The 108,883-nt window shown below is 55.8% G+C and carries 119 protein-coding genes, 1 tRNA gene, 1 pseudogene and 1 CRISPR repeat array (2 of these 122 only partly in view); of the genes and pseudogenes, 76 read left to right on the top strand and 45 right to left on the bottom strand.

Going from position 1 to position 108,883, the window contains the following annotated elements:
- A protein-coding gene (gene trmY, locus E3E27_RS04240) for a tRNA (pseudouridine(54)-N(1))-methyltransferase TrmY (protein WP_167773525.1) crosses the window boundary here: on the top strand, positions 1–220 show its 3' end. It extends 389 nt beyond the left edge of the window; only the last 220 of its 609 coding nucleotides appear in the window; its start codon lies beyond the left edge, outside the window; the stop codon is at positions 218–220.
- On the opposite strand, the gene E3E27_RS04235 is transcribed toward trmY, so the two are convergent.
- Positions 217–711, bottom strand: a complete 495-nt coding sequence (locus E3E27_RS04235; protein WP_167773524.1) for a DUF402 domain-containing protein — start codon at positions 709–711, stop codon at positions 217–219. The two genes, trmY and E3E27_RS04235, sit on opposite strands and share 4 nt — an antisense overlap.
- A 57-nt stretch (positions 712–768) precedes the next feature.
- On the opposite strand from E3E27_RS04235, the gene E3E27_RS04230 reads away from it, so the two are divergent.
- On the top strand, positions 769–1,071 hold the full coding sequence (locus tag E3E27_RS04230) for a nucleotidyltransferase family protein (protein ID WP_240910647.1): 303 nt from the start codon (positions 769–771) through the stop codon (positions 1,069–1,071).
- Positions 1,064–1,406, top strand: a pseudogene (locus E3E27_RS10810) (DUF86 domain-containing protein). Before E3E27_RS04230 ends, E3E27_RS10810 begins: the two are co-directional and overlap by 8 nt.
- Here E3E27_RS10810 and glyS read toward each other — a convergent pair.
- Together glyS and E3E27_RS04215 are read right to left on the bottom strand one after the other, a co-directional pair.
- Positions 1,403–3,121, bottom strand: coding sequence for a glycine--tRNA ligase (gene glyS, locus E3E27_RS04220; RefSeq protein ID WP_167773523.1), 1,719 nt, complete (start codon positions 3,119–3,121; stop codon positions 1,403–1,405). The pseudogene E3E27_RS10810 and the gene glyS sit on opposite strands and share 4 nt — an antisense overlap.
- An 86-nt stretch (positions 3,122–3,207) precedes the next feature.
- A complete protein-coding gene (locus E3E27_RS04215; protein WP_167773763.1) occupies positions 3,208–5,475 on the bottom strand; it encodes an alpha-amylase family glycosyl hydrolase in 2,268 nt (755 codons plus the stop codon).
- Positions 5,476–5,654: 179 nt separating this feature from the next.
- Between E3E27_RS04215 and E3E27_RS04210 the strand changes: the two genes are divergently transcribed.
- From E3E27_RS04210 to E3E27_RS04190, 5 genes are all read left to right on the top strand, one after another.
- Positions 5,655–5,885 carry an LSm family protein gene (locus tag E3E27_RS04210; protein ID WP_014787948.1) on the top strand — a complete coding sequence of 77 codons (231 nt, stop codon included), beginning with the start codon at positions 5,655–5,657 and terminating at the stop codon, positions 5,883–5,885.
- Positions 5,886–5,904: 19 nt separating this feature from the next.
- Complete coding sequence (locus tag E3E27_RS04205; protein WP_014787949.1) at positions 5,905–6,093, top strand: 50S ribosomal protein L37e; 189 nt, start codon at positions 5,905–5,907, stop codon at positions 6,091–6,093.
- A 99-nt stretch (positions 6,094–6,192) separates the two neighbouring features.
- Positions 6,193–7,563, top strand: a complete 1,371-nt coding sequence (locus E3E27_RS04200) for an MATE family efflux transporter (protein WP_014787950.1) — start codon at positions 6,193–6,195, stop codon at positions 7,561–7,563.
- Positions 7,564–7,618: 55 nt separating this feature from the next.
- Entirely contained in the window at positions 7,619–7,840 is a 222-nt protein-coding gene (locus tag E3E27_RS04195; protein ID WP_014787951.1) for a hypothetical protein, read from the top strand.
- Positions 7,841–7,933: 93 nt separating this feature from the next.
- The gene (locus tag E3E27_RS04190) at positions 7,934–8,245 is read left to right on the top strand and encodes a type II toxin-antitoxin system VapC family toxin (protein WP_167773522.1); all 312 of its coding nucleotides are present in this window, start codon (positions 7,934–7,936) and stop codon (positions 8,243–8,245) included.
- Here the strand turns inward: E3E27_RS04190 and E3E27_RS04185 are convergent.
- From E3E27_RS04185 to E3E27_RS04170, 4 genes are read right to left on the bottom strand one after another with little or no spacing between them, the layout of a single operon-like run.
- On the bottom strand, positions 8,226–9,320 hold the full coding sequence (locus E3E27_RS04185) for a VIT1/CCC1 transporter family protein (protein ID WP_167773521.1): 1,095 nt from the start codon (positions 9,318–9,320) through the stop codon (positions 8,226–8,228). The two genes, E3E27_RS04190 and E3E27_RS04185, sit on opposite strands and share 20 nt — an antisense overlap.
- 48 nt (positions 9,321–9,368) lie before the next feature.
- Positions 9,369–10,505 carry a tRNA (guanine(10)-N(2))-dimethyltransferase gene (locus tag E3E27_RS04180; RefSeq protein ID WP_167773520.1) on the bottom strand — a complete coding sequence of 379 codons (1,137 nt, stop codon included), beginning with the start codon at positions 10,503–10,505 and terminating at the stop codon, positions 9,369–9,371.
- Between the two features lie 46 nt (positions 10,506–10,551).
- Positions 10,552–10,818, bottom strand: coding sequence for a 50S ribosomal protein L35ae (locus E3E27_RS04175; RefSeq protein WP_014787955.1), 267 nt, complete (start codon positions 10,816–10,818; stop codon positions 10,552–10,554).
- A 41-nt stretch (positions 10,819–10,859) separates the two neighbouring features.
- A complete protein-coding gene (locus E3E27_RS04170) occupies positions 10,860–11,528 on the bottom strand; it encodes a haloacid dehalogenase (protein ID WP_167773519.1) in 669 nt (222 codons plus the stop codon).
- A gap of 91 nt (positions 11,529–11,619) precedes the next feature.
- Here E3E27_RS04170 and pepQ point away from each other — a divergent pair, with 91 nt between their 5' ends.
- Both pepQ and E3E27_RS04160 read left to right on the top strand, forming a co-directional pair.
- Entirely contained in the window at positions 11,620–12,666 is a 1,047-nt protein-coding gene (pepQ, locus tag E3E27_RS04165; RefSeq protein WP_167773518.1) for a Xaa-Pro dipeptidase PepQ, read from the top strand.
- A 56-nt stretch (positions 12,667–12,722) separates the two neighbouring features.
- Positions 12,723–13,796, top strand: a complete 1,074-nt coding sequence (locus E3E27_RS04160; RefSeq protein ID WP_167773517.1) for an mRNA surveillance protein pelota — start codon at positions 12,723–12,725, stop codon at positions 13,794–13,796.
- On the opposite strand, the gene E3E27_RS04155 is transcribed toward E3E27_RS04160, so the two are convergent.
- The 3 genes from E3E27_RS04155 to E3E27_RS04145 are packed head-to-tail and all read right to left on the bottom strand — an operon-like array spanning position 13,797 to position 15,980.
- Positions 13,797–14,789, bottom strand: a complete 993-nt coding sequence (locus tag E3E27_RS04155; RefSeq protein WP_167773516.1) for an AIR synthase family protein — start codon at positions 14,787–14,789, stop codon at positions 13,797–13,799. It abuts the gene before it with no gap.
- Positions 14,758–15,579, bottom strand: coding sequence for a 7-cyano-7-deazaguanine synthase (locus E3E27_RS04150; protein WP_167773515.1), 822 nt, complete (start codon positions 15,577–15,579; stop codon positions 14,758–14,760). Before E3E27_RS04150 ends, E3E27_RS04155 begins: the two co-directional genes overlap by 32 nt.
- Positions 15,580–15,617: 38 nt before the next feature.
- Entirely contained in the window at positions 15,618–15,980 is a 363-nt protein-coding gene (locus tag E3E27_RS04145; RefSeq protein ID WP_014787961.1) for a DUF4870 domain-containing protein, read from the bottom strand.
- Between the two features lie 211 nt (positions 15,981–16,191).
- On the opposite strand from E3E27_RS04145, the gene E3E27_RS04140 reads away from it, so the two are divergent.
- From E3E27_RS04140 to metG, 5 genes are all read left to right on the top strand, one after another.
- Positions 16,192–16,419: a FeoA domain-containing protein gene (locus E3E27_RS04140; RefSeq protein WP_014787962.1), complete on the top strand. Its 228-nt coding sequence runs from the start codon at positions 16,192–16,194 to the stop codon at positions 16,417–16,419.
- Between the two features lie 10 nt (positions 16,420–16,429).
- Complete coding sequence (gene feoB / locus E3E27_RS04135) at positions 16,430–18,406, top strand: ferrous iron transport protein B (RefSeq protein WP_167773514.1); 1,977 nt, start codon at positions 16,430–16,432, stop codon at positions 18,404–18,406.
- Positions 18,407–18,415: 9 nt separating this feature from the next.
- Entirely contained in the window at positions 18,416–18,685 is a 270-nt protein-coding gene (locus E3E27_RS04130) for a DNA-binding protein (RefSeq protein WP_167773513.1), read from the top strand.
- Between the two features lie 182 nt (positions 18,686–18,867).
- Positions 18,868–20,109, top strand: coding sequence for a sugar phosphate nucleotidyltransferase (locus tag E3E27_RS04125; RefSeq protein WP_167773512.1), 1,242 nt, complete (start codon positions 18,868–18,870; stop codon positions 20,107–20,109).
- Positions 20,110–20,287: 178 nt separating this feature from the next.
- Positions 20,288–21,716: a CRISPR direct-repeat array (repeat unit 30 nt; unit sequence GTTTCAATTCTCCCAGAGTCTTATTGCAAC).
- Between the two features lie 600 nt (positions 21,717–22,316).
- Positions 22,317–24,524, top strand: coding sequence for a methionine--tRNA ligase (gene metG / locus E3E27_RS04120; RefSeq protein ID WP_167773762.1), 2,208 nt, complete (start codon positions 22,317–22,319; stop codon positions 24,522–24,524).
- A 4-nt stretch (positions 24,525–24,528) separates the two neighbouring features.
- Here the strand turns inward: metG and E3E27_RS04115 are convergent, their stop codons facing one another.
- From E3E27_RS04115 to E3E27_RS04100, 4 genes are read right to left on the bottom strand one after another with little or no spacing between them, the layout of a single operon-like run.
- Positions 24,529–25,365, bottom strand: coding sequence for a helix-turn-helix domain-containing protein (locus tag E3E27_RS04115; protein ID WP_167773511.1), 837 nt, complete (start codon positions 25,363–25,365; stop codon positions 24,529–24,531).
- A gap of 28 nt (positions 25,366–25,393) precedes the next feature.
- The gene (locus tag E3E27_RS04110) at positions 25,394–26,605 is read right to left on the bottom strand and encodes a hypothetical protein (RefSeq protein WP_371731550.1); all 1,212 of its coding nucleotides are present in this window, start codon (positions 26,603–26,605) and stop codon (positions 25,394–25,396) included.
- A 55-nt stretch (positions 26,606–26,660) separates the two neighbouring features.
- On the bottom strand, positions 26,661–26,942 hold the full coding sequence (locus E3E27_RS04105; RefSeq protein ID WP_167773760.1) for a hypothetical protein: 282 nt from the start codon (positions 26,940–26,942) through the stop codon (positions 26,661–26,663).
- Positions 26,943–26,986: 44 nt separating this feature from the next.
- The gene (locus tag E3E27_RS04100) at positions 26,987–27,721 is read right to left on the bottom strand and encodes a sulfite exporter TauE/SafE family protein (protein WP_167773510.1); all 735 of its coding nucleotides are present in this window, start codon (positions 27,719–27,721) and stop codon (positions 26,987–26,989) included.
- Between the two features lie 100 nt (positions 27,722–27,821).
- On the opposite strand from E3E27_RS04100, the gene E3E27_RS04095 reads away from it, so the two are divergent.
- Complete coding sequence (locus E3E27_RS04095) at positions 27,822–28,352, top strand: hypothetical protein (protein WP_240910645.1); 531 nt, start codon at positions 27,822–27,824, stop codon at positions 28,350–28,352.
- Here E3E27_RS04095 and E3E27_RS04090 read toward each other — a convergent pair.
- Genes E3E27_RS04090 through E3E27_RS04080 form a run of 3 tightly spaced genes read right to left on the bottom strand, consistent with a single transcriptional unit; the run spans position 28,324 to position 31,112 of the window.
- Complete coding sequence (locus E3E27_RS04090) at positions 28,324–29,088, bottom strand: sulfite exporter TauE/SafE family protein (protein ID WP_167773509.1); 765 nt, start codon at positions 29,086–29,088, stop codon at positions 28,324–28,326. The genes E3E27_RS04095 and E3E27_RS04090 overlap by 29 nt on opposite strands.
- Positions 29,089–29,105: 17 nt before the next feature.
- Positions 29,106–30,101, bottom strand: a complete 996-nt coding sequence (locus E3E27_RS04085; protein ID WP_167773508.1) for a M42 family metallopeptidase — start codon at positions 30,099–30,101, stop codon at positions 29,106–29,108.
- A 9-nt stretch (positions 30,102–30,110) separates the two neighbouring features.
- The gene (locus E3E27_RS04080) at positions 30,111–31,112 is read right to left on the bottom strand and encodes a 2-hydroxyacid dehydrogenase (RefSeq protein ID WP_167773507.1); all 1,002 of its coding nucleotides are present in this window, start codon (positions 31,110–31,112) and stop codon (positions 30,111–30,113) included.
- A gap of 118 nt (positions 31,113–31,230) precedes the next feature.
- On the opposite strand from E3E27_RS04080, the gene proS reads away from it, so the two are divergent.
- Positions 31,231–32,682, top strand: coding sequence for a proline--tRNA ligase (gene proS / locus E3E27_RS04075; RefSeq protein ID WP_167773758.1), 1,452 nt, complete (start codon positions 31,231–31,233; stop codon positions 32,680–32,682).
- Between the two features lie 52 nt (positions 32,683–32,734).
- On the opposite strand, the gene E3E27_RS04070 is transcribed toward proS, so the two are convergent.
- Positions 32,735–33,130, bottom strand: coding sequence for a pyrolysin (locus E3E27_RS04070; RefSeq protein ID WP_371731549.1), 396 nt, complete (start codon positions 33,128–33,130; stop codon positions 32,735–32,737).
- Between the two features lie 91 nt (positions 33,131–33,221).
- Here E3E27_RS04070 and E3E27_RS04065 point away from each other — a divergent pair, with 91 nt between their 5' ends.
- Both E3E27_RS04065 and E3E27_RS04060 read left to right on the top strand, forming a co-directional pair.
- Positions 33,222–34,826 (top strand): carbamoyltransferase, encoded by a 1,605-nt coding sequence (locus E3E27_RS04065; protein WP_167773505.1) that lies wholly within the window; start codon positions 33,222–33,224, stop codon positions 34,824–34,826.
- Between the two features lie 79 nt (positions 34,827–34,905).
- The gene (locus E3E27_RS04060; protein ID WP_167773757.1) at positions 34,906–36,075 is read left to right on the top strand and encodes a pyridoxal phosphate-dependent aminotransferase; all 1,170 of its coding nucleotides are present in this window, start codon (positions 34,906–34,908) and stop codon (positions 36,073–36,075) included.
- Here E3E27_RS04060 and E3E27_RS04055 read toward each other — a convergent pair.
- Together E3E27_RS04055 and E3E27_RS04050 are read right to left on the bottom strand one after the other, a co-directional pair.
- Positions 36,072–36,728, bottom strand: a complete 657-nt coding sequence (locus E3E27_RS04055; protein ID WP_167773504.1) for a metallophosphoesterase — start codon at positions 36,726–36,728, stop codon at positions 36,072–36,074. The genes E3E27_RS04060 and E3E27_RS04055 overlap by 4 nt on opposite strands.
- Before the next feature lie 12 nt (positions 36,729–36,740).
- Positions 36,741–37,280 (bottom strand): adenylate kinase family protein, encoded by a 540-nt coding sequence (locus E3E27_RS04050; protein WP_167773756.1) that lies wholly within the window; start codon positions 37,278–37,280, stop codon positions 36,741–36,743.
- Between the two features lie 125 nt (positions 37,281–37,405).
- Here E3E27_RS04050 and E3E27_RS04045 point away from each other — a divergent pair, with 125 nt between their 5' ends.
- The gene (locus tag E3E27_RS04045) at positions 37,406–37,627 is read left to right on the top strand and encodes a hypothetical protein (protein WP_187287169.1); all 222 of its coding nucleotides are present in this window, start codon (positions 37,406–37,408) and stop codon (positions 37,625–37,627) included.
- Positions 37,628–37,664: 37 nt separating this feature from the next.
- Here the strand turns inward: E3E27_RS04045 and E3E27_RS04040 are convergent, their stop codons facing one another.
- Complete coding sequence (locus tag E3E27_RS04040; protein WP_014787982.1) at positions 37,665–38,882, bottom strand: methionine adenosyltransferase; 1,218 nt, start codon at positions 38,880–38,882, stop codon at positions 37,665–37,667.
- Between the two features lie 326 nt (positions 38,883–39,208).
- Between E3E27_RS04040 and E3E27_RS04035 the strand changes: the two genes are divergently transcribed.
- From E3E27_RS04035 to E3E27_RS04015, 5 genes are read left to right on the top strand one after another with little or no spacing between them, the layout of a single operon-like run.
- Positions 39,209–39,835 carry a haloacid dehalogenase gene (locus tag E3E27_RS04035; protein WP_167773503.1) on the top strand — a complete coding sequence of 209 codons (627 nt, stop codon included), beginning with the start codon at positions 39,209–39,211 and terminating at the stop codon, positions 39,833–39,835.
- Between the two features lie 47 nt (positions 39,836–39,882).
- On the top strand, positions 39,883–40,425 hold the full coding sequence (locus E3E27_RS04030; protein ID WP_167773755.1) for an endonuclease V: 543 nt from the start codon (positions 39,883–39,885) through the stop codon (positions 40,423–40,425).
- Positions 40,422–41,060, top strand: a complete 639-nt coding sequence (locus E3E27_RS04025; protein WP_014787985.1) for a DUF120 domain-containing protein — start codon at positions 40,422–40,424, stop codon at positions 41,058–41,060. Before E3E27_RS04030 ends, E3E27_RS04025 begins: the two co-directional genes overlap by 4 nt.
- Positions 41,057–41,587: a hypothetical protein gene (locus E3E27_RS04020; RefSeq protein WP_148267255.1), complete on the top strand. Its 531-nt coding sequence runs from the start codon at positions 41,057–41,059 to the stop codon at positions 41,585–41,587. Before E3E27_RS04025 ends, E3E27_RS04020 begins: the two co-directional genes overlap by 4 nt.
- A gap of 46 nt (positions 41,588–41,633) precedes the next feature.
- The gene (locus E3E27_RS04015) at positions 41,634–41,843 is read left to right on the top strand and encodes a PRC-barrel domain-containing protein (protein WP_014787987.1); all 210 of its coding nucleotides are present in this window, start codon (positions 41,634–41,636) and stop codon (positions 41,841–41,843) included.
- 2 nt (positions 41,844–41,845) lie between these two features.
- Here E3E27_RS04015 and E3E27_RS04010 read toward each other — a convergent pair whose 3' ends face one another.
- Positions 41,846–43,309, bottom strand: coding sequence for a DHH family phosphoesterase (locus E3E27_RS04010; RefSeq protein WP_167773502.1), 1,464 nt, complete (start codon positions 43,307–43,309; stop codon positions 41,846–41,848).
- 115 nt (positions 43,310–43,424) lie between these two features.
- On the opposite strand from E3E27_RS04010, the gene E3E27_RS04005 reads away from it, so the two are divergent.
- From E3E27_RS04005 to E3E27_RS03940, 14 genes are all read left to right on the top strand, one after another.
- Entirely contained in the window at positions 43,425–45,122 is a 1,698-nt protein-coding gene (locus E3E27_RS04005) for a DUF2226 domain-containing protein (RefSeq protein WP_167773754.1), read from the top strand.
- Positions 45,123–45,328: 206 nt separating this feature from the next.
- Positions 45,329–46,198: a DMT family transporter gene (locus E3E27_RS04000; RefSeq protein WP_167773501.1), complete on the top strand. Its 870-nt coding sequence runs from the start codon at positions 45,329–45,331 to the stop codon at positions 46,196–46,198.
- 280 nt (positions 46,199–46,478) lie between these two features.
- A complete protein-coding gene (locus tag E3E27_RS03995) occupies positions 46,479–47,051 on the top strand; it encodes a CBS domain-containing protein (protein WP_014787991.1) in 573 nt (190 codons plus the stop codon).
- Between the two features lie 23 nt (positions 47,052–47,074).
- A complete protein-coding gene (locus E3E27_RS03990) occupies positions 47,075–48,286 on the top strand; it encodes a hypothetical protein (protein WP_167773500.1) in 1,212 nt (403 codons plus the stop codon).
- 90 nt (positions 48,287–48,376) lie between these two features.
- Complete coding sequence (locus E3E27_RS03985) at positions 48,377–50,251, top strand: ABC transporter substrate-binding protein (protein ID WP_167773499.1); 1,875 nt, start codon at positions 48,377–48,379, stop codon at positions 50,249–50,251.
- A gap of 94 nt (positions 50,252–50,345) precedes the next feature.
- Positions 50,346–51,368, top strand: coding sequence for a hypothetical protein (locus tag E3E27_RS03980; RefSeq protein WP_167773498.1), 1,023 nt, complete (start codon positions 50,346–50,348; stop codon positions 51,366–51,368).
- Between the two features lie 49 nt (positions 51,369–51,417).
- A complete protein-coding gene (locus E3E27_RS03975) occupies positions 51,418–51,594 on the top strand; it encodes a hypothetical protein (protein WP_167773497.1) in 177 nt (58 codons plus the stop codon).
- A 434-nt stretch (positions 51,595–52,028) separates the two neighbouring features.
- Entirely contained in the window at positions 52,029–53,132 is a 1,104-nt protein-coding gene (hydB, locus tag E3E27_RS03970) for an NADPH-dependent hydrogenase/sulfhydrogenase 1 subunit beta (protein ID WP_014787997.1), read from the top strand.
- Positions 53,129–54,013 (top strand): NADPH-dependent hydrogenase/sulfhydrogenase 1 subunit gamma, encoded by an 885-nt coding sequence (hydG, locus tag E3E27_RS03965; protein WP_014787998.1) that lies wholly within the window; start codon positions 53,129–53,131, stop codon positions 54,011–54,013. The genes hydB and hydG overlap by 4 nt, the downstream gene beginning before the upstream one ends.
- Before the next feature lie 10 nt (positions 54,014–54,023).
- Positions 54,024–54,818, top strand: coding sequence for an NADPH-dependent hydrogenase/sulfhydrogenase 1 subunit delta (hydD, locus tag E3E27_RS03960; RefSeq protein ID WP_014787999.1), 795 nt, complete (start codon positions 54,024–54,026; stop codon positions 54,816–54,818).
- Positions 54,815–56,104, top strand: coding sequence for an NADPH-dependent hydrogenase/sulfhydrogenase 1 subunit alpha (gene hydA / locus E3E27_RS03955; RefSeq protein ID WP_167773496.1), 1,290 nt, complete (start codon positions 54,815–54,817; stop codon positions 56,102–56,104). Before hydD ends, hydA begins: the two co-directional genes overlap by 4 nt.
- Positions 56,105–56,155: 51 nt before the next feature.
- On the top strand, positions 56,156–56,371 hold the full coding sequence (locus E3E27_RS03950) for a hypothetical protein (protein ID WP_167773495.1): 216 nt from the start codon (positions 56,156–56,158) through the stop codon (positions 56,369–56,371).
- Positions 56,334–56,765: a type II toxin-antitoxin system VapC family toxin gene (locus tag E3E27_RS03945; protein WP_167773494.1), complete on the top strand. Its 432-nt coding sequence runs from the start codon at positions 56,334–56,336 to the stop codon at positions 56,763–56,765. The genes E3E27_RS03950 and E3E27_RS03945 overlap by 38 nt, the downstream gene beginning before the upstream one ends.
- Before the next feature lie 4 nt (positions 56,766–56,769).
- Complete coding sequence (locus E3E27_RS03940; RefSeq protein ID WP_167773493.1) at positions 56,770–57,231, top strand: hydrogenase maturation protease; 462 nt, start codon at positions 56,770–56,772, stop codon at positions 57,229–57,231.
- 30 nt (positions 57,232–57,261) lie between these two features.
- Here the strand turns inward: E3E27_RS03940 and E3E27_RS03935 are convergent, their stop codons facing one another.
- From E3E27_RS03935 to lonB, 4 genes are all read right to left on the bottom strand, one after another.
- The gene (locus E3E27_RS03935; protein ID WP_167773492.1) at positions 57,262–57,555 is read right to left on the bottom strand and encodes a hypothetical protein; all 294 of its coding nucleotides are present in this window, start codon (positions 57,553–57,555) and stop codon (positions 57,262–57,264) included.
- A gap of 111 nt (positions 57,556–57,666) precedes the next feature.
- Positions 57,667–59,004, bottom strand: coding sequence for a SufD family Fe-S cluster assembly protein (locus tag E3E27_RS03930; protein ID WP_014788005.1), 1,338 nt, complete (start codon positions 59,002–59,004; stop codon positions 57,667–57,669).
- The gene (gene sufC, locus E3E27_RS03925) at positions 59,001–59,741 is read right to left on the bottom strand and encodes a Fe-S cluster assembly ATPase SufC (protein WP_014788006.1); all 741 of its coding nucleotides are present in this window, start codon (positions 59,739–59,741) and stop codon (positions 59,001–59,003) included. Before sufC ends, E3E27_RS03930 begins: the two co-directional genes overlap by 4 nt.
- Positions 59,742–59,843: 102 nt before the next feature.
- Positions 59,844–61,748: an ATP-dependent protease LonB gene (gene lonB / locus E3E27_RS03920; RefSeq protein ID WP_014788007.1), complete on the bottom strand. Its 1,905-nt coding sequence runs from the start codon at positions 61,746–61,748 to the stop codon at positions 59,844–59,846.
- 117 nt (positions 61,749–61,865) lie between these two features.
- On the opposite strand from lonB, the gene E3E27_RS03915 reads away from it, so the two are divergent.
- The 7 genes from E3E27_RS03915 (at position 61,866) to E3E27_RS03885 (ending at position 65,699) form a co-directional block, all read left to right on the top strand.
- A complete protein-coding gene (locus E3E27_RS03915; RefSeq protein ID WP_167773753.1) occupies positions 61,866–62,669 on the top strand; it encodes a DUF2666 family protein in 804 nt (267 codons plus the stop codon).
- Positions 62,670–62,763: 94 nt separating this feature from the next.
- Positions 62,764–63,147 (top strand): RidA family protein, encoded by a 384-nt coding sequence (locus E3E27_RS03910; RefSeq protein ID WP_167773491.1) that lies wholly within the window; start codon positions 62,764–62,766, stop codon positions 63,145–63,147.
- A 25-nt stretch (positions 63,148–63,172) separates the two neighbouring features.
- The gene (locus tag E3E27_RS03905) at positions 63,173–63,544 is read left to right on the top strand and encodes a Mov34/MPN/PAD-1 family protein (protein WP_167773490.1); all 372 of its coding nucleotides are present in this window, start codon (positions 63,173–63,175) and stop codon (positions 63,542–63,544) included.
- A 62-nt stretch (positions 63,545–63,606) separates the two neighbouring features.
- Positions 63,607–63,984, top strand: coding sequence for a helix-turn-helix transcriptional regulator (locus E3E27_RS03900; protein WP_167773752.1), 378 nt, complete (start codon positions 63,607–63,609; stop codon positions 63,982–63,984).
- A 3-nt stretch (positions 63,985–63,987) separates the two neighbouring features.
- Positions 63,988–64,302: a MazG nucleotide pyrophosphohydrolase domain-containing protein gene (locus E3E27_RS03895; protein WP_014788012.1), complete on the top strand. Its 315-nt coding sequence runs from the start codon at positions 63,988–63,990 to the stop codon at positions 64,300–64,302.
- Between the two features lie 155 nt (positions 64,303–64,457).
- Complete coding sequence (locus tag E3E27_RS03890; protein ID WP_014788013.1) at positions 64,458–64,907, top strand: Lrp/AsnC family transcriptional regulator; 450 nt, start codon at positions 64,458–64,460, stop codon at positions 64,905–64,907.
- Between the two features lie 78 nt (positions 64,908–64,985).
- Entirely contained in the window at positions 64,986–65,699 is a 714-nt protein-coding gene (locus tag E3E27_RS03885; protein WP_167773489.1) for a DUF92 domain-containing protein, read from the top strand.
- A gap of 106 nt (positions 65,700–65,805) precedes the next feature.
- On the opposite strand, the gene E3E27_RS03880 is transcribed toward E3E27_RS03885, so the two are convergent.
- From E3E27_RS03880 to E3E27_RS03855, 6 genes are all read right to left on the bottom strand, one after another.
- Positions 65,806–66,867, bottom strand: coding sequence for an SPOUT family RNA methylase (locus E3E27_RS03880; RefSeq protein ID WP_167773488.1), 1,062 nt, complete (start codon positions 66,865–66,867; stop codon positions 65,806–65,808).
- Positions 66,868–66,951: 84 nt separating this feature from the next.
- Positions 66,952–67,554 carry a 30S ribosomal protein S3ae gene (locus tag E3E27_RS03875; RefSeq protein WP_014788016.1) on the bottom strand — a complete coding sequence of 201 codons (603 nt, stop codon included), beginning with the start codon at positions 67,552–67,554 and terminating at the stop codon, positions 66,952–66,954.
- Between the two features lie 15 nt (positions 67,555–67,569).
- Positions 67,570–67,830, bottom strand: coding sequence for a KEOPS complex subunit Pcc1 (locus tag E3E27_RS03870; RefSeq protein ID WP_167773487.1), 261 nt, complete (start codon positions 67,828–67,830; stop codon positions 67,570–67,572).
- Positions 67,820–69,250, bottom strand: coding sequence for a DHH family phosphoesterase (locus tag E3E27_RS03865; protein WP_167773486.1), 1,431 nt, complete (start codon positions 69,248–69,250; stop codon positions 67,820–67,822). The genes E3E27_RS03870 and E3E27_RS03865 overlap by 11 nt, the downstream gene beginning before the upstream one ends.
- A gap of 32 nt (positions 69,251–69,282) precedes the next feature.
- Complete coding sequence (locus E3E27_RS03860) at positions 69,283–69,738, bottom strand: 30S ribosomal protein S15 (RefSeq protein ID WP_014788019.1); 456 nt, start codon at positions 69,736–69,738, stop codon at positions 69,283–69,285.
- A gap of 83 nt (positions 69,739–69,821) precedes the next feature.
- Positions 69,822–70,181, bottom strand: a complete 360-nt coding sequence (locus tag E3E27_RS03855; protein WP_167773751.1) for a lamin tail domain-containing protein — start codon at positions 70,179–70,181, stop codon at positions 69,822–69,824.
- A gap of 670 nt (positions 70,182–70,851) precedes the next feature.
- On the opposite strand from E3E27_RS03855, the gene E3E27_RS03850 reads away from it, so the two are divergent.
- A complete protein-coding gene (locus tag E3E27_RS03850) occupies positions 70,852–71,676 on the top strand; it encodes an LAGLIDADG family homing endonuclease (protein WP_371731556.1) in 825 nt (274 codons plus the stop codon).
- On the opposite strand, the gene E3E27_RS03845 is transcribed toward E3E27_RS03850, so the two are convergent.
- A tRNA-Met gene (locus tag E3E27_RS03845) sits at positions 71,636–71,710 on the bottom strand. The genes E3E27_RS03850 and E3E27_RS03845 overlap by 41 nt on opposite strands.
- Before the next feature lie 93 nt (positions 71,711–71,803).
- Between E3E27_RS03845 and E3E27_RS03840 the strand changes: the two genes are divergently transcribed.
- From E3E27_RS03840 to E3E27_RS03830, 3 genes are read left to right on the top strand one after another with little or no spacing between them, the layout of a single operon-like run.
- A complete protein-coding gene (locus tag E3E27_RS03840) occupies positions 71,804–72,964 on the top strand; it encodes an aconitase X catalytic domain-containing protein (protein WP_167773485.1) in 1,161 nt (386 codons plus the stop codon).
- A 9-nt stretch (positions 72,965–72,973) separates the two neighbouring features.
- Positions 72,974–73,375: a DUF126 domain-containing protein gene (locus E3E27_RS03835; RefSeq protein WP_167773484.1), complete on the top strand. Its 402-nt coding sequence runs from the start codon at positions 72,974–72,976 to the stop codon at positions 73,373–73,375.
- A 39-nt stretch (positions 73,376–73,414) separates the two neighbouring features.
- On the top strand, positions 73,415–74,686 hold the full coding sequence (locus E3E27_RS03830) for a site-2 protease family protein (protein WP_167773483.1): 1,272 nt from the start codon (positions 73,415–73,417) through the stop codon (positions 74,684–74,686).
- A 1-nt stretch (position 74,687) separates the two neighbouring features.
- Here the strand turns inward: E3E27_RS03830 and E3E27_RS03825 are convergent, their stop codons facing one another.
- Positions 74,688–75,119 (bottom strand): hypothetical protein, encoded by a 432-nt coding sequence (locus tag E3E27_RS03825; protein ID WP_167773482.1) that lies wholly within the window; start codon positions 75,117–75,119, stop codon positions 74,688–74,690.
- A gap of 258 nt (positions 75,120–75,377) precedes the next feature.
- On the opposite strand from E3E27_RS03825, the gene E3E27_RS03820 reads away from it, so the two are divergent.
- Positions 75,378–75,551: a class III signal peptide-containing protein gene (locus E3E27_RS03820; protein WP_167773481.1), complete on the top strand. Its 174-nt coding sequence runs from the start codon at positions 75,378–75,380 to the stop codon at positions 75,549–75,551.
- Between the two features lie 40 nt (positions 75,552–75,591).
- Positions 75,592–75,777 carry a class III signal peptide-containing protein gene (locus E3E27_RS03815; RefSeq protein WP_167773480.1) on the top strand — a complete coding sequence of 62 codons (186 nt, stop codon included), beginning with the start codon at positions 75,592–75,594 and terminating at the stop codon, positions 75,775–75,777.
- On the opposite strand, the gene E3E27_RS03810 is transcribed toward E3E27_RS03815, so the two are convergent.
- The 3 genes from E3E27_RS03810 to E3E27_RS03800 are packed head-to-tail and all read right to left on the bottom strand — an operon-like array spanning position 75,774 to position 81,059.
- The gene (locus E3E27_RS03810) at positions 75,774–78,005 is read right to left on the bottom strand and encodes a glycosyltransferase family 39 protein (protein ID WP_167773479.1); all 2,232 of its coding nucleotides are present in this window, start codon (positions 78,003–78,005) and stop codon (positions 75,774–75,776) included. The genes E3E27_RS03815 and E3E27_RS03810 overlap by 4 nt on opposite strands.
- The gene (locus E3E27_RS03805) at positions 78,002–79,474 is read right to left on the bottom strand and encodes a DUF2079 domain-containing protein (protein ID WP_167773478.1); all 1,473 of its coding nucleotides are present in this window, start codon (positions 79,472–79,474) and stop codon (positions 78,002–78,004) included. Before E3E27_RS03805 ends, E3E27_RS03810 begins: the two co-directional genes overlap by 4 nt.
- Positions 79,475–79,511: 37 nt before the next feature.
- Positions 79,512–81,059, bottom strand: coding sequence for a DUF2079 domain-containing protein (locus E3E27_RS03800; protein ID WP_240910667.1), 1,548 nt, complete (start codon positions 81,057–81,059; stop codon positions 79,512–79,514).
- A gap of 180 nt (positions 81,060–81,239) precedes the next feature.
- Between E3E27_RS03800 and E3E27_RS03795 the strand changes: the two genes are divergently transcribed.
- The 5 genes from E3E27_RS03795 (at position 81,240) to prf1 (ending at position 84,980) form a co-directional block, all read left to right on the top strand.
- Entirely contained in the window at positions 81,240–82,010 is a 771-nt protein-coding gene (locus E3E27_RS03795) for a class I SAM-dependent methyltransferase (RefSeq protein WP_167773476.1), read from the top strand.
- On the top strand, positions 81,991–82,713 hold the full coding sequence (locus E3E27_RS03790; RefSeq protein ID WP_167773475.1) for a glycosyltransferase: 723 nt from the start codon (positions 81,991–81,993) through the stop codon (positions 82,711–82,713). Before E3E27_RS03795 ends, E3E27_RS03790 begins: the two co-directional genes overlap by 20 nt.
- Before the next feature lie 36 nt (positions 82,714–82,749).
- Complete coding sequence (locus E3E27_RS03785; protein WP_014788030.1) at positions 82,750–83,313, top strand: hypothetical protein; 564 nt, start codon at positions 82,750–82,752, stop codon at positions 83,311–83,313.
- Between the two features lie 92 nt (positions 83,314–83,405).
- Positions 83,406–83,642 carry a pro-sigmaK processing inhibitor BofA family protein gene (locus E3E27_RS03780; protein WP_014788031.1) on the top strand — a complete coding sequence of 79 codons (237 nt, stop codon included), beginning with the start codon at positions 83,406–83,408 and terminating at the stop codon, positions 83,640–83,642.
- A 90-nt stretch (positions 83,643–83,732) separates the two neighbouring features.
- Complete coding sequence (prf1, locus tag E3E27_RS03775; protein WP_048152322.1) at positions 83,733–84,980, top strand: peptide chain release factor aRF-1; 1,248 nt, start codon at positions 83,733–83,735, stop codon at positions 84,978–84,980.
- Positions 84,981–85,050: 70 nt separating this feature from the next.
- Here the strand turns inward: prf1 and E3E27_RS03770 are convergent, their stop codons facing one another.
- Positions 85,051–86,979, bottom strand: coding sequence for an arginine--tRNA ligase (locus E3E27_RS03770; protein WP_167773474.1), 1,929 nt, complete (start codon positions 86,977–86,979; stop codon positions 85,051–85,053).
- A 72-nt stretch (positions 86,980–87,051) separates the two neighbouring features.
- Between E3E27_RS03770 and E3E27_RS03765 the strand changes: the two genes are divergently transcribed.
- Both E3E27_RS03765 and E3E27_RS03760 read left to right on the top strand, forming a co-directional pair.
- A complete protein-coding gene (locus E3E27_RS03765) occupies positions 87,052–87,330 on the top strand; it encodes a lipoate protein ligase C-terminal domain-containing protein (protein ID WP_048151670.1) in 279 nt (92 codons plus the stop codon).
- Between the two features lie 5 nt (positions 87,331–87,335).
- A complete protein-coding gene (locus tag E3E27_RS03760) occupies positions 87,336–87,899 on the top strand; it encodes a stage II sporulation protein M (protein WP_167773473.1) in 564 nt (187 codons plus the stop codon).
- Here the strand turns inward: E3E27_RS03760 and E3E27_RS03755 are convergent.
- Positions 87,837–88,964: a DUF354 domain-containing protein gene (locus tag E3E27_RS03755; RefSeq protein ID WP_167773750.1), complete on the bottom strand. Its 1,128-nt coding sequence runs from the start codon at positions 88,962–88,964 to the stop codon at positions 87,837–87,839. The two genes, E3E27_RS03760 and E3E27_RS03755, sit on opposite strands and share 63 nt — an antisense overlap.
- 283 nt (positions 88,965–89,247) lie before the next feature.
- Here E3E27_RS03755 and E3E27_RS03750 point away from each other — a divergent pair, with 283 nt between their 5' ends.
- Both E3E27_RS03750 and wecB read left to right on the top strand, forming a co-directional pair.
- Positions 89,248–90,534 (top strand): UDP-N-acetyl-D-mannosamine dehydrogenase, encoded by a 1,287-nt coding sequence (locus E3E27_RS03750; RefSeq protein ID WP_167773749.1) that lies wholly within the window; start codon positions 89,248–89,250, stop codon positions 90,532–90,534.
- Entirely contained in the window at positions 90,531–91,664 is a 1,134-nt protein-coding gene (wecB, locus tag E3E27_RS03745; protein ID WP_167773472.1) for a non-hydrolyzing UDP-N-acetylglucosamine 2-epimerase, read from the top strand. The genes E3E27_RS03750 and wecB overlap by 4 nt, the downstream gene beginning before the upstream one ends.
- On the opposite strand, the gene E3E27_RS03740 is transcribed toward wecB, so the two are convergent.
- The 4 genes from E3E27_RS03740 to E3E27_RS03725 form a co-directional block, all read right to left on the bottom strand.
- Entirely contained in the window at positions 91,661–92,350 is a 690-nt protein-coding gene (locus tag E3E27_RS03740; RefSeq protein WP_048151674.1) for a hypothetical protein, read from the bottom strand. The two genes, wecB and E3E27_RS03740, sit on opposite strands and share 4 nt — an antisense overlap.
- Positions 92,347–92,922: a hypothetical protein gene (locus tag E3E27_RS03735; protein ID WP_167773471.1), complete on the bottom strand. Its 576-nt coding sequence runs from the start codon at positions 92,920–92,922 to the stop codon at positions 92,347–92,349. Before E3E27_RS03735 ends, E3E27_RS03740 begins: the two co-directional genes overlap by 4 nt.
- Complete coding sequence (locus tag E3E27_RS03730; RefSeq protein WP_167773470.1) at positions 92,923–93,591, bottom strand: hypothetical protein; 669 nt, start codon at positions 93,589–93,591, stop codon at positions 92,923–92,925.
- A 62-nt stretch (positions 93,592–93,653) separates the two neighbouring features.
- On the bottom strand, positions 93,654–94,913 hold the full coding sequence (locus E3E27_RS03725) for a radical SAM protein (protein ID WP_167773469.1): 1,260 nt from the start codon (positions 94,911–94,913) through the stop codon (positions 93,654–93,656).
- 188 nt (positions 94,914–95,101) lie between these two features.
- On the opposite strand from E3E27_RS03725, the gene E3E27_RS03720 reads away from it, so the two are divergent.
- From E3E27_RS03720 to E3E27_RS03650, 15 genes are all read left to right on the top strand, one after another.
- Positions 95,102–95,602: a hypothetical protein gene (locus E3E27_RS03720; protein ID WP_014788042.1), complete on the top strand. Its 501-nt coding sequence runs from the start codon at positions 95,102–95,104 to the stop codon at positions 95,600–95,602.
- Between the two features lie 295 nt (positions 95,603–95,897).
- Entirely contained in the window at positions 95,898–96,428 is a 531-nt protein-coding gene (locus tag E3E27_RS03715; RefSeq protein WP_014788043.1) for a Na+/H+ antiporter subunit E, read from the top strand.
- Entirely contained in the window at positions 96,425–96,679 is a 255-nt protein-coding gene (locus tag E3E27_RS03710; RefSeq protein WP_014788044.1) for a monovalent cation/H+ antiporter complex subunit F, read from the top strand. The genes E3E27_RS03715 and E3E27_RS03710 overlap by 4 nt, the downstream gene beginning before the upstream one ends.
- Positions 96,676–97,083, top strand: coding sequence for a monovalent cation/H(+) antiporter subunit G (gene mnhG, locus E3E27_RS03705; protein WP_014788045.1), 408 nt, complete (start codon positions 96,676–96,678; stop codon positions 97,081–97,083). The genes E3E27_RS03710 and mnhG overlap by 4 nt, the downstream gene beginning before the upstream one ends.
- On the top strand, positions 97,080–97,364 hold the full coding sequence (locus tag E3E27_RS03700) for a DUF4040 domain-containing protein (RefSeq protein WP_014788046.1): 285 nt from the start codon (positions 97,080–97,082) through the stop codon (positions 97,362–97,364). The genes mnhG and E3E27_RS03700 overlap by 4 nt, the downstream gene beginning before the upstream one ends.
- Positions 97,365–97,366: 2 nt before the next feature.
- Positions 97,367–98,074: a Na(+)/H(+) antiporter subunit B gene (locus E3E27_RS03695; protein ID WP_014788047.1), complete on the top strand. Its 708-nt coding sequence runs from the start codon at positions 97,367–97,369 to the stop codon at positions 98,072–98,074.
- Entirely contained in the window at positions 98,071–98,415 is a 345-nt protein-coding gene (locus E3E27_RS03690) for an NADH-quinone oxidoreductase subunit K (RefSeq protein ID WP_014788048.1), read from the top strand. Before E3E27_RS03695 ends, E3E27_RS03690 begins: the two co-directional genes overlap by 4 nt.
- Complete coding sequence (locus tag E3E27_RS03685; protein ID WP_167773468.1) at positions 98,412–99,899, top strand: proton-conducting transporter membrane subunit; 1,488 nt, start codon at positions 98,412–98,414, stop codon at positions 99,897–99,899. Before E3E27_RS03690 ends, E3E27_RS03685 begins: the two co-directional genes overlap by 4 nt.
- Positions 99,896–101,740: a proton-conducting transporter membrane subunit gene (locus tag E3E27_RS03680; protein WP_167773467.1), complete on the top strand. Its 1,845-nt coding sequence runs from the start codon at positions 99,896–99,898 to the stop codon at positions 101,738–101,740. Before E3E27_RS03685 ends, E3E27_RS03680 begins: the two co-directional genes overlap by 4 nt.
- Positions 101,741–102,634 carry a respiratory chain complex I subunit 1 family protein gene (locus E3E27_RS03675; protein WP_014788051.1) on the top strand — a complete coding sequence of 298 codons (894 nt, stop codon included), beginning with the start codon at positions 101,741–101,743 and terminating at the stop codon, positions 102,632–102,634.
- A 10-nt stretch (positions 102,635–102,644) separates the two neighbouring features.
- Positions 102,645–103,232: an NADH-quinone oxidoreductase subunit B family protein gene (locus tag E3E27_RS03670; RefSeq protein ID WP_167773466.1), complete on the top strand. Its 588-nt coding sequence runs from the start codon at positions 102,645–102,647 to the stop codon at positions 103,230–103,232.
- Positions 103,223–103,801 carry an NADH-quinone oxidoreductase subunit C gene (locus tag E3E27_RS03665; RefSeq protein WP_206204769.1) on the top strand — a complete coding sequence of 193 codons (579 nt, stop codon included), beginning with the start codon at positions 103,223–103,225 and terminating at the stop codon, positions 103,799–103,801. The genes E3E27_RS03670 and E3E27_RS03665 overlap by 10 nt, the downstream gene beginning before the upstream one ends.
- Positions 103,802–103,811: 10 nt before the next feature.
- Positions 103,812–104,996, top strand: coding sequence for an NADH-quinone oxidoreductase subunit D (locus E3E27_RS03660; RefSeq protein WP_167773465.1), 1,185 nt, complete (start codon positions 103,812–103,814; stop codon positions 104,994–104,996).
- 5 nt (positions 104,997–105,001) lie between these two features.
- The gene (gene nuoI, locus E3E27_RS03655) at positions 105,002–105,688 is read left to right on the top strand and encodes an NADH-quinone oxidoreductase subunit NuoI (protein WP_167773747.1); all 687 of its coding nucleotides are present in this window, start codon (positions 105,002–105,004) and stop codon (positions 105,686–105,688) included.
- A 98-nt stretch (positions 105,689–105,786) separates the two neighbouring features.
- Positions 105,787–106,380 carry a DUF996 domain-containing protein gene (locus E3E27_RS03650; protein ID WP_167773464.1) on the top strand — a complete coding sequence of 198 codons (594 nt, stop codon included), beginning with the start codon at positions 105,787–105,789 and terminating at the stop codon, positions 106,378–106,380.
- A gap of 91 nt (positions 106,381–106,471) precedes the next feature.
- On the opposite strand, the gene E3E27_RS03645 is transcribed toward E3E27_RS03650, so the two are convergent.
- Together E3E27_RS03645 and E3E27_RS03640 are read right to left on the bottom strand one after the other, a co-directional pair.
- Positions 106,472–107,776, bottom strand: a complete 1,305-nt coding sequence (locus tag E3E27_RS03645) for a uracil-xanthine permease family protein (RefSeq protein ID WP_167773463.1) — start codon at positions 107,774–107,776, stop codon at positions 106,472–106,474.
- Between the two features lie 76 nt (positions 107,777–107,852).
- Positions 107,853–108,883, bottom strand: partial view of a leucine/methionine racemase gene (locus tag E3E27_RS03640; protein ID WP_167773462.1) — the 3' portion only. 313 nt of this gene lie beyond the right edge of the window; 1,031 of the gene's 1,344 nt are visible here — the last part of the coding sequence; its start codon lies beyond the right edge, outside the window — the gene reads right to left on this strand; the stop codon is at positions 107,853–107,855.

Below are 108,883 nucleotides of genomic sequence, written 5' to 3'. Positions count from 1 at the left end.
CCTCTACTACCTCCACGAGGAGGGAAGGCCAGTGAGCGAGGTGTCGTTCCCTCCCAACGTCGCCTTCGTCCTGGGCGACCACAGAGGGCTGAGCGGGGAGGACGAGGCCTTCCTCAACGGAATAGCGGAGCGGGTGAGCGTCGGGAGGAAGAGCTACCTGGCCTCCCACGTGGTCGCTTACGTGAACATCTTCCTCGATTCCCTGGAGAACCCGCCCTAGTACTTCCACACCACCTCCGGCGGAAACTCGCCGCGTTTAAGCCTTTCGAGTATCTCCCTCGCGACGGAATAGGCAAAGTCGAAGGTATCCCTGTCAATTACGCCGTAGTTGAGGGCCATCTCAAGCTCGTCCTCGTCGAGGAGAAACGCTCTTCCGTCCGGAAAGACAAAGATGTCAAGGAAAAGGTCGAGCATCTCTATCGTGTTTCCTTCGCGCTTCGTGTAGGCCAGGACATCGACGTAGAGGCCTTTGAACTCACCGTTTTCGTCGTAGACCTTCAGAACGTCGTAGTTCTCCCCGATGAAAGCGAAGTAGAGCATAGTGTAGCCGTTCCGTATTACCTCAACGCCGTTCACCTTAAGAGGGGCCAGCATTCCCTCAAAGCGGGATTTCGCGATTACCACCTCTCCCAAATCCGCGACGACCTCATCGTCCCTCTCGAGAATCCTGTTGGGAATTCGCCGGTAGATGAGGTGGATTTTCTCGCTCATGTTCCCCCGGAAAACTTTGGATTAACCTTTTTATATTTTCATTCCCAATGGCCTAAGATGGGAATGCGAACCCTGCGGGAGATTGAGGCAATACTTAGGGAGCACAAAGAAGAGCTCCGCAGGAGGTTTGGAGTTAGTTCGATTGCCATATTCGGCTCCTACGCGCGGGGTGAGCAGACCGAACTCAGCGACGTTGATATACTCGTGGAGTTTGAGAGGCCAATCGGTTGGGAGATAGTGGACCTGAAAGACTACTTGGAGTCCCTTCTCGGGGTTGAGGTCGATCTTGTCACGAAGAATGCCGTCACAGGCAGAAAGAGGCTCTGGGAGCACATAAAGGGGTACCTCGTTTATGTCTAAGCGGGACCCTTGCCTGTTTTTGAACGACATACTTGAGGCGATTTTCAGAATTGAGGAGTACACCGAAGGTTATGAGTTCGAGGACTTCATAAGGGACAGGAAAACCGTTGATGCTGTTTTGAGGAATTGAAATAATAGGGGAAGCCGCCAGGTATGTGCCGGAGAGAATAAGGGAAAACTATCCAAACGTACCATGGAGGCGTGTCGTTGGGCTTAGAAACGTTGTGATTTACCATTATTTTGGCGTGGATCTGAATATTGTCTGGACAATAATCCGCTTCCAGTTACCAGAACTGAAAGAAAGCGTGGAGAAAATAGCGGGAGAGCTTTGTTAAACATACTCCCCAAAAATCAGCTCCCTGAGCTTCTCCGGCAGCTTTTCAATCTTCACCCTCACCTGCTCCCTCGTGTCGCGGTCCCTTATCGTCACCGTGTTGTCCTTGGGCGTCTGGTTGTCTATCGTCACGCAGTAGGGCGTTCCAATCTCGTCGTAGCGCATGTAGCGCCTGCCGACGGTGTCTTTCTCGTCGTAGACCACTATGAAGCCCGCCTTCTGGAGCTTCCTAAAGACGTCGTAGGCGATGCTCCTAAGGGGTTCTTTGGCCACGAGCGGCAAAACCGCGACCTCAATCGGCGCCATGTCCTTCTTCAGCCTGAGGTAAGTCCTGTCCTCCTCGATGACGAGGCTGTTCTCGAGGAGCAGGTAGAATGGCCTGTCTATTCCGAAACTCGGCTCGAGGACGTGCGGGACTATCTTCTCGCCGGTTATCTTCTCCTCGACCTCTTTGATTACGAAGTCGTCCCTTTCAAGCTCGTAGCCGTCGATTGTAATTTTGCCCTCCTTCTCGAGCTTCTCAACCAGCTCGCGCTTCTTCTCCTCGTCCCAGTCCATTATTAGCTCGTTTATCCTCTTGGCGTCCTTCTTGAGCTTCGGCCCGACGCGCTTCATGTTGAGGCTCACTTTGAGGCGCTTGACTATCTTGGGCTCGTCGTAGTGGATCAGCACGGTCAGATCTGCCCCGCTCATCTTCATGTGCTTGCTCAGGTCGTAGTCGCCCCTGTTGGCTATACCAACACACTCAACCCAGCCGAAGCGCTCGCTGTGTATCTCGGCGTCCCAGGTGTCGCGCGAGTAGTGCGCCCTCTCCTCGGGCAGCTGCTGGCGGAACCTTATCTTGTCCTCGGGAATGCCTATGTCTAGGAGGACGCGCTTGACCATGACCATGTAGTAGGCGAAGAATGTGTTCATAATGTAGCCCCGCTTTACCGCCTCCTCGGCGGTAAGCTCAATAATGCCGAGGTTCTTGAGCTGGTGCTCTATCGGGTAGAGCCTGAGCTTTTCGTCCTTGACCTCGTCAAAGTGTGGGTGCTCGCTTTCCTTCGGGTTGAAGAATATCTCAGCCTCCGCCTGCGTGAACTCCCTGAGGCGTAGCATGCCCTGCCTCGGTGAGATCTCGTTTCTGTAAGCCTTTCCTATCTGGAAGACGCCGAAGGGTAACTTGTTCCTCGCGAAGGCGTTCAGCCTCTTGAAGTTCACGAAGATGCCCTGTGCAGTTTCAGGTCTCAGATAGCCCTTCTGGTCTCCGTAGGGGCCTATCTTGGTCTCGAACATGAGGTTGAAGTACCACACATCGCTCAGCTCGCCGCCGCACTCGGGACAGCGGACGTCGTGCTCCCTAATGAGCCGGGTGAGGTGCTCCGCGCTCATTCCCTCGGTGTCTATGCCGAGGGCCTCCTCGACGAGGTGGTCAGCCCTAAACCTGGCCCCGCACTTCCTGCACTCGACCAGCGGATCGACGAACTTCTCGACGTGGCCGCTGGCGATGAAAACCTTCTCGGGCGTTATATCCGGCGTCTCCAGCTCGAAGAAGCCCTCCCTCTGGAAGGCTTCCCTGATTTTCTGCTCTATCTTCCTCTTTATCGTCGCACCGAGCGGGCCGTAGTCGTAGAATCCTCGTGAACCGCCGTAGATTTCAAAGCTACCCCATGCAAAGCCCCGCCTCCTCATCAAATCCTGAAGAACCTCATACTTATCGGGCTTCTCTCCCATGCTCTACCACCTGAAACTGGAGTAAGGCCAGCTCATAAAAAGCTTTTGGGGCGGGAATCGTCAGAGTGGCGAAAGAAAAGAAAGCCTCAGGGGCCGATCATTTCCAGCACGAGAACCCCCACTGGGGGAACCTCCACGGCTCCTGAGAGAACCGCTCCCGACCGGTTCTCGGGCCATACCACCCTCCACTCCCCCGCGGGTAGCTCCAGCTCGGCGGGCTTCCTCCAGCTGTTCGCCACGACCAGAACCTCGTCGTCGTGTCCCCTGAAGAAGGCCATGACTCCGCCGCTGGCGCGGTAGAACCTTATCTTGCTGCTCCTGAGCGCCGGGACGTCGTTCCGGAGCCGGGCCAGGGAGCGGTAGTGCTCGAGCACCTCCCCGTTGGCCTCGTCCCACTGTATCGGGTAGCGCTGCTCGTCGTAGTGGTTCTTGTCACCGAGAAGGCCCCTCTCGTCACCCTGGAAGGTCACGGGCGTTCCCGGCAGGGTGTAGAGGAGCGTCGAGAGAAGCTTGAGTCTCTGGACGGACTCGTTAGACGGCACGTCGCCGAGAGAACCACCACCGAGGTCAGTCAGAACCCTCGAGGTATCGTGGGAATCGACGAGGTTGAAGCCCATGGCCGCGACGTTCTCTCCATAGGACGCGTAGTACCTTCCCATCATCTTCATCGCGGCCTCGCCGCTGAGGTAGCCCCTGGCGTAGTTCAGGAGTATCTCCCTGCCGAGGGCGTAGTTCATCAGCGAGTCAAAGCGATCCCCCTGAACCCACTCCGGCGAGAGCGTCCATATCTCTCCGACGAGGTAGGCATCTGGGTGCCTCCCCTTAACCCGCTCCCTGAGCTCCCGGAAGAACTCCTTCGAGTCAAGGACTTCGTTGGGGACGTCCACCCTAATGCCGTCGAAGCCGAAGTCGAGCCAGTACAGGGCCGCCCCGATGAGGTACTCCCTCACCTCTGGATTCGTCGTGTTGAGCTTCGGCAAACTGCCTATCCCCCACCAGCCGAGGTAGGCGTTCCCGTCGCCCAGCCTGAAGGGCCACTCCTTCACGAAGTACCAGTCCCAGTACGGGCTCTCTCTGCCCCTCGAAGCAACGTCCAGGAAGGCCCAGTGGCCTATCCCGTTGTGGTTGGGAACGAAGTCGAAAATTACCCGGATCCCCCTTCTGTGAGCCTCGTCCAGGAACTCCCTGAGCTCCTCCTCGGTTCCGAACTGCGGGTCGAGGCGGTAGTAGTCGTAGACGTCGTAGCCATGGGCGCTGCCGGCCAGGAAAATCGGGTTCAGGTAGATTATCGTCACGCCTAGGCTCTGGAGGTAGTCGAGCTTCTCGGTTATGCCCCTTATATCCCCTCCGAAGTACTGGTGGCAGCAGTGGAGGGGCGTTATGGGGTCGCTCCAGTCGGAGAGGATCGGCCTCTCGTCGGTGAGCTCGTTGAACCAGAACTCGTCCGTCTGAAGCGCGAGGGGATCGTTGCTCTCGTCCCCGTTGTTAAACCTGTCGGGGAATATCTGGTATGCTATGCCATTGCTCACCCATTCAAGCTGGGGGAACCTGTCCACGCCGTCGAAGCGGAAGAACGGGCTCTCGCTAGTGTTGAGGGCGGCGAGTAACTCGCCGTCGGCCGACGTGACCGCTATGTAGTAGGAGAAGGGCTTAACGAACGGAACTTCGGCGCGCCAGATCTCACCGGAGTCCCACCAGAGCTGGAGTTCCATCGTGTAGTTCCCCCCGTCCGTGACGAGAACCGCGGACCTGACCGTGCCCGGCTTCACACCGATCCTCACGACCGTCCTGTTGTCCGCGACGCTCAGGTAAGCAGGGTTTCCGGGGTCAAACTCAATCTCAACCCCCTGGCTTCCATTGACTATCCTCACCGCGTTCTTTCCGCCGTAGCCATCGTCGGCGTAGCCGTCCGCATCGGGATCAACGGGATTCCCTCCGTTTCCGGTGGCCATGTCCTTGACCCACTGGCCGTCTATGAAGTACTTGTACTCGTACCTGCCGGGGGCGAGGCAGATTTCTATTCTCCAGGTGCCGTTGTTCAGCTCCATCGGCCACTCGGCCCAGCCGTTAAAGCTCCCACGCAAGCTGACCGAGCCAACCGACTCATTGCCCGGAACGTAGCGGAAGACGACCGGAACCCTGCCAGGAGGGCAGGCCTCGCCGGGACCGAGGTAGAGGGGAGTGTAGTTCCCCCGCGGCAGCTCCAGCCGTATCCCCCCGGAAGGGTACTGCGCTGAGGTGCCGGTTAGAGAAGACATTTCAGTCCCGGTTCCCGTCGATGAACCCGGAGAAACGCAACCACTGGCCAAGGCGGCGAGGAGGAGAACTATTACCGCAAGACCCTTCACCTTCATTGACTCCACCGTAATCACCGTGGGTGATACAGGATTATATGTCTTTCTGGGAATGCACCGTGGGAGGAACTTCAGTCCGGCCGGGAAGAAACAGCCTCACCGAGCGGAAGAACGGAAAGAGTTATAAACCGTTCCCCTCGTTTAGGCTATGAGCTTTGATTATTTGGAGGTGCGTGAAAATGGCGGAAAGACCACTCGATGTTATCCACAGGTCCCTTGACAAGGACGTGCTCGTGCTCCTCAAGAGGGGTTCCGAGTTCAGGGGGAGGCTCATCGGTTACGACATACACCTGAACGTCGTCCTCGCCGACGCCGCTCTCATTCAGGACGGCGAGGAGGTTAAGAGGTACGGTAAAATCGTCATCAGGGGAGACAACGTTCTGGCCATCTCCCCGGTCGAGATTGAGTGAGACCCCGGAGGTGTGAGCGATGGGAAGCGGAACAGAGCCGAAGGGCAGGAGGAACCACACTCCGACTCACATCAGGTGCAGGCGCTGCGGAAGGCGCGCCTACAACGTCAAGAAGGGCTACTGCGCCGCTTGTGGCTTCGGCAGGAGCAGGCGCATGAGGAAGTACCGCTGGTCCCACAAGTGGAAGAAGAAGAGGAACCTCCTCTGAACCCTTTTCTTTTAACCCTACCGTCGTGTTTGCCCCCTCCTGTCCACCGCAACGCTTTTTAACTTAAACGTTCTTCTTTTCGTTTAGAGGGACGTCTTAATGATACACCTCAACGAGGAGCAGAGAAGGCTGTGGAAGTTAGCGTGGCCGGCTATAATGGGCAACATCTCCCAGACGCTTCTCAATCTAGTGGATATGATGATGGTCGGCCAGCTCGGGTCCCTAGCCCTGGCCGCGGTTGGCCTCGGTGGCCAGGTTAGCTGGTTCATGATGCCCATAATGGCGGCCGTCGCTACCGGAACCCTCGCGCTGGTGGCCAGGTTCGTGGGGGCAGGGGAGGGAGACAAGGCCACCCTCACCCTCGAGCAGAGCCTCTACCTGGCTTTCCTCCTCGGGATCCCGGTCATGCTCTTCGGGTGGGTCTTCGGAGACGACATTCTGAGGATAATGGGGGCGAAGCCGGACGTAATCGCTTTGGGCTACGAGTACATCAAGGTACTCTTCGCCTTCTATCCGATCCGCTTCGCAGGCTTCACCGCCTTCTCGGCTCTCAGGGGTGCTGGTGACACGAAGACCCCGATGAAGCTCGGTATCCTAATGAACATCATAAACGCGACCTTCGACTACCTCCTCATCTTTGGAAAGCTGGGCTTCCCAGAGCTCGGTCCCGTTGGAGCCGCCTGGGCCTCAGGGCTGGGTATAACGACGTCGTTCCTCCTCGGCCTCTACCTCCTCTGGAGCGGAAGGCTGGTGCTCCAGTTCAAGCCCAGCTGGAGCTTCCACCCCGAGATGGCGAGCAGAATCCTCCGCATTGGCGTGCCCACGATGATAGAGCGCGGCATCTTCAGCTTCTACAACTTCCTCTACATGAGCATAGTCACGCGCTTTGGAACGGTCGCGTTGGCCGCCCACCAAGTCGGCCTCAGGGTGGAGAGCATAGCCTATATGCCGGCCTTTGGCTTCAACGTGGCCACTTCCGCCCTCGTTGGCCAGAGTCTCGGGGAAGGAAACCCCGAGAAGGCCGAGCGCACCGTTTATGAGGCCCTCAAGATGGTCGGGGTTTTCATGGGGATCATGGCGGTCGTGATGATAGCCTTCCCGCGCTATCTCGTGATGCCTTTCCTGAACCCAAGTGATCCGAACTACAATGAAGTCCTCCGCCTGGCGAGCATCTACCTGATAATAGTCGGAATAAGCGAGATTCCGCTCGGCTGGCTCTTCGTCCTCGGAGGTGCGCTGAGGGGAGCTGGCGACACGAAGACCCCGATGTACATAACGGCGATAAGCAAGCTCCTCTTCCGCATAGTGCCGGCTTACCTTCTCGGGTTTGGCTTCACCATAGGCCCGATACACTTCGAGGGCCTCGGAGTAATAGCGGCGTGGATAGCGATGAGCCTCGAAACCTTCACCACCGCGGCCCTCTTCTGGTGGGCGTTCAAGAGGGGCAGGTGGAAGTACGTGAAGGTGTGACGGTAACGTTGATATCTCCGTAATGTGTTAATGCGTTCTTGTAAACGGTGGTTGTGTGACCGTGATAATCATTCGCGTCCCGGACGAGCTGAAGGAGAAGATGAAGAAGTACGACATCAACTGGAGCGAGGAGATACGGCGGTTCATAGAGCAAAAGATCAGAGATGAAGAAAAGGCAAAATTGCTCGACGAAATTGACTCCTTCCTCAAAAGCGTCCCCACGCTTGAAAGAGGAAAGGCCACAAAGCTCGTGAGGGATTCCCGTGATAGTAATTGACACGTCCGCCCTCATGAAGTATCTCCTGAAAGAGGGGGGTGGGAGACGGTTTCGGAATTCCTTAGAAAGAGCGGGGATCTGGCCTAGCTGCAAATGGCGCTGATTGAGGGTGCTAATGCCGTGTGGAAAAGGTACAACCTGTACAAGGACATATCCATTGAAACCGCTCGGAAAATACTGGACTATCTCCACGCCACCGAGGGTATAACACCGTACGAAAATCCGCTTCAGTATCTCCCAGAGGGGAAGAAAATAGCCTTGGAGCACAAAATCACGGTTTACGACGCCCTCTACATAGCTCAGGCCCTCAAGTACGGCAGGCTCGCCACCAGCGATGAAAAGCAGGAAAAAACAGCGAAAAAGCTCGGCGTCGAGGTGTTCTATCTTAAAGCGCCGAGACGTTGAAGAGGGCCTCCATCAGCCTTCCGAAGAGATAGCTCAGGAACGCCGCACCCAGGCCGGTCGTTACCATCTCGACGACCTTCTTCTTTATGGATATTCCAGATAGGAGTGAAATCAGGGTCGCCACCACCGCCAGAGCCGAGCCGGCAAGGAGTATAGAGAACGGAAGCGCGGTTAGCGAGCTGGAGGCGAGGAAGTACGGAGTGACCGGGAAGGCGACACCCAGGAGGTACGAGAGCCCCGTGTAGAGGGCCGCCCTTATCTCGTTCTCCTCCGCCTCAGGAAGGAGGAGCTGCATTATCGCCTCGCTGTTGTCCGCCAGTTCACCTGCCACCTCCCTCGCTACCTCTTCGGGCATTCCACCCTCGACGAGCTTCTCCACCAGCTCTTCAGCGGCCCTCTCGGGGGAGACCCTGAAGAGAACCTCCATCCTGTCGCGTATTGATTCCTTGATCTGCCTCTGGGAGCGGACTGAAACAAACGTCCCTATGGCCATCGAGAGCGCGCCGGCAACACCGACGATCAGACCGCTTATTCCAACGAGCTGGGGGTTGTTCGGGTAAACCGCGGAGAGACCGGTGACGGCACCGAGTATCTCAACGAGACCGTCGTTCATGCCCAGAACCAGGTCGCGGGTGTTCTCGACGTGGAAGCGCTCCTTGCTCTCGTAGAAGAACTTCTCGTGCTCCAGCTCGTCGAGGATAACCTCTTTGATCTCCTCCATCTCTTCCTCGCTGAACCTGTTGGCGTAGGTGGTGAGATACTTGAAGTACTTCTGAATTGCACTGTTCTCGCCCATCTCAAGGAGGGAAGCTACCGAGCCTGGGCCGAGGAGCTTCCTCAGGAGCTTGACCGAGAAGACGGTCAGCCTCTTCACGGAAGGTCTTGGAACCTCACCGCCGTGCCGCTTTATGAAGTCGTGCCAGAACTTGGCGTGCTTCGATTCTATGTTCGAGAGCCTCAGGAATTCCTTCCTTATCTCCTCGTCCTTCTCTATCTTCGCCAGCTGGGCGTAGAGAACCGAGTCAGCGTACTCGTCCCTGTAAAAGTCCCTCGCGAGTCTTATCATCTCGTCCATTCCCTCACCCCTCAATAGAGAACGGTGAAGTGGTTAAATGGATATCGGCTACTTCGAGGGCTTCATGGCCTCAAGCACAGCATCGAAGGGTGCGTCCGTTTTTATTGCGGTGGGGGAGAAGTGCGTCCTCGTCGCACGGTAGCCGGTTTCACGTAGGGCCTTGATTACATCGGCGAGCTTCCCGACCTGAAGGCCGTTCCTCCTCGCGAGGGCGTGCGTGTCGTAGTGGAAGGGGAGGTCGAGTTCTTCGGAGAGGACTTCGAGAAACGGGAGGGTCTTCTTGTGGGCAAGGGCTTTTTCCTCCGCCAGATCTAGCATGTCCTCAACGAATTCCTGCTCCTTGAGGGGACCGAGCCAGAGAGGACCGTGTGAGGGTGCCTTCTCCGGGAGGAAACCCGTCTCGTACTCGAAGCGCCCGCTGGCTTCCTGCCTGAGGTAGCCAAGATTTGAAAGGCTCTCGTCGGCCTTCCTCGCACCGCTCCTGAGCCTCAAAAACGCTCTGAAGTAGTGGTCGCGGTAGTAGGCGAGGAGAACCTCGATGCCGAGGTCGTACTTTGCCGCGTACCTGACGACCGTCCCTATGAGAATCCTCAGCCCGGCCTCGTGGCAGAGCTCGCCCCTTATCGGCTCGGCGAGGTACTTCCTCCTGCAGGCCTGCCTGTAGGCCCCACATAGGACGCCTGTGTCTGTAGCTGTTACCGCCAGAACCCCCCGCCTTTTCACGCTCCTCAAGGCCGTGTCGAGGAACTCGACCGGCGAACCGAAGGGGTCCAAGTCCAGAAAGTCGAAGTAGCGGAACTTCTCGGCCATCAGCCTGTTGGCATCGTCGTGGTTGGCCACCACCGTTTTCTCGCCGCGAAAGACGAACCTTCTCTCACCGAGCATCTCGCCCTCAACATTGAGGTTTCTCCTAACGTTTTCCAGAATCAGGTTGAAGGCTTCTTCGCTTATGTCGTTCAGCCAGACCTCCCCCGCTGGGGTCTCAAGGGCGTAGCGAATGCCCCTTATCCCGGTCGCGGAGAGGGCATCAAGGACTCTTCCAGGCTTGAGCACGCTAACAGCCAGGACGCTCACGTCCCTGTTGAGTGCCATCACGGGGTTGTAAAAGACCGGGGCATCGTATATCCTCTCAGCCTTTGGGACAAGGATTCCTGCAAGACCCTCGCGCACCTCAACGAATTCCATTCTCTCACCGGAGAAAGAAAAGGTTGAAGTGTTTAAAGGGTTGCGCTCAGAGAATCTCAACGTAGTCCCCAAGGGCCTGGCCCGGCAGGCCGGGCTTGAAGTAGGCCTTGACCTCGCCCCTGTTGCCGTGGGGCTTGAGGATCTTGCCGTACATCTTCCTGCCGGTAGGGGTTCTCCAGACGACCTTCCTGCCTATGAGCCTTGAGGCCGCGTTCCTGTCGTCGATGCCGAGGGGCTTTAGAATCATATGGTGGTTGTCCTGGTGCTCCTTGGTTCCGGCGTAGGCAAGGACGAGAGCCTTTCCCCTGGCCATCGCCCTCACCCCCACCGAAGGGGGTTCGCGGGGTGGAATTTTTAAGTTTTATCCCCTCCGGCGAACGCCGAGAGTCCCTCGTCTATCTCCAGGATCTCTCTGAGAGACTTGATTTTGAGGAAATTCTGTCTCTCGAACAGGAGCGCAACATCGCTCTTGTAGGGGGAAGCCTTCTGGACGAGGAGGGTGTTCTCGTCGAGAATGTACGTGAACCTGCTCGGACTGTCGTCCACCCAGACGAAGGGCTCCTCGGGGTACAGCTCGCGCAGGTTCTCGAACTTCTTGAGCATATCTTTGGTGCCCCTGAATGTTATCACTTCGTCGAACTCGTCGTACCAGTCCGTCTTCTTCATGAAGATTACCTTCCCGCCGGGGTAGGTGTGCTCGCCGGAGAAGCTGATGACGTAGCGGCCCCTTTTCCTGAGCGTCCTGATGACGTTCCTCGAGTGGGGGAAGTCCTTGATGTACCTCGGCATGAGCTTGTAGTACTCGTGTATAGTCCCCTGTGCCACCAGCTCGTGTATAACCCCGAGGTACTGGTATGTGAGCTTTCCCTTGATGAAAAGGAACAGGGCCTTATAGTAATCGTCATAGAGGTCGCTCTCTATCACGGCTGGAATTGTCTTCTCAATAGCTATGCGGAGGGCCTTCTCGACAGCCCCGGTGCTGTCCACGAGCGTCCCGTCGAAGTCAAAGAGGTAGACCACCATGGATTAAAGTATCACTCGGGGAGTTATAACCTTTCCTGAACCCGAAAGGGTTTTATTGGACGCGAGATTACAGGGAACGGGTGGTTGCCACATGAGGATTGAAAAACTCAGGGAGTTCATAACCGAAAAAGAACTTGACGGCGTTCTAATAACCGGGAGGGAAAACCTCTTCTACTTCACCGGCTCATCACCCGTCCTCGGTGGATACCTCGTCGTCACACCTGACGATGCCATCTTCATCGTCCCCGAACTTGAATATGAGGAAGCCAGGGAAAGCTCCAAAGTTCCGGTCGAAAAGTTCAAGACGGGGAAGGAGCTCTACGAGAGGCTCTCGTCCTTCAAGCTCAGGAGGCTCGGAATAGAAGGGAGGACCAGCTTCTCCACGGTGCAAACCCTCAGGGAGAAGGCGGGTGCCGAGGACTTCGTGAGCATTGACGACGTGATACGGGACCTCCGCATAGTAAAGACGCGGGAGGAGATAGAGGTCATCGAGGCCGCCTGCAGGATAGCGGACCAGGCGATGATGGCCGCGCTGGAGGAGATCAGCGAGGGCAGGCGCGAGAGGGAGATAGCGGCGAAGATGGAGTACGTCATGAAGATGAACGGCGCGGAAAAGCCGGCCTTCGACACGATAATAGCCAGCGGCTGGCGCTCTGCCCTGCCACACGGTATAGCCAGCGACAAGAGGATAGAGAAGGGCGACCTGGTTGTCATCGACGAGGGAGCGCTCTACAGGCACTACCACTCGGACACCACGAGGACGATAGTCGTCGGCACTCCTAACGAGAAGCAGAGGGACATCTACTACGCCGTCCTTGAGGCCCAGAGGAAGGGGGTTGAAGCGGCCAGGCCGGGAATGACGGCAAAGGAACTGGACACCATCGTCAGGGACGTCATCAAGGAGTACGGTTACGGCGACAACTTCATTCACTCCACCGGGCACGGCGTCGGCCTGGAGATCCATGAGTGGCCGCGCGTGAGCCAGTTTGACGAGACGGTGCTCAAGCCGGGAATGGTGATAACCATCGAGCCTGGAATATACCTCCCCAAGTTCGGCGGGGTGAGGATAGAGGACACCGTGGTCATAACCGAGAACGGCGCGAGAAGGCTCACGAGAACGGAGAGGGAGCTGATTTAGGCCCCTCCTAACAACTTTTTAAAGGCCATCGCCTACTCTTCTCTGGGGGTGAGCGGGTGCAGATAATCCACCAGGACGTCAAGGAGGGCAAGATAAAGGTCAAGGCCGAAACCCTCGACGACCTCTGGCACCTCTACCACATCATAGACCCGGGCGATGTCGTTTACGCCAAAACGCTCCGCAAGCAGAGCCAGCGCTCGGACTCGCTCAGGGCCGAGAAGGTCGAGGTTATTCCCGTCTTCCTTGGGGTTAGGGCCGAGAAGATAAACTTCCACAAGTTCGCCAACCAGGTCCGCGTCACCGGGCCGATAGTCTACGCCAGCAGGGACGACGTCCCCCTCGGCAAGTACCACACGATAGCGATTGAAGAAGGCACGGTCGTAACGATTCAGAAGCCCCGCTGGAAGGAGCACCACATCGAGAGGCTCAAGGAGGCGGTTGAGGCATCTAAGAGGGCAAGGGTGATGATAGTCGTCATAGACGACGGCGAGGCCGACATGGCGATAATCCGCGAGTACGGCGTCGAGATACTCAAGGGGATACGCTACAACCTCGGCGGGAAGCGCTACGCCACCAACCGCGAGAGCGAGGAGAAGAAGTTCTTCCACGACGTGGCGAAGAGCATGGAGGAGATAATCAGCCGGGAAGGCATAGAGCGGGCCATAGTTGCCGGCCCCGGCTTCGTCAAGGAGGACTTCTACAAGTTCCTGCGCGAGAACTACCCCGAGCTGGCCAAGAAGGTGGTCATCGAAGATACGAGCGTTACCGGAAGGACCGGCATCTACGAGGTCATAAAGCGAGGGACCGTCGATAAGGTCTACCACGAGAACAGGGTTGCGAAGGAGGTTCAGCTCGTCGAGAAGGTGCTGGAGAACATAGCGAGAAACAACGGTTTAGCTGCCTACGGTCTCAAGGAAGTCGAGGAGGCCGTCAATTACGGTGCGGTTGAGACGCTTCTCGTTCTCGACGAGCTGCTCAAGGGCGAGAACAGGGAGAAGATCGAGGAGCTGATGGAGGCCGTCCGCTACTCCCGCGGCGAGGTGGTCGTGGTGAGCTCGGAGCACGAGGGTGGGGAGAAGCTGAAGGCCCTCGGCGGCCTGGCGGCGCTGCTGAGGTTCAGGGTGAAGTGATCAGCCGTACAGCTCCACGTAGGGGTCGCCCTCAAAGACCGGAAACTCCTTCTCCTCTCCGTTTTCGATTAGGAGGCGTTCCTTATCCTCGGTGAACTCTCCAATCTCGAACGCCCCAATTCCATTTTTGTTTAATTCTGTAATTAAAGCATCAACCTTCCCGGGCGGTGTTATCGCTATCAGCGTTCCGGTGGAGGAGACGCTCCACGGCTCAAGGCCGTAGAAGTCGAGGACCTTCTTTACGAGGGGGTCGAGCTGGAGCTTCTCGGCGTAAACCCTGAAGCCCAGTCCGGAGTTGTCCGCCACCTCGTGGAGCGCCGTTAGGCCCCCTTCGGTGGCGTCGTGCATGCCCCTGACGAAGGGTCTGGCCGTTAAGGCGTCGGGGACGACGGTTTCAGACCTGAAGTGCTCCCTGAGCCTTGCTATTTCCCTGAAGCTCAGGAACTTTCTCAGTTCCTTTTCACGGAAATACGCGGCGGAAACAGCAAACTCAAGGCCGACCTTGGCCGTGACGAGTATCCTGTCGCCGGGCCTCGCGAGTGGAAGTTTCAACTCGTCCTTCCGCACCAGCCCCATAACGGTTGTTGTGCCAGTTGGCTCCCTGATTGAGGGATAAACCCCTGTGTGGCCTCCTATTATGGAACTCCCGTAGCGCCTGCACTCCGCGTTCAGCTCACGCATCACCTTTTCCAGAAAACCCCTCCCGCTCCCGGGAGGAAGAAGCAGATCGACCACCAGCCACCTCGGCCTCGCCCCGAAGACGGCAACGTCGCTCGATGCGAAGTGGTAGGTAAAGAAGCCGAAGGTCTCCTCCGGAACGCCGAGCGTTGGATCCGTCGCGACGACGAGGTAGTGGCTTTCATCGTATTCGAGCACAGCCGAGTCGAACCCCTCCCTCGGGCCGTGGATTATCTTCGGATCCTCGATGCCGAGGTTCGGGAAGACTACCTCCCTCAGCACGTCATTCCTCAGCTTTCCGGGCGGAAGCTTCACCTTCCTTCCCCCCGAACCTTGAGACGACCCGCCTTACCTCCCCGAGGGTTTCCCCGTCGCAGTCCCAGCACATCACCTCGAAGCTCGGAACCCTCACGCTCACGCGGACCTTCCTCGCTCTGGCGATTTTACTCACCTCGTAGTTCACCCTGAAGGCCAAGTCCATGAGCTCCTCCGTGACGACCTCCTCGCGGTCTATGTACTGGAGCGGACAGCCCTCGCGCCACTGCCTCCTCCTCGCGTGCTCGTACATGCGGTAGGGCCTTATTCCCGCCTCCTCGGCGAGCTTTTCCACCTCCTCGGCGGTGTACCTTATCAGCGGCCTGAAGAAGGGAATCCCAATCTTCGGTATGTCGCAGAGCCTTATATCGCCTTTGCACTGGTCAAGGAGTGCGCCTATGATCTTGTCGTTGGCGTTGTCCCCCTTGGCTAAGACCTCAAAGCCGTTGTTGAGGGCGAACCACTTGGCGTTCCAAAGCATCACCTTCTTGCAGTTTATGCAGATCGGCCCCTTCCTTCCGGTTGCCTCGCGGAGGAGGCCGTCCGTAACATCAACGAGGTAGTGCTCGATGCCAAGTTTTTTTGTAAAACCCATCGCCCAGTTCAGGGTTTCCCTCCAGCTCCAGCGGTGGAAGAAGGTCAGCGCGGAGACGTCCAGGCCGGCTTCTTTTAGGAGGTAAAGAGCCAGGCTCGAATCCTTTCCGCCTGAAAAGAGGACAAGGATTCGTTTTTCGTAGAGGCCGTTCTTCCTCGAGAACTCTCTGACGTCTCTAATTACCCTTTCAATCATGGGGAAAAAGTAACCGGGGAGGCTTAAAAACCTAAGCCTCAGACGTTCACCTTTCCGACCCACTCCTCGGCCAGGTCTCCGACGACGGGGAACTTGTAGCGTTCGCCCTGGTATGCTTTAACCATTCCCAGTATCCAGAGGGCGAGACCGAGGATCCAGAGGAGCCAGGAAATTATGCCGCCGATGTACGGAATGAATCCGAAGATCACTTGAAGCACCGTGATGCCTATGAAGGTTATCAACGATTGCATCGCATGGAAGCGGACGAAATCGCTCTCCTTCTCAAGCACCAGGAATACTATCCCCGTAACCCACCAGACAAGGTAGGCAAGCATTCCCTCGACGTTCTCGTCCAGGCCGAGGGAGGTCTTCTTTGGTTCCCCGCGTGGGGCTTCACTCATAAAGCACACCTCCCAAACTCAACTTTCTATATTCGTCCAACTCCTTAAATACCTTTCCTGCATCTGGTTTTCTCAGTTGCAAAATTGGCGAAGCCTTTAGAACCTGAAAATTTTTGATTTCAAACTTTTAAGTTGTGTTAGGCTCACCAAAGCTTTTTAAGGCTCTCGAGGGAGTTGGATATTGAATTAGGACAGCCTAACGGTGATGCTCATGATTGTACCCCTAAATGCACTCCGCCCCGGGGAAAGGGGTATCGTCGTGAACGTGCTCGGCGGACCCGCTGTCAGGCAGAGGCTGGTGGCAATGGGCCTGACCCCCGGAGCGCCGGTTCAAATAATCGAGGCCCACAGCTACGGGCCGATAATCATCTCCGTGGGAGGCGTCAGGTTCGCAATAGGCAGGGGAATGGCAGGCAAAGTGATGATCAGGAAGCTGTGAGGTGCTCCCGATGATGAAGGTGGTCGCCCTCGCAGGAAACCCGAACGTTGGCAAGACGACCATATTCAACGCGCTGACCGGACTGAGACAGCACGTCGGCAACTGGCCCGGCGTGACCGTGGAGAAGAAGGAGGGAGTGCTGGAGTACCGGGGGCAGAGGTTTCTTGTCGTGGATCTGCCCGGTACCTACTCCCTCACGGCCCACTCGGTGGACGAGCTCGTGACGAGGGATTTCCTCCTCAAGGGGAGCGCCGACGTGGTCGTGAACGTGGTAGATGCGACCGCGCTTATGAGGAACCTCTTTCTCACGATGGAGATACTTGAGATGGGCCTGGATAACGTCATAATAGCCCTCAACAAGCTCGACCTCGCAGAGAAGCACGGGATAGAGATAAACGTGAAGCGAATGGAGGAAACCCTGGGCGTTCCTGTTGTTCCGCTCAGCGCCAAGGAGGGAGTGGGCTTAGAGGAGCTGAAGGAAAAGATATACCAGATGGCCAACGGACTTCTTAAAGAACGCCCCGTGATTCCCCGCTATGACCCGGAGGTCGAGAGGGAGATAGAGCACATAACTGAGGTTCTCAGGGGTACACCGCTAGCGGAAAAGTACAACCTCCGCTGGCTGGCGGTGAAGCTTCTCCAGAGAGACGACGGAGTGATAAAGCTCGTTCTCAGGCATCTTGGAAAGGAGAAGCTCGACGAAATCATGGGACACATAGCCGAGGTGGAGGAGCGCTACAAGAGGGCGATGGATCTGATAATAGCCAGCCAGAAGTACGAGTTCATAGACGGCCTCATGCACCGCTTTGTGAGGTATTCCCACGAGCAGGGAGAGACCTTCAGCGACCAGCTGGACAGGTTTCTCACGCACCCCGTTTACGGCCTACTTGCCCTCTTTGGGGTCTTCTACCTGATGTTCAAGTTCGTCTTTGCCGTCGGCCTGCCGCTCCAGGAGCTCCTTGATGGAACGTTTTCGGCCTTTGGCGAGTGGCTAGCGCCTCACATAGCAAACGAGACGCTGAGGGGCCTTCTAGTGGACGGTGTAATAGCCGGCGTCGGCTCGGTTCTGAGCTTCTTCCCGCTCGTGTTCCTCCTCTTCCTGGCACTCTCGGTGCTCGAGGACGTTGGGTACATGGCCAGGGCCGCCGTCGTCATGGAGAGGATAATGCGCAAGTTTGGCCTTCCAGGGAAGAGCTTCATTCCCCTGGTTCTCGCCTTCGGCTGCAACGTCCCCGCCGTGATGGCCACCAGAACCCTCGACGAGGAGAGGGACAGACTGCTGACCATGCTCGTGAACCCCCTTATACCCTGCTCTGCCAGGCTCAGCGTTATAAGCTTCCTCGCAGGGGCGTTCTTCACAGGGCATCAGGCGCTGGTCGCGGTGAGTATCTACGCCACCGCCGTGCTCCTGGCCCTGCTCATGGCCTGGCTGATAGGAAAACTGGTCGTCAAGGGGGAGGAAAGTCCGTTCATCATTGAGTTACCGGAGTACCTCATCCCCTCGTGGAGAACCGTGATGCTCCACTCCTGGGAGAGGAGCAAGGAGTTCGTCAAGAAGGCCGGAACGATAATCCTCCTCGGCTCGGTAGCGATATGGTATCTCAGCAACTATCCCGTTCCGATAGGCACTGGCGAGAGTTACGCCGAAAAGCTGGGCATGTTCTTCGAGCCCTACATGAAACTGATGGGCCTCGACTGGAAGGCGGCAGTTAGTCTGCTGTTCGGAATAATCGCCAAGGAGAACGTCATATCGACCTACGGGATAATCTACGGAAGCGAGGAGGCAATAGTCGGTGCCATGACTCCGCTCCAGGCCTACGTGCTCGGCATGGTAACGACCCTGTACGTGCCGTGCATAGCGACGATAGCCGCGATAAGGGCCGAAAGCGGCTGGAAGTGGGCGGCCTTCACGGTGGTTTATATGATGGTCCTGGCGAGTATCGTGGGAATCCTGATATGGAACATCGGGACTGCCCTGGGCTACTGAGGTGTTGGAATGCTGGAGAGGATCCTGGAACTCTTGGAGAAGGGGAAAAGTCTGGACGAGATAGCGAAGGAGCTGGGGGTTCCAAGGGACGAGGTCGCCGGCGCCATGGAGGTGCTGGCAGACCTCGGCTACCTGGAGCGGGTGGAAGCGGGGGAGAGCCCCTGCGCCACCTGTCCCCTTAAGAGCGTCTGCCCCGGCTCCTGCTTCCGCTTCAGGGGGAAGGTATATCAACTCCCAGATTTCAGGCTCGACGGGAAGGACAGGGTATCGAAACCGTGATTGGCCCTTGCAGGGCTTATATTTTTTCCGCTAAACCTAATTTTTGGGGCAAAACACTTATGTGGGGCCTAAACGCGGATTTTTCGAACTTTTCACCGTCAGTTAAATCCGCCACCGCGGGTTATATATTTTATGGCCGTAAAACATATAAAACCCCCCGTCGAAATGTAGACGGTGATACCATGAAGGCGGTTATTCTTGCAGGTGGTTTCGGGACGAGGCTGAGGCCAATCTCATCGACCAGGCCCAAGCCGATGGTCCCGGTTCTCGGAAAGCCGAACCTCCAGTACATCCTTGAGAGCCTGGAGAAGGTCCAGGAGATAGATGAAGTCATTCTCTCGGTTCACTACATGAGGGGAGAGATCAGGGAGTTCATAGAGGAGAAGATGGCCGATTACCCGAAGGATATAAGGTTCGTCAATGACCCGATGCCGCTCGAAACCGGCGGAGCGCTCAAGAACGTTGAGGAGTACGTGAGTGAGGACTTCCTCGTCATCTACGGCGATGTCTTCACCAACTTCGACTTCAGGGAGCTCATAGAGGCCCACGAGGGCAACGACGGCCTCATAACGGTTGCGGTGACCAAGGTCTACGACCCCGAGAAGTACGGTGTCGTCGAGCTGGACGACGGAAACAGGGTGACCCACTTCGAGGAGAAGCCCCACAGGCCCAGGACCAACCTCGTCGATGCGGGCATCTACGTCGTGAACAGGAAGGTCCTCGAGGAGATACCGAAGGGCAAGGAGGTCTACTTCGAGAGGGAGGTACTCCCGAAGTACGTCGCCAGGGGCGAGGTCTACGCCCACAAGATACCGCGCGGGAACTACTGGATAGACCTCGGAACCCCCGAGGACCTCTTCTACGCCCACCAGGTGGCGATGGACGAGATAACCAGGGAGAACGGCTACTTCGTCGTCAGGGAGGGGGCCGAAGTCCCGGAGGACGTCGAGATACAGGGCCCGGTTTACATAGACGAGGGGGTCAAGATCGGGCACGGCGTCAAGATAAAGGCCTACACCTACATAGGCCCGAACACCGTGGTGGAGGACAGGGCCTACCTCAAGCGCTCGATACTCATCAGCCACGACGTGGTTCGCGAGAGGGCCGAGATAAAGGACAGCATTCTCGGCGAAGGTGTCGTCGTCGGGAAGAACGTTATCCTCAAGGAAAACGCCGTCGTCGGCGACTACGCGAGGATATACGACAACCTCGTCATCTACGGCGCCAAGATACTGCCCTGGAAGAAGGTCGAGGAGTACGAGGCCTACATCAGGATAAAGCTCGACCCGACCAAGGTGAGGCCCGGCGCCACGCCGGAGCGCTGCCCGCTCGGCCTGCCCGAGTGCATCTACACGAAGTTCAAGGCCATCGCTGGAGAAAAGCCGCCCTGCGACGAGTGCATAGAGAACCAGTGGCTCTTCTGATGCGCTTTTCAAATTTTCTGTCCGTTTCTGGCCAGTAAGTTTTATTTTAATCTTAGAACACACTAGGCGCCTGGCGATATTCTGGTCTCCTCGATTTTGTCAATTCGATAGTGCACGACAGCCCGATCCAGCCCAGGATATCAATATAAGAAGATCATGCCCAAAATCAAAACCCGCCCTTTCAATTCTCCCAGAGTCTTATTGCAACGTTCGGGGTTTTGCTCGCTCTGCTAGTATTATTCACCAGTTTCAATTCTCCCAGAGTCTTATTGCAACTTCGGGCGTCGTCATCGTCGTAAACCTCGTGATAAGGTTTCAATTCTCCCAGAGTCTTATTGCAACTCTCCGTGCTCCAGTACCCGCAGTTTGAACTCGAGTTTCAATTCTTCCAGAGTCTTATTGCAACTGCTTTCCTGCCCCACTGTCTCGCCTCCTTGGGGGTCGTTTCAATTCTCCCAGAGTCTTATTGCAACGAAGACCCGTGGACTGGAGAACTCAAGTTAAACACTGTTTCAATTCTCCCAGAGTCTTATTGCAACTTCTTCCGGCTCGCTAAGTAGGTTGTCGAGGTCCGTGTTTCAATTCTCCCAGAGTCTTATTGCAACATTGGCCGCATTTTCTGGCAGCTCATCGTCATCAATGGTTTCAATTCTCCCAGAGTCTTATTGCAACCAGAGTACTACATAGCACGGTACAGCAGTTGTGAGCTGTTTCAATTCTCCCAGAGTCTTATTGCAACGCTGTCAGTCCATATTTCTGTGCCCTGGCTATCTTTCGTTTCAATTCTCCCAGAGTCTTATTGCAACTAGTCGGCCAGCCAACCGAAGACCATTCCGAGCGTTTGTTTCAATTCTCCCAGAGTCTTATTGCAACTTCCATGATACGATAGTGGCCTTTGTTTACGCCATTTCGTTTCAATTCTCCCAGAGTCTTATTGCAACCGCCGTGCCGATGCTCCTCCAGATGCTCGGATTCGCGTTTCAATTCTCCCAGAGTCTTATTGCAACGACCTTCAGAACTTGGTGGTGGGTTCTCACAAACTTTGTTTCAATTCTCCCAGAGTCTTATTGCAACGAGCGCTGGCTGGCCAAGGAGCTGCTCGACGACCTTGGTTTCAATTCTCCCAGAGTCTTATTGCAACGGCCGGGTTGGGTGACGGTTGCAGAGGCTCGCCTGAGTTTCAATTCTCCCAGAGTCTTATTGCAACAATGGCGATGTGGCTGGCTCCGTATATGAGTTCTGAGTTTCAATTCTCCCAGAGTCTTATTGCAACGGTGGGGGGGTTATCGCCCCGCAACGCACCACCATGAGTTTCAATTCTCCCAGAGTCTTATTGCAACCGCTGGTTCTTCGTCATACTTGACAGAAAGTTCCAGAGTTTCAATTCTCCCAGAGTCTTATTGCAACTCGTTCCAGACGGCGTTAGTCGAAGTCTGGGCGAGAGGTTTCAATTCTCCCAGAGTCTTATTGCAACTCGAGCTCAACCTCAAGCTTCCGAATCCTCTCCTCAGTTTCAATTCTCCCAGAGTCTTATTGCAACCTCACACACTTTCTTTTCTTTGCACTTCGTTATACAAGTTTCAATTCTCCCAGAGTCTTATTGCAACAGGGCGAGAATTCCGCCCGTTCGCCCAGTAAAAGCCTATGCAGTCTCGAATATTTAAGCCTTTCTGAAGACCACTGGAAAAGAGCCCGCCAAAAGTCGTGGATCCAAGAAGCCAAAGAGGAGGCAGCACCTCAAACACCCGCTCAACCGGCTGAATCCCCTGATGTATGAAAAAGTGCACACGATTTCCTGACCATTCCAAAGCGCTTAAAACGCCAAAAAACCTCGAAGGCAGATTAAAATGCAAAAAGAAACGGTTTCCACTGGGATAAGGGTGTTTTCCAACCACCCCCTGCTTGTTTTTAGAATTTCGAAGAAAATTCGTTACAGTTTAATGTGCTCATCGTAACAAAAAGTTACAGATACAAAAGCCCAAAAATCGATCTCCAGGGGCACGTAAAGTGAAATTTTAAAAATCCGCCGCTACCAATGGGAGGAAATTCAAATCAAAATCACCTCAGCGTGATAATCTCACAGGGAGGGCGGTCGAAAGATATATATCAAATCCTGCATATTTTTCTCAGCTCTTAATAACCCATCGTAATGTTTAAAACCCGCAGGCCTTATAAGGCTCCAAACCCACAGCGGGACGGTGGTTAAAATGGTCAGGTACATGGTAACCTCAGCACTCCCTTACGCTAACGGGCCGATACACGCGGGACACCTTGCGGGAGCCTACCTCCCCGCGGACATCTTCGTGCGCTACCTCCGCCTCAAGGGCGAAGAGGTGCTCTTCATCTGCGGAACTGACGAGCACGGCACTCCAATAACCTTCCGCGCGCTCAAGGAGGGCAGGAGCCCGAGGGAGATAGTTGACGAGTTCCACGAGCACATAAAGACGACCTTCGAGAGGGCCAAGATAAGCTTCGACTACTTCGGCAGGACCGAGTTACCTGTCCACTACCGGGTGAGCCAGGAGTTCTTCCTCAAGGCCCTTGAGAACGGCCACCTCGTCAAGAAGGTCACCAAGCAGGCCTACTGCGAGCACGACAAGATGTTCCTGCCCGATCGGTACGTCATCGGAACGTGCCCCTACTGTGGTGCCGAAAACCAGCGCGGCGACCAGTGTGAGGTCTGCGGAAGACCCTTAACGCCCGAGATCCTCCTCAACCCGCGCTGCAACATCTGTGGAAATCCGATAACCTTCAAGGACTCTGCCCACTACTACATTCGCATGCAGGACTTCGAGGACAGGCTGAGGGAGTGGGTCGAGGGACAGCACTGGAAGCCCAACGTAAAGAACACCGTCCTCGGCTGGATCAACGAGGGGCTTGAGGAGAGGGCCATAACGCGCGACCTCGACTGGGGTATTCCGGTTCCTCTCGACGACGAGGACGTTAAGGGGAAGGTGCTCTACGTCTGGTTTGAAGCGCCTATAGGATACATCTCAATCACCATCGAGGCCCTCAAGAGGGCTGGAAGGGAGAAGGAGTGGAAGAAGTTCTGGCTCAACCTCGACGGAGAAACTAAGGTCATCCACTTCATAGGCAAGGACAACGTGCCCTTCCACGCGATATTCTGGCCGGCCTTTCTCATGGCCTACGGTAAATACAGGGACGATGAAACCGAGGCCGAGTGGCTTCTCCCCCACGATATCCCGGCCAACGAGTACCTCAACCTTGAGGGCAGGAAGTTCTCCACCAGCAGGAACTGGGCGATATGGGTCCACGAGTTCCTCGATGCCTTCCCGGCCGACTACCTGAGGTATTACCTCACCGCGATAATGCCCGAAACTCGTGACAGCGACTTCAGCTTCGCCGACTTCAAGAGCAAGATAAACGAGGAGCTCGTCAACAACCTCGGCAACTTCGTTCACCGCGCGCTCACCTTCACCAACCGCTACTTCGATGGAATCGTTCCAGAGAGGGGCGAGATGGACGAGCTTGACAGGGGGGCCTTCGAGGAGATTGAGAGGGCCTTCAAGGAAGTCGGGGAGCTGATAGGTCAGTACCGCTTCAAGGACGCCCTCAGGCGCGTCATGGAGCTGGCCATCTTCGGCAACCGCTACTTCGACTACCAGAAGCCGTGGAAGACAGCCAAAACCGACCGCGTGAGGACTGCCACAACCGTGAACATATCCCTCCAGCTCGTCAAGGCCCTCGGAATCCTCCTCGAACCGTTCCTGCCCGATGCGAGCGAGAAGATATGGCACCTCCTCAACCTCGAGGAGCTCAAGCGCTGGGAGTTCACCGAGATTAAAGCGGGCCATCGCGTCAGGAGGGCCACCCCGCTCTTCAGGAAGGTTACGGACGAGGACATCATCTACTTCATACTCAACTACATTGCCCGCGGAAACCCGGAGAGCGCGAGGCTCCTCCTCGAAAAGTACTACAGGCGCGACGACGTCGTTAAGGTTGCCCTCCAGCGCTTCAGGAACGAGGAGGAAGCTTTCGCAATCCTTAAGAGCGTCTACGGCGAGGAAGTTGAGGCCAAAGCCGAAAAACCCGAAAAGGCCAAGAAGAAGGGCAAGGGTGATGGGAAGATGAACTACATCAGCTTTGACGAGTTCGCAAAGCTCGACCTGAGGGTCGGGAGGATAATAAGCGTTGAGGACCACCCGAACGCCGACAGGCTCTACGTGGTCAGGGTTGACCTGGGCGATGAGGTCAGACAGCTCGTTGCTGGCCTCAAGAAATACTACAGCAAGGACGAGCTCCTCAACAAGACGGTGGTCATCATAGCGAACCTTGAGCCGAAGAAGCTAAGGGGAGTGGAAAGCCAGGGAATGCTTCTGGCGGCCGACGACGGCGAGAACGTTGCTCTGCTCATGCCGGACAAAGAGGTTAAGCTGGGTGCAAGAATAAGGTGAGGGTTCAAAATTTGAGCTCCACCCAGTTTTCTTTCTTCCCCTTCAGTATCCTGACCAGCCCCTTCCGGTCGAGACGCCTGAACATTCTCCACGCCGTCGTCTTCGGCAGGCCTATCGCCTCCCTTACCTCTGCCTGGCTCGCCCTGCCACCCCTTCCAAACAGGTAGAGCAGGGCCCTTTTTTCCTCCTCGGTCAGCTCCAGGGATTCGAGCCTCTTCCTGAACTCATCTTCCGTAAGGGACTTTCTCCTTCCGCGCCCAAGCCACAGAACCAGACCCACCCCGACCGCGCCCGCGGTGAGTATGCCCAAAACCAGGATCACGGTGGTCTCGTCCCCACTCCCGCCCCTGTACGGGCGCTCCTGGAAGGTGTATGAGACGCTCTGGTTTCCGGGCGGCATGGTTATCGAGCTTCCAGCTATCTCAAGGGGGACCTCGCTCAAATCAACCACCACTGCGCCCTCAGGGAGCACAACGGTGAAGGAATAACTGCTGTTCAGCTGAAGGGTCCACACGATTCCCCGCTTGCTCGTCAGGTCAGGCGTGTAGTACGAAACCCTCACCACGCTGGCCCCGCCGGGGTAAACTATGAGGGTGTCATTGTTGAGTTTGAAATCGACGGGATTACCCCAGCTGTCCTCGACGATGAAGTTCTCGTAGTGTCCTCCGGGGAGGGGGAGGCTGATTTGAGACTCGTAATCCTCGGGGGTAATCTCGTATTCAACTTTAACGTAGCCGTCCTCGTAAACCGTTAAAACCAGCGAGGAAACGGAGTACGCGCTTACCCAGGGGGTGAGAAGGAGCACCGCCATCAGGAGAACCGTGATTTTGCCCACCTTCATTTGAGCACCTCCCGGGAAAATGAAAGGGTCAGGAGTGGGCGAGTATGAACTCCTCCACCCTGTGGAGCATCTCGAGGGAAACGGCAAAGTGTTCCCTTGCCTGGAGCGGCTTCCCTGCTCTGAGAAGTCCGACGCCTGTCCTCAGCTCCTGAACCGCGACCCTGAGCTGAACCTCGGCGCGGGTCGTGTCGACGCCTTCCCTCTTGAGTTCCTCAAGCGCTTTGGAATCCCTCTGGATTCTGTCGTTCATCTCCCTGAGGAAAGCGCGTGCGTCCTTCAGCTTCTCGTTTAGCTCCCTCTCACGGGCCTTTCTTAGCACGAACTCAACCGCTCCGTGGAACTCGATTATGGTCTCCCTGTTCCCCTCCATAACCCTTAGGGCCTCCTCCCATCTGCCCTCGTCGGCAAGGGTCTTGACCTGGTCGTAAAGGGCGGTAAAGGCATCGAGCCTCTCCCGAAGCTCGGTCACGTTGTAGCCGTTCTCCTCGCCCACCTCAATTGCCTTCTGGGCTATCTCCATGCCCTTCTCGCCCTTAATCAGGAAGTCCCGGACTATCTTATCCGCGTTCGCGTAGGCAAGCTCTTCCCTGACCCTTCTCAGCTCCTCATCGAGGAGATCCTTCTTCTCCTTGGCGGCCTCATAGTCGGCCTTCGCCTTCTCGTAGTCCCCGGCTTTGAGGTCATCAAGGACTGTCTTGTATGCGTCCCTGGTCTCGTTGTAAAGCCTGGTTAGATTGCTCACGTCTATTCCCTGGTTTTCGGCGAGTCTTATGGTCCTCTCAACGAACCGGAAGTACTCATTGGTGCGCTCGACTTCCAGCCTGATGCGCTCCCTCCAGTTATGGGCTCGTTCCTTCGCACCTTCGAGGGCCGAGAGGGCAGCTTTGTAGTGGTGCATCGCGGTGAGGCTGTCGAGTATCGAGCCGTAGTAGTCGCCGGCCTCGTACTCGTTCACGGCCTTGTCCGTGTACTCTTCGGCAAGCTGATAGTTGGTAAGTATCGTGGAGTTCTCGGGCAGCTTGTCCTTTATCGGCTCTATCCTGTCCTCCGCCAGCTTGCTCAGCCTCTGAAGCTGGTCAATCAGCTGGCCCGCTATCATGATCTCCCTCGTGCTGTTGTCAAGCGCTCCGGTGTACGAGCCGGTGGTGTTGTTGCCCTCTGCCAGACCCAGTGGAATTAAGCTACCAACCAGCAAGGTTGCCAGGACCAGTGCAAGGCCCTTTATCCCCTTCATGGGCATCACCGTTGAACGCTAGGGGTCAGGTATATTTGAGGACTCCGACGGAACGAACGTTTCATATCGTTCCGTTCCTCTCAAGCTCCCTCACGTGGAGCGCAGTGAGGCAGATGCCCTCGACTACACTCTTGAAGGACGGAATATCGCCGAACTGGGCGTATAGACTTCCATAGTTCGGGTGCCAAGCATCCACCTGCTCGCGGCCTCTCGCGGTGATGATGTAAACGACCCAGCCCTTATCCTTGAGCATCTCCACCAGCTTCCACGCGCCACTCATGTCGTTTTCATTTCTTACCTCGACGCCGAACTCTGCCTTGACCCTCTCGAAAAGCTCCTCCATTTTTCTCACCGCCTTGTGGTTGAACCTTTAGCTAATAAACCTGTCTAAACGAGCATCTTCACCGCCGTGAGCACGAGCAGTCCGGCAAAGGCCCTCTTCAGCCCTCCCGCAGGAACCCTGGAAACGAGGTGGGCTCCGACGAACGAGCCGGCCATCAGCCCGGGAACTATCATCGCGGCGGTTGTGATGTCCACCTGGCCGAGGGTGTAATGGGCGTAGGCCGCCGTGAGGGAGGTAAAGAAGAGTGCAAGGCTCGACGTTCCGACGGCGTACTTAACGGGAATGCCCGCGAGTTCGTGAAAAAGTGGCACGTTGATTATTCCGCCGCTGACGCCGAGCAGTCCACTGGCCAGGCCGGAAAAGGCGCCGATGAAAGGCACGTGCCGATACTTCACCTCCGAAACCCCATCTCCACTTCCCTCGTTGTCCGGTCTCGCGAAGGTGTAGGCGAGGTAGAGAAGGAGGAATGCAAACAGCACCCGGATCACTCCCTCGTCTATCACCGTGGAGAGGTAGGAACCAGCAATCGCCATTGGAATGGAGAACGCCGCTGTCATCAGGGCGACCCTGTATAGAACCCTCCCGCCGCGAACGTGCATCGCCGTGGAGGACATCGAGCCGACGGTTATGCAGGCCAGACTGGTCCCTATCGCGATGCTGAGCGGGAGTCCCGCGAAGGTCAGGGCGGGAACGATCAGGAACCCCCCGCCAACCCCGAAGAGGCCGGCGATAAAGCCTATCGCGACGCCAATCAAAAGTGCAACCGCCGAGCTAATCATTCCGCATCGGCCCGGTATTGCCGGTGGGGTTTATATAGTTTGGCCAGAATGCCACAACTCGACCAAAAAATTTTAAACTTCGGGGATCGTAAGAATTTAGATGACGATGAGCTGGAAAAAGTACTGGCTTTTGGTGGCCCTTGTATTCGTGATCACCCAGCCAGGTTCAATAACTTTCGCCAACTGGGACGCTCCCTACGGCTTTTACAAGGACCTCTCGGTGTGGCTCGGTTCCTCAGCCGGCGGGTTGCTTCTGGTTCTCGCCTACGGCCTGTACGAGTGGAGAAGGAAAAAACTTGGCCCGGCGAATCTCATTCTCTCCGCCGTTATCCTGGTCCTGACCGCGGTGGTAGGTTATAGCGCGGAGCTCGCCATCGGCGGAGAGATGGGCTACGGCAGCGGGAACATAGTGCTCTTCGTAATCGGTGGGTTCCTTGGGTTCATCTTGTCCTTAATGCTACTCTTGATCTCGTTACCATACGTCCCGACGGGAGATTTCTACTACCCCTACGACCGCCCGCTGGTTATCGCGTGGCTGGTTCTAATCGTGGTGGCGGCACTTCTCGAAGCGTCCTACGTCATGGAAAGAAGGAAAGAAAAGCTCAGGGAACCGGGAGGCCGAGTCCCTTGAGGATCATTCTCAGGGCTAAGAGCCCCATGACAACGGCGAAGGCCTTCTTAAGACTGCTCGCCCGTGTTCTCTTCGCTATCCTCGCACCGAGCTGGGCACCGATTATCAGCCCCGGGACAAGGAGGACGAGCCACTGGGTTTCCACGTTGCCCATCGCGTAGTGTTTGAGCGCCCCAGCGGTTGCGGTAAAGACTATAGCGAAGCTTGACGTTGCCACGGCGTAGTGAATCGGCAGTCCAATGTACGTGAGAAACGGCACGTTGATTATGCCCCCACCGACGCCGAGCAGTCCACTGGCTATTCCCGCGAAGAATCCCCCAACCGGAACGAGCTTGTAGTTCACATTAACGTCCCCGAGCTTGACCTCGCTCGGCTCGGCCGTCTTCTTGCGGTATATCCTGACGGCAACGACGATTAAGGCGAGGCCGAAGATGACCTTCAGTTGGGAGGCACTTATGAAGCTCGTGAGCCAAGCGCCGATGTAGGCCCCTATCACGGCCGTTGAAGCCAGCAGGAGGCCGACCTTGTAGTGTATCCTCCCCTGCCTTGAGTAAGCTAAGGCGGAGCTGAGGGAGGTAAAGACCACTGCGGCGCTTGAGGTTCCCACCGCGTGATGTATCTCGACGCCGAGGAAGTTGAGAGTTGGGACTATCAGGAAGCCCCCTCCGAGGCCAAAGAGCGCCGCGAGGATTCCTATGAAGACTCCAACCGCGAAGTAGGAGACGTATTTAAGCAAGGAATCACCCCCGTTCTTCAGAGTTCGAAGGCAATCGCCTCTATGAGCTTTGTCAGGGCCTCAAGGTCCCCGAGGTGAAGGGTCTCGACCTCGCTGTGGAGGTACCTTATGGGCACGCTCAGGGCGAGGACTTCGCTCTTTCCCTGGAAGACCGAGGCGTCGGTTCCACCGCCGGTTACGCCAATCTGGAGGGGAATCCCGTTCCTCGACGCTATTTCCGCGACCTTTCTGGCGAGCCTCCTCGTATAGATGGCCGAGTTGTCCACGGCCCTTATCACCGCTCCCCCGCCGGGGCGAACGTTACCAGTAAGCTCGCCGCAGCAGGCGAAGGAATCGACGGCAAAGGCGTATCTCGGAGTGTAACGCTCCGCCAAAAAGCGGGCGCCCTTGAGGCCAATCTCCTCCTGGACCGTGAAGGCGAAGATGAAGCGCCCGTCGAGGTCGTGGTCAACGAGGTCCTTTATCGCCTCCACGAGGGCAACGACCCCAAAGCGGTCATCGAGGGAGCGGGTGGAGACGTAGCGGCCGTTGAGAACCGCGAAGTGCTTCTTGAAGACCGCGTAGTCGAGCACCTTAACGCCGAGCTCTTCAGCCTCCTCCCGGCTTTCAGCCCCGATGTCTATGGCGAGCTTGCTCCATGGAACGGTGTCGAACTTCCGTTCAAGGTTGAGGTGCACCGGAAGGGCGCCAATGACGCCGTCGAGCCTCCCGCTCTCGGTTATCACGTCGAGGTGCCTGCCGTAGAGCAGTCTGTCGTCTATGCCGCCGATTTTCCTGAAGGCCAGCTTTCCGTCGGGCCTTATTCCAGTTATCAGGAGCCCTATCTCGTCCATGTGGGCCATGAAGATGGCCTTTAGCTCGCCCTCGCCGAGCTCGACGAGCAGGTTTCCAATGGTATCGACGGTGTAGTCGGCGTACGGCTCGACCCACTCCGCAATCTTCTCCCTGACCTTTTCCTCGTAGCCGGAAATCCCCTGAATCCGGGTGATTTCCCTCAGCTCATCGACGAGCATGCTACCACCTCAGAGCATCTTAACCTTCTCGGGCGGGCGTATCTTGAGGACCTCCCTGTTCACGAGTGTCTCCGGGACCTCACCCCTGAGAACAGCCAGGAGGTTCCTTACCGCCTGGAAGCCCATGTCCTCCATCGCCTCCTTACTCAAGCCGGCGTAGTGGGGCGTTAAAACCGTCTCCCACTCGTGCCTGAAGAGCTCGTGCTCCTGTACTGGCTCGTTCTCAAAAACATCGGTTGCGTAGCCCTTCAGCTTTCCGTCCTCGAGCGCCTTCACGAGGGCCTTCTCATCGACCAGGCTCCCGCGCCCGATGTTGACGAGGTATTTACCTTCGAGGAGTTCCAGCCTTTCCTCGTTGATGATGTGGTAGGTTTCCTTCGTGGCCGGGAGGGCTAAGATAACGACCTCGCTCTCCCTCAGGACGTCGTCGAGCGGAAGGTATTTGGCCCCAACTTCCTCCTCTATATCGGGCTTCCTCGAGCGCGACCAGTAGAGTATCTCCGTCCCCATCGCCTTCATTCTCCGGGCTATGGCCTTTCCTATCGCCCCCATGCCGAGAATTCCGACCCTTTTGCCGTAGAGGGTCTCTATCTCCTTGAAACCGCTCCACACCGTCCTGTGGGAGTCCCACTTTCCTGAGCGAATGAACCTGTCGGCGTAGGCTATCTTCCTGAGGAGCGCGATGGTTAAGCCGACGGCGAACTCGGCAACGGCCTCGCTGAGAACCCCCGCCACCTTGGTCACGTATATCCCCTTCCTCGTTGCCGCCTCGACGTCAACGTGGTCATAACCAGCGGAGTGGCAGCTTATCACCTTCAGCCTATCGGCCCTCTCGATGACCTCGCCGGGCAGGGGGTTGAGGGGGGAAACTATCACCCCGTCGAACTCCCCTATTCTCTCTTTCAGCTCCTCCACGCCCGGATAGAGAATCAGCTCGACGTCCGCGTACTTTTTCAGTTCCTCCAAAGGCCTGCTCTTCATCTTGAAGAGAACGGCCACCCTCGGCCTCATGGTATCACCTTAAGATGAATATCGAAACGACCTAATAAGGTTTTCTACCACGTCAGGCGCCAAAACCGGGCCGGGAAAGCTTAAAAACTTTGGCCGGTTCTCCCTTTAGGTGGTGCGAATGGCCAAGGTAAGGCGGGAAAAGTGGAGCGAGAACTTCAGCGAGTGGTACAACGAGCTGATCGAGACGGCGGGAATCCAGGACAAGCGCTATCCGGTCAAGGGAATGAACATCTGGCTCCCCTACGGGCTCAAGATAATGCGCAACATCGAGCGCTTCATCCACTCCGAGATGGAAAGAACCGGCCACGAGGAGGTTCTCTTCCCTGCCCTCATTCCGGAAACCGAGTTCCAGAAGGAGGCCGAGCACATAAAGGGCTTCGAGGACGAGGTCTACTGGGTGACGCATGCCGGTTTAGACCCGCTGGATATCAGGCTGATCCTCCGCCCGACGAGCGAAACCGCGATGTACTCGATGTTCTCCCTCTGGATCCGCTCCCACGCTGATTTACCCTTCAAGGTCTACCAGATAGTGAACACCTACCGCTACGAGACCAAGCACACGAGGCCCCTAATCAGGGTCAGGGAGATAAGCAGGTTCTTTGAAGCCCACACAGCCCACGACAGCTACGAGGACGCCGAGAGGCAGATCAAGGAGGACCTCGAGATATTCGACCGCCTCGCGAAGTTCTTGGCCTTGCCCTACATAGTCTCCAAGCGCCCCGAGTGGGACAAGTTCCCCGGGGCTTACTACTCGCTCGGAGCCGAGATAATGATGCCCGACGGCAGGACGCTCCAGATAGGGACGATGCACAATTACCGCCAGAACTTCGCCAAGGCCTACAACATACAGTACGAGACGGAAACCGGCGAGCACGAGTTCGTCCACCAGACGACCTTTGGAATGAGCGAGCGCCTTTTGGCGGCGGTCATAGCCGTGCACGGCGACGACAACGGAATGGTCCTCCCGCCGACGATAGCCCCGATACAGGTCGTCATCGTCCCGATTCCGAAGAAGGACGCCGAGGCCGATGTATTCGCCTACGCGCGCGAGATAGCCGAGGAGCTCAGAAACGCTGGCCTCAGGGTTCACGTGGACGAGCGCGACATCAGGCCGGGCAGGAAGTACTACGACTGGGAGCTGAAGGGCGTTCCGCTCAGGATAGAGGTCGGCCCGAGGGACGTTGAGGGGAGGAAAGCCGTCCTCGCGAGGCGCGATACCCTTGAGAAGCTCGTGGTGGAACGCGATAACATCGTTGAAGAGGTCAGGAAGACCCTCGACGAGATCCACGAGAACCTCCACAACCGCGCCAAGGAGTTCCTCGAGAGCCACATCAAGCGCGTTGATACCATCGAGGAGGCCAAGGAGGTTTTCGAGGACAGGCGCGGAATAGTTGAGATCCCCTGGTGCGGTGACGAGGAGTGCGGCCTCAAGATGGAGGAAGAACTTGACGCCAAGATGCTTGGAACTCCCTACCCCGAGGATAAGGCCAAAGAAGGCATCGAGGGCAGGAAGTGCCCGGTCTGTGGTAGGGAGGCCAAGTTCATCGCGAGGTTCGCGAGAACCTACTGATTCTTTTTCTCCAAATTTCTCCTTTGAAGAAACAAGGAAGAAAAAAGAGGAATCAGGCGGCCTGGGCCTCAAGCTCCTTCAGAGCTTCCTCGAGGACCTCAACGGCCTCGCTGACGTAGATGTAGGCCTTCCTTATGTGGACGCTGAAGACGATCCAGCCAAGGCTCCTGCCGTCCCTCGGGAGACCGTAGGCGAGGGCCTGGTCGTACTCGGCGGTGGCGTTGCTGTAGAGCTCGAGGGCCAGCTGAAGGGTCTCATTGCTGACGTTCATCTGGACGCTGAGGTTGTAAAGCTCGTTGAAGGTCTCTTCCTTATCCTGGTAGAGGTAGTACCAGGCCACGGACTGCTTGATGAAGCTCTTGTAGTTCCAGGTGGCGGCGCCAGCGGCACCGGCAAGGGGAACCAGCGCCACCATCATAATCGCAAGGAACGCGGCAGCCTTCCTCACGGTCTCACCCCCATCAGATGTATTCATTTGATAGCGTTTTTAAATCCTTCCCTCCCCCAACGTTTAAAAAACGGACATCGAAGGCACTCCCATGATACTCGGGATCCACGACGGTCACGACGCCGGAGCGGTGCTGATAGAAGGAGAGAGAATTTTCGCGGTGAACGAGGAGAGGCTGAACAGGGTCAAGAAGTTCAGGGGCTTCCCAAAGCTAAGCGTCGAGAAGGTCCTCGAGATGGCAGGTGTTGAGCCTGGAGACGTCGAGGTCATAGCGGTAGCTGGGATCTTCAGGAAGCAGAAACGCCTCCTTGAGCTTGAGGAGAACCTGAAGGCAATTTTTGGGCCGGACTTCAAGAGGAAAGTCATCTTCGTCGAGCATCATTTAGCGCACTCGGCCTCGGCCTACTACACCTCGGGCTGGCGCGATGCCCTGGCAATCAGCATAGACGCGGCCGGCGACGGGCTCAGCTCGTCAATCTACGTGGCGAGAGATGGCGAGATGATCAGGATTGCCCAGAGCACCTACATCGACTCCCTCGGCGACTTCTATGCGTCAGTTACTGAACTTTTAGGCTTCAAACCGATGCGCCACGAGGGTAAGGTGATGAGTCTCGCCGCCTACGGAAGGCCGGCCTACGATTTGAGCGCGATAATCGAGCTGAACGGGCTGAGCTTCGACAACCACCTCAAGGTCATCGGCGTGGAAGCGACGAGAAGACTGGCGGAGCTCTTCCACTATCCATTCTCAAAGGCGAGGGAGATAGCAAACCAGATGAAGCGCGGGAAGCTCGACGGCGAGCTCCAGAAGAAGGCGATAGAGATAGCGGCCAGCGCTCAAAGGCACCTTGAGATGCTCATCGGGGAGCTGGGACTTAAGCTGCAGGGCTATGGCCTTCCGCTCGCCTACGCCGGAGGGGTCGCCCAGAACGTAAAAGCCAACGCCGTTTTGAGGCAAATCTTCGGGGACGACAACCTCTGGGTCTTTCCAGCGATGGACGACGGAGGCTTGGCCTTCGGTGCGGCAGTCTTCGTGAAAGCTCAGATGGACAGGCTCGACGGAAGATGGAGGCCCTTCAGGCTTGAGCACGTCTACCTGGGGCCAACCTATAGGAAGGAGGAAGTCGAGGGGTTCCTGAGGAGGGAAGGCCTCGAGTTTGAGGAGGTTGATGCCGGCTTCGTGGCCGATGCATTGGCGGAGGGAAAACTCGTCGGCTTCTTCCAGGGGGCAATGGAGTTCGGGCCGAGGGCCCTGGGCAACCGCTCGATTTTAGCTGACCCCCGCGATGAGCGCGTGAAGGAGAGACTAAACGTGGCCTTAAAACGCGACGTCTTCCAGCCCTTTGCGCCCTCCCTGCTGTGGGAGAAGGCAGGGGAATACCTTGAAGACCTCAACGGTCTGCCTAACGAGTTCATGACGATGAGCTACGCGGCCAGCGATGAGTTCAGGAAGCTCGCCCCCGCTGTGGTTCACGTTGATGGCACGACGAGGCTCCAGGCGGTGAGGAAGGAGGTTAATCCGGTTTACTACGAAGTCATCAAGGCCTTCGAGCGCAGAACCGGGCTCGGGGCGGTTCTAAACACGAGCTTCAACATGCACGGCGAGCCTATAGTCTGCTCTCCCGGGGACGCGCTGGGAACCTTTAGAGCCGCTGAGCTGGACGTTCTGGTGCTGGAGGGATTCGCTGTCCATCAGTGAACCTTTCAGCACTTCTATGTCCATCTTTTCGCCCAGGTAAGGTTATAAACATCGCCGAGAAGGAAAAGCGGTGATGTTCATGGCGCTGAGCGACAGACTCGAGCTCGTAAACCCTTCTGAGATTAGAAAGCTTTTCGACCTTGCCCAAGGCGTCGAGGGTCTGATCTCCCTTGGAATCGGCGAGCCGGACTTTGACACGCCAGAGCACATAAAGGAGTACGCCAAGGAGGCATTGGACAGGGGAATGACGCATTACAGCCCGAACGCTGGAATAATGATGCTCCGCGAGGCGATAGCGAGGAAGCTTAAAGAGCAGAACGGCATAGAGGCAGACCCGAAGAGCGAGATAATGGTCACGGTGGGAGCGAACCAGGCGTTCATAATGGGCCTAGCGGCCTTCCTCAGGGAGGGGGAGGAGGTCCTCATTCCGAGCCCGATGTTCGTCAGCTACGCTCCAGCGGTAATCCTCGCCGGCGGAAAGCCGGTCGAGGTGCCAACCTACGAGGAGAACGAGTTCAGGCTTAGCGTTGATGACCTTAAGAAGCACGTGAGCGAGAAGACCCGTGCGCTCATCATCAACAGTCCCAACAACCCCACCGGCGCGGTTCTCACCAGGAAGGACGTCGAGGAGATAGCCGACTTCGCGGTGGAGCACGACCTGATGGTTTTTAGCGACGAGGTCTACGAGCACTTCGTCTACGACGGGGCAAGGAACTACAGCATCGCTTCTCTAGACGGCATGTTCGAGAGAACTATAACGGTAAACGGCTTCTCCAAGACCTTCGCCATGACCGGGTGGAGGCTGGGTTTCGTGGCGGCTCCGGCGTGGATAATCGAGAAGATGACCCGCTTCCAGATGTACAACGCCACCTGCCCGGTCACCTTCGCCCAGTACGCGGCCGCTAAAGCACTCGACGACCCGAGGAGCTGGAAGGCCGTTGAGGAGATGAGGAGAGAGTACGACCGCAGGAGAAATCTCGTCTGGAAGCGTTTAAACGAGATGGGCCTGCCAACCGTGAAGCCGAAAGGAGCGTTCTACATATTCTCCCGCGTGAGGGACACCGGCCTGACCGACAAGGAGTTCAGCGAGCTGATGCTCAAAGAGGCAAGGGTTGCCGTCGTTCCCGGCTCGGCCTTCGGAAAGGCCGGCGAGGGCTACATAAGGATAAGCTACGCCACTGCCTACGAGAAGCTCGAGGAAGCTATGGACAGAATGGAGAAAGTTCTCAGGGAGAAAAAGCTCGTCTAAAGCCGGAGAAGCTCGACGTTCTCGACCCTTTTCTCCCTTTCATCGAAATCGATCACCGCGTAGTGGCCCCTGAAGAGCGGGCCGGGATTGACAATCACTGTTTTACCTATCTTGTCAACCGCCCTCGCCTCGTGAATGTGGCCAACGACGACCAGCGGCGGCTCCCTCGCCTCGATGAACTCCCTGAGGGCGGAGCTGCCGACGTGGAGGCCGGAGTGTGTGAGGTCCGTTTTGGTGTTCCTGGGCGGAACGTGGGAGAGGATCACGTCGCCAGGCCGGTAGTTCCGCTCAAGGATCGCCCGTATCTCGTCCTCCGTGAGCTCCCAGATAGTGTTAAAGGGGGTGATGTTTGAGCCGCCTATGCCGATGAAGCCGACGCCTTTGATTTCCCTCCTCCGGTCGTGAACCCCCACCCCAAGCTCCTCGAGCAGGGCCGGGACGTCCCTGCCATCGCAGTTGCCGTGAACGGCAAGAGTTGGGACGCCGAGGTCGAGGAGGGGTCCGAGAACCTCCCGCGCGGTTTCGGCGTTGCTGAAGTTGGTTACATCGCCGGCTATGAGGAGTATGTCAAAATCCTCCCGCGAAAGAACCCTGGAAAGTGCCTCGGCCTTCCTCCTATCCCCGTGAACGTCCGTGATCGACACGATCCTCATTGCACCACCCCCTCAGCCACCGAGGTCGAGGTACGGGAGAACATCGTCATACGCCCCGCTCCAGTCCACGACCCCAACGCGCCTCTTAATCCCCTTTTCAATCAGACCGATTATCTCCTCCACGACCTGCTCGGGCGTTTTTCCGGTGGTGTCCACCTCGAGGACGTTCTCGTTCTCCTCAAGGGCCTCGACGAGGATAACATCGACCAGCTCGGCCTCGACGTTCTCGGCCAGCTTTTTCCTCGGGTAGCCTCTCTTCTCGAGCCTCTCGGCGATGAGCCTCGGGTGGGCGCGAAGGACGACCACGACATCGGCTGGAACGAAGTGGCTCAGGTGGCCGTCTATCACGACGTCCCTACCTTTGAATTCCCCGGCCATTGCATCGGCCAGCTCGTCCACGTCTATCTCTAGCTCGTCCCCAACCCTCTCCCCGATGCCCCGCTCGAGGGCGAAGTCCTTGACGCTCACGTACTCGTAGCCGAGCCTTTCGCTGAGGAGCTTTGAAACCGTCGTCTTTCCAACGCCGGGAGTTCCGGTTACTGCTATTATCATCTCACCCACCTGTGGCCCTATGGCCGGGGGATTTATATCCTTGTCTCCGTTGATTGTCGAAGGTTGATGTAGCATTCATCGAAAAGCTTATAAGGTCGGGGACGCTTAAGAATTCAGGTGATACCATGGAGAGGTTGAAATCCACCCTGCTTCAGAAAAGGCTTGAGGTCGTCAAGAAGAGGAAGGAACTCCTCGCCCTCGAGGAGGCCAGGCTCGTGAGGCTGGTGCGCCAGAAGAAGGCCACCGCTTCCCAGCTCGCGAAGGTGAAGAAGGAGAAGGTCGCCCTTGCCCTAGAGGAGGCGAAGCTCGTGAGGGTCCTCAAGCAGAACGGTTATCCTGCCGTTTGATGTTTTCAAAAACTTTTGCAATGAAAAGGGAAGGAAATCAGAAGACGTTCAGCTTGTCCTCGAGGATCATCTTCTGTATCTTCGTTATGTCGGCGAGCCAGGCGTCGGCTATCTCATATGCGGGCTTCTGAATGGTTTCCAGGCTGTAGCCCTTCTTCGGTATGACCTGAACGCTAGCTACGAGGGGCTCGTCGATGGGCTTGCCTATCTGGCTCAGTATCCTGACGTAGACCTCCTCAACCCCTTCAACCTGCTCCGCTATGTCGTTGGCTATGAGCATCGAGAGGAGGTTGTATATCTTTCCAACGTGGCTGACCGGGTTCTTTCCGGCAGCTGCCTCCATGCTCATGTGCCTGTTCGGGGTTATCAGGCCGTTCACGCGGTTGCCCCTGCCGACGCTTCCGTCGTCACCTGCCTCGGCGCTGGTTCCGGTGACGGTAATGTAGTAGATTCCCTTCTCGGGGTCGTCGGCGGTGTTCACGTAGATGTTCACCTTCCTCTCGGTGTGCTCCTCCGCAACGGAGCGGGCGGCCTCGTAGATGGCGTCCTTGACGGCCATGTACTCGTCAGGGTTGGCAACCTCGCTGTCCACTATTGCGGCGGCGATGGTTATGTCTATCTCGTCGCCCTTCCTGAGGCCCATGACCTTGATGTCCTCTCCCACCGCTGGCCACTTCTTCTTGAACTCATCGCTGTTGAGGAGCCTCTCCGTCTCGAGGACTATCCTCTCGGTCTCGCTGAGGGGGGCGTAGCCGACACCGAAGGAAGTGTCGTTGGCGAGCGGAATCGGGTTCTCCTTGGCCTTGTTGAAAACCCCCACGAGGTCCACGCTTCCCTGCCCGATGCGGGAGTCTATGACGACGTGGTTCTCGAGGTCGAGATGCCTGACGGCCCTCTTGAGGTAGTCGCGGGCGGCCTTTATCGCGACCTCGTGGACCGGGAAGAACTCCCTATCGACCATCTCGACGGCCCTTCCCGAGAGGAGTATGTAAATCGGCTTTATGACCTCGCCGCCGCCGAACTGCGGGTAGGCCCTGCCACCGACGACCTCGACCTGGTCGGTGTTGTGGTGGAGTATTATGCCGTACCTCTTTATGTACTCCCTGCTGAGGGCCCTGCTGACGGCCTCGGCGATGCCGTCGGCGATGCTGTCGGGGTGGCCTATTCCCTTCCTCTCGACGAGCTCTACCCTCTGCATCTCAACCGGGGTCCTTACAAGCTCCTCAACGACGATGTTCCTAACCTTTTCAGCCATGAGCGTCACCTCTGGAGGGTTTGTATGGTCAGCTCCCTTCGTCCGCTTATATACTTTTCGGCATGAATTAAGAACCCGAATATTCCTGGAGGTTATCAAACCCGAAACCCTTAAAATTTTTCCTGAAAATTTTTCTACCGCGTCCGACGACGCCCGGTGGCCCGGGCCCGGGAGCGTTCGGGCAGCGATGAGCGGGTGCGACGATGCCGGGCGGACAGGGCTTGGCCTCCGGACCGCTGGAGAAGGCCGAGGGCAGTCAATGAAGGCGGGGGGATCAGCCAAGCCCACATTTTTAAGGTTCCCCTCCAACTTTCTCCGGTGAGAGTATGGAGATGAAGGGGATAATCGAAGAGATAAGAGCGGTTCTCGACGAGAAGGATTCACTCAGGGAGGAAGCCCTCAAACTCACGAGGGAGATAGTCCGGCTCAGCGGGGACGCGGTAAAGGCGCTCCACAGGGGCGAGGTCGAGAGGGCAAGGGAGAGGCTCGAACTCGCCGGCAGAAAGGTTGCGGAGCTGAGGGAGATGCTCTCCGACCACAGGGACCTGTACCACACCGGCTACGTTCAGAGCGCCCACCAGGAGTTCGTTGAGGCGAGCCTGTTCTTTGCCTACATAACCGGTGAGGAATATCCCTCGCCCGGGGAGCTTGGGGTTCCCCACGCCGATTACGCCCTCGGAATAGGGGACTTCATCGGCGAGCTGCGGAGGCATTTCCTGCTTCTCCTTCTGGCTGGAGACATAGAGGGGGCGGAAAAGACCTACCGCACGATGGAGGAAACCTACGAGGAGCTGATGACGCTGGAGTATCCGAAGGGACTTGTAAACGTCCGCGTGAAGCAGGATCAGGCCAGGGGCATACTCGAGAGGACCCTCGAGGACCTGACGAGGGCCAAGCTGAGCAAAAGCCTGGAGGACAAGCTCACTCAAGTGCAGAATTATGTAAACCAATAAAGCAGTAATTCGGTGATTATGTGATTAATGAGTCGAAGCTGGGAAGAATGGCCAAAGCCCAGGAAAAGCTCTCCGCGAGGGTAGTGGAAAAACCGCTCGATTTGTCCGCCATAAAAACGGTCGCGGCTGTCGATGTGGCTTATAAAGAGGACACCGCGCGGGCGGGTTTTGTCCTCTGCTCCTTCCCAGAATGTGCCGTTGTGAAGGCCAAGTTCATGGAGATGGAGGTTTCGGCCCCTTACGTCCCGACTTTTTTCTTTCTGAGGGAGACACGGCCGGTTCTTCTCGCCGTCTGGGGGGAGAGCTTTGACGTCCTTCTCGTTGAGGGACATGGAAAAGCCCACCCAAGGGGATACGGTTTGGCCTCCCACATTGGCCTTCTGGTAGGGCGGCCCACGATTGGAGTTGCCAAGAGACCCCTGAGAGGCTCCCCGAGGAATTCGTTCAAAAGGGTGGGAAAAGCTTATGTAAGCGTCGGGCATCTCATCAACCTGGAGTCAGCCCTGAGAATCGTGGAGTCCCTCCTTGATGAGGGCTATCCCATGCCTTTAAAGCTGGCGGACAGACTGTCCAAGAGGGGAAGGATATGAAGAGGATAAAACTGCTCATCTCTCTCGCCCGCAGGGGCGCGGTGGGAAACAAGGTGAAGGTCACGATGCGCGAGCTGGCGGAGGAGCTGGGAACCTCTCCGCAGTCCGTCCTCAGGTTACTTGACGAGATGGAAGAGGAGGGCCTGCTCGAGAGGTCCGTCGATGGAAAGAAGACCCGCGTGGAGATAAGCCCCAAGGGCCTCGAGTTTCTGGAGGAGCTGTGCGACGCCATATCCGGCGTCCTATACAACGGCGTGATAATCGGAGAGGTAATATCGGGAATCGGCGAGGGGGCCTACTACGTGCGCCAGTACTCGCGCCTGATAAGGGAGTACCTCGGCTTTGACCCATATCCTGGAACGCTGAACGTCCGCGTTCTCTTCCCCAAGACAGTCTTCGACGCCCTCTGCGGCGTGAGGCCCGTCATTCTCCCGGGCTTCGTGAAGGACGGAAGAACCTTTGGGGACGTCAAGGCGTACCGCGTGAGGATAGGTGAGGTCGAGGGGGCCATCGTGATACCCTCCAGAACGGTCCACCCACCAAAGATAGCCGAGATAGTGGCGCCGGTTTACCTGAGGGAAAAGCTCGACCTCAATGACGGTGACAGGATAACCATACGGGTCGTGAAACCATGAGGCTGGATTGGGAGTCCCTCATGTCCTGGACGGGAGTTGGGGCGTTCGTGGGCTTCGCCCTGGCGGTGGCCTTCTACTCACCCGAATCCGGGAACGAGGGCTTCGTTTACCTGATCTACGTCGGCTTGCTGGCTGGACTTCTAGTTGGAGCCAGGCACACTTTGAGGACTAGGGCAACTGCGCTCGCATTTCCCCTGGGCTTTCTGGCGACGTCGCTGCTCGCTGCGGCCTGGGCCGTTCACGACGTCGGGCCGAGCGGGGCTTACGCCTTCATAGCAGCCGTCATGGCGGCTATGATTATCATCGGTCCCTCAAACTACCTCGATATGTTCCTCGCGCCCCTGAGCTACTTTGGCGGTTTCGCTACGGCCATGCTGGTCTTCAAGGGCTACGAACCCCTCCAAGGAACCGAGGGGGCCGTGGCGAGCCTCTTCGTGGTCGGTGTGATGGGGGCAATACTGGCCTTCTTCGCCCTCTTCGCGAGGTGGGCCTTCGAGGTAGCCAGGAGCCTCCCGAGGAGACGGTGAGGTAACGTTTAAATACGTTCATCAATAACCTAATCCGGTGATTAAAATGGTGATGCGCCTCTCGAAGCTCTACGGCAAGCAGATTTACAACACCAGGGGCTATTACGTCGGCTACGTCGATGAGATTCTAATCGAAATCGACAGGGGCAGGGGAAAGGTGCTCGCCCTGGGCCTGCCTGGAGAAAAGGTCGGCGTCCCCTACGACCGGGTCACCGCGATAGGGGACATAATACTGGTGAAGGCGAAGGAGGAGTGAGCTCAGCCCTCTTTAACTTTTAGCGCCTCCAGGAACTTCTCCGTTATGGCCTCCTCCGCCAGCCTCAGGAGCGAGCTCTTGTCCTTGGCGAGCTTGAATATGCCGAGGGGTATCCTCGCCCCGCCGGACTGGGAGTGTCCGCCGCCGCTTCCTATGTCGCCGAAGGCCTCCCTAAGAACCGCCCCGATGTTCACCCTGACGTCCCTCGTCCTGGCGGATATCTCTATCCTGTCATCGACGATTCCGAAGACGAGGACGGTATTTATGCCTTCCAACCGGAGCAGGAAGTCGGCGGACTCGGCTATGGCGTCGCGGTTCGTGATGAAGCCGACGTTGCTTATGACCACGTTCTTGTAGATGCGCCTGTTCATTATTGCCTTCGCCAGTATCTCGGCAGTCTCGGTGCTTATGTCCGGGTGCTCTATCTTGTCGAGGAGTTCGTAGTCTACTTTGCCGGCGAGGAACTCTATGGCCTTCAAATCAACGTGGCTGAGCTTGGAGAACTTCTTGGTGTCTATGTAGATCCCGTAGAAGAGCGCCGTCGCCAGCAGGGGGGAGAGCGAGATGTTGAGCATTCTGAGGTATTCCGCGAGAATCGCCGAGGAAGAGTGGACGTCGGGCCTTATGTCGAGGAACGCGTCCTCGGGGATAAGCTCCTGGAGGTGCTGGAGTATCTGGTGGTGGTCTATGAGTATCTTTATCCTCTCGTAGTCAGACTGCTCAAGGGTCGTGAGGTTTCCGTTCGGCTGGCAGTCCACAAGGGCTATGAACGGGTAGCGCTTCAGCTCGTAGGAGCCGCGCGATACCTTCCTCAAGTCGATGCCGAGCAGGTTCACGAAGGCCCTGTTCTCGTGGTGCGCTATCTCGCCGCCATAGACTATCTGGGTCTTGAAGCCGAGGGTCTGGGCTATGACGCTCAGCGCCACCGCACTGGCTATCGCATCAGGGTCGGGGTTGTCGTGCATCACTATGAGGAGCCACTCGCTCTGACTCCTGAGCTCCTTGAGCTTCTTGACGAGAAGGTTCGCGTTCTTCCGCTCCCCGATCCGCTCAACCGTCCTGACCAGGGCTTCCTTGAGAGCGCTTCCTGGTGAAACGGCGTAATCAACCTTGACCTCGGCCTCGTACTCCTCGTTTATTTGAGCCACGAGATCGTCCAGGCCGAGGTCATCGGGGAGAACCGTGACTATCGGAACCTCCCTGTTGTTGGTCCTGATTACATAAACCGTCTTCCTGATGGTGTCCACGTTCATGGTGGTTATTATAACGAGCTCGGCCCGGTCTATGCCCGCCTTGAGGAGCGTGGCGGTGTAGGAGAAGTCCCCCTGGACGACGTGAAACCCGCTCTCCTCCAGGGCCTTGGCGCGTATTTCATCTTTCTCTATGATCGTCACGTCAAACTCGCCCCTGAGGGACTCGGCGATGGAACGGCCAATTGCCCCTCCTCCAAGTACCAGCACCCGCATGTTCCCCACCTTTTTGCACAATAATGTTTAAATACAAGCGCCGATATACTAGGACGGTGAAACTCCTCTCTGGGTTTCTTTGACCGAGGGATATATATAGCTAATGGTGGTGACCATGCAGCTGCCGGACAAGAGGCCACTCATGGAAAACGTGGTAGTAACATCTGCGGGGGAGCTTGGGGAGCTTATTCAGAAGGCTCTATCCAAGGGCAACGGAGCATTTCTGAAGATATTCGCTAAGAAATCGGACGGCAAGTACTACATAACGGTCCTCCTCGACAGATCAAAGGTGCTGGCCGCGGAGTGCCTCGTGGTGGACACGAAGCAAAATCTATCAGGGGAGGAAGCAATAAGCGTGCTGAAGTCATTCGTCGGTAAACCGATGGTCGTTGACGTTTATGACCTCGATGAGCTGGAGCTCAAGCTGTCCGTGGCGGATAATGTTGAGGTTTACGCCCAGACCCCCAAGGTCCCCCTGAGCGAACTCTTCCAGATTTCCGGCGAGGGACCCCCCTCTGAGAGCGTAAAGGAAGAGCCGCCCCAGAAACCGAGCGAACCGGCAATGGCCGCGGAAGCGGCGGCGTCTCAGGCGGCAGTTTCAGCCCAGCCCGCCGTCGCGGAGAAGCCCGCACCTCAGGCTCCCGCAGGAAAGCCGGAGGTCATAGTGAATCTTACAGGGGGAAGCATTCCCGAGAGGGCGTTCCAGGTCTACGCCGAGGACCTCCTCAGGGAGGCCAAGAGGATAAGGGGCCTCACGATAAACAAGATTGAATTCGATGCCAACGTTGGGGAGGGCGTGGTTTACCTCAACGTTCACATCTACGGCAGCTCAACCGGCAGTTCAAGGGACGTTGAGATAGCGGAGAAGAGAATGCTCCACGCCGTCAGCAAGTACGCACCGGTTCTCCTCAGGGAAGCCGAGGTCAAGCCGATAATCAGGGACGTGAGCATAATCATCGACGGTCAGGAGGTTAAGCCGCAGGAGATAGTGGACAAGGACAAGAAGAAGACCGGCAACGTGACAAAGGACGGCAGGATAACCCTCTCCGTTCTCGAGGACGTGTGGCCGTACTTCAGCGCCTACGCGAGAACCGTCATCAACGAGATAGAGAGCGCTGGCATAAAGGTGGACAAGGCCCACTTCGACATCAGGGGGCGCAAGGAGTTCGAGATCAACCTCTCCCTGGTTGTTGAGACAAGCATGACGAAGGACGCGGTTCAGAGGGTAGTGAAGGACGTGGTGAGCAGGCACGCCAGGGAGCTTGGCAGGAGCCTGAAGCGCTACATAACCGTCCACAACATAGAGGTGGAAACGGTATCCAAATCCGCCTCCTCCACCGCCGTCCAGACAGCTGCCCCGGTTGAGAGCGGCAAGGCGGCAGAGATACTGGCGAAGAAGGCCCTCCTGGAGAAGGAGGTCGAACAGCTCCTCAAGGAGGCTGGAATAGACGAGCTCTCAGTCCTCACGGAGGAAAAGAAGAAGGAAAGCGAGGAGACCGTGCTCAGGAGCCGCATAGAACCCGCCGTGGAGACCCTCAAGAACAGGATTCACGCGGAGCTAAAGCTCGTCCCGCGTGTCACCTTCAAGTGGCTCAAGCTGAACCACGAGGTCAAGGGGACGACCGTTTACGTGGACATAGAGGCCAGCTTCATAAGGGAGAACGTCGGCGGGCTGTTCGGCTCGTTCTCCGGAGTTTCCGACGACAAGATAAAGCAGGACATAGCCGCCACGGTCCAGAGGGTCATCAAGGACGTGTCCAGGGAGTACGGAATTTCAATGAAGGTGCGGAGGCTCAACGTGATTATCCGCTGAGCTGTCTCTTTTTATCCTCTTGAAAACCTCGCTCCTCAAGACGGGAAGGAGGTTAGTTCATCAGCACTCAAGATCGTCATCATCCTTGCGTCAGCACTGCCGAGGTCATCATCACCTCTCCCTCGCCGGGGGTCTTAATAAGCTTGCCGACATTTCGTCGGATATCTAAACGTTAAACTTTTAAGCTAACTGTGCCACCCACCAACATGGACACTCTAATCCTCGGAGTTCTGGCGGCGCTGGCATCGGCCTTCTCGTGGGCGGCATCGACGATACTGATAAAAGCCGGAATGCGGGACAAGAGCCCGGTGGCGGCCAACATATTCCGCCTCTATGCTGTCTCGGTGATGTTTACGGCAATATTCCTCGCCAACGGCACCTTCTCGAAGGTTGCCGAGCTGTCGCCAAAGCTGCTCGCGGTTGCCTTCGTCTCCGGGGCCTTTGGATTCGTCATTGGCGACTACTTCTACCTCAACGCCCTTAAGATGATGGGTGTCTCAAGAACCGTTCCGATAACCTCCACCTATCCGCTATGGGCCATACTGTGGGCCTTCCTCTTCCTTGGAAGGGAGGTGAGCGCCCAGATAATCGTGGGCGCCGCGCTGGTGGTTTCCGCGATAGTGGTCGTGAGGAAGGCGGAGGAGGAAGAGAGGATAAACCCCAAGGGATTTCTCTTCGCGATCTTGGCCCCGATCTCCTGGAGCTTCGCGATACTCACTATGGACTGGCTCACTGGTTACGTGGACGTGCTCACGCTCGCGGGGATAAGAATGATGTTCGCGGCCTTAGCAGTGTCGCTGTTCCTGCCGAGGTACGCGGGTGAGCTGAGGAGGATAACCCTTCGGGAAGCGCTTCTCCTGACCGGCGCCGCGGCCACCGGCCTGCTCCTCGGACAGTACCTCTTCGTCTACTCGATAAACCTCGTCGGCTCCCAGATATCGGCCCCCGTTTCGGCTATAAACCCGATAATAGCCTCCACCCTGGCGATATTAATCCTCAAGGAACCGCCCAACAGGAAGATACTTGAAGGACTTATTCTTGCCGTGCTGGGAGTAATACTCATCTCCACAGGCTGAGGCTCAGGTTTTTAAGGTGGTCGGTCATAGAACCAATCGCCGACAGCGAGGGGACAATACGTCTCCTCGCACGGGCTCGGTCTACCCGCCTCCGCGAGGTATCGGGTTCCGTGAGCGGAGAGTGCTCACGCCGAGCCCACAGGGCCGGGAGCATCCACCCGCGTGAGCGATGAGCGCGGGCCTCTGTGCCCGGCCCACACTTCGACGCACTTCTGAGGAAGGCTTATAACCGGGAGGGAGGGATTTAGTTTTTGAGAGCCGACATAACCGGTGGTTATTTATGGTGATAATCCCCCGACCCATCGACCCCCAGGAGATAAGGCGAATCCGGAAGGAGCTCGGCATAACCCAGGAGGAGCTGGCGGAGAGGGCCGGCGTGACCCAGGCGTACATAGCCAAGCTGGAGACGGGAAAGGTCGATCCGCGACTCTCAACGTTCAACCGAATCCTTCAGGCTCTCCTCGAGTGCAAGAGGGCCCAGCTCACCGCCAGGGACGTCATGTCATCTCCGGTTCTCTCTGTCAAGCCCTACGAGAAGGTCGAGAAGGTCATCAAGCTGATGAACGAGCACAACATCTCCCAGATCCCGGTCATAGCGGGCAACAAGGTCGTCGGCTCCGTTACGGAGAAAACCCTCGTTAGACAGAGCCTCGAGTACGAGGACATCTATGATCACAAGGTCATGGAGGTAATGGAGGAGCCCTTCCCGATAGTGAACGAAGATGAGGACCTCGAGGTCGTCAAGTACCTCTTGGAAGAGCACCCTGCGGTTCTCGTCCAGGACAGGGAGGGCAAGATAACCGGGATAATCACGAGGGTGGACATCTTCCGCATAGGCAAAGGCAGGGCTTAAGCCTGCCTGAGGAGGTGTCCGAGATGAGGTGGATTCCCATTCTCGTTCTCATCGCCATACTCCTAGCTCCTTGCGCCAAGGCCGCGACGGTGGCTGTGGACGTTTCCCACGGGGAGGGGACTGTGGCGCTGGTGAATCCGGTGGTGGACCCCGCAAGCGGCAGGGTCATCGGAGAGGGCATCGTGCCGACCCTCTCCTGGTACGAGTGGGCCTACTTCGGCCGCTATCAGGACCTTGAAAGTGCGGGGGCAAAGTTCCTAGGTGACATGATAACCTACGAGTCCCTCAGAGACGTGGACGTCCTCATCATCGGGCAGCTTCACGAGCCGCTCGACGATGATGAGATAAAAGCTGTGGTGAAGTGGTTCTCGCTGGGCGGAAAGGTTCTCTGGGTCTCGGGGGATTCCGATATCGATGACGGTTCGTACGTTCAGGACAACGCCAACAAGCTTCTCTCCGCAATACCAGGGGTGAGGCTCAGGATAGACTACGCGACGGTTACGGACACCTTCAGCAACGCCGGCAAAAGCTCGTACGTTTCTGGCTTCGTTAGACCGGACCTCCACACGCCCGGAGCGAACGTGCTCAACGAGGGCTACATCGGAGAGGTGGGAAAGGTTCTCTTCCACGAGGGGGGCGTTATCGCGTGGGTCGATGATTCCGGGAAGTGGCACCCCCTGATAATTGGGGAAATACCGGAGGGTGTTTACAGGATAGTCACCACAAGCTCGAACGGAATGATCGAGGACAACAGGGCGCCGGAGCCCAGGGCGTACGGAGTCTGGGAGAAGGGCATATTCACGCTTCTCGCGGTGGAGTTCGTGAAGCTCCCCAACGGGGCCGAGGGAATCCTGATAGTGAGCGGCGAGAGCCCCTACGGGAGCCAGGTTCCAATATGGGTCAATCGCTACGGCAACTACCTGTTTGACGGGCAGAGGTTCGTCTCGAACCTCCTGAACTGGGCAGTCAGGCAGTCCTACACGCTGGAAAAAGCCGAAACCTTGTCCACCACAACCACCTCCACCACGAGAAGAACCACAACCACCACGTCGGAGAACGAGGACACGACGACTTCTTCGTCATGGACGGCCGACTCGGCGACCTCTTCCCCCACCCACCAAGCTCCCACAACTTCCCCAGAGGAAAGCTCTGGAAGCGGCTGGCTTGTGGCAGTTCTCGCTATTCTCCTTCTCAGTGCGGCGGTTCTCGCGTTTCTCCTGGTTAAAAAGCGCTGAGTTCTTCTCAATTTTTATGGCGAAAATATCCAACAACTTTATATACCCCCAGCCAAACCAGTGATGGACAATTAATCCAGGTGACGAGCAATGAAGAGAACCGCCCTTCTGCTCCTGGTGCTCCTCATCGGAGCCGTCGTTGCCTCGGGCTGTCTGAACGGTGGAGAGACATCAACCACTCCGAGCACGACTCCCGGCACAACTCCCAGCACTACCCCGAGCGAGACCACCAGCTCTCCCAGCCCAACCGAAACGACCACCCCTACGCCCACCGAGACCGAGAAGCCGTACTATCCAATAACCGTAACGGACTTCGCCAACAGAACAGTTACCATCGAGAAAGCCCCCGAGAGGGTCGTAACCCTCGCGCCGAGCATAACCGAGGACCTCTACTACCTCGGCCTCTTTGAGAGGGTTGTCGGCGTTACCGACTACGACGACTTCCCGCCGGAGGTCGCGAACGTCACGAGGATAGGTGGCTACGGCCAGTATGCGAACCTGGAGAAGATAGCGTCGCTCGAGCCCGACCTGATTCTCGCGGACAGCTACTCGCTGACGATACTCGACCAGCTAGAGAAGATAGCCCCCGTCGTCATTGTGGATCCCCACAGCCTTGACGATATCCCAAGGGCCCTCGACCTCTTAGGCAGGGTGTTCAACGCCGAAGAGCAGGCAAAGAGGGCAACCGCAGAGTTCCAGGCGGGGTTGGAGGAGATAAGCTCGGCGGTGAAGGACGAGCCCAGGATTAAGGTCTTCTACGTCGTCTGGAACAACCCGCTCATGACCGCTGGAGGTGGAACCTTCATAAGCGACGTCATTGAGCTGGCGGGCGGAGAGAACATCTTCAACGACACCACCGGCTGGCCGACGGTGAGTCCCGAGCAGGTCATAGAGAGGAACCCGGACGTCATAATCCTCACCCCACACTGTGGCATGACCGTCCAGGACGTCTACAGCGGGCCGTTAGACAACACTAAGGCCGCCAAGAGTGGAAAAGTCTACGTCATCGAGAACGAGAACGACCTGATACACCCGAGCCCGCGCGTCGTCAGGGGCCTTGAGACCGTTGCCCGGCTCCTCCACCCGGAGGCCTTCAAGATCGAGTACCCGCTCACCGTGACCGACTTCGCGGGCAGGGAGGTGACCATCGAGAGCGAGCCTATGAGAATAGTCACCTTGGCTCCAAGCATAACGGAGAGCCTCTTCTACATAGGCGCGGGCGACAAGGTCATCGGGGTTACCGACTACGACGACTTCCCGCCGGCGGTTAAGAACATCACCAGGATAGGCGGCTACGGCAAGTACGCCAACCTCGAGGCAATAGCATCGCTCGAGCCGGACCTCATTCTCGCGGACGGCTTCTCGCTGGAGATACTCGGGAGCCTGGAGAAAATAGCGCCGGTCGTCGTAATCGACCCCAAGAATCTAAGTCAGGTCTACGACGCCATCGAGCTCCTTGGAAGAGTAACCAACCGCGAGGAGGGCGCGAGGGCAGTCGTGACCGACATGAAGGCCAGGGTAGCCTACGTCACTTCCATGGTCTCCGACCAGCCAAAGGTCAAGACCTTCTTCCTCCTGAGCTACTACAACGGCTACTGGACGGCCGGAGCAGGAACCTTCATCGATGACCTCATAAGGCTCGCGGGCGGCGAGAACATCTTCGGCGATGTGAGCGGCTGGGGAGCGGCGAGCGAGGAGCAGATAATAGCCAGGAATCCAGAGGTCATAATAATCTCGCCCAACGCGGGGATAAAGCCCGAAGACCTCTGCTCCGGTCCCCTCGCGGACGTCGATGCGGTGAAGAACGGAAGGGTCTACGTCCTCAGCGACGAGAACCTGGTCGTGAGGCCCGGGCCGAGGATAGTGCACGGGCTGGAGGAGATAGCCGAGTACCTGCACCCCGACGTCTTTAACCTTCAGCCCCAGCCCCGGGCCTGCAACGCAACGGCCGAGACCGGGGGCTGAACCTCCCACTTTTCTTCTTTGTCCCTGAATGCCATAACATATTCTTGAGGTAACTGTTTTATACTCGAATGCACATAACACCAACGGTGATACCATGCGGGCGATAGAATCGCTCGACTCGATTAAATTCGCCGAACTGCTTGAGAGGCTCGAAGACATGGGGAACAAGCTCCTTCTCGTTAGGGCCTCTGGGGAGAAGATTCTCCTCCACGGGGGCGGCAGGATCGTGAAGAAATACACCGAACCGCCTGAGGAGCTGAGAAACGTCGAGATAGTAGAACTGGACAAGTTCGAGTTTCTCGACCACCTCCAGGGAGAGACAGAAACCCGGGACACTCCGACGGCGGTGGAGTTTTCATATTCCCTCGACGCCCCGAGCGACGTCTACCTGCGCCTCGAGGAAGCCCTCCTAAAGGCGGTGTCAAGGGCCTACAAGACCCTCGGTGTTGCGGTTGGACGGGCCGAGCTGAAGGCTTCCGTGAGATACGGCGCAACCGGTAGGGACATACTCCTCGTTAGGGGGAACGTGGAGGCATTCTCGGCCGGTGAAGTGGAAAAAACCGAGCTGGCGCGGGTTCTGTCAGAGGCCATATCCCGGGAGACCGGCTTCGACACCAGGGTTGTGATAAGGGAGTTCAGCCTGACCAGAACCCCGGGAAAACCCGTGCTGAAGGTGCCCGCACCTAGGACTCACGTCAGGGGAGGAAGGGTTCTCGAGGTGCCCCTCGGTGGAAAGGACACCGCGGCGATAAACAGGGAGAAGGTGGAGGCGGAGGTCGAGAGAATACTCCGCGAGGCGGGGATAGGAGAGCTCGCCGGAAAGCTCAAGGAGAGCGGTGGAAAGGGCGTTTCGGCAAGGGCGCTGGAAGCGTTCCTCCTGGAGAGGCTTTCCGGGACCGAGGAGGTCAAAGTGAATTGGGTCCGGGTCTCTCCAGCAGGAAACGGTGAATTCAAGGTCGCCATTGGGGCCTCTAGGAGGTCGAAGTCGAGGAGCGACGTTGAAATAGCCGAGATGATGGGGAAAAGCATAGTAGCCGCTGAAAGGGAGGGTAGGGCCAAGGGGCTGGCTTTTAAGGTTTCCTCGGCGTTCCTGGTGCTGGAGGAGGACATCTATTAGGGTTCAATAACGTTAAAAGCTCCCTTCCATATTTTCCCACGGTGGGAGCATGGAGAGGAAGACGTTCTACAGAATCCTGCTCGCTGTGGTTCTGGCCCTCACGGGAATTTACACCCTTGGAATAATGGGCGTCATACCCTTCCAGTGGAGCTACTACATCACCATCTTCATGATAATCCTCTTCTTCTATCTCAAGCTGGACAAGATGTCGCGGGGAGAGCCATAATAGCTTTCGCAGGATCATAACCGGGAGGATAATGAACCCCGGCCATCAAGAGCAGGAGGGAGAGCGAATAAAGCGGTAGGTTACCGTTGCCGCTGAACGCAATTGAGAAAACTATGCATTCGTCGTGGTACCTCCATTCCCAGCCTGGCTCCGTCCCAGCGGGAGTTAGAGAGACTGTGAGCATGAACAGCAACAAGGAACGAGCTGCTTCATGTCAAAACCATCATCAGTTAGGGCACCCTAATAAAAATCTTGCGGTTCAAGCCCAAAAGTCAATTCCTTTTGTTTTCTCTTTTGGTCCGGCTAAACAAATGATGTAAACCTTTGGTTTAGAATTTTCGGGTTTAAAAACGCTTTTTTATCTGCCGATTAAGCATCAGTTGAGGGGATAAAGATGAGCACGTGCATAATCCTGTTCATTGGAGGTGGTTGGGTTGAGATACGTTAAGCTTCCGAAGGAGAACACCTACGCGTTCCTTGAAAGGCTGAAGGAGTGGGGCAAGCTCTACGCCCCGGTTAAGATATCCGAGAAGTTCTACGACTTCAGGGAGATAGACGACGTCAGGAAGGTCGAGTTTCACTACAACAGGACGATAATGCCGCCAAAGAAGTTCTTCTTTCTGCCTAGAGAAAAGCTCTTCGAGTTTAACCTTGCAAAAGCGGAGTACAAGGAGGTCATCGAAGAGGTTGAACCCTTCGTACTCTTCGGTCTCCACGCCTGCGACATCTTTGGCCTCAAGATACTCGACACAGTTTACCTCGACGAACTCCCGGACAAGTACTACAGGGTGAGGCGTGAGAAGGGCATCATTATAGGCATCAGCTGTATGCCCGACGAGTACTGCTTCTGCAACCTCCGTGAAACGGACTTCGCCGACGACGGCTTCGACCTGTTCCTTCACGAGCTTCCGGACGGCTGGCTCGTCCGCGTCGGAACCCCAACCGGGCACCGCATAGTGGACAAGAACATCAAGCTCTTCGAGGAGGTCACCACCGAGGACATCTGCAACTTCCGCGAGTTCGAGAACAAACGCTCGAAGGCCTTCAAGTACCACGAGGACTGGAGCAACCTTCGCTACCTCCTCGAGCTCGAGATGGAGCACCCGATGTGGGACGAGCAGGCTGAAATCTGCCTCGCCTGCGGCAACTGCAACACCACCTGTCCGACGTGCCGCTGCTACGAGGTGCAGGACATAGTCAGCCTCGACGGGAACACCGGCTACCGTGAGAGGCGCTGGGACTCCTGCCAGCTCAGGAGCCACGGTCTGGTTGCTGGAGGCCACAACTTCAGGCCGACGAAGAAGGCCCGCTTCATGAACCGCTACCTCTGCAAGAACTCCTACAATGAGAAGCTCGGCATAAGCTACTGCGTCGGCTGTGGAAGGTGCACATACTTCTGCCCTGCGGGAATAAACTTCGTGAAGAACCTGCGCACGATAATGGGTCTCGAAGAGAAGACCTGCCCCTCCGAGATAAGTGAGGAGATCCCGAAGAGGGGCTTCGCCTACGCTTCGGAGATAAGGGGTGAGGACATATGAGCGAGGTAGTTCCAAGGGAGATCATGATGCCCGGCGAGAATCCCTACGCCCTTCATAAGGTTAAAGTGCTCAAGGTGTACCCGCTAACAGAGACGGAAAAGCTGTTCCTGTTCCGCTTCGAGGACCCGGAGATAGCCGAGAGGTGGACCTTCAAGCCCGGCCAGTTCGTCCAGCTCACCATACCCGGCGTTGGAGAGGTTCCGATAAGCATATGCTCCTCCGCGATGAGGAAGGGTTTCTTCGAGCTGTGCATCAGGAAAGCCGGGAGGGTCACCACAGTCGTCCACAGGCTCCAGCCCGGCGACACCGTCCTCGTTCGCGGTCCCTACGGTAACGGCTTCCCCGTTGATGAGTGGGAGGGAATGGATTTACTGCTCATCGCCGCCGGTCTCGGAACGGCACCGCTCAGGAGCGTCTTCCTCTATGCCATGGACAACCGCTGGAAGTACGGCAACATAACCTTCATCAACACGGCCCGCTATGGAAAGGACCTGCTCTTCTACAAGGAGCTCGAGGCGATGAAGGACCTCGCCGAGGCCGAGAACGTCAAGATAATCCAGAGCGTTACGCGCGACCCAGACTGGCCGGGAAGGCACGGCAGGCCCCAGAAGTTCATAGTCGAGGCTAACACCAACCCGAAGAAAACGGCGGTGGCAATCTGCGGCCCGCCGAGAATGTACAAGTCGGTCTTTGAGGCCCTAATCAACTACGGCTACCGGCCGGAGAACATCTACGTGACGCTGGAGAGGAAGATGAAGTGCGGCATAGGCAAGTGCGGCCACTGCAACGTCGGAACGAGCACGAGCTGGAAGTACATCTGCAAGGACGGCCCGGTCTTCACGTACTTCGACATAGTATCAACGCCTGGCTTACTGGACTGAGGTGGTGGAGATGGAGGAGAAGAAAATTAGGATCGGCTTTTACGCCCTCACCTCATGCTACGGCTGCCAGCTCCAGTTAGCTATGATGGACGAGCTCCTCCAGCTGCTTCCGCGCGCTGAAATCGTCTGCTGGTACATGCTCGAGCGCGACAGCTACGAGGACGAGCCGGTTGATATAGCCTTCATCGAGGGAAGCGTTTCAACGGAGGAAGAGGTTGAGCTCGTCAAGCGGATACGCGAGAACGCGAAAATCGTTGTGGCCGTCGGTTCCTGCGCCGTCCAAGGAGGTGTGCAGAGCTGGGAGAAGGACAAGAGCCTTGAGGAGCTATGGAAGACCGTCTACGGTGACGGAAAGGTCAAGTTCGAGCCGAAGATGGCCGAGCCGGTCGAGAACTACATCAAGGTGGACTACCGCATCTACGGCTGCCCGCCGGAGAAGAAGGACTTCCTCTACGCGATAGGCACCTTCCTCGTCGGCTCCTGGCCGGAGGACATCGACTACCCCGTCTGCGTTGAGTGCAGGCTGAAGGGACACCCGTGCATTCTCATCGAGAAAGGCGAACCGTGCCTTGGACCGATAACGAGGGCCGGCTGCGACGCGAGGTGCCCGGGATTCGGGGTGGCGTGCATCGGTTGCCGCGGCGCGATAGGCTACGATGTTGCCTGGTTCGACTCACTCGCCAGGACGTTCAAGGAGAAGGGACTCACCAAGGAGGAGATACTGGAGCGTATGAAGATGTTCAACGCCTACAACCCAAAGCTCGAGGAGATGGTTGAGAAGATATTCCAGGAGGTGGAAGAATGAAGAACCTCTACCTTCCGATCACCGTTGACCACATAGCGCGCGTTGAGGGTAAGGGTGGCGTGGAGATCATAGTGGGCGACGAGGGTGTCAAGGAGGTCAGGCTCAACATCATAGAGGGGCCAAGGTTCTTCGAGGCCATAACCATAGGCAAGAAGCTCGACGAGGCCCTAGCGGTCTACCCGAGGATATGCTCCTTCTGTTCGGCTGCCCACAAGCTCACCGCGGTGGAGGCGGCCGAGAAGGCAATCGGATTTGAACCGCGCGAGGAGATACAGGCCCTCAGGGAGGTTCTCTACATCGGGGACATGATAGAGAGCCACGCTCTGCACCTCTACCTCCTCGTTCTCCCCGACTACCTAGGCTACTCCAATCCGCTCAAGATGGTGGACGAGTACAGGAAGGAGATAGGCATAGCCCTCGACCTCAAGAACCTCGGAAGCTGGGTAATGGACGAACTGGGGAGCAGAGCCATACACCAGGAGAACGCAGTCCTCGGCGGCTTTGGAAAGCTACCGGGCAAGACCACCCTTGAGACCATGAAGAAGCGCCTTCAGGAGGCCCTTCCGAAGGCAGAGTACACCTTCGAGCTGTTCTCCAAACTTGAACAGTACGAAGAGGTTGAGGGACCGATAATCCACATGGCCGTGAAGCCGAGGGGGGACGTGTATGGAATCTACGGTGACGCCATAAGTGTCAGCGATGGCTTTGAGTTCCCGAGCGAGGACTACAAGAAGCACATGGTTGAGCGGGTTGTGGAGCACAGCTTCGCCAAGCACAGCTTCTACAACGGCGAGAAGCCCTTCATGACGGGTGCGATATCGCGCCTCGTTAACCACGCCGACAAGCTCTACGGAAGGGCAAAGGAACTCTATGAGGGCCACAAGGACTTACTCAGGCCGACCAACCCCTTCGCCAACAACCTCGCCCAGGCCCTTGAGCTGGTCTACTTCACCGAGAGGGCCATCGACCTCATAGACGAGGCCCTGGCGAAGTGGCCGATAAGGCCGAGGGACGAGGTCGAGATGAGGGACGGGTTCGGCGTTTCCACGACGGAGGCACCGCGCGGGATACTCGTTTACGCCCTCCAGGTCAAGGACGGAAGGGTGGCTTACGCTGACATAATAACACCGACCGCGTTTAACTTAGCGATGATGGAAGTCCACGTGAGGATGATGGCCGAGAAGCACTGCAACGACGACCCCGAGAGGCTCAAGCACCTCACCGAGATGGTCGTTCGCGCCTACGATCCGTGCATCTCCTGTTCGGTGCACGTCGCGAGGCTCTGATTTCTCAACTTTTTTTAAGGCCTTGAGAATTACCAAAGACTGGGGAGGAAAATGGGAGAGATAGTCATCCGGGTGAACGTTCCCGAGGGTTATGAGGAGAGCTTCAAAAAAGAAGTTGAGGAGATGGCCAAATACCTCAGAAACCGCGAAAAACTACGGAAGAACATGGAGAAGCTCTTTGGGATACTCAAGACAGACAAAACATGGAAAGAGCTGAAGAGGGAGATGCATGAGGAACGTCTTGCTAGATACCTCGATTCTTATTGAGCACTTCAAGGGGAACCATAAAGCCAGGAAAGTCCTTTTGGGGCTCATAGATTCTGGTGACGCCCTTTTCGTGAATCCAATAGTCTTCAGTGAGGTTGTCTACCTCCTGACCGGTTTCTATTCTGGTGTATCCCCGAGGAGTATAAAGGGAAAACCTGAAAGACTGCCTTCAGAACTGGATCTGATTTTTGAATCCCTTCAAGAGTATGCCCTTGTCGAACTCGGCGGGAGAACGTCTCAAATAGCCAAAAACCTCATCCAAAAGTACGCTATGCTCCCGAACGACGCTTTAATCCTTGCCACCTGCATAGAGCACGGTTTTGCACTGGCAACTCTCGATGACGACTTTGAAGGCCCCGCACGGGCAGAAGGTGTCGAGCTGATAACGGGGTGATAGCTTGAGAACACTCATCCTTGCCCTCGGCAACGAACTGATGAAGGACGACGGAGTTGGGCTGAAGGCAGGCAGAATACTCGCGGAAAAGGGCTACAACGTCCTCGAAGTTGGAACGGACATATTCATGCTCTCCGCCCACTACAAAGGCGAGGAGCGGTTGATAATCATCGATGCAATCCTGAGCGAAAAGCTTGAGCCCGGAAAGATAATCCACCTGAGGGGCGAAGAGGTCTTCGAGAAGCTGAAGGGGGAGATAAGGAGCGCACACTTCATGGGAGCGATAGACGGCCTTAAGCTCCTTATAGCTATGGACGAGCGCCTTGCCAAAGCGGATATACACTTCATCGGCGTCGTCGCGAAAGAGGTAGACCTCGGTATAGAGCTGAGCGAGGAAGTCGAGAATGCCCTCCCAAAAGTGGTTGAACTCGTTGAAAAACTTGCAGAAACTGAATCACGGAATTAAATAAAAATTGAATCGAAGAACCGAAGAGAATCAACCAAACAGCATCTCAAGCTCCTTTTTCATTATACTTCTGTTCATCAGCAGGTGAATTATTATGAGAAACATCATGACGATGCCGTAGCGGGCGCGGAGCTTGAGGAAGTCGAGCTGGGTCATTCCCAGAAAGCTGCCGTTTTTACTGGAGATCAGCGTTCCAATCGTTATGAAGATGACCCCCAGAAAGCCCACGAAGAGTATCAGCGAGAATGCGGCCTTTATTTTGAGTTTCTTTCTCAGTTTGGGATTTCTCTTAGCCTCTTCGAAAGCCTTTGCCATCGGATCCATGCTATCACCCTAAAGGTAAACTCCCGAACCGTTAAAACCTTTAGTTAGGTTTTCCTAACGAAAAACCGCGAGAAATTTGGGGATCAAGAAAATAAAAGAAAAATTTTTCAGTTACATTCCCCCGCTGACGGCCAGCTCGATGATCTTCCTTATCTCGACGAGGAACTCCATCGGAATGTCCTTGAGCATTGGTTCAAGGAAGCCCTTGACGATGAGCTGGGTCGCCTTCTCCTCGCTGAGTCCCCTTGACATCAGGTAGAACAGCTCCTCCTCACGTATCTTGCCTATCGCCGCCTCGTGGCTTAGCTCGGCATCATCGACCCTGCTGACCAGGCCGGGGTAAGTTTCCATCGTCGCTTTGTCGCTCATCAGCAGGGCGTCGCAGCTTATGTGCCCCTTCGTCCTCGGCGCCTCCGCCTTTATGACGCCGCGCGTTATCACGGTGCTCTCGTCCATTATGACGGCCTTGCTCGCGTTAATTCCTGCCGCTCCCCTGCCCCGGAGGTACATCTCGCCGCCCAGATCGACGTACCAGTCCTTCTGACCCAGGAGTATTCCGTTAAGCTCCACGTAGCCGTTCTCGTCCACCCAGTACTTGGGGTTGGCGACGTTGCTCCTGCCGGTTCCCAGGCCGACGGTGGTGTTGATGAAGCGCGCGCCTTTTCCTATCTTCGCCCTCGTCATCGGCCTCGTGTGGACGTACTCCGGCCAGTTCTGGAGTACCGTGAGCTGGGCCTTCGCCCCGTCGTGGAGGTATGCTTCAGTCATATCGAGATGCAGGGAGTGCTTGACGAGCACCGGGGCGGTGCAGCCTTCTATGAGGTGGAACTCACTGTTGCGCTCCGCTATTATGATTATATGGGGGGCCTGGGCCAAAGCGCTCTCCTGGATAAGGAAGAACAGGTGGAGCGGGAACGGGACCTTGAGTCCCTCCTTGACGTAGAGGAATATCCCTCCGTTCCAGACGGCCGTATGGTAGGCGGTAAGCTTGCTCTCGTCGGCGCGGAAGAGCCTGAGGAAGTGGTCCTTGACGATCTCGGGGTACTTCTTAACGGCCTCTTCCATGGGGAGCACTATCAACCCCTTCTTCTCCCACTCCTTGAGGAACTCGTTGTAGATTACACCCGTGTCCGTCTGGACGGCCAGGCCGGCTATGTACTTCTGCTCGACCTCGGAGATGCCAAGTCTGTCGAGCAAAGCCTTCATCTCGGGAGGGAGGTCATCGAGGCTCTCGATGTGGTCAGGAAGGCCCTCTATCTCGGGTTTGGCAATGAACTGGAGCAGCTCCTCCTCGCTTATGAGCGGGTCGTTGAGTGGGGCCTTCTCAAAGGCTTCCAAAGCTTTGTACCTTATCCGTGTCATCCACTCCGGTTCCCTGTTCCTCCTCGCGAGCTCCTCTATCTCCTGGGATATTATCTCCTTGGCCTCCTGGAGGGATATCTGGCTCATTCTCTCACCTCCTCGAATATCCCGCCGAAGCCCTCGCTCTCTATCCTATCGACGAGCTCTCCACTGCCGGTCTTCACTATCCTGCCGTCCTTCATGACGTGAACCTTCAGGCTCTCTCTGTCGAGGTGGCCAAGTATTCTGCCGTAGTGAGTTATCAGGAGTATCGCCGTTCCCTTCCTGTGAAGCTCCTCAATCTTCCTGCTAATGACGCTGAGGGAATCAACGTCCACACCGCTGTCTGGTTCGTCGAGTATGAGAAGCCTGGGTTCTATGAGTAGGGCTTGGAGAAGCTCTAGCCTCTTCCTCTCGCCGCCGGAGAATCCCACATTCACGTAGCGGTGCAGGTCCTCCTCCCGGAACCACAGCTCCTTGGCCTTCTCAACTATTAGGTCGTAGGCTTCAACGGGGTCCAGTCCCTTGAGCTCCGCGAGAACCTGCTGGAGGAACTCGATTATTTTAACCCCCTCAACCTCGTGCGGGTGCTGGAAGGCAAGCATTATCCCCCTCTTAGCCCTCTCGTCCGGGCCAAGCTCCGTAATGTCCTCACCTTTGAATATTATCTTCCCTTCATCAACCGAGTACCTCGGGTGGCCGGCTATCGTGAGCGCCAGCGTGGACTTTCCACTGCCGTTAGGACCCATCACAACGTGAAACTCGCCGGGAAGAACCTCCAGATTCACCCCATCGAGGATCTTCTTGTTATCTACCGAGACGTGAAGGTTCTCAACTTTGAGCATTAGCTCACCTCCTTGGGTAACGTGATTGGGACGTTTTTTAAGCATTTCTGGACACGTGTGTGAACTGAATGTAAAGGGAAAGAAAAGGCCGTGCTGTGGGGCTCATCGGGAGAGGGGGAGGGCTTCCCTTATGCGCCTAAGGAGCTCCTCTTTCTTTTCGGTATCAACCAGGGCGATCTCAAGGACCTGGTCGATGGTTTCGACGGGGAATATCTGTATCTTCTCCGCCTTGTCCCTGCTGAGGAAGACGTCCTTTTCGTTGGCCTTGGGTATTATAACAGTCTTTATTCCAGCCTCGATAGCCGCCTCTATCTTTGGCGTGGCACCGCCTATCGGGAGCACCTCACCCAGGACGCTCAGCGAACCAGTCATGGCCACGTCCTGTCTTATCGGTATCTCCTCCAGGGCGGATATTACAGCGGTTGCCACGCTTATGCTCGCGGAGTCTCCTTCAACGCCCTCATAGGTCTGGAGGAACTGAACGTGGATATCATACCTGCTTATGTCCTCTCCCTTGTAGCGCTTGATTATCGCCGAGACGTTCTGGACGGCCTCTTTCGCTATCTCACCGAGCTTTCCGGTGACGATTATCTTGCCCTCTTCCTTGCTGGCGGCAGGGGCAACGGCCGCCTCTATCGGAAGAACTATGCCGCTCTGCTCGCCGATGACGGCGAGACCGTTCACCCGCCCAATCTCGCTTCCATCAGCCCTGATAACCTGATATTCCTTCTTCCTCTCGATATACCAGTCGGCGAGCTGCTTCTCGAGCGGTTTAGCCATTCTGATGGCCTCTATAACGTCCTCCCTCTCGACGTACTTCTTGCCCTTCTTGACTGCTATGTCCCCGGCCGCCCTGACGATACCGCCGAGGTCACGAAGGCGAAGCGTGAGGTGGCCCTTCCTGCCGGCCCGCTTTTGCGCTTCCCTCACTATCTCCTCCACCGCATCACGGGTGAAGTGCGGAATCTTGCCGTCGCGTTTGACCTCCTGAGCCACGAACTGCACGAGCTTCTTTCTGTTCTCAAGCGTGTCGGGCATCGTGGTGCGCATGTAGACCTCGTAACCGTATCCCCTGATTCTCGAGCGCAGAGCGGGGTGCATCTTCTCGATGGTGTCTAGGTTTCCTGCGGCGACGAGTATAAAATCACATGGTACTGGCTCGGTTCTAACCATAGCGCCGCTCGACATCTCGCTCTGGCCGGTTATCGGGAACTTCTTTTCCTGCATCGCGGTGAGGAGGCTCTGCTGCATCTTAAGGGATAGAGTAGCTATCTCATCTATGAAGAGTACCCCCTTGTGGGCGCGGTGAATCATTCCAGGCTCAACGCGCTCGTGGGCCGGCGTCCCGAGTCCACCGCTCTGGAACGGGTCGTGCCTCACGTCGCCAAGCAGTGCTCCCGCGTGCGCTCCTGTGGCGTCTATGAAGGGGGCCTTGTTCCTGCCGCAGTTATCGACGAGGAGCTTGGGGACGAGGACGGAGCCCTTGAGGCGCATGTTGGAGAGGGCCATTATGGTGAGTATGACGACAAAGAGGCCCATCAGAAGGGTCGTGGCGTTGAAGTCGATGAAGAGGGCTAGCATCACGGTGAACATAACGAAGAGGAGAATATATGACTTCACGTTCTCCTGGCTCTTGGCTTTTTCACGGTACTTCTCGACTATTCTCCGCCCCTGGCAGGCCGGGACGGTTTTAATTTTTGGCATGTTCTCGTCTTCGGGGTTCGGGAAGACGAGTATGTCCTCTAGATTCTCGGTGGGGAGAAGCTCAGCCATCGCCTGACCGAGCATTGATTTTCCGGTTCCGGGTTCGCCGATGAGGAGAACGTGCCTCTTCTGGTTGGCGGCCGTCTTGATGACCTCAACCGCGTGCTCCTGCCCGATGACCTGGTCAATGAGCTTCTCAGGAACCTTAATCTCCTCGGTCGTGCTGAACTCAACGCCCAGCTCGAGGCTCTCGCCGTATTCCCTGGGGGCCAGGGCCTCTTTAACCTTCTCTTCGTCCCCCATACCGCTTCCCTCTTTTCTTCCTCTAAGTCTGGATTCCCGGGGCGATTTATAACTTTTTTGAGCGGGATAAGAAAAAGCTAAAATATGCCTTGGACTCCATAGGGGGTGGTGAGAGCGATGAAGGTTGAGGATCAGATAGTGTTTACCGCGCGCCACGGAAGTTGGAAGGTCGCGGACAGGCTCATCGACATGGAGGACGAAAAGATCACCCACTTCATAGCCAGCATAGCCAACACCGTAAACGCCAAGATTCCAGAGTACCTCACCGAGGTCATGAACGTGGCGGGCATAGCCAGCCTCGCGGAGGAGATGGGTAGGAAGGATCTGAGCGATGCCATCGTCGCCCTCAAGTCTCCCGGAACCGCAAGGAAGCTGGGTCAGCTTGTCTTCGAGGAGGACAAGAAGCTCAAGAAACTCCTCGTTGATGTCGCCAGGGCCCTCCTGGTCAGGGGGGTTCTGTCTGGAAAAGTGCCCATCGATTATCCGGAGGAACCCCTAACCGAGGTCAGGATAGTGTTCCCCTACAACGAGGACCACGTGAACTTTACCGCCTTCCACCTCAGCGCGGAGCACGGCAAGTGGAGGGCCGTCAGGAGGCTGATAATCGACGACAAGACCCCCATGGCGGACGTTGCAAGGCTCCTCGCGAGCATAAACGAGAGCATAACCGCTAAGCTCCCCATTTACGCTGGAATCGACGTCGATGGAATCGACTCCTGGTTCGGCGAGTTCAAGAAGGTTAGAAAGTCGGACATTCCCGCCGTCGTTGAGAAGTACAGGCACTTTCCAGCCGAGAACTACGCGTCCGAACCCTTCGTCGAGCACGCGAGGGTCTACGCCTTGAGGAAGGCGCTCGAAAAGATAGGCCTTTCCCTCGATGTTCCGGCCAAGAGCCTGGAAAAGTACCTGGAGAAGAAGTGAACCGAGAGAAGATGATGACGCCGAGGACACCCGAGCGGTGCCCCAGCCGCCGTGAGGAGTCTTCGCTTCGCTGATTCGACGTGAGGTGATTGGCATGGAGAAGGAAGTCGTGTTCACGGAAAGGGCCCCTGCCCCGATAGGGCCCTACAGCCAGGGAGTTATCGCCGAGGGAAAGTTTCTCTTCGTCTCAGGGCAGATTCCAATAGATCCTGAGACCGGGGAGCTCGTGAATGGACCGATAGAGGCCCAGGCGGAGAGAGCCATCAGAAATCTCCTCGCGGTTGTTGAGGCCGCCGGAGGGAGCGCGAGGAACATCGTCAAGGTGACCGTCTACCTCAGGGACATGAAGGGCTACGCCCGATTCAACGAGGTCTATGAGAGGTATTTCTCGACCTCCAGACCCGCAAGGGCTGTCGTTGAGGTCTCGAACCTCCCAAAGGGGGTGGACGTCGAGATAGAGGCGATGGCAGTTCTTTGACCCAATTTTTAATGAAGGTGGGAGCATGGAAAAGGTCAGGATAAGGCGGGAGTTGCTCGAGTACCTGCTCGAGCTGGCCAGGGGCTTTTATCCCAACGAATTCGCAGGGTTTCTCAGGGAAAGGGACGGAATCTTTGAGGAGGTTCTTATAGCACCCAACCCCCATTTCGGAAGGAACTCGGCATTCTTTGATACCTGGCTCCTTCCCCACGATGAGAGTGTAAAGGGGACCGTTCACTCCCACCCGGGGCCGAACCCCCGGCCGTCCGGGGCGGATCTGCATTTCTTCTCGAAGTTCGGCGGCGTGCACCTAATAATAGCGTACCCCTTCACGGAGGACTCGGTCAGGGCTTATAGTAGTGATGGAAAGGCAGTCAAGATAGAGGTCGTAGAGTGATCAAGAGGTCACGTTCATGTGAAAATTCTTAAAAAGGCACGCTAGGGGTTTTGGTGTTGGGCATGAAGGTGGGGGATATTCTGGACAGGCTGGACGAGAAGCAGAGAAGAACCGTGATGCAGTGTCACGAAACGTGCGGCATACCGGCACTTGACAGGGAGGTGGACACCGGGGTTGAGGAGGACGTGGTGAAGTTCCTCAAGGCCATCTCCAACCCCCTGAGGCTCAAGATACTCAAGCTCCTCAAGGACAACTGGCTCTGTGTCTGCATAATCTCGCTGATACTGGAGCAGGACCAGACCCTCATCAGCCATCACCTCCGCACCCTGAGGTCGCTGAACCTGATAGAGGTCAGGAAAGAGGGCAAGATGCACTTCTACCGGACCAACCGCGAGGTCCTCAAGAGGTACCTTGAGAAGGTCGGGGTCGAGCTGGTGTGAGAGATGAACGAGCACCAGGAGAGAGTGGACAGGGTTATAAAGCAGTTCGGGGGCTACTGGAGCCCCTTTGAGATGCTGGCGGCGCTGATGGAAGAGGTCGGCGAACTGGCGGACGAGCTGCTCAAGATTGAGGGCATCAAGGGAGAAGGCGATAGAAAGCGGTTGAGGGAGGAACTGGGCGACACCCTTTTTGCCCTGGCCTGCATCGCCAACTACTACGGAATAGACCTGCTCGAGGCCCTCGGAGAGAGCGTGGAGAAGTACCTGGCCAGGGATTCAAGCCGGTGGAAAGATGTCGATGATGTCAAAAGGGGATAATTTCATTTTACCATAACAACCGGTTATGCTATAGCTCCTAATTAGGGGAGCTTTATGCCCGGACGGGTGACTTCGAGATTGTGGATAATCCAAGGTATAGAAACATTTTTATAATCCAGCGGCAACTCCCGATTAAATACGGGGGAGGTGACAAGATGGCGGATAAAATAAACGGAATCGATATCCGCATTCTAAAGCTACTCTCAAAGAACGCCCGCCTCACCTACAAAGAGCTCGCCGAGATCCTCGGCACCACTAGGCAGAGGATATCCAGGAGAATGGACCGCCTCGAGCGGAACGGCGTCATAAAGAAGTACACCGTCATACCGGACTACGACGCCCTTGGCTACGTCCACGTTATCCTTGGCATAACCGTCAAACCGTCAGTCAGCATCGACGAGGTTATCTCCACCCTCGTCGAGGACGAGAACATCAAGATAGTCCAGCGCGCCCTTGGCTCCCACAACCTCGTTGTCCACATCGTTGGGCCGAAGGACATGAAGGAGCTAGAGAAGATAATCGCAGAGGTCACCAAGAAGATACCGGGAATCGACAAGCTCGACATAACATTCATAACCGAGACCATCAAGTTTGAGGTTCTTTGATTTCCTTTAATTCCTTCGTCATCCGCCGAAGGAAAGAATAATAAAGGAGCCTCCCAACTTCTCCAAAAGGTGACAGTGATGCTCGAGAGAATAGCTATGGACGTGGCAGTGGCCGCGGGCCTTGGCTTCGGCTCGTACCACTTCAAGGCCCTCGACGCAAAGGGCGCAGTAGCGGCGACCGCTCTCGGGCTGGCGGTCATAGAGCTCGGTGGACTTTACCCGTTTCTGGCGATGGTGACATTCGTCATTCTCGGTGTTCTCGCTACGAGGTACAGGTTCAGGGAGAAAGCCCAGCTTGGGGCGGCACAGGGTAAAAACGGTATTAGGAGCTGGGGTAACGTCCTTGGAAATGGCCTGGCAGCTGCAATCTTTCTTATTTTCGAACATTTTTCCAACATGGACGTCTTCTGGGCGGCAGTCTTCGCCGCGATAGCGACCGCCAACGGGGATACCCTCGCCAGTGAGCTAGGCAAGGTCTTTGGAAAGAGTCCCAAGCTGATAACCAATCTCAAGCCTGCAAAGCCCGGCACCAACGGCGCCGTCTCGTGGGCTGGAGAACTGTTCGCCTTTGCTGGGGCCCTGGCGATAGCGCTCTTCGCCCTCCCACTAACGGCGGAGAAAACCACGATGCTTCTAGCCGTTACTCTCGGAGGCTTCATCGGCGTGAACATCGACAGCCTCATAGGCGCCACGCTGGAGAACGAGGGGATAACCGACAACAACTCCACCAATTTCCTCGCCTCACTGATGGGTGGTTTCATCGGTGCGGGCCTCTTCTACGCCCTCGCGTGAGATTTAAGAACACAGTGGAAAATTCAACGTGGCGAATGATGACTACGGCGGATTCCCGACCGGTGAGGAGGACCTTAGGGGCTGACGCCGGAAAGATAGAAAAGGATCACTCATCCTTCGCCTCTCCCCTCCCCCTCAGGTACTCCTCGTAGACCTCCCACAGCGAGACGAGGGCAGCGGGAATGCCGTGCTCAGTGGCGAAGGTCATGTATGGGGCCAAATCAACCACGTAGTCGGCGAAGCGGAAGAGACCGCGTGGAATGCCCTCGCGGGAGCCGACGAAGATCACAACCTCCCTGGCGTAGAACATGTCCTTAGCGAGGCTCCCCTTCACCTCGGCCAGAGTTGGTCCCTTGGGGTCAGTGATGATGAGCAGCCTCTTGCTCCGCCTCTTGTCCCTGACGACCTGGTAGAGATCCCACACTGAAACGGGAACCTTCTCGACCTTCCAGGGATAGGCCTCGCGCTGTATCTGGTACCTGCTCTCCTGGCCGATTTTAACGCCTTTTATGAACTCGGCCAGCTCGAAGGCGTCCATCTTTTCCTTAGGGGCTATGATGAGCTCCTTTACCTCGAAGGCTTGAGCGGCTCGACCTATCTTCTCACCGAAGGAACGGCAGGCCTTGTAGTCGCCCCAGTATGGCATCTGGACGAGCGTGACCTTGCGGAAGAGCTTCCTCGCGTCTATCTTGTCCGGGGTAAACTTCCTGAACTCCTCTCCGGGAAGGACAGAGAGGTAAGCCTTGTCCCCGATTATCTCCACCTGAACAACCCTGTCCGGCCAGCTGAGGTTTACATCAGCGCCGCTCAGTTCCCTTATCCTTGCCCCCAGTTCCCTATTGACATCGAGGCTTGAAAAGCTGTGCTTTCCGCGCCTCTTCGTCTTCACAGCGAAAGTCTCGTCCGCTCCTATCAGCGGGGCAAGCTTTTCGGCGCTTTCGACTATCCTCTCGAGCGCTGCCGGAACCTCGACGATGACGGGAATGATCCTCTCGACCTCCGGGATCGCTAGTATCTTCTCACCGGCGCCCTCATCGGCGGTCTCGACGATGACCAGGCCGGAGTAGCCCATCGGAGACGCCCAGACGCTGGCATCTGGAAGGGCCTCCCTTATGTAGTTTGCCGCGACGCTCTCCATTCCCCTCTGGGTCTTAACGAGAAACTTCACTCTCCCACCTCCAGAGAAGGGTTGGATAGAACTTTAAAAGTCTGCCGAGAGAAGGACGGGTTTAGAGAAGGAGAGTTGGAGGCATCAAGCCTCCGGCTCGGCGAGGACCTTTATCTTCCTTATCTCGGCCCTCTTTATCGGGTATATCTTGCGCGCTTCCTTGGCTATCTCAGCCGCCATCTTGCCGCTGACGGCCTCGAGGACGAAGTCCTTGAAGTCAAGCTCCTCGGCCTTCTTGTAGATGATGTCCCTGATGATCTCCCTGATAGCCCTCTCCTGGCTGGTCTGGATCCTGCGGTAGGCTATAACCATGCCCATGACGCGGAGCTTGTAGCCGTCCTTGGTGGTGATGTTGAATATTCCATCGACCCTGGTGGTCCTCCTTCTGACGAGGCTCCTTATGTAGCTCCTCGCGAGGGTGTGGCCCTTGAACTTGGTGTAGGCGTTCTGGCCCTTGACGTCGTAGACCTGGAAGTAGAGCTTGACCTGGCCCTTGGTGAAGTCTCCGGTGAGGTCCTTGAGGGTGGTCTCGATGACCCTGCCGATTACCTTCTCCGGCTCATCGGCCGGGGTGAGGCCTATCTCCTTGCTTCCGAAGAAGTCCGGAGCGTAAACTATATACCACTCCTTGCTCTTCCACTTGTCCTTGGTAGCGGCAGCCTTCTTCCTGGGGTTACCTTTCGCCATCTTAACACCTCCGCTTCACACCTTTTCGGTAACATCTTCGGCGATTTTGATTGAAAACACCAAATCGTCCAGCGCTTTGATGAGTGTTTCAATCTCACCCGAGTATTTAACCTTTGTTATGACGTCCCCATCTTCCCATTGGGTTAGCACATTTAAACTTTTCTTTAGGCCCTCAGGGAGGCCCGCGTTGTCCACCTCAAGCGCCTGGGCAATGGCCTCGGCCCTCTTGGGGTCGCCGTAGTGCCAGAATATCTCCGCCCTAGCCTCAATCTTCACTGCCCTTTCCCTCCCCGACCTGCCTGGCCAAGGCCTCGTTAAACAACCGTATGAACTCGTCTATCCTGCCCTTAGGGAAGCGTATTCCTGCTGCTATCGCGTGCCCGCCGCCCTCACCGCCGAGCTTCTCCGCCACTTCCTTCAGTGCCTCTCCCAGGTGGTAGCCCTTTGCGAGGGCCTTCTCTGTGGTTCTGGCCGAGCCTTTCACCAGGTTCTCGTCCTCGTCGCTGTCCGCCAGAACGACGACGGGCTTCTCGGGGTCGGCCAGGCCGGCGTTTATGGCTATGTTGGCCGCTATACCCACGAGCGTGTCCCTTATGTTCCTGCCGGCGTAGAAGACGTAGGCGTGTTCACCCTCGTCGGCCATGCCCCAGTTCTGGATTATGAACTTCCTGGCCTCTATCTGTTCCCTCTTGTAGTCGTCGAGCATCTTCCTGGCCTTCCTGTAGGCATCTTCGTCGCCGAGGCATATCGCAACGCCCAGCGTTCCGGCGTTGAGCCTTCCCGTGGCATTGAGGAGCGTGGCGAACTCCCTCGCCTCGTGTCTCGGATCGCCTTCGGGATAGAGGGGACTTATCACCACGTCGCCTATGAGCCTGTCTATCATCTCCTTGGGGGCACCGTGCTTGATGAGGTGTATCACAAGGGCGTCGTGGAGCTTCCTCTTCTCCTCCTCACGAAGCTGCCAGTACCTCATCTCCGGGTCGAAGCCCCTGGCGCGGAGCCACTCTATGGCGTTCCTCTCGTCGCCTGTTATCTCTGGAATCTCGGGATTGGTTGAGTAAGCCAGCATCTGGTAGAGGGGTCTGCTCTCCCTTCCGAAGAGCCTGAGCTCCTTCCGCACCTCGAGTATTCCTAGCTTTTTGCCGTCCTCGAGTATCTCAAGGTTCAGCCCGTGGAACGTCCCGTCTATCTCCTGCATATCGCCGACAGCGCCCACGATTGCTATGTAGGCCAAATCCCTGTTTTTCTCGTTCATCTCCCTCGCCACGAAGTAGGCAACACCGGAACCGCTCAGGTCGCGGACGCTGTTGGCCCCGAAGGGGACGGGGTTCACGAGGACGTGGGATTCGGTGGAAAACTCGCTCTTTTCCGGCGGGTGGTGGTCGGCAACGACAACCGTTGCGAAGTCGAGGTGCTTCTCTATCAGTTCAATCGAGCCGCTTCCAAGGTCGCTGAAGACGTATATCCTGTGCCTCTCACTTGCCAATTCCTTTATCAGCTCCTCGCTGAGCTGCTTGACTATGCTGAGCTGAAAGCTCCCTCCTTCCCTAGCAACGGCCTTCGCTAAAATCGCGCCCGCGGTGATTCCGTCGGCGTCGCGGTGGGAGATGAGCCTTATGGTGTGCCCTAGCTCGATGTGCATCTTGATTAGCTCTGCCCCTTCCCTGGCCCGCTCCAAAAACGGCCCCCTATCCACGAGGCATCACCGGGTAAGAAGAAGGAAAGGGATCAGCGGACCAGGAGCTTGGCCTGCTCCGGATCGTAGCGCCACTTCGCCGGCAGCTTGCCGGTTCTCCTGTAGTACTTGACGAGACGCCTTATCTTGCTCTCGGTGAGCTGGAGACCTCTCCTGGAGTGCTTGTCCTTCGGGTGCTGCTCAAGGTGTTTCCTGAGCTTAACCGCCTTCCTGATGAGAGCCATGAGGTCCTCGGGAATCTCGGGCGCTAGGCCGTTCTCCTCGAGTATCTTGGTTATCTTCTTGCCGGTGACGAGCTTGACGCTCGGAATGCCGTACTGGTCGCGGAGAATGGTTCCTATCATAGCAGCGCTGTAGCCTTCCTTCCTGAGCTTGATAACGAGCCCCTCGACCTCCTCCGCCGTGTACTCGACCCAGGTCGGCGGAGCGGTCCTCGGTGGCCTCTTAGAACCAGACTTACCCCTCTTTCTCGCGTGTATCCTTGCCATACCATACACCTCCCGGTGACGGCCAGCTCCCGCCAGCCGCCCCTCCGCATCAGCCTAAAGGAAGGAGTTTAAAAAGTTTGCCATCAGTGGCAGCTGACGGCTCCGCCTTCGTCTCCTGTCCAGCTACAGCTGTCCACAAGGTTTCCGCTGCCATCGTAAAGGTACGCGGTGTCGCCGTCATTGTTCCAGACTGCCCCCCAGCGCCTACCCCAGTAAAGGTCTGTGTCGGTATCGGTTCCATAACCGGTGTGCACCTTCACACTCGCACCGGATTCAAGGGTTATGGACGGAAACACATACACGTGATTGACTTCATCCATCAGTTGCCATCCCCTTAAATTTACGGCCTCACAACCGCGGTTTTCAATGACAACGTATTCGCTGTTCAGAACCTCCCTGTCATTTACGTCCGGACCTCCCGCATCGTAGTGAACGTAGCTTATAACTACATTGTCACAATCCTTCTAAGTGGCGACCCCATAGAGCACCCTAACTGCGAACAGAACCAACACAAGAACGGCGGCTATCAGTTTTTATAAGAGAAGTAAATAAAAGTTTCGCCATCTGTACTGGCCCGCCCAAGTCCCGACTTTCAGAAGAAAGCCCAGAAACGACGGGTCTCAGATATTCATTGAATAGCGAGACTTGGCTTCGAGATGAATGAGAAAAGAAGCGACCGCGGGTACGTTGAAGCGGCGAGTAAGAGCCTTTATCTCTTCTTCAAAGGGTCAAAGGAGAGGCTTTTTGAGGTTGCGAAGGAGCATACTCAAGGGAGTTTCTGAAGGGATTCTTTGACGGTGAGGGGACAGTGATTTTCTCAAAGAAATGGGGAAAACTGGGAGTGAGTGCATCAAATTACGATTCGGACTATGGACAACAAAGCATGCTTAAATTCTACAAAGCGGTTGGGTTTTTGTCAAGCAGAAACAATTTCCTGTCAGCTGCCCCTTTGCGTTGGAATTGGGGAGGTCTAAAAAGGGTTTGCCCGTGATTATTATCCAAAAGAGTTTTAAGTAAACGAGTGACAGTGGTTATATGTGAAAGCTGAAGGATCTCACACCGTGGGAGATAGGGACAATACAGAACAGAGTTTTCCATTTGCGTGAATCTGGAATGAGTTACTCCAAGATTAGGGAGGCGATAATGGCGGAATTTAACGTTTCAGTCTCAAAGGCAACAGTTCTTAGGTGGTGCAAGGGAACTCACAACACGTTTAACAAAACCAAGCGCGTCAATCTAGAACCCTCTCCAGAGCTGGCCTATATCGTTGGGGCTTATCTTGGAGATGCCTCCGTTAGCGAGACTGGCAACTATCAGTACAGAATCCGCCTGAAGGTTATGGACAGAGATTTCGCCCAGAATTTTGAAAGGGCTTTGAAGGCAATGGGAGCGAATCCAAGAACGGGCTTTGAGCGCAATCGGGGCAGAGCCAACAGGTGGTGGGTGGAGGTTACCAACAAGGAGCTATTCATGTTCCTGAAAGGGCCGAAAGATAGGCTTTTTGAAGTTGCCAGGGCATATCCAAAGGAGTTCCTGAGGGGATTCTTTGACAGTGAGGGAAGCGTTTATGTGGATACTAAGGATCCACGAAAAGCGGCCGTTGTGGCAGACAACTACGATAGAGACATTCTTGAGTTCTGCAAAGGTCAATTAGAAATCTTGGGGATTCATTCGACCATATACTTGGCTAAGAAAAAAGGAACAAAGGTTCTGATTAGAGGGCAGGAGTACCAGTACAACAACGACCTTTACAGGATTAGCATTCACAGAAGAGCGAGTGTCGCAAGGTTCGCAGAGGAGATAGGTTTCTCAATCTCCCGAAAGCAAGAGAAACTAAGAATCTTTCTTGAAGCTTATTACCACAACACAGCCGAAAAAGATTACCACTCAAAATGTATAGCGGGGGGAGGATTTGAACCTCCGACCTCCGGGTTATGAGCCCGGCGGGCACTCCTAGCTGCCCCACCCCGCTGCTTGACCCGTTAGTTAGTCATCGGGAGTGGGTTTATAAATTTTTCGGAGCGGGCTTTATATTTGGAGACACCCTTAATTCCCCGGTGGTGCTATGTACCTGACGAAAGAGGAGGAGCTGGTTCTGGCAGGGGAGTACGGCTACGCCCTCCAGAAGGCGATGGAGATACTCGTTGCCCTCGGCGAAATTTACGGCGCCGACAGGCTCATTCCGATAAAGAGCGCTCAGATCGCGGGCGTTTCCTACAAGAACATAGGCGACGCCGGAATGGAGTTCCTGAGGGACTTCGCCGACGCCGGCGCAAAGGTCAGCGTTTACACAACGCTGAACCCGGCAGGAATAGGCGACGACGAGTTCATGGAGAAGCAGAGGGAAGTTCTTGAGCTTTACAGGGCAATGGGAATAGAGACTACCTCAACCTGTACGCCCTACTACGGGGCGAACCTGCCGAAGTTCGGCGACCACCTTGCCTGGAGCGAGAGTTCAGCTGTGAGCTTCGCGAACTCCATCGTAGGCGCGAGAACCAACCGCGAGGGTGGGCCCTCGAGCTTAGCGGCAGCGATAGTTGGAAAGACTCCCAACTACGGCCTCCACCTCGACGAGAACAGAAAGGCGACGGTGGTAGTTAAGGTTGAGGCGAAGGTGAGGACGTTCGTTGATTACTCGGCCCTGGGCTACCACCTCGGGAAGACCCTTGGCAATGACGTACCCTACCTCCGGAGGATCCAGCCCGAAAGGGTCGAGTTCCTGAAAGAGCTCGGCGCGGCGATGGCGGCGAGCGGGAGCGTGGCGCTCTACCACGTCGAGGGCGAGACTCCGGAGTACCGCGATGCTGTAACGGATAAACTCGAGACAATAACCGTTGAGGAAAGCGACGTAAAAGCCGTTAGGGAAGCTTTCTCCGATGACTGGGGAGACATTGACATAATCCTCGTCGGCTGTCCCCACGCTTCCCTGGCGGAGATTAAGGAGATAGCCGAGCTCCTGAAAATGCGTGGCAGACCCCTGAAGATACCCCTCTTCATCACTGCGAGCAGGGCCGTTAAGGCCCTCGCAGATTCGCTCGGCTACACCGAGACGATAGAGCGCTACAACGGAAGAATCATAGCGGATTCCTGCCTCGTCGTCTCGCCGATTAAGGGGTGGTACCGCGGCATAGCGACCAACAGCGGGAAGAGTGCCTTCTACTTCCGCTCCTTCGGCTTTAAGGTGAGGCTCGACGACGCCGAGAAGCTCATAAAGGAAGCGCCGTGAGGTGGAAGAATGAAGATGAAGGGGAGGAAAATCGTCGGGGGAAGGGCGGAGGGAGAGCTCATCGTGTCGCAAAAGCCCCTCTCGTTCCTCGGTGGTGTCGATCCAGAGACCGGAATCGTTACAGACGCCGAGAGCGACATAAGGGGCCAGAGCATAGCAGGGAAGATACTCGCCTTTCCGCGCGGCAAGGGCTCGACCGTCGGTTCCTATGTGATCTACGCCCTCAAGAAAAACGGAAAGGCACCGAAGGCCATAATAGTCGGCGAGGCCGAGACGATAGTCGCCACCGGCGCGATAATAGCTGGCATTCCAATGGTGGACGGGATAGACGTTTCTAAACTGAGGAGCGGTGACAGGGTCAGAGTTGATGCTGACTCCGGCGAGGTCGAGGTTCTCACGTCTGGGGAGTAGGTTTTTAACCCCTCCCGACTCTTTATTCTGGGAGGTAAGATGCCCGGAGGAATCTACGAGTGCACCGTCTGCGGCCACAGGGAGGTTCTCGATTCGAACGAACCCGTCATAGAGAACTCCTGCCCGGTCTGCGGCGGCGACATGATTTTAGTGGGCTTTCGGGTGGAGCCCAGGGAAACGGAAGAAGTTTCTGGAAAGGAAGACACAGAAGCGGAGACCGTCGCTCCGGTTCTTCCCCTCGCCGTCGAGGAGAAGCTGAGAGCCTTTTACGTCCTTGAGCCGGCCGGCGTTGAGGAGAACGTCTTCGTCTTCGAGGTTAGGGAGATACTCGAGACGGACTTTGAGAGGGTTTTGGCGGAACTCGAGGAGCTTGGCTACTGGGCGGCCCTCAAGAGACGCGGGGAAAAGGTTCTCCTCTACGTCTTCCCCGCGGGGGAAATCAAGGAGGACAACCGCTGGCTTCCATGGATGTTCCTGATAGCGACGATTTTCACGACGTTTTTAGCCGGTTACTGGCTGTCCCTAAGCTATATAGCCCTGCTCAACGAGTACAACCTCCCGGGGATAAGGAACCCCTACATCAATGCCCTGGCCTTTTCGATAAGCGTGATGGGGATACTGGGAACCCACGAGCTGGGCCACAAGATAGCGGCCGCTTACCACGGAGTGAGGGCAACGATGCCCTACTTCATTCCCTTCCCCAGCATGCTGGGCACTATGGGGGCGGTGATAAGGGTGAAGTCTCCCCTCCCGACGAGGAACGCGGCCATCGACCTGGGCGTCAGCGGACCGATAGCGGGCTTCCTCGTGGCGGTCCCGGTGAGCATAATTGGGCTGAAGCTCTCGGTACCGCTCCCCATAGACGCGATCCAGCCTACGGAAGGGAGAATAACCTTCGGCGAGAACCTGCTGTTTTTGCTCATAGAGAAGTACTTCCTCCGCTTGCCGGAGGACGTCGTCGTCTTCCTCCACCCCGTTGCTATAGCCGGCTGGGTTGGGATACTCGTTACGTTCCTCAACCTGATTCCCGCGGCACAGCTCGACGGGGGGCACATAGCGAGAGCCTTCCTGAGCGAGAGGGCGCACCGCTACATGACCTCGGTCATAGGGCTCGTCCTCATAGGAATGAGCTTTCTCTGGGTTGGGTGGCTCATATGGGGGGTTCTGGTGCTGCTGATGGGGGCGATGGGTAACCCCGGGGCGCTCGACGAGGTGTCTCCAATCTCGAAAAAAAGAATCCTTCTGGCGGTTATAGCGGTGTTGCTCTTCGTGCTCTCCGCCACGCCCGCACCGATAAGCGCGACTGGCTGAGCTACCCCTTCTTTCTCGTTCCCTTCTTGTCCTTCAGTATCTGCTCGATGTCGTAGTAAATGGAGTCCCTCGAAACGCCGAACATTCTGGCTATCTCCGATATGTTCAGAACGCGTGGATTGTAGTTGAAGTTCTCGAGTATCTTGGCCAGGAGTTCGCGGCGTTCCTTTATGGTGAACTCGCTGAGGGGCTTTTCCTCAGGTGGAGCGTTGTAAACGACCACGACGACGGCGTAGGTCCTCCTCGTCACGGGGGTGGTGTAGGTGCCGACCTCGAAGTCCACAACCTTGGCATTCTTCGGAAGAATGCGGTTGATCTTTTCCATAGTTTTGGTTATGGCGTCCTCCTTGTTCTTCCCATGGGCGTAATCTGCGATTATACCCTTTTTCATGTTGCCGTGGTCGTCCAGCAACAATACGACTGTCAGGTTCATAAAAGCACCGAACGTTAGGTTAATCTTGGAGGACACTATGCACCCGTGCATTGGGGACAACAGTTTTCTTGACTTTGATACCACGTTCTTTATACAATCTTCAATGCTCGATGACTCACATTGAACGCTTACCAACTCCACAGAACCACCCCTGGGGTTTCCGCAGTATTGGGGGGCTTCCCCTTAAATTTGGGCAGAAAGCTATATAAGCTTTTTCGGTGGATATTGGTATGAAGTAATCCTTTGGAGGTGGATAACATGAAGAGGAAGGCTCAGGGTGCCATCGAGTACCTGTTTATGATTGCGGCTGCGCTGGTTATAGTCCTCATAGTCTGGAGGCAGATCAGCGGCAGGGGTAGCAAGGCCAGTGAGATTGCCGACACTGCTGAGAACCAGATAAGCTCGGAGCTCCAGCAGGAGATTGGAGGCTGAAGTCTCCACCCCAGCTCCTTTTTCTTTTGGAGGACTGCCAATGATGAGGCGTGCCCAGGCATCTTTGGAGTACATGTTTATGATAGTAATCGCCATTGTTATGATAGTTCTTGTGATCAGGAGGTTCTTCGATCCCCGTTTTGGAACCATAAGAAGAACCGGGACGCTCCAGCAGACCTACGAGAGCATGATATCAAATGAGATGGAGGATAAAATCAACGACTAATCCTCTAAAATCACCTCAATATCGGTACCGGGGTCTAATATGATCGTCCCGCCCCTTTTCTGGTGAATACCTTCTGCAGATATCCTAAATCTATGATGTCCGGAGTAAACGATCACCTCGCCGTACCTTTTCTCGGAATCCAGCAGATTTCCACGTGTATCCGTCGCAACTCCTTCGTATTCAAGCACGAGTTTTGTCGTGGTGTTGGGGGAGGACAGCAACAGGCCTCTCGAAACGCTCCTCACGGTGAGTTCGATGTACTCTCCGGGGTTTTCGGAGTACAGGCGAACTGAGAACACTCCAAGAGTGATCCGTGTTATCCATGCTCTGCTGGAAAGGGAGACGTTGTCCCCTAGCCCGTAAATACTCATCACGGCACTTCCATTGTCATCGAGGATAACGATCCTCCCGTTTTCCGAGATTACTGTGGGGCTTCTTGGAGGGGTACGCAGGCTGAATATCGATAGGACGTCCCCAGTTGAATACGACTCAGAGAATAGGAGCTCACCATTCGTTACGATCAAAGCCTTAAGCTGGCTGTAAATCTCTCCAAGATGTCCTCCAGAGCGTATGGCCCCTTCGGCCCACGTGCTAAAAACAACGCAGTCTGAGGACACCTTTACCTGCTTGAAAAACTCCTCAACGGGTGTTCCATTCACGTACAGAACACCAAATGAGTCCACCAGCAGGGGATTCGTCTCAGCGTTAAAGTAGTAAGTGTTCATTGGATTGACGGAGTACATCGAGCCGCAGGAAGAGCTGGTTTTCATGTAGGAGATCGCATCGGACCTGAGTTCTCCGGAGTGAACCGCCCAAGGAATGCCCAGCTCCCCCGAGGGTGCGTTTATAACGAGCCCCCCCACAATCATAATCAGCGACACCAGAGAGACCGCACCGACGATTACCCACTCCTTCCAGAAAACCCTGTATCCAGCCAAACGCTCCCCAGCGAACAGGTAGAAGGTAAGAAGCAGGGGTAAGATAAACCTGGTGATCGGTCTGACGGGAAACACAAGGAGGTACATAGCCACGTTCATAACGAATAAAACCGCGAGATCCACTGGGAGGGGCTTTTCATTCGAGAATCCTCTAAACCTGAAGAGTATGAGGGCAAAGATCAACAGGAAAGCGGGGACAAAGACGTACGCCGTTTCCTGATGGTTGCTTCCAACCGTAGACAACACTCTGTTAATTAGCTCGTAGAGCCCCATGAACGAGCCGTATCTACCTCCCTGCATGAGGTAGGTTTGGTAGAAATAATCCCCTGAGATTAGATAGCCCAGGGCACCCTCAACAATAACTTTCGGAATCAGAACTGCAAGGGCCATGCAAATCAGCAGGCGCAGCTGAGAGATTGCCGAACGAAAGATATGTACGAGCTTCTCAAAGTACTCAACTCTGAAAAGATACACGACCAAGATCGCCCACATAAGGAAGATGAAGACACCCACGTACTTGTGACCCACCAGAACAACCGGGTGAATTCCCAAGACAACGATTATGTCCTTGGTTATCGAAGAAGGCCAGGCCATTCTAAGGGACACGAAAAGGGCGATCAAGAAACTGTAAACCGCAGCGATAACCAGTCCCTGCCGCCATGATAGGACAAGGTTCACCGCAGACTGGAAATGCATTTTGGAGGTCTCGTCCAGGTTCAAAGCGAGGAAAGTAATATACAGGGCCACGACGAAGGGCAGTATCGTGAACTTGGCCGTACTGCCCAGTCCCGCGAGGAACAGAGAGACGTACATATCCCGCAGGGATTTATTCTTCGTGTACCTGACAAAATAGTACAGAGACGCAATTACGAAGAGCTCAATCAGGGTATCGTGGAGAACCAGCTGGTTTATCCTGAACACCGTTGGATCCACGAGCAGGAGGGCGGAGTACAGGACGGCGAGCCTGGTTCCTCCGAGGAGTTTACCAGTGCGGTACGCCAGCACAACCGCCAATCCTCCCAGAAACACAGACAGAAGCCTGCCGGACACGTAGCTGTCCCCAAACACCCTCAACCAGCCGGCGAGCAGGTAGTAGTAAAGCGGAGGGTGAACGGCAAAGATATCCCTGTAGGGGAGGTAACCGCTGTTGATGAGCCTCGCCATCAGCAGGTATGTTCCCTCGTCGTAGTCCACGTACTCGTTCATCTGGAACAGGAGAGTAACCCGCGTAAGGATATATACCAGCAGAATGAGCCCAGGAATCAATCTTTCAAGAGCCTCCCTCTTCATTGAATCCCCTCCAGCACCCGCTGAAGATTCTCAACCTCCCGTGTTCCAATGAGGTCATTCCTGACCCAGATTTCAACTCCGTCCCTCTTATATATCACCGTGTATTCCGAAAGAAGATCCTCCACAAGAAAGTTGTAATCGGCGTAACTCAGAGTCCAGTCAAGGAGCACCAGGTCCGCTCTCGGCAGGGCCCTCCCGCAGTAGGACGCCCATATGACGTAGGTGTTTTCTCTGTTTGCCAGGTGGGGAAATATATCGTTCTGGGTTAATACGGAGAAATCGGTAGCCGCCAAAGCCCTAGTTACATCCATCAGCATTCTGTCGTGCCCCGTCACGGGGACGTAGTAATTGGCTGGGATCTCCAGGATTCCCGTAAGACCGTTCTCACCGGGAAGTACCGGGGACGTAACGGTGGAAACGAAGAGGCCAAGGGCCAACGCCATAACAACCGTTCTGCTCCTGCGATTGCCGGGCATCTCGGCAAGGGCGTACATGATTGCAATCATTGAGAGGGGGACGAGCATATACGGATACTGAAATCCCACCCGGTAGAGATTTTTCTCGCACGATAGTAAAATCTCGGCCCAGGGGAGAGCGGTTAGCAGGAGGGAATACTTCGGCTTAAGAAACGTTAGCATTCCAAGCGTGGCGCTCGCCACCAGGAAGTAAACCGCCTTCATCGGTATGTTGCAACCGTCAAGAAGACCTCCATAGAAGGACGCCAAGTGAGACGAATCCACCACAACCCACCCCAGAAGAATCCATGCGGTCCCCACTGCAATAAAAACAAGGGACGTTCTTTCCAGTTCATCAAGGGTTCCGGATTTCAATGCCCTGATGATTGAAACATACGTAGAGGGGCTGAATATCTCCCGATTCCTGAGGAGGTAGAAAAGCCCCAGCGAAATGACCGCAATGCCCGCATCTTCCCTCGCGCTAAGAATACCCAAAGCGGACAAAAGCGCAAGGCCATATCTCTTCTGCTCAATCATCAGCGCGGCCAGGAAGATGAAGGGCATTGCGAAGGGTACGGCGTGAAAATCGTAGCTGTTTATCCCTTGAACGAGGGAATTCCCGAGGTACATAACCACTAACGCCAGAGCAATTTTGGACTCTCCGATTATTCTCTCAGCCAGTAGGTACAGCAGGTACGCAGATAGGGATATGACGACCGTTTGGATAACCAGCAGGGTCTCGGCGTGGGGTAAAAGGCCGTAGAGAGGGGCCAAGACAGCGAGAACTGGGGATAAGTGTATCCTGAAGTGGTTGGGGGCACAAAAAACGAACCATTCAACGGTGTTATACATAAAATCTCCGTGGACAGTGCTCCACAGGGACTGCATAAAGATTCCCATATCGAAGGCATTTGTACGGAAGGTATAATGGCGGTTAATTGAAATCAGTATCATGAATATGCTGTACACAGCAATAGTCAGCCAGAGCACGCTTTGAGTGTTCCAGCGTTTCATCTCCCTCACCTGCTAGCTAAGGAAGTTTCAGTCATCACTACGGAGTTTCAATTAATTGACTTTCACAATGCTCTATATAACGTTTAAATGTCTCCGTTACACATCTAATGACTGATTCCTCAGGACGTATTGGAGTTTCAGCAGGATCCAGACCGGAACATTCACTCACTACATCTCTCACGTCGATCACTTGGACATTGGAGTATTCGTCTTTTTGGAGTCTTCCCTTGATTGCTCTCATGGAAGAATTGAACAATCCTTCGTATACTGAATCCACTATGACTATGCTGTTATTTTGTAGATAAGAGTCACCAAAAACTGTCCTTATAACGTACGTTGTGTTCCTATTGGAGAGACGGGGAAACATGTTTCCCTGAACTACCAAAGCACACCTTTCATCTGCTCCATAAAATATAGGCAAACTTTCATCTAGGATCACCATATAGCCACCCCACATATCCCAGCCACTAGAAAGTTTATACGAAGGAGCACCCCATACCAAGAAATACTCCGAGAGGTTAACTGGTGGCGAAACGAGAATAAAGACTAAAATTGCCACGGCAATACTAGATTTCATAATTCCCAATATCTCTACTGCCTTATGTCTCTTGGCAAATTGGAGAGCATACAGCACCGACACGAGGCTTATGGGGAGTAGCATATATGCGTAGTGACTTCCCACAGTTATCACAGGAGGCCATGATCCCATGAGGATTATCTCCATGAGTGGGGGTAATGTTGGTATCAAGAACCGAGGACCTCTTAGTAAGGGTATCCCAAAGTACCCCAGCCATATTACAATGTACACTATCTTATAGTAAGACATTGTTTGGTCAATATAGACATCTTTAATATCTCCTGAAAGGAATGGATATATACCTGACGGATTAAATATTGGAACTAGAACAAATGTTTCAATCAGGACAGATAGTATCCCCAAAATTATGAACATGAACTCCACTTTATGAGCCCGGTAAAATCTACGAAAACCGTTAAAGGACATCACATCTCTTACTATATCTAGAAGACCTCGGTTCTCTTCTGTTACTAATATAAAGAGAATCCCTATACTGATAAGAGCAATGCCGGAATCTTCCTTGGTCAAAAGAAGCAACACTGAAAGTAGAACCGTTCCGAACTTGTTCTTTAATGAATAATCCTTCTTAACCAATAGGTTGTGAGAGAGATATACTATAGCAAGGATCACAGGGACGGCCAAAACTGATGGGTGAAAATCATCTGAAAACCAGGCAAAAGGACACAGAACAAAGAATAAAACACTATACGCCGAGTATCCAGGATCCCCAAGAATACTTCTGGAGAGGCCATAAAAGATTAATCCCGCAATAAACATTGCTAAAGGTACCAACGAAAGAAGAAGCTTGGGACTTGGGTACAGGTAGTACAGTGGGGCTAAGAGAAAAAGAACCGGTTGAAAATGAACTCCCAGATGAGACCACACACCTAGCTCGATGAATTCAGGAGTGTTGAATAAAACCGCATTCGAATGAATGGTGGTCCATAGCGACTGGGAAAATATGCCCAGATCAAAAGCAGCGGTCAGGAATAATCTGTGTCTAAGCATCAACCGTAACCATAGCTCAATAGAATATATAACCAGTACCAATATCCACGACCTACTTAGTATGCCTCTGTAAGCATGTCTTTCACTTGGCATCTAAAGGTTTAAGAGACTAAGGGTATATAAAATGATACGAAGATATCTCCTTTAGTAGTCAGAGTACAAGATTCTAATGGTGGGAGTATGGGCCGTATGAACCCAGAGATGGAAGCTGCTCACATTGTGTTTGAGAGGGAGTATTGGTGGTTTAAATCTAGGAGGGAACTGATTAAATCACTTTTACTAAAATTCCACTTCCGCGGGCCCCTACTCGACGTTGGTTCCGGAACCGGTGAGAATTTAGAGGTAATAAAGGATATAATACCCCACTCCATTGGGGTGGAGTTGTCTGATACTATGATAAAATATGCATCAAGGTTAAAGAGAAACGTCATATATGGTAACGCAGAATCGCTACCTTTTGAGGATTCATCGTTTATGAGTGCTATGGCCTTGGACATACTAGAACACGTAGACGACAGACGCGCAATTAGAGAAATATGGCGTGTCTTAAAACCCGGTGGAAAACTTCTCGTAACAGTACCTGCGTTTATGTGGCTATGGAGCGCTCACGATAGTGTCCATGGTCATAAAAGGAGGTACTCCACAATCCAAATATCAAACCTTATCAAAGAGGCCGGATTCAACGTTATATTCCTGTCGTACTGGAATTTTGTATTGTTCATACCTGCGGCTATCCAAAAAAAATTGGGGCGATCTCATAGCCTAGTTCATCTTCCCAAACTTCTGAACAATGCACTTTATTCACTATCCACTATCGATAATCAGTTAATCATTAGGGGAAAGAGACTACCGATTGGAACTTCAATAGTTGTGATCGCTCAGAAACCCATCAAATCGGAGGAAACGTGTCATGAGGTTCCCACGGATATTTGTGATAATTCCCGCACATAATGAGCGGGATCTCTTAGAAGGCACTGTTGATAACGTTGTAAGAGTATTAGAGCGCTCAGGAATTAGGGAGTACACTGTCATTATCGCTGAAGATGGGAGCACCGACGGAAGCGACGTTATTTGTATGAAATTGTCCAGAAAATATCCAAAAGTTACCTGCCTCCATAGCAAATACCGGCTGGGAAAAGGGGGCGCTATCACTAATTCTGTTAGAACCTTCCCTAACACGGGAATAATGGTGCATCTAGACGTGGATCTATCCGTGTCCCCAGAGTACATCCCAATTGCCATCAAACTCATTATCGATACAGGGTGTGACTCAGTAATATGTTCTAGATTCTTACCTGATTCTGTAGTAAAGAGAAGTCTCCATCGCCAGATTTTAAGCGTAGGATATAACTTGCTTGTCAATGCCCTTTTTCATACTAGAATCACAGATCATCAATGTGGATTTAAAGCGTTTAACCTTGGAACAACAAGAGATTCTCTACTGGAAGCCCAAAACAGTGGGTGGTTTTGGGATACCGAGATTCTAATAAGGCTCAAACGTAAGGGCCTAAAAGTGTGCGAGTTGCCCGTGGTGTGGAACGAGAGCGAGCGGGATAGCAGGCTGAATTTGAAAAGGGACATCATTGAGATGTTCATATCCCTTATCCGGTTCAGATTTGGAACTCCCAAGACATGCCAAAAGCGAAAGTCTTAACTAGGATTGCCATAAGTGAATAAGTAGGTGATCCCCATGGCGTTCCTCTCCTTCGGATCCAAAAGGGATAAAATAAAAAAGATGATCGAGGAAGAGAAGTTCGACGAAATACTCAAAATGGCAGTTAAGGACAAGAAAGCCCTGCAGGCACTGATTGAACTTTTGGACGACTCCAACCCCGGCATAGTTGGCGATGCACTTCTCCTGCTGAGCAACGTCCTCGAGATCAATCCGAATTCCACGCGGAGCCACATAACCCCAGAACTCTTCCAGAAGCTGATGGCGCTGATGGAGAGGAAAAATCCATACGTCAGGGAGAACGCCATGCTCCTATCGTACAAGATAATAAAGAGCTTTCCAGAGGTTGCGTCCCAGCACAGGGACTGGATAGTGGAAGGCGTGAGAAGGGGTCTCACAGAGGGCAACAAAGACCAGAAAGGTTTTCTTCTGATGGTCATAGGAGAGCTTGGGCTGAAGGAACTTAGGCCAATGGTGGAAGAGCTCGTTAGCGTCGAGGACAAGGTGATACTTCCCTTTGAGGGCAAGAAATGGGTCCCTCTTGGGGATATAGCCAAAGAAGTTCTTGAAAAACTTTCGTAAGCTGAACTCAAATCGATACGTTTCCTACATTATTCCATTTATGTTGCGAAAAATTAATAAGCCCGTTTGTTTTAAATACCCAGGGTGATACTATGCTCGAAGAGTTGCTGTTGCTTTTTTTCCTCTTCCTGGCCATCATGCTGGTGGTCAAGGTTGGCTTTGGAGTAATCAAGTACCTAGTGGCCAATGCAATAATTGGCCTTATAATACTGTGGTTCACGAACTGGATAGGTATCTCGGACGTGCCACTGACGGCCCTCAACGTGCTGGTAGTGGCGATAGGCGGGATATTGGGCGTAATTGCCCTGATAATAGTCTACTGGTTCTAGCTGGTTTTTCCTAAACTTTATAAATTCTCCGCTTTTTCATTCTCCAGGATTAAAACCGAGTGGAAAGCATTCTGAGGGGGTGTGATGCTCATGTCTCACAAGTCCGCGGAAATGTACGAGCTCAAAAAGAAGGTGGAAGAACTTAAGAACCATCGGGGTCGAGCTACCGAGCTGGTCAGCCTCTACATTCCCGCCGGATACGACATAAACAAGGTGATGCAGCAGCTCCGAGAGGAATACGGAACGGCCCAGAACATCAAGAGCAAATCGACCCGAAAGAACGTCCTCGGAGCCCTCGAAAGGGCCATGCAGCACCTCAAGCTCTATCGAAAGACGCCCGAGAACGGTCTCGCTCTCTTCGTCGGGAACGTCAGCGAGCAGGAGGGTGTAAGCGACATCAGGCTCTGGGCGATAGTTCCGCCCGAGCCCCTCAAGGTCCGCCTCTACCGATGCGACCAGACCTTCGTCACGGAACCGCTCGAGGAGATGCTCCGCGTCAAAGACGCCTACGGCCTGATAACCGTTGAGAAGAACGAAGCCACGATAGGCCTTCTCCGCGGAAAGCGCATCGACGTCATAGACGAGCTGACTTCGAACGTCCCCGGAAAGACGAGGGCTGGTGGTCAGTCAGCAAGGCGTTACGAGAGGATCCGCGAGCAGGAGACCCACGAGTTCATGAAGAGGATCGGCGAGCACGCTAACAAGGCCTTTCTCCCGCTCCTTGAGAAGGGCGAGCTGAGGGGAATCATCATTGGTGGCCCTGGGCCGACCAAGGAGGAGTTCGTCGAGGGCGACTACCTCCACCACGAGCTCAGGAAGAAGATAATAGGCGTCGTTGACATCAGCTACCACGGCGAGTACGGCCTGAGGGAGCTCGTCGAGAAGGCCAGCGACATACTCAAGGACCACGAGGCGGTGAAGGAGAGGCATCTAATCCAGAACTTCTTCAGGCACCTCGTCAAGGACACGGGGATGATAACCTACGGTGAAAAGGAAGTCAGGCAGGCGCTCGAACTCGGCGCCGTGGACACTCTCCTCATCAGCGAGGGCTACGACAAGGTTCGCGTCAGGGCCAAGTGCAACAACTGCGGCTGGAGCGAGGAGAAGACGATGAGCGAGCAGGAGTTCCACGTTTACAGGAAGAAGCTCACCCACTGCCCCAAGTGCGGAAGCCAGAACATAAGCTTCGAGAAGTGGGACGTCGCGGAGGAGTTCATAAAGATGGCCGAGGAGGCCGGCTCGAACGTGGAAATCATCTCCCTCGACACGGACGAGGGCCAGCAGTTCTACAAGGCCTTCGGCGGCCTTGGGGCGTTCCTCAGGTACAAGATTCACTGAGCTATTTAAACCTCTTCTCCCTTCTTCAGGTATGCCACAAAAGACGGGATAAAATTTGGAAAAGCCAAAATCACATCTTCTCTGGCGCCTCTATGCCGAGCAACTCAAGCCCGTCCCTGAGAACCTGCTTGACCGCCAGAACGAGCAACAGGCGCTCCTCCCTGATTCCCTCTTCGGCTTTGAGCACCGGGTGGTCCATGTAGAACTTGTTGAAGAGCGAGGCCAGCTCGTTGAGGTAAGCGGGAACCAGATGGGGCTTGATGTCCCTGCCGGCGCTCTCTATGACCTCTGGGAACTTGGCAAGGAGCTTTATGAGTTCCTTCTCCCTGTTGGTGAGTCCTGAGAAGTCGGCCTTTTCGAGCAGGGCCTTCCACTCGACGTTGAAACCACTCTCGTCCGCCTTCCTGAGGATAGAGGCGCAGCGAGCGTGGGCGTACTGTATGTAGGGCGCGCTCTCCCCCTCGAAATTCAGCACGTCGTCCCAGCGGAAGGTTATCACCTTGTCTGGGCTGTACTTGACGAGGTTGAAGCGAACCGCGCCTACTCCAACCGCTTCAGCTATCTCCTCCTTTTCCCTCTCGCTCAGGCCCGGGTTCTTCTCCTCGACGAGCTCCCTCGCCCTCTGCACGGCCTCGTTGAGGACCTCATCGACGGTGAAGCCGACCCAGGTTCCCTTCCTTCCCGAGAACTTGCCCTCTTCCCTGACAACGTGCTCGTAAGCGAGGTGGTGGAAGTTCCCGGCGGCATCTTCAAAGCCGAGGAGCTGGAGGGCGTACTTTATCGCCATCTGCGGGTGCCTCTGCTCCGCCCCGATGACGTTTATGACTATATCCCCCCTGCCGAACTTACCCGGCATCTCCTCTCCGTCTGGTGCGGTCGTCCACGTCTCGTGGTTCTCCGTTTTGTCCCAAGGCTTGTAGAGCATGTCGGCCTTTACCTTCCCGAACTTCCAGAGGTGATATGCTATGTCCTTGCCGGTGTAGGTGGCGGTCCCGTCGCTCCTCCTGAGGACGAGGAAGGGGTTCTTCATGTCGGGGAAGAGCTTCCTGAGGTTCATCACGAAGGCTCCCCTGTATTTCCCCTCCGTGGCCCAGAAGAAGTTCTCGTTGGCCTCTATGAGCCCGTAAGCCTCCCCGAATATTCCGCTCCTCATTATGTCGCTCTCCCAGCTGAGCAGGTCGTAGGTTATGCCCATGCGGTAGGTGGTGAGCATCTGAGCCTTAACCACGCGCTCGGCCAGCTTCCTTCCGATTTCTGCTATCTCATTGTCGCCTTCCTCAAGTTTCTTCATCAGTTCGCGAACCTCTTTATCGACCTCTGGCTTCTCTTCAAGCCTCCTGTTCACCTCGACGTAGAGGAGGCCCATAACGTGGTCTATGAAGTCCTCCTTCAGGTTTTTCTCCCTCAGCTCGGCCTCGATCTTCTCGAACTCCTCCCTGAGGTTTAGGTAGCCCCAGAGAACCTGTGCGAACTGGACGCCAAGGTCGTCGATGTAGTTCTGGACTTCAACGATGTAGCCGAGCTTCCTCATGATCCTTGCCATCGTGTCACCGAGGACCGCGTTCCTCGCGTGCCCCATGTGGAGCGGTTTGGTGGGGTTCACTGAAGTGTGCTCGACGATGACCTTCTTACCCTTTCCAACGTCGCTCTCGCCGTAGACCTCTCCCTTTTCGAGTATCTCCTGCACCAGTGCTTTTCCAAAGACGTCGTAGTTCAGGTAGAAGTTTATGTAGCCATTTACTGCCCTCACCTCGGCTATTTCTCCGGACAGTTTGTCCTTAATCCTGTCCGCCAGCTCCTCCGCTATCAGCTTCGGGGCCCTCCTGAAGACCCTCGCCAGCTGGAAGGCGACGGCCGTTCCGAAGTCGCCAAGCTCGATGCTCGGAGTGTCGTCGAACGTTATCTCACCGTTCCACTCTTTTCCGGCCTCCTTAAGCATCTCGTCGAGGGCTTCTTCGAGAATGAGCTTTACCCTCTCCTTAACCTCGCCGTATCCCATTCACACCACCGCACTCACTTGAACCCAACCTTTAAAAAGTTCTCCCGCGAATTTACTCTGGAGGTGGGTAGAATGAAGCACCGCGTGGGTGAGCACAAGGCAAAGAAGGGCCTCATAAGGATAGAGTTCGATGAGAAGGACGGAATAGCGGAGCACGTCAAGATAACCGGGGACTTCTTCATGCACCCGGAGGAAGCTATTCAAGAGCTCGAGCAGAGACTGGAAGGCCGCCGCGTTGAAGAGCTGGAGCACCTTATGGACGAGTTCTTCGCCATGAGGCTCGACATAGAGATGCCCTACGTGAACGTGGAGGATTTCAAGATAGCCCTCAAAAACGCGCTGAAGGAGTGATTCCCGTGCTCGGAGTGGAGGTCCCCAAAAAGACCTTCGGCTACCTTCTCCTGGTCTTTCTGCTGGCGTCATTTGCAGGCTATGGAATCGGAACCGCCAGCCCGGGAACCGCGGTAGATGCCGTCAAGAGGATAATCGAGCAGATAGGACCCATCTCGGACTCCAGCTTCGAGAACTTCGTTAAGATATTCACCAACAACGCGACAGTGGCCCTCATGACCTTCCTCTCGGGCCTGTTCTTCGGCCTCGGTCCATGGTTCATAATGGCCTTCAACGGCCTGATGGTGGGCCTAGTTGTTCTGGCAGTTCACAGAATGAGCGAGGTGCCGATGGGACAGATAATCCTGGGTCTTATCCCACACGGCGTGATAGAGATACCCGCAATAGCCCTGGCGGGTGTGGCCGGTATAGTGTGGTACCGGGAGATAATTGGGGGGGAAGGAAGCGGGGAGGAGAGGTTCAAAAGGGGAGCCGTTAAGGGGCTCAAGCTCTTCGTCCTGTCAGTTCTACTCCTCCTCGTTGCGGCCTTCATTGAGGCCTACGTAACCCCCAAGGTCGCCGGCCTCTGACGCTTCTTCAATTTTTAGCGTCCTGAACGCTCCAGACTCCTCGTACGCTTCTATCTCGCTCAGTATGACGTCCATCGGGTTCTCGAAGCCGCTCACGACGCTTCTTATGTAGGCGCGGTAGCTCCCGTTCATTTCCATCATGCGCTCTGCCATTCTGGCAACCTTCACAGGATCCGTGGAGTGGAACTTGACACCTTTCTCGATCAGCCACCTGGTCACCGCGAGCAGCCTGCCAGGATAGGTTGAGATCGTGGGGGTTCCGAGGGCTATCGCCTCCCGGTTCATCGTTCCGCCGGCACCGATCATCAGCCGGGCGTAGTAGAGGAGGCTCAGGCTGTCCACAGGCTTCTCCGGCATTATGACGTTGTCAAAGCGCTCAAAGCGCTCCCTCTGCTCCTTGGTTCTCGGGAACAGGACTATTGGAATCTCTGGAAGTAGGGGAATGACGTCCTCGAGGACACTCTTTTCGGGCCCGTTGAAGTAGTTGGCCTTGATCGGCTCGGTTCGCATCACTATGTAAGAGTTCTTTCTGAGACCAAGCTCCCTCAGAACCCGACCCTCCGGCCTGAAGCCGTAGAGGTGGGCCAGCTCGGAAAAGCCGTTCACGGGCCTCATTCCGTTAGGGTCCGCTCCGCTACGGAAGAGTTCGTAGGCGTCTATGGCCTTTGGAAACAGGAGAAGCCGGGTGTAGGGGAGAATGAGCTTGTTCTGACCGATGGCCGTTTCGTTGTCTACGAAGCCTATCGACGGTATCTGGAGGCCAAAGGCAACGCGCGGGGCCTCTGCGGAGTGCTTGTAAAGCGCGAGATCAGGCTTCTCCTCGATTATGAGCTTGCTGAGCCGATACATTCTCTCGGAGCTTGCCAGGAGCTTTCCCTCAAGGGTTGCCCCACCGTGCTTACCAACCACGTAGTAATCAAAGCCATACATATCGAGTATTCCCGTAAGGCCGTCGAACTCGCGGGTGGTCAGAAGGACCTCATGCCCGGCCTTTTCAAGCTCCCTGATTACACCCTTGAAGAAGTGAACGTGAGGAGCGTTCGTGATGTCTATCCATACCTTCATTCCACCCACCATACTACTGGACAGCCCTGTTCAATATAAGGCTTTCCCAAAAACGGTTGTAAAGCTTTCTTTTCAACACTTTAACATGGTGTCCCCACCGGAAAGAACGTTTAGAACGCTTTCTGTCTATGAAAACAAAGCTCAGGAATGATAAAATTCCAATCGGGGCATCATTATCCTGCGGAGTTTATGATAACGGCCCATATGCAAAGAAACCGGGCCGGAAACCGTTTTCTGGAAAAGGCTTTTATTCCACCAAGTCTAGAACCGCTGGGTGAAGAGAATGCTGGAGAAGATCGAGACGGGAACGGCAGAGATCGCGGTCATCGGCCTGGGATACATAGGCCTTCCAACTGCCATAATGTTCGCCAACGCCGGGTTCAAGGTTACCGGCTATGAAATCAGAGAAGATGTTGTTGAAAGGATAAACTCGGGGAAAGCACACATCGTTGAGCCCGAAATAGACGAGCTCCTCAGGAGGGCCGTCGAGAGCGGGAACCTTAAGGCGACTTCCAATCCACGGGATATAGAGGGAAAGGACGCCTACATAATATGCGTCCAGACGCCCCTGAAGGACGACAGAACACCGGACCTGAGCTACCTTGAGAACGCCGTTAGAACCGTTGCAGGGGCCATGAAAAGGAACTCCCTAATCGTCATAGAGAGCACCGTTCCACCGCTCACCACAGTTAAGATGGCAACGCTCATAGAGGAGCTGACGGGCTTCAAAGCTGGAGAGGACTTCCACATGGTTCACGCCCCGGAGAGGGTGATGCCGGGGAGGATATTCAAGGAGCTCGTCTACAACTCACGCATCTTCGGCGGGATAACCCCCGAAAGTGCCGAGCTTGCCGAAAGCCTCTACCGCTCCTTCGTCAAGGGGCAGACCTTCAAGACCAGCTCCACCGTTAGTGAAGTCGTCAAGCTCATGGAGAACACCTTCCGCGACGTGAACATAGCCCTGGCGAACGAGTTCGCCTTCCTTGCCCACCAGTACGGGATAGACGTCTTTGAGGCGATAGAGCTGGCCAACACCCACCCGCGGGTCAGGATACACTCGCCCGGCATAGGCGTCGGTGGGCACTGTCTCCCGAAGGACCCCCACCTTCTCCTCTGGCCGGCGAAGGAGGACTTCGGGCTGATAAGGCTTGCAAGGGAGATAAACGACTCGATGCCCCTCTTCACCAAGGATTTGCTCTTCTCGGCCCTCAGGGAACTCAACGTTCCGCCGGAGGACGCTGTAGTGGCGGTTCTCGGCCTGGCCTACAAGGGCGACAGCGACGACACGAGGAATTCCCCCGCCCTGGCCTTCATAGGGGCCATCGAAGGTGACGTCGCGGAGGTGAGAACCTACGACCCCTTCGTAGGGGGGAGCGCGGGGAGCGTTGAAGACGCTCTTAGGGAGGCCGACGCGGCCGTCATAGCTACAGACCACACGGCCTTCAAGTCCCTCGACTGGGAGAAACTCGGAAAGCTCATGAGGACAAGGATTTTGATAGACGGCAGGCACGTAGTTGAAAACCCGCCGAGGGGCTTCCTATTCAAGGGCGTCGGGAGGGGGGAGTATTGAAGCCTGCGTTCGTCTTTGGAACGCGGCCGGAGATAATAAAGCTCGCCCCCGTCATAAGGGCGTTTGAGGAGAGGGGCGTTAAACCGCTCCTCGTGCACACGGGCCAGCACTACGACTACGAGATGAGCAGGGTCTTCCTTGAGGAGCTCGGGCTTCCCGAGATAGACCACCACCTGGAGGTAGGCTCAGGCACACAGGCGGAGCAGACCGGGACGGCGATGATAAAGATCGAGCGGGTCCTGATGGACGAGAGGCCAGATGTGACCATTGTCCAGGGCGACACCAACACGGTTTTAGCTGGAGCCCTGGCAAGCGTCAAGCTGAAGATACCTGTGGCTCACGTTGAAGCGGGTCTGAGGAGCTTTGACAGGACGATGCCGGAGGAGATAAACAGGGTTTTAGCGGATCACGCGAGTGAGGTCCTCTTCGCGCCGACCGAAGAGGCTAAGAAAAACCTTGAACGCGAGGGCATAACGGAGAACGTCTACGTCGTCGGCAACACCGTCGTTGATGCGGTTCTTCAGAACGCTGAGCTGGCCGAGAGCAAGAGCGACGTCCTGGAAAGGTTCGGCCTGAGGCCAGGGGAGTACGTTCTAATAACGGCCCACAGGGCCGAGAACACCGACAGCAGGGAGAACCTGGCCAAGCTGGTGGAAATCCTCGAAAGCCTGCCGATGACCGGAATCTACCCCATGCACCCTCGCACGAGGAACAGGCTGAAGGAGTTCGGCCTGTGGGAGAGGGTAAGCTCGGCCGAGAACCTGATCCTAACCAAACCCCTCGGCTACCTCGACTTCCTCAGGCTGGAGAAGAACGCCTTCGCGATAATGACAGATTCAGGGGGAATACAAGAGGAGGCGATAATCCTCAACGTGCCCTGCTTAACCCTCCGCTACAACACGGAAAGGCCGGAAACGATTGAGGCCGGCGGCAACGTCCTGGTCGGTCTCGAAAAGGAAAGGGCGATAGGTTATTTGAGGAAACTCATGGACGACGAGGAGTTCTACAGGAGAATGGCGAGCGCGCCGAACCCATTCGGAGACGGGAAGGCGGGAGAGAGGATAGCCGAAATCCTGATGGGGCTGTACGAGGAAGGAAAGCTGAAGGTGAAGAGCTCGAAGTTCATCTAGTTCAGGGTCTCCGCCCAGGCTTCCAGCTCCCTCACCACCTCACGGGAAAGGAGTTCCCAGCAGTCCTCGCCGCTGAGCTTTCCGTTCCTGACCTCGAGGGTGTTCCAGTAAACAACCAGCGTGGAGTAGGGCCTACCGCTGGCGTCCCCCCTCGCCTCGGCCGTCTGGAACAGCTCACGGGCAAAGTCCTCCAGGTTGTCCGTGTTCCCCCTGTACATTTCCTCAACGGAGAGATAGCTCCCAACGTCGCCGCTGGAGCTCGCGTAGAGCAGAACGCTGGCGTAGCAGGTCTCGTAGTAGAACCTATCCTCGTGCCCCTGGAAGGGTATGAACAGCACCACCACTGGCTCGTCTATCCAATCCGGCGGACTCTCGCCGGGCATTATTATTACCGGCCTGACGTGGGCAAACTCCACGCTGATGTTCCTCTCCTCGAAGGCCTCCCTGATGGAGGATTTGAGGGCGCTTTCAAAATCCCCCCGAAGACCAAACTCCGGGTAAACGTCGGAGGCAAGTTCCACCTCCAGGGGGAAATCAACCACCACACGCTCCCCTGTCGTCACGTTCTCGAGGTGGCTGAACTCACCGGAGGATTTCCACGAGACGTTGGCCGTGAGGAGGAGATAGCCCGCGGTCGAATATGCTATCAGCATGAGGAGCAGGAGGACTTTTCCGGACCGGTTCACGATCGTCCACCCTCCAGTATTCTCTCAACGTGATCAACCAGGGCCTCCGAGGAAATCTCCAGCAGGTGCCTGTTATAGCCTGCGAAACCGATGAGGCCACGGGACTCGTCAGAGACGTCCACCAGAAGGTAGGCCTGGCCCTCGGGCGTCTCGCTTTCCTTAAAGGCTGATAGAACCCCCATTCCACCAGTTGAGTTTAAATGACTGAGGTAGTCGCCCGGGTCGCCCGAGCTGGAGTAAAACGCGCCAACCCTGATGTGCCCCCGTGAGGAGACCGGGAAGTAGGTGATGTTGATCCACTCAACCCAGACGGCTAAGAATTGACCGTCGCACTCAACGGGGGCCGATAGGAGAAGGACCCTGTACCCCCTGGACCTGAGTTCAGAGGCAACGAGGTTTCCGAGGGTAGAGTCGGGGTAAACGCAAAAGCCGGAACCCGCGGAGACGTTCACCTGGCCCGGCATCACCACGACCTTGGAGTCCGTTTTCGAGCTTCCGAAAACGAAGGGGCCGAAGTAGAAGGCAAGAAGGAGTACCAAGAGAACCGCGGCCGCGAGGTGGAGCTTCCTCATTCACGACACCCCTGACGTCTGAAGAAGCTCTCCGACGCCCTCCGCTATGGCCTCAACCGCGCCCTCGCAGGGATCGCCTCCCACCAAGCGGCCCCTCTCAGCCTTCATTCCCCTCCACCACGCTATCCCAACGTCCCCTGAAAGTCCGTTGGTTCCAAGGTATGCCATCGCCCTGGCATCGAGCTCCTCCGCGAAGGCCTCGGGGTCGCTTGTCTTGATGGCCGCGTAGGCGGCCAGGAAGCTCTGAACGTCTCCAACGGAGGAGTAGTACGCAACGACGTTCAGCTTGCAGGTCCGGGAGAGAAGTCCGCTCTTCTCGTCCTCCGAGAGAACGTAGACGACGAGCAGTCTGCCCTTGAATTGAACCGCGGGAAGGCTATCCATTCCCGTGGCAACGACCCCCGGGTCAAGTCCGTACCTCCGGGCCACAGGAGGAATGGCGACCTCAAGTTTGGACTTCAGCGGTTCCCTCGCCACGACCACTATGTAAAGCTCGTTCGGGTCAAGGGGAACGTGGACTGAGTTGTCGTCGGTTAAAGTGGGACCACCTGTAGACACCCCTCCTCCGGAGTACTCAGTAAATACGCTGTCCTGGGAGGCCATAATAAGCGTTGGGACCGCGAGAACCACGAGAAGGACGACTATCAAGAGCGCCTTCTTCATAACCACCCACCGAGGTAGAAATTGGTGGAGGCACTTAAATAATTTTTGGACTTGTGGGCGAAAAAGCGCTAAACGGGTGTTCCGATGTAAATGCCGTGCCTCGTCCTGACTATCCTCACCCTGATCCTGTCCCCCACTTCCGCATCGGTGTTGATGACCTCTATTAGACGGTTCCGGGCTTTGGCCAGCATCTCCCCCTTTATCCTGCCAGGGAGAACCACCTCCGCCCTGACTATCTCCCCGGGCCGGAAGGCGAGCGGAATGAACTCTCTCTTCTCCATGCCGAAGTGCTTCGGCCTCAGGACGAGAGGTCTCATACCGGTCTTCTCTTCGAGTTTCCTGAGCCAGGCGTAGAACTCCTTGAAGGGGACGAGCTTCGCTATCGTTGGGTTCCTGCCGAACTTGTAGGGAATGTAGTTCTGGAAGCCGAGGGCCGGCCAGCGCTTCCCGGCGCCGATTTTCCGTGCAAACTCGATGAAGGCCTCGGCCTCGTCGTCGTTTATCCCGAAGATTATGACCGGAGCGATGAGGACGTCTATCCCAGCGTTCACCAAAGCCTCCGCCATCTCGAGGACGTGCTCGAGGTCGTAGTCCTTCCTGCCCATCAGCATCTTAGCCTTGTCGGGGTCGAGGGAGTGAAGAGATAGGTTCACCCTGTCGAGACCGGCCTCGGCGAGCTCCTCGACAAGCCTGTCGTTGAGAAGCGTTCCGTTACTCTGCATCGAGATAACGGAGACGTTTGGGTGCTCGCGAAGGGCCTGAACAAGTTCGACCCTAAAGGGATATATCAGAGGCTCCCCCTGGCCGTCGATGTGGGCCTCCAAACCCTTACCCTTTATCCTCGCCACGTCATCGAACCACTTCATCAGGTAGTCCACGTCCACGACGTAGTCGAGCTTCCTCGTCCTCGAATAGGGTCCTTCATCGACGGAGCAGAAGATGCAGCTTAAATTACACCCGCTGACACCGCGAATCTGTATGAGGTTCGTTCCCCTGTCTATTAAACCGAAGGCGTTGTAGCCTAAGAGGGGGATTTCCATTCCCTCGTGAATGTACAGTACCTTTCTGTCGGTGTACCTGTTCCTTAACAGCGCCCCCAGGTTGTTCTGAATGTATATCGCCACGAACTTCTCGATTCCGGGGTAGTCAGTGTCGATGACGAGAAGGCCGTTTCTCACGGAGATTTCAGGCCTGACCCTGTACTTTCTCTGTATCACCCTCGCGAGCTCGTCCTTATCAAAGTCCGCGTACAGGGTCTCGCGCCATATCAACCTCACGCTCTCGCCGAGATCCTCGAAGGTGACGTGGGGGAGGTGAACCTCAATCATGTTTCGGGGTTCCCATAGGGGGCTTAAAAACCCGCCGATGGATAAAAAATCCCGCCATTGATGGGTCTTCCGGTTCCCCACTGCCCAAAGATTTTTAAAGGCAGGCCTGTTGCCATCATGCGGGCATGGAAACATTTTAATATTATTGAATTAAACAGTCTAGCGATGGACTAGTGTGGGTGAGGTTAATGTGGGGGAAAATCGAGCATTACTTTGACGAATACCCGGTAAGGAAGCAGATCGCCAAGACGCTTCTCAAGTACGGACTCAAGGTCTCAGATGATCTCAAGATCAAGGCCGGTGACATAGAGGTGCCCTACACCAAGATCGCCAAGGCCCTCGACGTGGACAGAAGGGTTGTGAAAGAGACCGTCGGTATGATACTCAAGATACCCGAGCTGAAGGAGATATACACCAACCTCGAGCCGACGGTCCACATGAAGTACGTCGGTAGGCACGTCGGCTACGGCGTCATCGAGATCGAACCTGAGCCAAGGGCGATAGGAATACTCGCCAAAATAGCCCTCAAGATAGCCGAGCGCGACATCAACATCGTCCAGGTCGTCGCGGAGGATCCGGAGCTCTACCCCGAGGCGACCCTCACGATAATCACCGAGAAGCCCATTCCGGGCGACCTCATCAACGAGCTCTCCAAGCTCGAGGGTGTCAAGAGAATCTCCATCTACTGAGCCCTTCTTCACACCATTTATTAGTTCGCCAAGGTTCTTCTGAGGTTCGATACTAAAACCGCCTTGGTCCCCTGAAAGAAACTGAACAAATTTGGGAAGTGCCAGCTTTAATATGGCAGTGCTCCCTGAAGAACCCTTACTGGCATTAAAGAACAAATCTGATGCCCCCATTTTAACCAAAAGTTTTAAACCTTTGTTCTTCGCAGGTAAGGTTTATAAGTCATTGTTAAAAACCCAAGATTAGCTTCGCTTAACTCTGTTCGGACATGTCCACCAACCGCTGGAGGTTGATGATATGGGAGAGGCAAGCAAAATAAGCAGGTACCTGTACACGGTAATCGTGCTGTTCTTGATATGGCTGGCCATAACGGCCAGTCTGGACCCGCAGGAATTGGGATTTGGTCTGCTGCTGTCGCTCATAGTCGCGGCATTCACCTACGAGATATTCACCACGAGCGGTCTGGCGAACCTCCACCCCAAGAGGATAGCCTACATGCTCGCCTACATACCCTACTTCCTGTGGGCGATGATTAAGGCCAACCTCGACGTTGCCTACAGGGTCCTCCACCCCAAGAGGCCCATAAGGCCAGGAATAGTGAAGTGCAGAACCGTCCTCAACAGCGACGTTGGAAAGCTCTCCCTGGCCAACTCGATAACCCTAACGCCAGGAACCATAACCCTCGACGTCGATGGCGACGAGTACTTTATTCACTGGATATGGGTTCCAGAGGAAGCTATGACCGAGAACGAGGAGGAGCACGTGAAGGTCGCTTCCGAGAACATAACGGTTCCCTTCGAAAAGTTCCTGAAGGTGATCTTCGGATGATAGGGATAAACGTTTACCTCGTGCTTATAGCAATAGCGACGCTCCTCAGCATGTACCGGGTCTTCAGAGGGCCGACGACCGTCGATAGGCTCGTGGCAGTGGATATCATGACCACCATAACAGCCGGCCTGATGGTGCTCTTCGCCCTCTACTACAAGAGAATGATATTCCTCGACGTCGCGCTGGTTTATGCCATACTGGCCTTCGGTGGAGTCATAGCCTTCGCGAGGTACATGGAGGGAGGCCTATGAACGCTTTGACTGCGATAGGGGAGGCCCTCGTGTTGATAGGAACGTTTTTCTACTTCCTCTCAGCCCTGGGTCTCATCAGAATGCCTGACGTTTACAACAGAATGCAGACCTCCACCAAGAGCGCGACGCTCGGAAGCCTCGGAGTCATGGCAGGAGTTGGCATCTGGGCCCTCGGAACGGACTTCGGAAGCGCCGCCTGGCTCACCAAGAGCCTGGTCATAGCGACATTCCTCCTGCTCACCAACCCGATAAGTGCCCACGCCCTCATAAGAGCCGCCTACAAGAGCGGAATCCCCCTCTGGGAGGGCAGCGTCGTTGATAAGTACCGCGAGCACCTGGAGGCGGGGAAGAAGGAAGAAGTAGAGGCCCCCAAAGAAACCCCCGAGGAGGGTGGTGAGGAATGAACTGCATAACATGCATTGAATACATCATAGTCGGCATCATGATAATCTCCGCTGTGCTCGCCGTTGAGTGGAGGGACCTCCTGGCGGCGGCGGTTGGAATGGCGGCGGTGAGTCTCTTCGCGTCGCTGCTGTTCTTCATGCTCCAGGCACCGGACGTGGCGATGACAGAAGCGGCCATAGGTGCGGCGCTCAGCGGTGCGATATTCATCTTCGCCATCAAGAGAACCCAGCGCTTTGAGACGGAAGAGGAGGAGAAGCCCGGCTGGTGGGTGAGGTGGTGAAAATGCTCAAGCGCGCGCTCGCGATAATCACCCTACTCATAATCGGCTACTGGCTCGCCCAGGGGCTGGCGGGCGTTCCGTTCGGCGAGGACAAGATGCTGGTCGGCCAGTACTACCTCGATCACGTTAAAGAACAGACCGGAGCCGTCAATGCTGTAACTGCCGTGGTCGTCAACTACCGTGGGTTCGATACCCTCGGTGAGGTTACCGTCCTGTTTATAGCTTCAACCGGAGTCGGGGCACTCCTCTGGAGGAGGAGAAAAGAGAGGACCGCGAGGACGGAGGGATCGATAGTCCTCACCACTGGAACCAGGCTCCTCGTGCCGTTCGTGATGCTCTTCGGTGCCTACATCTTCATTCACGGACACCTCACCCCGGGCGGAGGATTCCCGGGAGGAGCCACCATAGCGACCGCGTTCCTGCTGCTCTACATGGCGTTCGTTCAGTATGAGATACCCCACAAGGCCTTTGAGAAAGTCGAGGGCGCCGTCGGAGTGAGCTACGTTCTCGTTGGCCTCATAGGCCTTGCCATAGGTGGCTACTTCCTCTACGACTGGATATGGCAGGACTGGGGCTTTGGCACCGAGAACATCGGCAGGCTCCTCAGCGGAGGATTCATCCCCATAATCTACACCATCATCGGCCTCAAGGTCGGCACCGAGCTGAGCGGAATCATCGACAACATGCTCAAGGAGGAGGTGAGCGAATGATTTCAGTCTACTACTTCGGTGCCATCTCCCTCATACTGATAGGCCTCTACGCAGTCCTCGTTAAGAAGAACCTCCTTAAGATGCTCATCGGGCTGAGCATAATGGAGACCGGCGTGAACCTCCTCCTGGTCAGCGTCGGCTACGTTGCCGGAAGGAGCGCGCCCATACTGAGCGAGGGAATCGGGCCGAACCAGGCGGTCGATCCGATTCCCCAGGCGCTGGTTCTCACGGCAATAGTCATAGGCGTTGCCACCACCGCCATGGCCCTTAGCGTCGCCATGCTGCTCTACGAGAAGTACGGAACCCTTAACGTTGAGGAGATAAGGAGGTTGAGAGGATGAACGGGCAGTACGCTTCACTCCTCATAGCATTGCCCCTCATAGGTGCCTTCTTCGTGCCCCTGATAAAGGGCGCCGGAAAGAAGGCCGTTAAGTATTATCTCATAGCTATCACCGCAGTCCAGACCGGAATAGCGGCCTGGGTCTTCCAGCAGGTCTACTCCACCGGGAAGCCGATAATAGTCATGGCCGGCGCCTGGAGACCGCCCGTTGGAATCAACCTCTACATCGGCCACTTCGCGGCTCTCTTCATTCTCATCGTTGCCGCGGTCAGCTTTATGATGGCCGTCTTCAGCCTCAGGGCCATCGAGGTCGAGCCGATAGACAAGTACGCCATGCTCTTCCTCCTGCTGATGCTCGGAGCCACCGGCATGATCGCGACGGGAGACATCTTCAACCTCTTCGTCTTCATGGAGATAACGGCCATAAGCGCCTACGCTCTAACCGCCTACAACAAGACTGGCGAAGCCGCGGAGGCTTCAATGAAGTACATTATCCTCGGAGGAATAGGCTCAAGCTTCTTCCTCATCGGCATAGCCCTCATCTACGGCTCGCTCGGAACCCTCAACATGGCCCAGATAGCCCAGCTCGCCGGTAACATGAACGCCACCGTCGCCCAGGTCGGGCTGGCGCTGGTAATCTTCGGCTTAGCCGTTGAGGCCGAGCTCTTCCCGCTCAACGCCTGGGCGCCAGATGCATACCAGGCCGCGCCGCACCCAATAACGGCCATGTTCTCGGCCTTCGTCGTCAAGGCGGGCCTCTACGCGATGGCCAGGCTGCTTTACCTCATGCAGGCGGTGGAGAGCTGGGGTTCGGTCCTCAAGCTGCTCATAATAATGGCCACCCTCACCGTCTTCGTCGCCGAGTTCGCGGCACTGAGGCAGAGTAACGTCAAGAGAATGATAGCCTACTCCAGTATAGCCCAGATAGGTCTCATAGCCCTCGCTTTCGCCCTCGGGACCCAGAGCGGCGTCGATGCGGGAGTCTTCCACATGGTGAACCACGCCATAGTCAAGGCCCTCCTGTTCCTCGCCGTCGGGCACGTCGCGGTTACCCTCGGCGGGGCGGAGATGGAGAGGTTCGAGGGGCTTGGGAAGAGAATGCCCCTGACGGCCTTCGCCATAACCATCGGAGCCATAGCCGCCGTTGGAATACCACTCTTCAACGTCTTCTGGAGCAAGCTCAGAATCCTCCTCGCCACCCTAGGTGCCGGCTACACTTGGGCTGCCGCGGTCGTGCTCATCGCCAGCGTCGTCGAGGCGGTCTATTACTTCAGGCTCGTCCACCTGATGTGGTTCGCCGGGGAGGGTGAGAGGATAAGCGAGGGACTGGCAATAAGCCTCATACTGCTCTTCCTCGCGGCCCTTGTGGTGGTCATAGGCGTTTATCCGGACTACGCTTGGAGCATCGCCCAGAAGGCAGGAAGCGACATCTTCAACGTGGCCCAGTACATTGAGAACGTTCCACTGATGGGGGTGGGAGCATGATTAACGAGATACTCCTTATCCTCTTCGCTCCCCTCGTAGCGGGAGTCATTGCGTGGGCGCTCGACGTAAAGGGAGTGAGGGAGGCAATAGGGATAATCGGTGCCGCGATCCCGCTGGCAGTGCTGGCCAAGCTCTACTCCCAGGTGCTCGATGAGGCTATCAACTACTCGATCACCGTGAGCGGGTTCACCCTCCAGCTCCAGCTCAACCCGATGAGCTGGTACTTCGCGGTCATCGCTTCGCTCGTCGGCCTGGCAATGGCACTCGGAATGGCCGTGACCTCCAGGAACTCTTACGACTGGCTCTTCGCGCTCATGAGTTACACTGGAGTGCTCGGCGTCTTCCTTAGCCAGGACTTCGTGAGCTTCTTCCTGCTCTGGGAGCTCATGACCTTTGCCAGCTTCATGATGGTGCTCAGGAGGAACAGGCACGAGTCGCTGAAGTACTTCGTTCTTAGCGTCATCGGAGCCTACGCCATGCTCATAGCCATCGGAATGCTCTACGCCAAGACCGGGGCGCTGGATTTCGCCACCATCAGACAGGCCCTCTACATGGACGCCGCCATGGGCACCATAACGACCAGGGAGATGGCGATGATATTCGGCCTCTTCCTCGTTGCCTTCGGTGTCAAGGCCGGAAGTGTTCCGCTCCATGTCTGGGCGCCCGGTGCTTACAGCGAGACGGACCAGAGCTACACGGCCTTCTTCAGCGGTGCCCTCAGTAAGGCAGGGGCCTACGGTTTCCTCCTGCTCTACATACTCATGGGCTACAAGCTCTACGCCGCCTTCGGCACCTTCAACAACCACCTGGTCTTCGCCTACATCATAGCCTGGCTCGGCGCCATAACCGTCGTCGTCGCCGGCTTCCTCGCGGTTCTCCAGGAGGACATCAGGAAGCTCTTCGCCTACTCCTCCATCAGCCAGGTCGGTTACATACTGCTCGCCTTTGGGCTCGGCAGCACCCTCGGCTTTGCGGGAGGTCTCTTCCACGTTCTCAGCCATGCCGTCTTCAAGGGCCTCTTCTGGCTCGTCACGGCCGCGATAATCCTCCAGACAGGCAAGACCCAGTTCAAGGACATGGGCGGTCTGGCGGAAAAGATGCCCTTCACCTTCGCCATGGGTCTCATAGCGGTGCTCAGCCTCGCTGGAATCCCGCCAACGGCCGGCTTCGCGAGCAAGTGGCTCATCTACGAGGCGGCGATACAGGCCCACATGCCCCTCGTCGCTGGGGCCATATTCCTCGGAAGCGGCATAGCCTTCGCATACGTTGTTAGGTTCCTCTACGCGGTCTGGTTCGGCCAGAGGCCCAGCGACCTCGAGGACGTCAAGGAGGCCCCGCTACCGCTCCTCATTGGAATGGCGATACTCGCGATACCGAACCTGGTCTTCGGAATTGCCCCCGGCCTAGTCACCGACTACATCAACAAGATGCTTGGCGGCGAGATAGTGGGCGGCGACTACTACAGGCTCGTCACCCAGACGGGAACCTACAACGCCCTTCTCGTCACCATAGTGCTCACCATCGGCCTCGCCATAGCAGGACTCGTCTACATCTACGGAGCCAGGGCCAGGAAGGTTCCGGTCACCAACACTTACCAGTCCGGTAACCCTGTCACCGAGGAGTACAACCTGAGCATCAGGAAGAACTTCTACAGGCCTCTCGCGGAGGCCCTTGAGTTCTGGCTCAAGTACAGCTGGGACAGGTTCTACGAGCGCCTGGCTTCAATGGCCGAGGACTTCGCTGACTCGCTCAGGGAGAGCTTCTACAACGGAAACGTCCAGAGCTACTCCTGGTACCTGGCGGTAGTACTACTCATACTCGCTCTGTGGGGGGTGCTGTGAATGATAGACTGGAAGCTGATACTTGAAGTCATAGGAATGCTCATCTACGCGACCTTCATGGGTTTCATCTTCATGGGTATTGAGAGAAAGGCAATGGCCAGGATACAGAGGCGCGTTGGGCCGCCGATCTACCAGCCCATCATCGACACCCTCAAACTCCTCGGCAAAAAGGAGAGCATAAGCCACGGCTTCATCTACGACTTCGGGCCGATATTCGCCCTCGGCGCCAGCATAACCGCGCTCCTATTCATACCCATAGCCAACTTCCAGCTCTTCAGCAGCAATGCCGACCTCATCGTCGTCGCCTACCTCCTCGAGGTGCCGATGCTCGGCATAATGCTCGGTGCCATGAGCTCTGGCAACCCCTACTCTGCCGTCGGTGTCCAGCGTGGACTGCTCACCATGGTGGCTATGCAGCTGCCCTACGGTCTGGCCCTGATAGCACTCATACAGTACTGGGGAACCTTCAAGCTTTCAGAGCTAGTCGCCCTCCAGCAGACCCAGGGGTGGAGCATACTCGTTCCCGCGCTCTTCCTGGCGATGATAGTCTTTGACATAGTCTTCCAGGCTATGCTCGGCCTCGAGCCCTTCGACATAATCACCGCCCCAGCGGAAATCTCGATGGGTCCCATGGTCGAGTACGGCGGCAAGCACGCGGCCCTGCTCTTCACCCAGCACGCGGTTCAGCTCTTCGCAGAGACAGCCTTCTTCGCCGTGCTCTTCCTCGGCGGGGCCAGTAACCTCCTTGAACTGCTTGTCAAACAGATAGCGGTGCTATTCATAGCGATATTCGTGGCCAGCATCTACCCGCGCTTCACCATCGACCAGGCGGCCAAGTTCTTCTGGAAGTGGCCGACCATAATGGGAATAATAGCCGTACTGCTGACGATGTGAGGTGGTGTATATGGGCGAGAGAAATGACGATTTCATAACCTACGAGCTCCAGGAGTTCAAGCTCTTCGAGCCCCTGTTCCGGTGGGCCAGGAAGAAGAGCCTCTGGATAGTGGCCTTCTGTACCGGGTGCGGAGGCATAGAGATGCCTCCGCTCTTCACGGCACGCTACGACATCGAAAGGTTCGGTATGATGCCGAACCCCTCCCCGAGAATGGCGGACCTGTTCCTCATTACGGGCTACGTCACTCCAAAGACCCTCAAGAGGATAATCATAACTTACGAGATGATTCCCGACCCGAAGTACATAATCGCCCACGGCTCGTGCCCCATTAACGGCGGTGTCTACTGGGACTCCTACAACGTGGTCAAGCAGCTCGACAAGTACATACCCATCGACGTCGCCATAGCCGGCTGTATGCCGAGGCCGGAAGCTGTTATGGACGGAATCCAGGAGATAATGAGGAAGATCGAGAGCGGGGAAGCCGATGGCTGGAAGAGATATAGGGAGAACTACGAGTGGTACAGGAAGAACCAGGACGAGCTCTTCGGCGAAGGCTGGCGCGAGAGGGACGCCAGGAGGTGGCTGGCATGGATATGAACGAGAAGCCGAAGGTGGAGGAGAAGGAGGTCCAGGAGATGGAAGTCCAAAAACTCCCCGACACCAAGGAGGGCAGGCTTGTCGCCGAGCTGCTCGAAAAGGCCCCCTACGCCGAAGGAAGCGTCAGAAGGGAGAGGAGGATAGAGTTCAGGGTCCCCAAAGATGAGGTGAAGAACTTCCTCAGGCTCGCCAGCGAGAAGTTCGAGATACTGCTTCAGATAACCGTCGTGGACTGGCTCAAGGAGGGCGAGTTCGAGGTAATCTACCAGCTCTGGAGCGTGAGTGAAAACGTTCACGCCATGGTCAGGACGAGGATTCCGAGGGACGATCCAAGGCTTCCGACGGTGATGGACATCTGGCCCGTCGCTGAAACCTACGAGAGGGAGGGCCACGAGTTCTTCGGCGTCATCTACGAGGGCAACCCAAGGCTCGGGCCGTTCATTCTCGAGCCGAGGGAGTACGAGAAGCACCCGCTCAGGAAGGACTTCAACATGCTCGGCTACGTTAAGATGGTCTACGGCGAGGACTTCGACAGGTATGATGAAAGCAAGACCAACTACGTGATATGAGGTGATGATCATGGCGAATTTGGAGGTTCCGAAGGAACTCAGGCAGGAGGCAAAGCAGCACGATATGTACCTTCACCCCATAGACAAGGACACCTACGAGCTGTTCTTCGGCCCACAGCACATGGCGACCGAGAACTTCAGCATAATCCTCAAGATGGACGGCAACAGAATAGAGAAGGCCATAGTAAATCCCGGCTTCCTCCACAGGGGCTTCGAGAAGCTCGCAGAGCAGAGGCCATACTTCACCAACATAGCCCTGCTCCTCCGCATCTGTGTCCCCGAGAGCGATGTGCCGGAGAACATTTACTCCATGGCGGTCGATGAGATAGTGGGCTGGGAGGTTCCGGAGAGGGCGATATGGATAAGAACCACCGTCCTCGAGATGGCCAGAGTTGCAGCGTGGATGTTCTGGATAATGGGATTTGGAAACGAGATAGGTCTCTACACGCCGGGACAGTGGGCGGCAGCTTACCGCGAGCGCTTCATGCGCCTCTTTGAGGAACTCACCGGCGGAAGGGTTTACCACATCTACACAGTTCCGGGTGGTGTCAGAAGGGACATACCGGGGGACAAGTGGCTCCGCCAGCTCCGCGATACGGTGGAGTACATCAAGGGCAAGCTGAAGGACTTCGACGAGATACTCTTTGACAACTACATCACCTTCGAGAGGACTGAGGGCGTTGGGGTCATGGACAAGAAGTTCGCCCTCAAGCACGCCGTCACCGGCCCGAACCTCAGGGCCGTTGGAGTCCCCTACGACGTCAGAAAGGACGACCCCTACTACCTATACCCTGAACTCGACTTCGAGGTGCCAGTTCTCAAGGAAGGAGATAGCCTTGCCAGGGTTCTCGTAAGGAGGTACGAGCTGGAGCAGGACCTCTACATACTGGAGCAGCTCCTTGACATGGGGCCGCCGAGCGGGCCGTACATGGTCAAGGATCCGAAGCTCAAGAACTTGCCGAGGTTCAAGGTTCCGGCCGGAGATGCCTTTGCCCACGTCGAGAGCACCAAGGGCGATTTTGGAGCATACGTCGTCAGCGATGGAAGCCACAAGCCATACCGCGTCCACATTAGAGGGCCAAGCCAGAGCCACGGCGTTACCGTGCTTGAAGAACTGCTCAAAGGCGCGCGCCTTGCCGATGTGCCGGTCATATTGAAGACCCTCGACAACTGCCCGCCCGACATAGACAGGTGATGGCAATGCCGGCGAGAGTAGTGGGTGAGGAAAAGGTCAAGATCAAGAAGTCCTTCGTCAAGCCCTGGATGGGGGTTAAGTACCTCTTCAAGAAGCCGGTGACTATAAAGATACCCTTCGAGAAGATAGACGCCGCACCAAAGTACAGGGGCTTTCACACCCTGGACTGGAAGAAGTGCGTTGGCTGTAACTTCTGCGGCCAGATATGCCCGGCTAGGGCAATAGAGATGACCTGGCTCGAAGTGGACGGAAAGATGGAGAAGAGGCCACACCCGAAGGTGGACTACGGCCGCTGTACCTTCTGCCAGTTCTGTGTTGACGTCTGTCCCACAGGGGCGCTCGGATTCAGCGAGAACTACATACTCACGACGGACGGAACGGAGGACGCGCTGGAACTCTTCGACTGGGTGCCCATTCACCCGGACAAGGTCAGGGAGCTGAACGAGAAGTTCGGTGACTACTACTTCCCAGTCATCAGGATAGAGAAGCTCGAGGACGACACCTACCGCTACCACCTCCGCGATGGTGACGTGATTGAGTTCAAGATACTCGGCTACGGCATAAGACCTCCCAAGAAGCCGGCGGCAAAGCCTGCACAGAAGTCGGTAGAGAAGAAAGAGGCCTCCACATCGGCGAAGAAGGAAGAGAAACCCGCCGAAAAGGCTGAGGCCAAATCAGTGGAGAAGAAGTGATCTTCTTCTTTTCTTTTGATCCCTTAGGTTTTCAGAAGCCCCTATGCTGGCGTAACCTTTTAAAGTGTTAAAGTCCAACAACCTATCGGGGTGATTCCGTGACGGTGAACATTAAGAGCGAAAAGAACTACGGATTGATAGGTTCAGTCCTTGTGATAGTCGGTGGGTTTCTGGGCATAATACCCTACATCGGGATAATAATGAGCACGGTTTCCCTCATTGGGCAGATTCTCATACTCCTCTCCCTCAAGGGAATAAGCGAAAAGCTCGGGGACGACAGGCCCTTTAAGTACTACCTTTATTCAGTCGTCTCGGGTATAGCAGGCGCCATCATCGCGATAGTCTTTATGGCCATTGGAATCCTCTCAATCCCAGCCTTCATCGATGAGGCCGACTCAATTTCCACCGTTGGAATAGCCTTCCTGGGCATCGGCGTCCTTGTCCTGCTGGCCGCGGCGATAGTTGGCATCTACTACGCCATCAAGACCTGGCGCACGATGTACGGGCTGACCGGCGTCGAGGAGTTCGATAAGACCGCGACGTGGATGCTGTGGGGTGCGGTGACCCTCGTCCTCTTCGGTCTCGGACTGATACTCCTCCTGGTTGCGGCCGTCTACCAGATACTGGCCTTTTCCAACCTCCCAGAGGAGATAGAGACTGGGGAGATGGCAACATCTGGCCAGATATTCTGACACTTTTCCATTTTTTGAATAAAGCTTTGAGATCTGAGTAATTATGGTGCCGAGTTCCCTCCCCATTCAAAGGGCAACTAAAAAAGAAGGATCAAATGATCCGATCCAAAACCATCGCGGTCAAAGCTCCAACTGCCATTCCCGATTCAAGTATGATGCTGGCTATCAACCTTGGAAAGCTGGCGAGGAACTCCGCCGGGAGCTGTGGAGCGCCGAGGCCCGCTATAAGCGAAGCGGCCAGTATCAGCGTGTTCCTGTCGTTGAACTCGACCCTCTCCTTTATCAGCCTCAGGCCGGTGACGCTTATCATGCCGTAGAGGGCCAGCGTGAGTCCGCCCAGCACCGGTGCGGGCATTGAGGCGAGAATCCCGGCGAACTTTGGAACCAGTGAGAGGAGTATGAGTATAACCGCTCCCACCTGAACCACGTGCCTGCTGCCCACCTTGGTGAGCGCAACGACGCCTATGTTCTCGGAGTAGCTCGTCGTCCCGCAGGCACCCAGAAGGCCCGCTATCGAGCATGCCAGACCTTCACTTCCTATTCCGCGCGCTATGTGCTTCTCGGTTATCTCCGAACCTGTGACGGTGGCTATGGCGTGATAGTCGCCCACACTCTCGATTATACTCACCATGAAGGCGAAGAGGAGCAGGACTATCGCCGTGGTGTCGAATATCGGCTCGCCCCACGGGAAGGGCCTTGGGACGCTCACGATGGGAAGGCTCCTCACGAGCCTGAAGTCCGTGAGGCCGAGGGGAACGCTCACGGTGTAGCCCACCACCGCCCCCACGACGACCGGCATCGCTTTCAGGCTACCCTTCGCCCGCAGGGCAACGAAGACCGTCGTGAGGAAAGTTATGACCGCGACCAGGGTCGCCCTGACGATGGTCCCCCCGGAGGGATCTGCGTAGAAGTTGAAGAAGTTCTTAACCGCGACGTCGGCCAGGCTAAAACCTATCAGGGTTATCGTAACTCCCGTCACGAGTGGAGTGAAGAGCCTCCGGACCTTACCGATTATCCCGAGCCACCCGATGGCGGCCTCTATCAAACCGCCGACGATCAGTGCGCCCTGGACCGCGGCCATTCCGAGGCTTGAGCCTATTGCTATCAGGCCGGGGATGAATGCAAAGCTTGAGCCCTGCACTATCGGGTAGCGCGAGCCTATACTCGTCTGAAGCAGCGTGGCGATGCCCATCGCCAGCAGAACAGCCTGTATCATGAGAGCAATCTCGGAGCCGCTCAGTCCAACGGCGCCCCCAACGACGAGGGGCACAGTGACGGTGGCACCGAACATCGCGAGAACGTGCTGAAGGCCAAAAACCAAAGCCTTGGAAGGTTCGACCTTATCCTCGATTCCTATTTTCATTACCGGCTTTTCCACCATTTCAAGGGTTTCCATTGAAGCCCGCTCAAGCTGTGTGGAATTTTGTTTAAAAAGTTTTCGAGGAATGGAAAAATAAACAGATTTATGTCAATCACCAGCCCTGAACCTTCGTCAGAACCTCGTCCGGCACTTTTCCTTCCTCGACGTCGCTTATGGCCCGCTCCAGCCTGTCCAGACCTTCCTCCAGGAGTTTCTCCTCTATCGTCAGGGGTGGCTGAATCCTGAGCACGTTGCCCTGCAAAAAGGCCAGGACGAGACCGAGCTCATATGCCCGCCAGACGACCTTCCTTGCCTCCTCGTAGGCCCTCTCCTTGGTTTCCCTGTTCTTCACGAGGTCAACGCCGAGCATCAGGCCGAGGCCGCGGACGTCGCCGATTAACTCGTGCTCTTCCTTCATCTTTTCGAGTCTCCTCTTTGCGTACCTTCCGAGCCTTTCCGCCCTCCTCAGCAGGTCTTTCTCCTCTATCTCCTCGATAACGGCAAGGGCTGCCCTGCTCGTCACCGGGTTGCCGCTCAGGGTGAAGGTGTGGCCAAGTGATGGCAGGGAATCCATGACCTCAGAGCGACCTATTATCGCACTTATCGGAAGCCCGCCTCCGAGGGGCTTGGCCAGGGTTATTATGTCGGGCCTAACACCGAAGTGCTCTATCGCGAACCACTTCCCTGTCCTTCCGAGCCCGCTCTGGACTTCATCAACCGCCAGGAGGATTCCATACTCATCGAGGATCCTCTTCACCCTCCTGAAGTAGCCCTCCGGCGGGACAACCATTCCAGCGTCGCCTTGAATTGGCTCGGCGAAGAGGGCGGCGGTTCCTTCGGCGTAGACCTCCCCCTCGAACTTTTCTTTTAGATAGCTTACACACTCCATTTTGCAGGTCTTTGGCTCCTTCCCGAAGGGGCAGCGATAGCAGTTCGGATACGGAACGTAGTGAACGTCGCTCAGCTCTCCGACTATGGAGCGAACCTCGAAGTCAAGGCCGGTTATGCTCATCGCCCCGTAGGTCGCCCCGTAATAGCTCCTGAGGTAGCTGAGTATTGTCCTTCTCCTCGTGTATGCCCTCGCGAGCTTTATCGCGCCATCGTTGGCGTCGCTACCAGTCATGCCGAGACTGACCTTCGGAC

It is taken from the genome of Thermococcus sp. MV11 (assembly GCF_012027285.1).
Taxonomy (GTDB): domain Archaea; phylum Methanobacteriota_B; class Thermococci; order Thermococcales; family Thermococcaceae; genus Thermococcus; species Thermococcus cleftensis.
The sequence above is the reverse complement of the archived record's forward strand: the minus strand, read 5'-3'. Positions and strand labels throughout refer to the sequence as shown.

What these genes read in the sequence shown, in the direction of transcription:
- E3E27_RS03715 (WP_014788043.1), top strand. Translation starts at nt 95,898, where the DNA reads ATGGGAGAGGCAAGCAAAATAAGCAGGTACCTGTACACGGTAATCGTG.
- E3E27_RS03660 (WP_167773465.1), top strand. Translation starts at nt 103,812, where the DNA reads ATGGCGAATTTGGAGGTTCCGAAGGAACTCAGGCAGGAGGCAAAGCAG.
- E3E27_RS03830 (WP_167773483.1), top strand. Translation starts at nt 73,415, where the DNA reads ATGCCCGGAGGAATCTACGAGTGCACCGTCTGCGGCCACAGGGAGGTT.
- E3E27_RS04235 (WP_167773524.1), bottom strand. Translation starts at nt 711, where the DNA reads ATGAGCGAGAAAATCCACCTCATCTACCGGCGAATTCCCAACAGGATT.
- E3E27_RS03680 (WP_167773467.1), top strand. Translation starts at nt 99,896, where the DNA reads ATGATTAACGAGATACTCCTTATCCTCTTCGCTCCCCTCGTAGCGGGA.
- hydA (WP_167773496.1), top strand. Translation starts at nt 54,815, where the DNA reads ATGAAGAACCTCTACCTTCCGATCACCGTTGACCACATAGCGCGCGTT.
- E3E27_RS04000 (WP_167773501.1), top strand. Translation starts at nt 45,329, where the DNA reads ATGGACACTCTAATCCTCGGAGTTCTGGCGGCGCTGGCATCGGCCTTC.
- mnhG (WP_014788045.1), top strand. Translation starts at nt 96,676, where the DNA reads ATGAACGCTTTGACTGCGATAGGGGAGGCCCTCGTGTTGATAGGAACG.
- hydD (WP_014787999.1), top strand. Translation starts at nt 54,024, where the DNA reads ATGGAGGAGAAGAAAATTAGGATCGGCTTTTACGCCCTCACCTCATGC.
- E3E27_RS03675 (WP_014788051.1), top strand. Translation starts at nt 101,741, where the DNA reads ATGATAGACTGGAAGCTGATACTTGAAGTCATAGGAATGCTCATCTAC.
- prf1 (WP_048152322.1), top strand. Translation starts at nt 83,733, where the DNA reads ATGTCTCACAAGTCCGCGGAAATGTACGAGCTCAAAAAGAAGGTGGAA.
- E3E27_RS04020 (WP_148267255.1), top strand. Translation starts at nt 41,057, where the DNA reads ATGAGGCTGGATTGGGAGTCCCTCATGTCCTGGACGGGAGTTGGGGCG.
- glyS (WP_167773523.1), bottom strand. Translation starts at nt 3,121, where the DNA reads ATGGGAGAGAAGCCCGATAAGTATGAGGTTCTTCAGGATTTGATGAGG.
- E3E27_RS04125 (WP_167773512.1), top strand. Translation starts at nt 18,868, where the DNA reads ATGAAGGCGGTTATTCTTGCAGGTGGTTTCGGGACGAGGCTGAGGCCA.
- E3E27_RS03800 (WP_240910667.1), bottom strand. Translation starts at nt 81,059, where the DNA reads ATGCTTAGACACAGATTATTCCTGACCGCTGCTTTTGATCTGGGCATA.
- E3E27_RS03915 (WP_167773753.1), top strand. Translation starts at nt 61,866, where the DNA reads ATGAAGGTTGAGGATCAGATAGTGTTTACCGCGCGCCACGGAAGTTGG.
- E3E27_RS03825 (WP_167773482.1), bottom strand. Translation starts at nt 75,119, where the DNA reads ATGAACCTGACAGTCGTATTGTTGCTGGACGACCACGGCAACATGAAA.
- E3E27_RS04055 (WP_167773504.1), bottom strand. Translation starts at nt 36,728, where the DNA reads ATGAGGATCGTGTCGATCACGGACGTTCACGGGGATAGGAGGAAGGCC.
- E3E27_RS03930 (WP_014788005.1), bottom strand. Translation starts at nt 59,004, where the DNA reads ATGAGCCAGATATCCCTCCAGGAGGCCAAGGAGATAATATCCCAGGAG.
- E3E27_RS04040 (WP_014787982.1), bottom strand. Translation starts at nt 38,882, where the DNA reads ATGGCTGAAAAGGTTAGGAACATCGTCGTTGAGGAGCTTGTAAGGACC.
- E3E27_RS04035 (WP_167773503.1), top strand. Translation starts at nt 39,209, where the DNA reads ATGGAGATGAAGGGGATAATCGAAGAGATAAGAGCGGTTCTCGACGAG.
- E3E27_RS03890 (WP_014788013.1), top strand. Translation starts at nt 64,458, where the DNA reads ATGGCGGATAAAATAAACGGAATCGATATCCGCATTCTAAAGCTACTC.
- E3E27_RS03755 (WP_167773750.1), bottom strand. Translation starts at nt 88,964, where the DNA reads ATGAAGGTATGGATAGACATCACGAACGCTCCTCACGTTCACTTCTTC.
- E3E27_RS03700 (WP_014788046.1), top strand. Translation starts at nt 97,080, where the DNA reads ATGAACTGCATAACATGCATTGAATACATCATAGTCGGCATCATGATA.
- E3E27_RS03860 (WP_014788019.1), bottom strand. Translation starts at nt 69,738, where the DNA reads ATGGCAAGGATACACGCGAGAAAGAGGGGTAAGTCTGGTTCTAAGAGG.
- hydG (WP_014787998.1), top strand. Translation starts at nt 53,129, where the DNA reads ATGAGCGAGGTAGTTCCAAGGGAGATCATGATGCCCGGCGAGAATCCC.
- E3E27_RS03975 (WP_167773497.1), top strand. Translation starts at nt 51,418, where the DNA reads ATGGAGAGGAAGACGTTCTACAGAATCCTGCTCGCTGTGGTTCTGGCC.
- feoB (WP_167773514.1), top strand. Translation starts at nt 16,430, where the DNA reads ATGATGAAGGTGGTCGCCCTCGCAGGAAACCCGAACGTTGGCAAGACG.
- proS (WP_167773758.1), top strand. Translation starts at nt 31,231, where the DNA reads ATGGCCAAGGTAAGGCGGGAAAAGTGGAGCGAGAACTTCAGCGAGTGG.
- E3E27_RS04080 (WP_167773507.1), bottom strand. Translation starts at nt 31,112, where the DNA reads ATGAGGCCGAGGGTGGCCGTTCTCTTCAAGATGAAGAGCAGGCCTTTG.
- E3E27_RS04175 (WP_014787955.1), bottom strand. Translation starts at nt 10,818, where the DNA reads ATGGCCAGGGGAAAGGCTCTCGTCCTTGCCTACGCCGGAACCAAGGAG.
- E3E27_RS03985 (WP_167773499.1), top strand. Translation starts at nt 48,377, where the DNA reads ATGAAGAGAACCGCCCTTCTGCTCCTGGTGCTCCTCATCGGAGCCGTC.
- E3E27_RS04060 (WP_167773757.1), top strand. Translation starts at nt 34,906, where the DNA reads ATGGCGCTGAGCGACAGACTCGAGCTCGTAAACCCTTCTGAGATTAGA.
- E3E27_RS03795 (WP_167773476.1), top strand. Translation starts at nt 81,240, where the DNA reads ATGGGCCGTATGAACCCAGAGATGGAAGCTGCTCACATTGTGTTTGAG.
- E3E27_RS03765 (WP_048151670.1), top strand. Translation starts at nt 87,052, where the DNA reads ATGAAGCACCGCGTGGGTGAGCACAAGGCAAAGAAGGGCCTCATAAGG.
- E3E27_RS04230 (WP_240910647.1), top strand. Translation starts at nt 769, where the DNA reads ATGGGAATGCGAACCCTGCGGGAGATTGAGGCAATACTTAGGGAGCAC.
- E3E27_RS03735 (WP_167773471.1), bottom strand. Translation starts at nt 92,922, where the DNA reads ATGAGGAAGCTCCACCTCGCGGCCGCGGTTCTCTTGGTACTCCTTCTT.
- E3E27_RS03875 (WP_014788016.1), bottom strand. Translation starts at nt 67,554, where the DNA reads ATGGCGAAAGGTAACCCCAGGAAGAAGGCTGCCGCTACCAAGGACAAG.
- E3E27_RS04215 (WP_167773763.1), bottom strand. Translation starts at nt 5,475, where the DNA reads ATGAAGGTGAAGGGTCTTGCGGTAATAGTTCTCCTCCTCGCCGCCTTG.
- E3E27_RS04085 (WP_167773508.1), bottom strand. Translation starts at nt 30,101, where the DNA reads ATGCTCGTCGATGAGCTGAGGGAAATCACCCGGATTCAGGGGATTTCC.
- E3E27_RS04140 (WP_014787962.1), top strand. Translation starts at nt 16,192, where the DNA reads ATGATTGTACCCCTAAATGCACTCCGCCCCGGGGAAAGGGGTATCGTC.
- E3E27_RS03710 (WP_014788044.1), top strand. Translation starts at nt 96,425, where the DNA reads ATGATAGGGATAAACGTTTACCTCGTGCTTATAGCAATAGCGACGCTC.
- E3E27_RS03695 (WP_014788047.1), top strand. Translation starts at nt 97,367, where the DNA reads ATGCTCAAGCGCGCGCTCGCGATAATCACCCTACTCATAATCGGCTAC.
- E3E27_RS03905 (WP_167773490.1), top strand. Translation starts at nt 63,173, where the DNA reads ATGGAAAAGGTCAGGATAAGGCGGGAGTTGCTCGAGTACCTGCTCGAG.
- E3E27_RS04025 (WP_014787985.1), top strand. Translation starts at nt 40,422, where the DNA reads ATGAAGAGGATAAAACTGCTCATCTCTCTCGCCCGCAGGGGCGCGGTG.
- E3E27_RS03820 (WP_167773481.1), top strand. Translation starts at nt 75,378, where the DNA reads ATGAAGAGGAAGGCTCAGGGTGCCATCGAGTACCTGTTTATGATTGCG.
- nuoI (WP_167773747.1), top strand. Translation starts at nt 105,002, where the DNA reads ATGCCGGCGAGAGTAGTGGGTGAGGAAAAGGTCAAGATCAAGAAGTCC.
- E3E27_RS04050 (WP_167773756.1), bottom strand. Translation starts at nt 37,280, where the DNA reads ATGATAATAGCAGTAACCGGAACTCCCGGCGTTGGAAAGACGACGGTT.
- E3E27_RS03935 (WP_167773492.1), bottom strand. Translation starts at nt 57,555, where the DNA reads ATGGATCCGATGGCAAAGGCTTTCGAAGAGGCTAAGAGAAATCCCAAA.
- E3E27_RS03910 (WP_167773491.1), top strand. Translation starts at nt 62,764, where the DNA reads ATGGAGAAGGAAGTCGTGTTCACGGAAAGGGCCCCTGCCCCGATAGGG.
- E3E27_RS03885 (WP_167773489.1), top strand. Translation starts at nt 64,986, where the DNA reads ATGCTCGAGAGAATAGCTATGGACGTGGCAGTGGCCGCGGGCCTTGGC.
- E3E27_RS04170 (WP_167773519.1), bottom strand. Translation starts at nt 11,528, where the DNA reads ATGGTGGTCTACCTCTTTGACTTCGACGGGACGCTCGTGGACAGCACC.
- E3E27_RS04095 (WP_240910645.1), top strand. Translation starts at nt 27,822, where the DNA reads ATGACGATGAGCTGGAAAAAGTACTGGCTTTTGGTGGCCCTTGTATTC.
- E3E27_RS03945 (WP_167773494.1), top strand. Translation starts at nt 56,334, where the DNA reads ATGAGGAACGTCTTGCTAGATACCTCGATTCTTATTGAGCACTTCAAG.
- E3E27_RS04015 (WP_014787987.1), top strand. Translation starts at nt 41,634, where the DNA reads ATGGTGATGCGCCTCTCGAAGCTCTACGGCAAGCAGATTTACAACACC.
- E3E27_RS03990 (WP_167773500.1), top strand. Translation starts at nt 47,075, where the DNA reads ATGAGGTGGATTCCCATTCTCGTTCTCATCGCCATACTCCTAGCTCCT.
- E3E27_RS03950 (WP_167773495.1), top strand. Translation starts at nt 56,156, where the DNA reads ATGGGAGAGATAGTCATCCGGGTGAACGTTCCCGAGGGTTATGAGGAG.
- E3E27_RS03900 (WP_167773752.1), top strand. Translation starts at nt 63,607, where the DNA reads ATGAAGGTGGGGGATATTCTGGACAGGCTGGACGAGAAGCAGAGAAGA.
- E3E27_RS03665 (WP_206204769.1), top strand. Translation starts at nt 103,223, where the DNA reads ATGGATATGAACGAGAAGCCGAAGGTGGAGGAGAAGGAGGTCCAGGAG.
- E3E27_RS03995 (WP_014787991.1), top strand. Translation starts at nt 46,479, where the DNA reads ATGGTGATAATCCCCCGACCCATCGACCCCCAGGAGATAAGGCGAATC.
- E3E27_RS03835 (WP_167773484.1), top strand. Translation starts at nt 72,974, where the DNA reads ATGAAGATGAAGGGGAGGAAAATCGTCGGGGGAAGGGCGGAGGGAGAG.
- E3E27_RS03980 (WP_167773498.1), top strand. Translation starts at nt 50,346, where the DNA reads ATGCGGGCGATAGAATCGCTCGACTCGATTAAATTCGCCGAACTGCTT.
- E3E27_RS04100 (WP_167773510.1), bottom strand. Translation starts at nt 27,721, where the DNA reads ATGATTAGCTCGGCGGTTGCACTTTTGATTGGCGTCGCGATAGGCTTT.
- E3E27_RS03750 (WP_167773749.1), top strand. Translation starts at nt 89,248, where the DNA reads ATGCTGGAGAAGATCGAGACGGGAACGGCAGAGATCGCGGTCATCGGC.
- E3E27_RS04045 (WP_187287169.1), top strand. Translation starts at nt 37,406, where the DNA reads ATGGAGAGGTTGAAATCCACCCTGCTTCAGAAAAGGCTTGAGGTCGTC.
- lonB (WP_014788007.1), bottom strand. Translation starts at nt 61,748, where the DNA reads ATGGGGGACGAAGAGAAGGTTAAAGAGGCCCTGGCCCCCAGGGAATAC.
- E3E27_RS04210 (WP_014787948.1), top strand. Translation starts at nt 5,655, where the DNA reads ATGGCGGAAAGACCACTCGATGTTATCCACAGGTCCCTTGACAAGGAC.
- E3E27_RS03725 (WP_167773469.1), bottom strand. Translation starts at nt 94,913, where the DNA reads ATGATTGAGGTTCACCTCCCCCACGTCACCTTCGAGGATCTCGGCGAG.
- E3E27_RS03815 (WP_167773480.1), top strand. Translation starts at nt 75,592, where the DNA reads ATGATGAGGCGTGCCCAGGCATCTTTGGAGTACATGTTTATGATAGTA.
- E3E27_RS04115 (WP_167773511.1), bottom strand. Translation starts at nt 25,365, where the DNA reads ATGAAGGTGGGCAAAATCACGGTTCTCCTGATGGCGGTGCTCCTTCTC.
- E3E27_RS04010 (WP_167773502.1), bottom strand. Translation starts at nt 43,309, where the DNA reads ATGCGGGTGCTGGTACTTGGAGGAGGGGCAATTGGCCGTTCCATCGCC.
- E3E27_RS03685 (WP_167773468.1), top strand. Translation starts at nt 98,412, where the DNA reads ATGAACGGGCAGTACGCTTCACTCCTCATAGCATTGCCCCTCATAGGT.
- E3E27_RS04200 (WP_014787950.1), top strand. Translation starts at nt 6,193, where the DNA reads ATGATACACCTCAACGAGGAGCAGAGAAGGCTGTGGAAGTTAGCGTGG.
- E3E27_RS04105 (WP_167773760.1), bottom strand. Translation starts at nt 26,942, where the DNA reads ATGGAGGAGCTTTTCGAGAGGGTCAAGGCAGAGTTCGGCGTCGAGGTA.
- E3E27_RS04030 (WP_167773755.1), top strand. Translation starts at nt 39,883, where the DNA reads ATGGCCAAAGCCCAGGAAAAGCTCTCCGCGAGGGTAGTGGAAAAACCG.
- pepQ (WP_167773518.1), top strand. Translation starts at nt 11,620, where the DNA reads ATGAGGATTGAAAAACTCAGGGAGTTCATAACCGAAAAAGAACTTGAC.
- E3E27_RS03840 (WP_167773485.1), top strand. Translation starts at nt 71,804, where the DNA reads ATGTACCTGACGAAAGAGGAGGAGCTGGTTCTGGCAGGGGAGTACGGC.
- E3E27_RS03785 (WP_014788030.1), top strand. Translation starts at nt 82,750, where the DNA reads ATGGCGTTCCTCTCCTTCGGATCCAAAAGGGATAAAATAAAAAAGATG.
- E3E27_RS03810 (WP_167773479.1), bottom strand. Translation starts at nt 78,005, where the DNA reads ATGAAGAGGGAGGCTCTTGAAAGATTGATTCCTGGGCTCATTCTGCTG.
- E3E27_RS04130 (WP_167773513.1), top strand. Translation starts at nt 18,416, where the DNA reads ATGCTGGAGAGGATCCTGGAACTCTTGGAGAAGGGGAAAAGTCTGGAC.
- sufC (WP_014788006.1), bottom strand. Translation starts at nt 59,741, where the DNA reads ATGCTCAAAGTTGAGAACCTTCACGTCTCGGTAGATAACAAGAAGATC.
- E3E27_RS03720 (WP_014788042.1), top strand. Translation starts at nt 95,102, where the DNA reads ATGTGGGGGAAAATCGAGCATTACTTTGACGAATACCCGGTAAGGAAG.
- E3E27_RS03670 (WP_167773466.1), top strand. Translation starts at nt 102,645, where the DNA reads ATGGGCGAGAGAAATGACGATTTCATAACCTACGAGCTCCAGGAGTTC.
- E3E27_RS04150 (WP_167773515.1), bottom strand. Translation starts at nt 15,579, where the DNA reads ATGATTGAAAGGGTAATTAGAGACGTCAGAGAGTTCTCGAGGAAGAAC.
- E3E27_RS03770 (WP_167773474.1), bottom strand. Translation starts at nt 86,979, where the DNA reads ATGGGATACGGCGAGGTTAAGGAGAGGGTAAAGCTCATTCTCGAAGAA.
- E3E27_RS04185 (WP_167773521.1), bottom strand. Translation starts at nt 9,320, where the DNA reads ATGGACGAGATGATAAGACTCGCGAGGGACTTTTACAGGGACGAGTAC.
- E3E27_RS04205 (WP_014787949.1), top strand. Translation starts at nt 5,905, where the DNA reads ATGGGAAGCGGAACAGAGCCGAAGGGCAGGAGGAACCACACTCCGACT.
- E3E27_RS04110 (WP_371731550.1), bottom strand. Translation starts at nt 26,605, where the DNA reads ATGCCCATGAAGGGGATAAAGGGCCTTGCACTGGTCCTGGCAACCTTG.
- E3E27_RS03805 (WP_167773478.1), bottom strand. Translation starts at nt 79,474, where the DNA reads ATGAAACGCTGGAACACTCAAAGCGTGCTCTGGCTGACTATTGCTGTG.
- E3E27_RS04005 (WP_167773754.1), top strand. Translation starts at nt 43,425, where the DNA reads ATGCAGCTGCCGGACAAGAGGCCACTCATGGAAAACGTGGTAGTAACA.
- E3E27_RS03780 (WP_014788031.1), top strand. Translation starts at nt 83,406, where the DNA reads ATGCTCGAAGAGTTGCTGTTGCTTTTTTTCCTCTTCCTGGCCATCATG.
- E3E27_RS03690 (WP_014788048.1), top strand. Translation starts at nt 98,071, where the DNA reads ATGATTTCAGTCTACTACTTCGGTGCCATCTCCCTCATACTGATAGGC.
- E3E27_RS03850 (WP_371731556.1), top strand. Translation starts at nt 70,852, where the DNA reads ATGAGTTACTCCAAGATTAGGGAGGCGATAATGGCGGAATTTAACGTT.
- E3E27_RS04180 (WP_167773520.1), bottom strand. Translation starts at nt 10,505, where the DNA reads ATGGAATTCGTTGAGGTGCGCGAGGGTCTTGCAGGAATCCTTGTCCCA.
- E3E27_RS04145 (WP_014787961.1), bottom strand. Translation starts at nt 15,980, where the DNA reads ATGAGTGAAGCCCCACGCGGGGAACCAAAGAAGACCTCCCTCGGCCTG.
- E3E27_RS04190 (WP_167773522.1), top strand. Translation starts at nt 7,934, where the DNA reads ATGGCGCTGATTGAGGGTGCTAATGCCGTGTGGAAAAGGTACAACCTG.
- E3E27_RS04065 (WP_167773505.1), top strand. Translation starts at nt 33,222, where the DNA reads ATGATACTCGGGATCCACGACGGTCACGACGCCGGAGCGGTGCTGATA.
- E3E27_RS03895 (WP_014788012.1), top strand. Translation starts at nt 63,988, where the DNA reads ATGAACGAGCACCAGGAGAGAGTGGACAGGGTTATAAAGCAGTTCGGG.
- metG (WP_167773762.1), top strand. Translation starts at nt 22,317, where the DNA reads ATGGTCAGGTACATGGTAACCTCAGCACTCCCTTACGCTAACGGGCCG.
- E3E27_RS03645 (WP_167773463.1), bottom strand. Translation starts at nt 107,776, where the DNA reads ATGGAAACCCTTGAAATGGTGGAAAAGCCGGTAATGAAAATAGGAATC.